Consider the following 112378-nt stretch of genomic DNA (forward strand, 5'->3'; position numbering starts at 1 on the left):
CGCCTTGTCGTCTTCGCCAATGCCGTAATCAGGTCCGGACAGCCTTGGAAAGGCGCTAACGCCTCTTGACAGCTAACACGGTAGATCCCGGCTCAAGGCCGGGACGACGATCATCTACTCCGCCGCCTGTTGCGCCGCTGGCGGATGCGTGCCCTCCGCCGGCAGAGGTTGTTGCCCGTCCGAAAATCTGCCTCTATGGGGTCGCGACGGCCCTTATTCGCCAGTCTGCGCGCCTTCGAAGCTGAGCCGGCTTCGCAGGGAACAGGTCTTCAGTACGCGGGAGTGACGAGATGGCTGGTTTGGTAATCACGGGTGGCCGGGTGGTGGATCCGGCCAGCGGCATGGACGCCATCGGCGATGTGGCGGTGCTCGATGGCAAGATCGCCGCCGTCGGCACCGGGCTTGGCAGCGCCGAGCGCACGATCGACGCTACGGGACTGGTGATCGCCCCCGGATTCATCGATTTGCACGCGCATGGCCAGTCGATCCCGGCCGACCGCATGCAGGCCTTCGACGGCGTCACGACGTCGCTCGACCTCGAGGCCGGAGTATTGCCGGTCGCATCCTGGTATCGGCGCCAGGCCCAGAAGGGACGCGTGCTGAACTACGGCGCCGCGGTCAACTGGGCATTCGCGCGCATTGGCGCGATGACCGGCTCCAACGCGGAAAGCTCGCTGGAGGCGTTCGGCAATGCGATGCGCGACCGCCGCTGGATCGACAACGTGGCCAGCGACACCGAAGTGGCCGGGATCCTCGAGCGAATCGCGGGCGGGCTGAGCGAGGGCGGCATCGGCATCGGCATCCTCAACGCCTATGCCCCGGGCGCCGGCGTGCAGGAGCTGACCGCCGTGTGCCAGCTGGCGGCGGCGCGCGAAGTGCCGACCTTCACCCACGTCGCCTACATGTCCCGCATCGATCCGGAGAGCGCTGCGGAAGCCTATATCCGCCTGATCGGCTATGCCGGGGCCACCGGCGCGCACATGCACATCTGCCATTTCAATTCTTCCAGCAAGACGGACATCGAGCGCTGTGTCGCGCTGGTCGCCAAGGCGCAGGCGCAGGGGCTGCCCATCACGGTCGAAGCCTATCCCTACGGTACCGGCTCGACGGTGCTGGCGGCGGCGTTCTTCAGCGACCCCGAATTCGAGGCGCGCAACGGCCTCGGCTATGATTCGGTGCAGCGGGTGACCGACGGGCATCGCTTCCGCGACCGGCAGGAACTGCTGGCGGCACAGGCCGCCGAACCTTCCACGCTGGTTCTGTGGCACGTTCTGGATATCGACAATAACGCGCATCATCGCGATCTCCTCGACATGGCGGTGCTCTATCCCGGCGGCGCGATCGCCTCCGACGCCATGCCCTGGACGCTGACGGACGGCCGCGCCTACACCGGCGACGCCTGGCCGCTGCCTGACGACGCGACCTCGCATCCGCGCTCGGCGGGTTGCTTCACGCGCTTCATCCGCGAGTGGGTGCGCGAGCGCCGCAAAGTGTCGCTGCTCGAAGGCATCCGAAAATGCGCGCTGATCCCCGCGGAAATTCTTGGCGCCTCTACGCCGGCGATGCGCGCGAAAGGCAGGCTGCAGGCGGGTGCGGATGCCGACATCGTCGTGTTCGATTACGAAACGCTGAGCGACCGGGCGACGTTCTCGGCGATGAACCGCCCGTCGGAAGGCGTGCGTCATCTGGTGGTCAGCGGCCAGCCGCTGATATCGGATGGCGTGCTCGATGCGGCGGCGCGGCCCGGCCAGCCGGTGCGCCGGCCCGTTACCGGAGGCTGAGGTGCCGGTCCCGGTCGTGCTCGTGGCCGGCTTCCTCGGGGCGGGCAAGACCACGGTCGTGAACCATCTGCTGGCACATGCCGGGGGCAGGCGGATTGCCGCCGTCGTCAACGATTTCGGCGCGATCAATATCGATGCGGAGCTGATTACCGGCGCCGCCGACGGCGTGGTCAGCCTGAGCAATGGCTGCATCTGTTGCTCGCTCGAAGGCGATCTCTTACGCACGCTGGCTGGCTTGTTGCGGCGTGATCCGCGTCCGGAATTCATCGTGATCGAAACCAGCGGGGTCGCCGATCCCCAGGACATCGTGCGCAACCTGATGGATCCGGTGATCTGGCGGGAAGCGCCGCTCGAAACGGTGCTGTGCGTCGTGGATGCCACAACTTCGGTCGCCAGGTTCGACGACGCCCTGCTGCGGTCCCAGATACGGGCGGCCGATGTGATCGCGCTGAGCAAGGTAGACCTCGTGGACGCGGCCAGCCACACGCCGGTCCGCGATGCGATCCGCGCGATACGTCCGGCTGCGGTGCTGGTCGATGCGCCGCATGGCGAGGTTCCGATGGCGCTCCTCTTCCCTTCGGATCCGGATCGGGCGCCGGTGCCACGCGAGCCGGGGCAGCGACGGCCAGCGACGGATCGCTTTGAGACGCTGAGCTGGACGTCGGAACGGCCGCTGTCGTTGTCCCGCTTGCAGGCGGCGATCAATCGGCTCGCGCCGAAGCTGGCGCGGGCGAAGGGGCTGTTCGAATCCGTGGAGCAGCCCGGCAGGTTGATGTTGCTTCAGTTCGCCGGCGGACGCGCGACGCTGGCCCCTGGCGGGCCGCTGCCAGCAGGAATGCCGCGGACCCGGATGGTGTTCATTGCCGAGATCGGCGTCCTCTCGCGCGCGGAGGTCGATGGGATCATGGAGGGGTGCGTCGAAGGTGCGCGCGCGTAGCCACACCCACGGTGTCGTACCGGCCTTGAGCCGGGACCCATAACCCCAAATGTGTATTGTTGAGTGCGTTGGTCGCTCCAACGCGCTTGTGTCTGCCGCCTCGATTTCACTATCGAGGTCACGGCGTATGGGTCCCGGCCTTCGCCGGGACGACGACGAAGCTCTACTCCGCCGCCTGCTGCGCCACCGTCGGCGCGGTGCCCGCCACCGTGGCGCGGCGCATGTCGCGGGGCTGCGACTGGTCGTAGCGGCGCACGCGATGCATGGTCTGGCGGTTGTCCCACATCACGAGGTCATGCAGCGTCCATTTGTGGACGTAGACGAATTCGCCCTGCGTGGCGTGCTCGTTGAGGTCGCGCAGCAACAGCCGCGCCTCCGGCATGGTCATGCCTCTGATGGCGCCGGCATGCGACGACAGATACAGCGACTTGCGGCCGTGCACCGGATGGGTGCGCACCAGCCGCTGCAGCACCGGCTTGAACAATTGCTTCTCTTCATCGGTGTAGTCGAGAAAGCCGAGCGATCCCCGCGAATACATCAGCGAATGCTCGCAGATCATGTCCTCGATCTCGGCCTTGGTCTCGTCGTCGAGCGCGTCATAGGCCGCGCGCATGTCGGCGAATTCGGTGTTGCCGCCCTTCGGGTTCACCACCCGCGCCGACAGCAGCGAGAACTTCGCCGGAATCGGGCGGAACGATGAGTCGGAATGCCACAGGCAATTGCCAAGGTTGAACAGGTTGATGCGGCTGTCGCGCGGCAGCGGCTTGCCGTCCTTGCCGAGGTTGGAGACGTCGTTGAGCCCGGTCTGCAGCCGCGAATCCTCCGGCTTGACGACACTGCCGCCGCGCGGATTTTCCCGCTCGCCGAAATTCAGCGCGAACGCCATCTGCTGCTCGTCGGTAACGTCCTGGTCGCGAAACAGCAGCACGGCGTATTTATCCATGCCGGCTTCGATGTCGGCGGCCTCCTGCGGCGTCAGCGGCTTGCGCAGATCGACGCCGGAAACCTCGCCAAAAAAATGCTTCCCCAGCTGCCGGATCGTGACCGTCATGGCGTTTCTCCGTAAAGCGGCGGGCGTTTGTCCCGCTTCGTTTGGTAAAAAACTACTCCGTGATGGGCCCAAGTCAACGTTTCGGCTGCATGCCCGCTACGCGTTCCGCGCCATCAGGCCGCCGTCCACCGGAATAACCACGCCGGTCAGGTATGATGCGGCCGGCAGGCACAGGCTCAACGTCATATGGGCGACTTCCTCGGGATCGCCGTAGCGGCCGAGTGCGGTGCGGCGTTTGGCGAAGATGGTCTTGTGCTCCTCCGCAATCCGCTCGGTGATCCCGGTCCGGATCGGTCCCGGGCAGATGCAGTTCACCGTAATGCCCTCGCGGCCGAGTTCCACGGCAAGCGCGCGGGTCAGGCCGGTGACGCCGGCCTTGGCGGCTGCGTACGGGCTGTTGGTGGCGGTGGCGCCGAGCGCTTCGGTGGAGGCGATGTTGACGATCCGCGGGCACTTGGATCGGCGCAAATGCGGCAACGCGGCACGAATGATGCGCGGATGCGCGGTCAGCATGACAGCCAGCGCCTTGGTCCAGGCCTCCTCATAGCCGTCCGCGTCGATCGGGGCGCGCAGCGACAGGCCGGCATTGTTGATCAGGATGTCGAGGCTGCCGAAATGCGCCGCGATGGCGCCGACGATTTTGATGATGTCATCGGCCTTGGCGACGTCGAGCGTCCAGGCCTTTGCGGTACCGCCTCTTTCCTTGATTTCACCGGCGACCGCCTGCGTGGCCTCGGCGTTGATATCAGTGACGGCAACATTGGCGCCTTCGGCGGCGAACACCAGCGCGGTGGCGCGGCCCATGCCGCTGGCGGCGCCGGTGACGAGAACGGTCAGGCCCTTGACCGAACGGCTGAGTTCTCTGAAATCAGACATGAAATGACTCGCGGAATTTGTGCGATGCGTTGCAGGATTGACAAGGCTGGCACCGATCCGCAGACAGGTCAAACCACAGCAACAGGGTGCAACAGTGGCCGATATTCCAGATCTGCAAATTCGCCGCCTGGAGATTTCGGATGCCGCCCTCTTCAGGGACATCCGTCTGGAGGCGTTGCAGAAAAACCCTGAAGCCTTCGGCAGCACCTTCGAGCGCGAAAACGCGCAGCCGCTATCGTGGTTCGAGGCGAGGCTTGGCGCTGCGGACATCTTTGGGGCGTTCCTCGATGGGACTCTCGCCGGAATGGCCGGATATTCCGCGCGGGAAAATTCGAAGCAGGCACACAAGGGGCTGCTTTGGACCATGTATGTCCGAGACACTGCCCGGAATGCGGGTGTTGGGCGTAAGCTTGTCGCGGCGGTGCTCGATCATGCGCGCGGACGCGTCGAGATGGTTCAGCTGGCGGTGGTAAGCGACAACGAAGCTGCGCATGGGCTGTATCGCGCCATGGGCTTTGTCGAATACGGTTATGAGAAGAAGGCGCTCAAGCACAACGGGCGATATTACGACGAGGTTCTCATGGTCAACTTCCTCGATGTGAGCTCAAGCTAGAAAAGGATGCAGGCGATGAACGAACTCGATTTCAGCGGCAAGCAGGTGCTGGTGGTCGGCGGTTCCAGCGGGATCGGCAACGGCATCGCGCAGGCATTCCGCGCCAAGGGCGCGCGCGTCGCGGTCTGCGGCACCCGCGCCAAAGCGGCGGATTACTTCGCCGGCGAAGGATCGGACCTTCAAGGTCTCGAATATGCGCAGCTCGACGTCAGCAACGCGCAGGCGATCGAGCAATTCAAGCCGTCGTTCGATGGGCTGGACGTGCTGGTGCTGGCGCAGGGCGCGGTGATCTACCGGCGCGGCGAATTCGAAATGGATGGCTTTCGCAAGGTGCTCGAGGTCAACCTGATGAGCCTGATGGCGTGCGCGACGAAATTTCACGCGATGCTGAGCGCCAGCAAGGGATCGCTGATCATCGTCAGTTCGACCGCGGCCTATCATTCGACCATGGGCAATCCCGCCTACAACGCCTCGAAGACCGGCGCGGTCGGCTTGACGCGCACGCTGGGCGAGGCATGGGCCGAGAACGGCATCCGCGTCAACGGCATCGCGCCGGGCCTGGTCGACACCAAGATGACCAAGGCGACGACATCAAATCCGAAGCGGCTCGAAGGCGCGCTCGAGCGGATTCCATTGAAGCGTCTCGGCACGCCTGCCGACATGGCCGGCGCCGCTTTGTTCCTGGCGTCGCCGCTGGCGTCCTATGTCATCGGCCAGACCATTGTGGTTGATGGCGGGCTCATCCTCTGAATAGCGTTTTCGAGCGAAGTGGATACCGGTTCGCGTGAAGAAAACGCGTAAAACTAATGACGCAGGAACTTGCAAGCGTCTCGTCGGTTACTTCCTCTGAAACAGGGAGTGATCGTGATGGACAAGGATCGAATTGCAGGATCGGCCAAGGATTTCGCCGGTAAGGTCGAAGGCGCTGTCGGTAGTATGACGGGCGATGCCAAAACGCAGGCCGAAGGCCGCGCGCGCGAGGCTGCAGGCAGCGTGCAGAATCTGTACGGCCAGGCCAAGGACGCCGCGCGCGACGCCACCGATGCCGCGGCCAACTACGCCAAGGATGCCGTGGATACCGTCAAGGACGCCTACGACAACAGCGGCGACACCCTCCGCGACGGCCAGAAGGCGATGGCGAAAACCGTGCAGGACAATCCGCTCGGCGCGCTCCTGGTCGCGGGTGGAATTGGATTTGCACTGGCGCTGTTGATGACCCGACAGCCGCGCCGCCCGCCGCCGTCGCGCTGGCGGTATTACGGCTAGGCCTAGCGCCGTCATTCCCCGGTGCGCAATTGCGCACCTGAGGGCGATGCGAAAGCATCGAACCCGGAATCTCGCGCAACAACTTCTAGATTCCGGGTTCGCGCTGACGCGCGCCCCGGAATGACTCATGTCATCTTGTGAGCGCGCCTGCCGGGGCTTCTGCTGCTCGCCCGACGTTACCCGGCGGGCGCGGCACGCCCGGCGCGATGGGTCCAGGCGCGCGCGGCGGCGCTGGTGCAATCTGGCGCGGCGGCGCACCGAAGCCGCCGAAGAAATCGCGCAATGCCGGCTGTTCGGTCTGCGCGGGACGGAATTGCTTCTTCGGCGCAAGGGGTTTCGGCGTCGCGGCGGGCGGGACCGTACCGTCAGGCGCGGTGGCAGCGACCGGCGATTCACCCTTGGCCAAATCCTTGGCCAAGTCCTTGCCCTGATCTTTGGCCTGTTCGCGGCCGATTTCGCGGCGCGGCCAGGCGAAATCATCGGCGCGGCCGGCCGGCGCCGCCAGCGGTTCGCCCTTCACCAGCGTTCGCGCAGCAAGCGCATCGACCGCGGCGGGACGCGTGCCCGGTCCGCCGAGCAATTGATCGGTACCGACGGAAGAGGCCACCAGCGGCAAAATAGGTCCGGCCAGCGGCCGCGGCGCCGGTTGGCCCGGCACGGCATTGGCGTCGGGCGTCGCCGGTTCGACCGGCAGCGCGATCGGTCCGGAGCGGGAGGCCAAGAGGCGGGTGACTTCACGCTCGACATAATGCGCGAGCTTGCGCGCGCCGGGCTTGGTGAAATACACGCCGTCATAGGAACGCAGCTGGCGGATCTGGCCTTCGAAGTCGGGGCCCTTCTGCAGGAAGCGGCCGGCCTCGTCGACAAAGCCATCCCAGATATCGACATAGGTGATGCCGGCCTTGGCCGATGCGTCGCGATAGAGCGCATTGAGGAACAGCGAGTCGGACGTGCCCTTGACGCCGCGCACTGCTGGTAGCCCGACCCACAGCACCGGCACGCCCTTGGATTTCAGGATGCCGATCATCTCTTCGATTTTCTTGGCGTAGAGCTCGACCCAGCGCTCGTCGCGGAATTCGTAGAGCCCGCCCGCCGAGCGCGAACTCTTCTCGGGTGCTGCGACCTGCGGCGCATCGCTGTCGGCGTCGTCGGCCGCTTCGGCATCGGCCGGCTTGTCATCCGGCTTCGCGGCGGTCTCCGCCGAGCCATCCGGTTTCGCGCCGGGCTTGGCTTCGGCCGGCTTGGCGGTCTTTTTGTCGTCTTTCTTCGACTTGTCGACCGCAAGCTCGCGTATCGCGACGCGGTCGTTGAGGCCGAGCATGACGACGATGGCGTCCGGCTTCTCGTTGGCGAGGATGCTGCGGGCGGCGGCAGCCCAATCTGACGGTTCGCCCTTGGGCTGATATTTGATCAGGCCGGATACGGTCCGATGCTTGCGGATCACGCCCATGTCGGGCTGTTCGGAGTAAGCGTCTTCCAGGCCGTAGGCGAGCCAGTCCGCCATGCCGTCGCCGAGCACCAGCACGTTCCGTTCGGGCGCGGTGTCGCGCTTGGCGGGCGCCGGCGCCCTGGAGAAATCCTGGCGCGGCGCTTGTTGCGGGGCCTGCTGCTGGAACGGCGTAAAGAAGTCGCCGCCGAACCAGCCGCCATTGTTGTTGCGCGGCGCCTGCCGCTGCTGCGGTTGCGGCGGACCGCCGAAGCCGCCGAAATTGAAGAACTGCGCGGACGCAGGTCCCGCGATCCCGATCAACAGCGCGATCGCCACCGCCACCGCAGTCAGCGGACCGGTTTCGGTGAACACGCGGAAAAAGGACTTTGGCTTTTGCATCCGGTTCGGTCGCAATGGGTTGTGAAGGCGCAGTTATACTAGCGGAATCAGGCCGCAAGCGGGCATATTCCTTGCCATAAATCGGGCAACGGCCAGCCCCGTCAAGGGCGGCACGAAAATGTGCTGTACGGGGTTACTTTTGGCGCCAAACCGGTTGGTTTTTCGTTTTGACGCGTTTTCTTGACGCGAACCGGTTTCCACTTCGCTCGAAAACGCTTTTTAGCGACCCCGCAGCCGCTCCAGCACGTCGGAGGAGGCGAATCCGTCCGCAGGGGCCCCGATCGAGGCCTGGAAGCCGCGCAGCGCCTCGCGGGTCATGCCGCCGAACTGTCCGTCCGGGGTGCCCCGGTAGAAGCCGCGCTGGGCCAGGAGCTGCTGCAGTTCCAGTCGCTCGGCGCGCGACAGCACCCGTTCCTGCCGCGGCCAGGGCTGCACGAACGGCGCGCCGCCGCGCAGGCGGTCGGCGAAATGCCCGATCGCCAGCGCATAGGCCTCGGCCGGGTTGTATTTCATGATCACCCGGAAATTCTGCAGCATCAGGAAGCCTGGCCCGTCAGCGCCGGCCGGCGCCAGCAGATAGGCCTTGTCGGCTTGATTGCCGAATGGCTTGCCGTCGGCGCGTCTGAGGCCCTGCTGTTCCCACTGCGCGATCGGCATCGCCTTGGCCTTGTCGGCCAGCATGAAGTTGAAACCCTTGGGCAGCACGACCTCGTAGCCCCAGGTCTGGCCGGTCTGCCAGCCGTCCTTCCTGAGGTTGTTGGCGGTCGAGGCGATCAGGTCGGCCGCATTGTCGACGACGTCGCGGCGGCCGTCGCCGTCGGCATCGACGGCGTAGCGCTTGAAGGCGGTCGGCATGAACTGCGTCGGTCCGAACGCACCGGCCCACGAGCCGCGCATCTGTTCGGGACGCAGATCGCCGCGGTTCAGGATCTCCAGCGCGGTCAGGAACTCGTCCTTGAAATAGCCCTGGCGGCGGCCGATGCAGGCCAGCGTCGCGGTCGAGTTGAGCACGTTGCGATCGCCCATCTGCGTCGAATAATTCGATTCGATGCCCCAGATTGACGCGATGGCGTAGCGGTCGACCCCATAGGCTTTTTCCACCGCGTCGAATTGCGGTTTGTACTTGGCGAGGATCTCGCGGCCCTTCGCGAGCCGGTTTTCATTCACGAGGATGTCGAGATAGTCCCAGATCGCCTTGGTGAATTCGGGCTGTGAATCCATCAGGTCCATGATGCGCAGGTCGGGCGAAAGGCCCGCGGTGAAGCGCTCGAAATTCGCTTGCGTCACGTGTCGCCGTGCGGCATCGGGCCACATCGAAGCGACGCAATTTGGAAAATTCGCCGCCGCCTGCCGAATCGCAGCTGCGGTCATCAGCGGATGGCCCGAACCGCCGTCTTCGCCGCTCCAGGGTGGCGGTGCGGACGGCGCGGATGGTGCGCCTTCCGGGGCAGGTGCTGCCTGCGCCTGCGGCGAGGTGGCTGATTTCTGGCCGAAGATGTTGCCGAAGAAGTTGGAGACGCCGTTGTTGCCGGATGATTGGGCAAAAGCCTGGGTGCAAAAAACAGCATGCAGCAGCGTCACCGCAATGATGATCGCGGCGGTCCGGTAGGTCACCGCGGTTCCCGTCCAACGCATGTCGTCTCCGCCCTTCAACGTCCCCGTTTCACAAGGCCCTGTCACGGTTTCCAACAGCTTAACAAAGGCCGGAATTTGTTTCTCCCCCTTTTCCGCCGCAAGGGGGCGCGGCCGACTTGCCGCACCACACATCCGCCTTTGTTCCCGGCTGCAAACGGGCTACCAACGTGCCAACACGCATACTCCTCACGCTTAAGGGACTACCGATATTCCCATGAAAATCCGCAAAGCCGTCTTCCCGGTCGCCGGCCTCGGCACCCGCGTCCTGCCCGCCACCAAGGCGATGCCGAAGGAAATGCTGACCATCGTCGACAAGCCGCTGATCCAGTACGTCTATGACGAGGCCAAGGAAGCCGGCATTGAGCATTTCATCTTCGTCACCGGGCGCAACAAGGGCGTGATCGAGGACCATTTCGACCGCATGTTCGAGCTCGACACCACGCTCGCCGCGCGCGGCAACAAGAAGGCCGAGCAGGAAATCCTGGCGCGCGACCAGCCCGCCGCCGGCGCCACCAGTTTCACCCGCCAGCAGGCGCCGCTGGGTCTTGGCCATGCGGTCTGGTGCGCGCGCGACATCGTCGGCGACGAACCGTTCGCCGTGGTGCTGCCGGACGAGCTGGTGCTGAACACGCCGGGCTGCCTCGCGCAGATGATCGAGGCCGCAAACAAGCTCGGTGAGAAATCCAACGTGCTCGCGGTCGAGGCGGTGCCCGAAGACATGACCCATCAATACGGCATCTGCGGCGTCGGCAAGCGCACCGGCAAGATGTTCGAGGTCGATGGCATGGTGGAGAAGCCGGCCAAAGGCACCGCGCCGTCAAACCTGTCGATCACCGGGCGCTACATCCTGCAGCCGGAGATCTTCAAGATTCTCGAGACCCAGGAGCGCGGCGCCGGCGGCGAGATCCAGCTCACTGATGCGATGCGAGCGCTGGCCAACACACAAAAATTCTACGGCCTGGAGTTCGAGGGCGAGCGGCACGATTGCGGCTCCAAGCCCGGCTTCCTGCGCGCCAACATCGCCTACGGCATGGCCCGCGACGATCTGCGCGACGGCCTGCGCGCGGAGATGAAGAAGTATCTGGAGAAATAGGCGAGGGGGCAGGTACCCATCCTCGTCATTGCCTGCGACAAACGCGAAGCGTTTGCGCAAGGGAGCCCTTGCGACGAAGCAATCCATGCTTCCTCTGCGGCGCTATGGATTGCTTCGCTTCGCTCGCAATGACGGGGATAGGGCTTGCCCCTACGCCACCATCGCCAATTGCGGAAGGTTGGCGACCACGGTCTGGTTGCGGCCATTGGCTTTGGCGGCATAGAGCGCCTTGTCGGCGGCCGCGATCAGGTCAGGCCAGTCCAGCCCCGCTGATGGCATCATGCTGGCGACGCCGATGCTGACGGTCGTGACTTCCGGCTCCTCCGACCAATGCGCGACCTTGTGCCGGATGTTTTCGGCGACCGCGAGCGCCTCAGTGACCGAGATCCCCGGCAACAGCACCGCGAATTCCTCGCCGCCGAACCGTGCCCCGCAATCGCCGGCGCGTCTGACCGAGTCGGAGATGCAGATCGCAATGCCGACCAGCACCTGGTCGCCGGCCTGGTGGCCATAATTGTCGTTGTAGGATTTGAAATGATCGGCATCGATCATCAATAGCGCGACCGGCGTCCTGCTGCGCACCGCGCGCCGCCACTCCATATCGATCTCGAGATCGAACTTGCGCCGGTTCTTCAGGCCGGTGAGCGCGTCGGTGGTGGCGAGTTCCTCGAGCTTGTCCTCGGCCTGCGCGCGGCGGCTGATCTCGCGCCCGAGGAAGAAGGTGGTGCCGAGCACGAACAGGATCAGCGCGGTCATGATGGCGCCGATCCGGATCACTTCCCGTTGCCAAAGCCGGAAGACGGCTTCGAGCGGTTTTCCGACCACGACATAGAGCGGACCGCTGCTGTCTCGCCGGACATAGAGCCGGGGTGTCGCATCGACAGGGCCTTGCCCGGCATATGACCCGCTGGGCTTCAGATTGTTCGCGTTCCAGCTTCGCACCGTCGCCAGGTTCTTGCCGATGATGTCGAGGTTGAACGGCTTGCGCATGATGATGGTGCGGTCGCGGCGCAGCACGGTGATCGTATCGTCGGGACTGAGGTTCAATCGGTCGAACAGCTCATGGAAGTAGCTGAACCGGATCGAACCCGCGGCCACGCCGAGAAAGCGGCCTTCGGCGTCGGCGATGCGCCGGCTCAGCACGATCGAATAGGCGCCGCGATGCAGCATCGGGCGGCTGACGAACAGACCCTCGTCCGGATTGCTGCGATGGACCGCAAAATATTCCTCATCGGCGCGGTTCTCCGGCCGCGGGTCGAGCGAGGAAGCATCGATCCACAATCGCCCCGACGCGTCGAACACCTGGATCGCGCCGAAATGCTTGGCGGAGGCGGCGCGGTCGAACAGGATCAGATGGCGGATTTCCTTGCTGACGTCCTTGAGCTCCGGCATCACCAGATTGCTGGCGACCGCGCGCAGCGACTGGTCGTAGAGCTCGATGTTGCGTCCGATGTCGGCGTCGATGCCGGCGGCGAGGTTTTCGAGCGTCTGGCGGGCCAGCTCTTCCTCGCCGCGCCGCATGTCGAGCATCACGTTGGCGCAGATCGCGGAGAAGCCGATCACGGTCGCCACGGAGGAGGCGATCAGCAACTTCGCCGACAGCCGCCATGGCCGATGGGCCCGTTTTTTGGCCAAGTCTATGCGCCGTCCGAACAACATCGTCCGCTCCCAGCCTTCCTGAATGCACCGGAAACCTTGTCGCGGCCTTAAATGGCGACAACGATGCGCCGATCGGTTAACGCTTGGTTGCCGGGATCGGCGGCATTGCGCAAAACGACGGGGACACGGGTGAACGATTACGATTTGCTGCGGGACTATCTGAAGAAGCAGAAACTGCCCGAATTCGTGCTGACCTTCGAACAGATCGAGGAGATCATCGATGCCGCTCTGCCGCGCGCGGCGCACCGGGCCTCGTGGTGGGAAACCGAGCGCAGCCCGCAGGAGAAGATGCCGCAGCGCGAAGCCTGCCTCGAGGCCGGCTACATCGCGACAAGGCAGGCGGACGGCAAGAGCGTGAAGTTCAAGAAGATGAAGGTGAGGAGATAGGTTGGCCACGCGAACCATCCGGATAACCGAAGATGGCGAACATCTGTTCGCGCGTCCCTCTTTTTACGCCGAGTTCGCACCGCTGCAGGACCACAGCAAGTTTGTAGATTCAATCTACGTCCTGAAGGATCGGGGGCGGCTGACGGCAGACCGCCTGACGTTTGCCTCTCCGCTCAGGGAACTCGCCTTCAGCTTTCGAGAAAGCGTCCCGGGATCAGGACATAGCGGCAAAGTGGTCGTGAACGAACCGAGCTTTGGTCATCGGAAGAAGGGCAGGGCGTTTTCCGGCTGGATCATCGGCATCAAGTTCAAGCCGAATTGGTCGGGTCCGTTGCGCACGGAGGACCCGACGATTGTCGCGTGCCAGCAGACCCTGGCGCGCGTCCTCAGTACAAGTCCATCGTGTTTCGACATCCTGAATTCCCTGGACCAGGTCGTGTTTGCGCTTTCGCAACACGCGCCGCACGGCTCACTCATCAGTAGCGATTACTTTGAGACGTCACGCGCCCGGGTTGGCAATCTTGCAAGCCACGTAGGCGGCTCGGTCAGGACGCTTCACCGGAGGATGAGAACAGCGACCGGTTTTCCGCCGAAGCGCTTCATGGCAATGCAGCGGTTCCGCCGCTCAGTCTATGAAATTGCGACCCGAGGTGCCGGGCTGTCAGCTATCGCCTTTAATCTCGGGTTTTCCGACCAGGCTCACCTGACCAGGGAGTTTCGGCGGCACGCCGGTGTTACGCCCGGTGCATTCAAGCAAGCATGGCGCGGGCGTCACGCGCGGGCTGTCCGATTTCTTCAAGACACCGGTCCGTCCAGCCGTCTAAGGATCGCGGTATGGCCCCTTGAGGCCACAACTAAAGCTCATTGAGCCGGTTCGCGTTCGCCATTGGCCGGCACGCGCATTCGTGCGCAACAGGCCCGATGGTGCCAAAGCTCAGTCGGCATTCCTGGCCCACAACGCCCGGCGCTTGTTCAAGCTTGCCTGAGAGGATCGCCCGATGCCCTGGACCATCGAACGCCAGCACCCGCATGTCGCTGTGGTGACCATGAACACCAACAAGGTCAACGCACAAAATCCGGCTTTCTTCGCCGATCTCCATGCAGCATTCGACCGTCTCGAAACCGAGTTCGGCGATTGCGCTGTGGTCCTGACCGGATCGGGTGCGGTTTTCACCGCCGGCCTCGACTTTGACCATCACTTTCCGTTATTCGCGCGCCGCTCGCTCAAGGAGATCGACGCCTGGTTCGACGCTTACCGGGCTACGAACCTGCGTCTGTTCACCTACCCACGGCCAACGGTGGCGGCAATCAACGGTCACGCCTACGCTGGTGGGTTGATTACTGCGCTTGATTGTGATCACCGCATAGCGGGCGAAGGTCCACTGCAATTCTCATTGAACGAGGTGCCAATCGGCATCCCGATGCCAGCCGTCTACTGCGAGATCATCAAACACGCCGTCGGTCCGCGCGCGGCATTCGAGTTGACGCTGTTCGGTCAAATCCATGATCTTGCGGCCGCGACTCGATTGGGCATTGTTCAGCAGACGGTCGCACCGGATCAGGTGCGGGATGCAGCCATCGCCTGGGCGGCGCTGGTGCCACCGGACTGCTATACTGCCTATGCCTTCTCGAAGCGCGCGCTTCAGGCGACCACCATGGCAGCAATCGACAATGCCGCTCGCCTTGATCGGGATTGGCTGTCGCGCGGCATGTCCGATCTCGGAAGCATCAGTGCTCACGCGCGACGCTACAAGGAACTGAAGGGCAAGGATATCACCTGGCCCTTGCCTGCCTAAGGGTGGCGACCACGACCGCGTAGGCCGCGTCAGCGCAGCGAGTCCGGCGGGCAAAGCTCAACGAGTGAAGCGGCTCGGGTATGGCAGGGACGTCAGTGATGGATCGCCACGGTGTACTGTATGCCACGGCGCTCGGCTCGCTGCCTCAAGCCGCTCTGACATCAACACCGGCGCGCGGCATACCCGGGGAGAGCGGGTTGCTGGAATCATTTTCCACACGCGGCCCTATCGCCGCCCCAATTTGGGAAGAAGTGGAATACCCAAGGGCGTAATCTAAGAGCCAAGAAACAAGAAAAGATCGTGGGAGGATGGCGCCGATGAATCGGACAGCCTGTTCCTTTAGGCATCCTTTGCCTGCAAGTCCCCGCTGGCCGCTGCTGGCGCTTGGACTTGCCGCCGGGCTTGGGCTGAAACTTGCGCTGACGCCCGGCTTCGCCGCTGCCGGTGATGCGCTGCAGGTGACCAACGCTTGGGTGTCCGCGTCCGACGAGATTGGCATCAATCTCCCGCTGCTGATGACGATCAAAAACGATGCGGCCGAAGCCGACGCCCTGCTGCGCGTCCGTTGTCCGTTTGCGAATTTCTCCGAGAAGCACACCGTCGATCGCGGCGAGGGCGCGCCCGCGAAGCGCGAGATCAAGTCGATCCCGATTCCGCAAGGCAAGACGATCGAACTCAAGCCGGACGGCTATCACGTCATGCTGCTGCAGACGCGGCAGAAGCTCGTCGCCGGCGAGGCCTTCACATGCGCCATCGTATTCCAGAAGGCCGGCACCAAAGAAACGGAGGTGCACATTTCGCGAACGCCCTGATCGCGACAGCAGACTGGTGAAGCTCTGAACAGGGCCCGTCGGCGGGACGCCCGGACAAGCCGGACGTTTAATCCGACAAGAACTGCCAACAAGAACTGCCAACAACAATGCCAACATGAACTGCCAACAACAACCCGCCAACAAGGAAGGCATTAATCATGGAGCGATCTTCAGGTCACACGAAAATGTCAACGCGAGCCTGTTTGCTTGCCGTTGCATTGGCAGCCGCAAGCGCTGCGGGCGTACTGCCTGCCTCCGCCGCGGACGAGGTTAATCAGGAACGGCTGCTCAACGTCGACAAGGAAGCCGGCAACTGGCTTCATCATCATCAGAATTATGCGGGTCACCGGTTCTCCACGCTGAAGGAGATCAACCGCGATACCGTGAAGAACCTGAAGGTCGCCTGGACGATGCACCTTGGCGGCATCGAGCCCGGCGGCATCTGGAGCCATGGCGGCCTGGAAGGCACGCCCATTGCCGAGAACGGCTTTCTCTACGTCACCGATGGATGGGGCTCGGTCTACAAGATCGATGCGCATGGCGGGCGCGGCGCGCTGGTCTGGAAGATGGATCCCAAGACCGACCGTGACTGGGCGGGTGCCGTCGCCTGTTGCGGCGTCGATAATCGCGGCGTCGCATTGTGGGGCGATCTCGTGATTTCCCACACGCTGGACGGCCGGCTGATCGCAACCAAGAAGGACTCCGGCCAGGTCGCCTGGCAGCGCTCCGTGGCCGATCCGGACAAGGGCGAGGTCATCACCGGCGCACCGCTGATCGTCAAGAACATGGCGATCACAGGCGTGGCCGGCGCGGAATACGGTATCCGCGGCTGGATCGCCGCCACCGATCTTTCGACCCAGAAGGAAGTCTGGCGCACCTATACGATCCCCGGCAAGGGCGAGCCCGGCAGCGAGACCTGGAAGGACAACAACAACGCGATGGCCGCCGGCGGCGGCTCGACCTGGGTGACCGGCACCTATGATCCCGCGACCGACACCATCATCTGGGGCGTCGGCAATCCCGGGCCGGACTGGGATAACGCGTACCGGCCGGGCGACAACCTCTACACCGACAGTTCGCTGGCGCTTGACGCCAATACCGGCAAGATCAAGTGGCACTATCAGCACACGCCAAACGACCCTTACGACTATGACAGCGTGGCGGAAAACGTGCTGGTGGACATCCCCGGGCCGAGCGGTACGCGCAAGCTCGCGCTCGAAGCGGACCGCAACGGTTTCGCCTATGCGATCGATCGCACGAATGGAAAATTCGTTTGGGGCCTGCCGTTCGTCAAGAAGGTCACATGGACCAAGGGGCTCGACCCGGAGAGCGGCAAGCCGATCGAGTACGATCCGAACAAGGCCGTGCAGACCTATGTCGCGTCGGTGACGCCAAGCCGCACCAATATGGAAACCGACATCTGCCCCGGCAACATGGGCGGCAAGAACTGGCCGCCGACGGCCTACAATCCGGACCTCAAGCTCTGGTACATCCCGGTGATCGAGAGCTGCAACCGCATCAAGGTTGAGGTGATGACGCCGGACAAGCTGAAGCCGCGGGAGTTCTGGACCGGCGGTGGCCCGAGCCAGCCCTTCAGGATCACCGGCAGCGTCACGGCGATCGACGTCACCACCGGCAAGATCGCCGGCAAACTGGAAACGCCGTTCCCGAATCTCGGCGGCATGCTGGCGACATCAGATCTCGTCTTCACCGGCCAGCCATCCGGCGAGGTGATGGCGCTTGATGCCAAGTCGTTGCAGAAGCTCTGGGAGTTCAACACCGGCGGCGGCGTCAATGCACCGCCGATGACCTTCTCGGTCGACGGCAAACAATATCTCGCCATCCTGGTCGGCCTCGGCGGCGCCTGGGACAAGTGGTTCATCGATTCGACGCCCGAGCTGAAGAAGATACAGCCGGGATCGATGCTCTACGTCTTCGCGCTCTGACATTCCCGAAGGAGGGCCCGCCAGCGGCGGGCCCTCCCGCTTCCCCGACAAGAGACGCCATAATGATGTCAAACAAACTCCCGGCGGCGGGCATGCTGCTCGTGAGCGTCGTCGCGCTGAATTTTTCTGCCTATGGTCAGTCGGCGCAGGTTTCAGATCCGACCAGCGCCGGCAAGGCGGTGTTCGGCCGCGCCAACTGCATGGGCTGCCACAAATGGCACGGCAATGGCGGCGGCGGTTACGGCGGCGATGCGTTGTCGCTGCGCAAGACCGAGCTGACGCGCGAACAGATCATCGAAACCGTCGGCTGCGGACGGCCGGGCACGGGGATGCCGTTCTTCGTGCGCGGCGCCTACGATGAGGTGAAATGCTTTGACATGAACCGCCAGGACGCGGGGGCACAGATGCCGCCCGAGGGCGGAACGTTTCTGCGGCCAAAGGATATCGAAGCCGTCGCCGATTACGTGATCGCCCACATCAAGGGAGCGGGCGAGCCCACCTACGCCGAATGCGTCGCCTTCTTCTCAAGCTCGTCGCGGGTCTGCGACGTCTACAAGGCCGAGGCGCCGAAGCCGGATCATGCCACCGCCAACACGGGGAAGAGCCAATGATGAGCAGATTGACGCTATCGGGTGTTGTTGCTGCGGGCCTGCTTGTCTGGCAGGCGGTCGCATTGGCGCACTCTCCGGCACGGACGGAAGAATTCGGCGGCAACGACCTGCGTGACATCAGGCTCGGAATGGCCGCGAGCGATCTGAATGAAACCGGCTATGTCGAATTTGCGTGCGCGGATGATCCGAAGCGAACGCTGGCCGGCTGGAAGAACTGGCACGACTGTCCTGCCGACGCGAAGGCCATGCGGGCGATTCGGTTTGGCTACGATCCGTTCACCAGCCGCGACGGCACGATGGTGGCGGGCCATCCGGCGATCCTGACCCTGCTGATCGACGACACCGGCCATGTCGCCGGCCTGCAGATCGAGACCGACCCGAAGGCGCGTCTCTATATCCGGAAGAAGGCGTTCCTGCTCGGGATCCAGGCCAAGTCGCGCTACGGCCCGGAGGGGTGGAATTGCAGCGAAGGTCAGCCCGATGCCGGAGACCAGCCGGTGGGCGGCGTCTACCTGAAGGAGCGCTGCACCAAGACGGTCAGCGGCCGTTCGCTCACCGTCGAACGCAATCTGTTCCGCAGGCCCGATCAGGACATCAAGAACTTCGTCGACGAAACCCGGATCAGCATCTTGCGCGCGAGGGAATAGGGAGCAAACCTCGGTCGCTTCGCGGCGCGAGATCGCGAACGCATATTCGGTGTCATCGTCCGCCCGAGTGCGCAATTGCGCACGGGGGCGGACGATCCAGTATTCCAGAGGCGTCAGTGATAGAATCGAAAGGCCGCGGCGTACTGGATGCCCGCCTTCGCGGGCATGACAGCGGTAATGCCGCTCAGCTCGCCCGTTGCCAGCCGCTCGTCCGTCAACAGGCGCATCACCGTATCCGGAGGCGTTGGCTGATGTCCGCTCTGGTGCCCATGACGAACTCGACCGGGAAATTGCGCGAGGTGCGAAAAGTGCCCCAGAAGCTGACTCAAAAGCGGCGACCCGAATGTTGCAGACCGAGGGCGGAGGACTGAGTTACTGGACCTCGGCGATCTTCGGTCCAGATGACAGCATCTGCGCGTTGGTTGCCGGGGGCCGGTTCGACGGCAATACCGGGTCCGGCGATCGGAAAGCGGCGTCGGGCGGCGCTCCCTGGGATGGTCGACGGGCAGCGGTTGCCGGAAGCACGATCACTTTCGTTCCCACTTTCACCCGCTCATAGAGGTCCACGACGTCCTCATTGGTCAGCCGGATACAGCCGGACGAAACCCGCTTCCCGATCGTATCGGGCTTGTTGGTACCGTGAATTCTATATTCAGTCTCGCCTAGATACATCGCCCGCGCGCCGAGCGGGTTGCCGGGACCGCCTGCCATGAATCGCGGCAGATAAGGCTGACGCACAAGCATGTCTGCAGGCGGACGCCAATCCGGCCATTCTGTCTTACGGGCCACCGCCTGTTCACCGGACCACGTGAAACCTTCGCGGCCAACACCGATTCCGTAGCGCATCGCTTGCGCGTCGTTCAGAACGAAATAAAGGAATGTGTTTTTGGTATCGATGATCACGGTGCCCGGCGTCTGGTGGCTGGCGTAGTCAACCACCTGCCGAACAAATGCTCCGGGAACGTCAGCGGCTTTTGGTGTTTCGAATTGAGGCGGCGGAGCCGAAATCGGAGCCGGAGCTGACGCTGGTGCATGAACTGGAGCTGACACGTAAACCGGAGTTGACGACGCCATGGCTTGGTGCGCGGACGGCTTTCGTATCGGTTGCACGCTCGTCGGGCGAGACAGCAAACTGTACCCCAATGCGGCGACCGCCACGGCGCCAATTGCAACTCTCCCGACCATTGGTAGTGCGAATGTCTCCGCCTTTCCACGTTTGGCCCGCTTACTCATATCTTTCCCCAGGTCACTATGCCCGGAAGAGGTACCCAGCAAAATTTAAGAAACTTCCAAGCGATTTCGCCCAGACTGGAACCGTTAGCGGTGGTTAACGCCGAACTCTTGTTCGGCAACATAAAAATTAGGCCGAGCGGACACGCTCCTCTCTTTCGTTAACGGCGGCTTTGGGTCAATCGCGTCACCCTGGCAGCGCGCCGCGAACTTCCGCTTTCCCCCGATCAGCGGACATCGCCGATTCGCGGCGCTAGGTCCGAAAAGTGTGCCACAACCGGACATTACAACCGCGGTCGTCGAAGACTGGTTTTGCCAGATCATCCGGCGTTGCGACGGTATCATCGGGGGTGACAAGACCGGCGGTGGCTGCGCATTCATTTCGGAAGGCATTCCACATTGTAGGCAATGATAATCTGCGCCGGGTCAGCTTTGCCTATGGTCTTCAAGTCTTCTAGGCCACCTCGCAACTTGACTCCGGCGTCCCTTAAACTTGCGTCCAGCGCGGACTTAGCCGCCCTGCAGCGTTCTTCGTTCGAGAACTCCTGAAACACTACGGTCGGAAGGAGCCTCCATTCCGCCCTGTCGTTGGTGGCGGCCGGGCTGACTGAGTAGGAGAAGACGTACATCAGGACCCACATTGGCATGCTCGCTGTGGTACGGGGATGTGCCGGAGCGGCCGTGGACTTCCTACCGACTTCGGCCTTTTTCCTTGATTGTGGGATCGAGACCAAGGCTCCAAGGCACGGCGCGCCAGGGCGAGTTGTTCAGGTCGCGATTTCAGTGAGCGTCCGGGTTCTCGGGTAGACGTTGATCTAGGTCAACGTCGCCCGTAGGAGGCGCAGCAGTCTCCTCCCTCACGAACTCCAAGGTCGGGAGGAGCACGATGCTCAGATACATTCTCGCCGGTCTAGCGGCATTTGTTCTGCTCACTGCAACTCTCATCCCCGATGATGCGTATGCGCGCCGCGGCGGAGGCGGCGGCTTCCGTGGCGGTGCAGGCGGTTTTCATGGCGGTGGAGGCGGTTTTCATGGCGGCGCTGGAAGGATTCATGGCGGAGGCTATCGCCATGCGGGAGGTGTTCGACCCTCACATCCGATAGCAGGTCGCCCGATAGCCGGTCGCCCCGGCCGTCCGATAGCAGGCCGCCCCGGTTATGGTGGCGGCTACTATCGACCGGGTTGGGGCTACGGTGCTGCCGCAGTGGGCGCAGCCGCTGCGTATGGTGCCTATGGCTACTACGGCAACAACTACGGCTGCTATTACGACAATTACGGTCAGTATATCTGTCCGCAGCAGTACCAGTATTAAGCGGCCGAAGTTCAGGATGGCGGTTTGTCGCCGCCGTCCCACTTACGCTTAGGCGGAGCTAACTCGTCAGCGGCCGTCGTCGATTTGTAGGATGACCAGAACGCCCACCGCGCGGCGGCTTCTGCGATCTCGGACGGCGAACTGATTTGCAGCTTCTTCAACAGGCGCTTCCGCTGTTCGCCGACCTGGTCGTCTCTCCCGCCGATCTGATGGGCAATGGCGTGATCAGGGTAGCCTCGGGCTAGACGCCGCAAGAGGCGCTTCTCACGCTGGCTTAGTATGGGGCAGTCCATCAGATGAGGACCGCGATTGCGGTTAACACGATGGGCATCAGCCCCAACACGACCCAGCCCAACCGTCGACCGATGGCATGTGCAGTTTGCGCCAACGGCTGGAGACCCGCGGCTTGTGGGGCACGCGCTTCTTGACAACTGGGAAAGCGAGACGGGTCTTTCCCAGCTCGAAAAGTCGCCGCTGAGGGACAGCGGACATCCGGGTCGCGACACGATGGGCCGATGGATTGATTTAACTCAAGACTGTATCCGAAACGCGGGCCCAGCTTACATTCGGAAGGCAGCGATACGTCCAGACCAGCAGGAGGTGAAGCATGTATCGGCATATTCTCATTCCGACAGATGGGTCGGAGCTAGCGGAGCATGGGGTGACGCATGGGTTGGCGCTGGCGAAATCCCTTGGAGCCAGGGTGTCTGTAATCTTCGTTGTTGAACCTTTTTCAGAAATGACAGGGCGGTACCTTGAAGCAATCGAAAGATATGCTGAGCTGCGCAAGGAACAGGCCACGAGCGTATTGGATCGCGCGGCAAAGGCGGCCAAGGAGGCTGGTGTTTCCTGCGAGACGGTTCAAGTGGAGAACGGGTACCCCCATCAAGCCATCAACGCAGCAGCCGAGGGCAAGGGCTGCGATCTCATTGTTATGTCATCGCATGGGCGCAGCGGACTTTCCATGCTTCTAATCGGCAGTGTGACAAACAAGGTGCTGACGCTCGCGAAAACTCCCGTACTGGTTTGTCAGTGAATGTGCAGATCGCTCGATGGGTCAAATAAACGCCCGGTCGATGGAGATAATGTCCGGTTGGGGTCATTTGCGGACAGCAGTGTTTGTGACCGTGAGGTCTGCCTTACGCCGCCGATCGGACATCGTTTGCTTTGCGCACCGCGGAACAAGCTCGAGAAGGCAGTCAGGAAGCTGCCGACCGGAGTTCGCTAGGTGAGCATCAAAGCCATAAGGCCTGAGCACAGCAGGACGATACCTGCAGCGGTCACAGCAAGAAACGCGTATGAGGCAAATTCGTCGCGCATAGTGCACCTGTGAAACAGTCATGCCGTCGAACTTTGGAAGAACGGCTGATGCACAGGTTACCGGGAAATCGTGTTGGGCAGATTTCGAGCTGGCGACAAAATGACTTCAGGACAGTTTCGTGGATCGTTACCGATGAAGTCTAACGACGCAAGCGCGATCAGGAGTGGATGGCGTCGTTTTTTCGACATGGGGGCGCCGCGCACGCTGGCTGGCAGAAGATGCCTCACGTCGGCCGCCGACCCGGCGTCATGCAATCTGAACGGGGGTGCGACAAATCAACCCGACGGGCAAATCAGTTCGGATTTACGGAAATCATGTCAAGCCCGGAAATAAAAAATATTTCTGTTTACCAGAAGGCAAATCAGGTGCATGTTCCCGCCATCCCGTCCTACTCAGAAGGGCGTCGGCCGTCGTCACGGACGTTGGACGGGTTGCGGTGGACGCTGGTTTGCGCTGAGACGACGGCGCGGACTAAGCGTACGGCAAAACCGTGTGGTCCTGGCGCCCGTTGCAGGCGTCAAGCTGTCGGGTAGGCGAGAGCTGAACGGCGGCGACGGAGTCAACCAAGAACTCGTCTCCGGGGAGAGCACGGCATAAGCCGTAAAGCCATTGCGCAGGGAAGGCCGGGTGTTCTCCGCTGCCCTGTATGCTCGTGTGCAGCCTACTTAGTGCTAACCGCACACGGGACCGCGGGTGCAGCGCGCACCCGGTCTTCCCTGCGCCCTCTATTTCGGGGGCAAGGAATTTCTGGCAAAGCTCGGGCGCATCGCGTCGCGAGATCGGGAAAGTGTGTTCAGTACAGTGCAACAACAAGAACCGCCGTCGTCCCGGCCTTGAGCCGGGACCCATACGCCGCGGCCCATCGGTTGGAGCGCTGGCGTTAGAGACCTTCTGCAAACAATAACTGCCGCAGCGTATGGGTCCCCCGATGCGCAATTGCGCATCTGAGTTCGCCGGGACGACGGAGAGAGTTGTGCGAAAACTAGCTCGCCGCTTCGAGCCGCTCTTCGGTCAGCAGCCGCATCGCTGCATCCGCGTCCATCGGTTCGCCAAAGGCAAAACCTTGCGCGTATTCGCAGCCCAATTGATAGAGCTCGACTGCGTCCGAATCGGTCTCGGCGCCCTCGGCGACCACGTCCATGCCGAGGTCGTGGGCGAGCGCGATGATCGATTTCAGGATCACCGGGCGGGTGCCGCGGCTGGTGGTGCGCACGAACGACTGGTCGATCTTGATGGTGTCGAACGGAAACCGCTGCAGATAGGCCAGCGAGGAATGGCCGGTGCCGAAATCGTCGAGCGACAATCCAGTGCCGAGCTCGCGGATCCGCGTCAGCATCTGCGCCGCGTGCTCCGGATTCTCCATGACCAGCGACTCGGTCAGTTCGAGCTTCAGCGTGCCGCGCGCCACCGAGGAGCGCGACAGCACGGTTCTGATATCGTGGATCAGGTCGTGGCGCAGCAACTGCCGCGAGGAAACGTTGACGCTGGCGAAGATCGGCTCGCGCGAGCGCATCGCGCGCTGCCACACCGCGAGCTGCTTGGCAGTCTGGTCCATCACGAACATGCCGAGATCGACGATCAGGCCGATCTCCTCGGCAATCGAAATGAATTCCGACGGGGACATCCGCCCGAGTTTGGGGTGATCCCAGCGGGCGAGGGCCTCGAAGCCGGCGATCGAGCGATCCTCCAGCCGCACGATCGGCTGGTAGAGGATCGTGATTTCCTGCCGCTCGATGGCGCGGCGCAATTCGCTTTCCAGCGTCAGCCGGTCGGTCTTGCGGGCGCGCATTGCCGGCTTGTAGACGTCGATGCGGTCGCCGCCGATGCGCTTGGAATGATACATCGCAAGCTCGGCATCCTTGATGATCTCGTCGGACAGCTGCGTCTGCGGATCGCTCAATGCGAGGCCGATCGAAGCGGTCAGGAAGATCTCGCGGTCGTTGAAGGCGATCGGGGCGCGGATGGTCTTGCGGATGGTTTCGGCAAACGCGGTGATGCGCGCCGAATCCTGTTCCGACATCAGGATCAGGCCGAACTGGTCGCCGGCGAGCCGCGCCAGCGTGTCCTGGGGTTTAAGGATCCGGGTCAGCCGCCGCGCCAGCGTCAGCAGGATGGAGTCGCCGACCGCAATGCCGACGGAATCATTGACCTGCTTGAAGCGGTCGAGGTCGATCACCATCAGCGTCGGCCGCAGGTTCGGCATGGTCTTGGCGAAATTCGCCACCGCGCCGAGGCGGTCGATGAACAATTTGCGGTTCGGCAGGCCGGTGAGGTTGTCGTGCACGCTGTCATGCAGCATGCGCTCCTCGGCGTTCTTCTGCTCGGTGACGTCGGTCAGGGTGCCGACAACTCGGGAAACTTCGCCGTCGGAGCCGACCACCGGGCGTGCCTTGAGCGCGAACCACATGAAGTGGCCGTCCGGGGTACGAAGGCGGAAATCCTGCACCAGCCGGCCGCGGCGCTGGTCGAGCACGCTGTCGAGGGCTGCGCGGAAACGGTCCTGGTCGAGCGGATGCAGCACCTCGAGCCATTTGGCGGCCGGGCCTTCCAGCGTGCCGCGTTTGAGGCCGAGCAGGCTTTCGGTCTCCGGGCTGGTGAACACCTTGTCGGCGGAGACGTCCCAGTCCCAGATCAGGTCGCCGGAACCGGTCAGCGCCAGCGCGCGGCGCTCGACGTCGGAGACCACGCCGGTGGTGGCGCCGCCGCCCGCGAAGGCGTGCTGCATGACCGTAAATCCGATCAGCATCACGATCAGCACGAGGCCGCCGAGCAGCGCCGGGCCGACGATGTCGTTGGTGACGTTTCCGGCCACCGCCATGCCGGCCGCGACCACCCAGACGACCAGCAGGAACCAGGTCGGGATCAACAGCACCGCGCGGTCGAAGCCGTGCGTGGAGAGATAGACGATGAGGGCAAAACCGGCGAAGGCGATCATGACCAGCGACATCCGCGCGATGCCGGAAGCCACCGCGGGATCGAACAGCGCCAGCGCCACCAAGGATCCGAGGAAGGTCAGCCAGCCGACGGTGATGTGGGAATAGCGCACATGCCAGCGGCTGAGATTGAGATAGGCGAACAGGAACACCAGCAGCGTCGCCGCCAGAATGGCTTCACCCGCCGCGCGCCAGACGCGCTCGGCGTTGTTCTGCATGTCCAGAACCTTGCCCCAGAAGCCGAAATCGACGCCGATATAGACCAGCACCGCCCAGGCCAGCGCGGCGGCGGCCGGGAACATGATGCTGCCCTTGACCACGAACAGAATGGTGAGCACGAGGGCCAGAAGACCGGAGATCCCGATCACGATGCCCTGGTAGAGCGTGAACGAGTTGACCTTGTCCTTGTAGGCGTCCGGTTCCCACAGATAGAGCTGCGGCAGCTTGTCGGTGCGCAGTTCCGCGACGAAGGTGACGACGGCGCCGGGATCGAGCGTGATGCGGAAGATGTCCGCGGTGGCGCTTTCCTGGCGCTCGGGCCGGTCGCCGGTCGAGGGCGTGATGGTGGCAATGCGCGACAATCCGAGATCGGGCCACAGCAGTCCCGACGACACGATGCGGTAGTGCGGGGCAACGATCAGGCGGTCGAGCTGGTCGTCGGTGTTGTTGGCGAGCGCGAACACCACCCAGTTCTGGCCGCCTTCACGGGCGCGCACCTCGATGCGGCGGACGATGCCGTCGGTGCCGGGCGCGGTCGAAACCTGGATGCGGTCGGCATCGCTGCGCTGATGGTCGAGCACTGCGGTGAGGTCGATGGCAGGCGCGTCGCTGCGGACGCTGACGGCGTCGATGGCGTGCGCCGGAAGCGCATACGCAACAATCATGAGGCCCAGCGCGAGCCGCGCAAGGCACCTGATCAGACGCAATTTCAGTACTCCGCGATCAACGATGTTCCCGGGCCAGCGAACAGCCCAAACGTTGCCGCGATAAATGACATGAAAGCGAAGGAAATCAAAGGGTTTCCGCCTTCGCTTCGGTCCGGAGCGTTAAACCTCCAACACAATTTTGCCAATATGTGCGCTGGTCTCCATCCGCCGGTGCGCATCAGCCGCCTTTTCCAGCGGGAATGCGCTGTCCATCAGCGGCTTTACCCGCCCTTCGCGCATCAAGGGCATCACTTTGGCCTCGATCGCCGCGACCATCGCCGCCTTATCCGCATTAGTACGGGGGCGAAGGGTGGAACCGGTGTGGGTCAACCGCTTCACCATCACCTTGGCGATATTCACGGTAACCTTTGGCCCATTCAGCGTTGCGATCTGCACGATACGGCCATCGACCGCGGCGGCATCATAGTTGCGATCGACGTAGTCGCCGGCCACCATGTCGAGAATGACGTTGGCGCCCGCGCCATCGGTCGCGGTCTTGACCTCGGCGACGAAGTCCTCGGTCTTGTAGTTGATGGCGCGGTCGGCGCCGAGCTTCAGGCACGCATCGACCTTGTCCTGGCCGCCGACGGTGACGATCACCTTGGAACCAAAGGCCTTGGCGAGCTGGATCGCCATGGTGCCGATGCCGGACGAGCCGCCATGGATCAGCAGCGTTTCGCCGGGCTTCAGCGCGCCGCGCTCGAACACATTGTGCCAGACCGTCATCAGCGTCTCGGGAATCGCACCGGCTTCCTGCATCGAAAGAACAGGCGGCACACTCATCGCCTGCGCGTCCTGCGCGATGCAATATTGTGCGTAGCCGCCACCGGCCACCAGCGACATCACCTTGTCGCCGAGCTTGTGCTTGCTCGCACCGGCGCCGAGCGCGACCACTTCGCCCGCAATTTCGAGGCCTGGCAGGTCGCTGGCGCCGGGCGGCGGCGGGTAGGCGCCGGATCGCTGCGCAACATCGGGACGGTTGACGCCGGCGGCGGCGACCTTGACCAGGATTTCGCCGGGGCCGGGAACGGGAACGCTGCGGGTTTCCGGCAACAGCACTTCGGGGCCGCCGGGCTTGCTGATGCCGACGACGGTCATTTGCGCGGGCAGCTTTTCCATGATTTGTCCTTGCGAAATACGGGAATTTTGAAGGCGGCCCTTGATTAGCCAGCCGTCATGCGGCTGGCAACCGCCTCAAGGGATCGCCAAGCACGGAGGAAACGCATGGCCATCGAGGATGACGACAAGCCGAGGAAGAAAATCACCCACGAGATCGGGCAGGACCTGTCGCTGCTGTCGGTCGAGGAATTGACCGAGCGCATCGCGCTGATGAATTCCGAGATCGAACGGCTGCAGGCGGCGATGGCCAAGAAGCGCGCGTCCAAGGATGCGGCGAACAGTTTTTTCAAGTCGTAGTCGAGGGCCGGGATGGGAATGCGCGGAAGGCGTCTTGTTGGCGCGGTCGTCCTGGGCATGGTCGTTATGGGTATTGTGTTTGCCGGACTGAGTGCCCCGGCCGATGCGCGGACGCCGGCGAGCTGCGTTGGGATCGACATGACCTCGGGCGAATGCAAGGCGCAGCGCTGCAAGAAGCCGTTCGCGAAAAATCTCGCCGCGTGCGCCGAATTGCCATCCAACAAATCGTGTCCGGTCCTCGCCCGGCAGCAAAAGCGCCAGTGCGACCGAAGCTGCGACCAGACCTATATGAAGCGGTTCCCGCCGGGGTTTACCTGCGATGAACAATAAGTGGCCAATGGCCTAATTCGGGCAGCGTCTCGCGTTGAATGGTGCAAGGAATGCTGCAAGTCCCAAACTGGGCCAATGGCCGACATGGCAAACAAAGCCTGAAGAAAATCGCTCGTTTACGATCAATTAAGCTTTCTGGTTTATGACTGGCGTCGTCCTCGTTTGGACACCGAGTGGCTCCTGTCCACTCTGTTTGACGCCTCCCTGTTATCAACTTCAAAAGCCGCCGGAAACGGCGGCTCTTTTTTGTCTCCGCAGGCTGGAAACCATATTTCCGGTTGCGGCTGGACTCTCGCCCTCGCAAGCGCAATGATTTGTTCATCATAAGTCGGCGGTTTGAAAAGCCGGCAGCGTATCAGTGGCGTGAGGGCGTTAACTATGGCGGACCGGCTGCACAGCGAATCCGCGCTCGTTCAATTCAGCGAGCGGCTGACTAATTCGGCGGCATTCGGAACCTTGTTCCGCGAGGGCATGGATCTGGTCGAGGAGACCGCCGCCTATCTCGACGGTGACGGTCGCGCCGAGGCCAAGGCGCTCGAACGCTCCGTCAGTCTCACCTATGCGACCGAAAGCATGCGGCTGACCACCCGCCTGATGCAGCTCGCCTCCTGGCTGCTGCTGCATCGCGCGGTCAAGGAAGGCGAGATGACGCTGACCCAGGCCAACCGCGAAAAGACCAAGGTCAAGCTCTCCGCCGCCGATCCCGGTCCCGAAGACATGATCGCCAAACTGCCGCAGCAATTGCAGCACCTGATCGAGCGCTCGATGAACCTGCAGTCGCGGGTGCGGCGGCTCGACACTTCGATCCATGCGCCGGCGGCCGAACGCGCCCCGATCGGCAATCCGCTGGTGCCGCAGCTCAATCGCCTGAAGGCGGCCTTCGAGCGGTAATTCCGCCACCGTCTTGGTGCATAAAAAGTCTTGGTCCATAAAAAAACGCCCCGGGAAACCGGGGCGTTTTGCATTCCTGGGCCGAATGGCGAGGGGTCGAAAAACCCTCAGTCCTTCTTGAGGAAGCCCGAAAACTTCTTCTGGAAGCGCGACACGCGGCCGCCGCGGTCGAGCATCTGCTGGGTGCCGCCGGTCCAGGCGGGATGCGACTTGGAGTCGATGTCGAGGTTCAGCTTGTCGCCTTCCTTGCCCCAGGTGGAACGGGTCTGATACTCCGTACCGTCGGTCATAACGACCGTAATCGTATGATAATTCGGGTGAATTTCGGCTTTCATGGCATATCCTTCGGCGCGCCTGCGCCCGTCTCGAAATGTCAGGGGTACGGGATTTGGGCGGGTCTATAACGCAACAAGGCCGCCAAAACAAGCTGCCAGGGCCGTCTGATTGGCCGATCTGCCGGATTTGCCAGCGCCGCTCCCGGGGCCTATCTGGGGGCATCGAAACTGGTCCCTTTTCATGAGCGCAGCCGAACAGCTTGAAGACCCACCCGGCAGCGTGCCGCCGCGGCGCGACGCGCTGCTCGAGGAAGAGGCCTTCATCGAAACCCAGCTCACGCAGTCGCCGGCCAAAACCGGCGCAAAACTGCGCCCCCTGCTGGCGCTGGCGCCCTACGTCGCGCGCTATCGCGGGCGGGCGATACTGGCGTTCATCTCGCTGACCGTCGCGGCGGTGACGACCCTGGTGGTGCCGATCGCGGTGCGGCGCATGATCGACTTCGGCTTCAGCCCCGAAGGCATCGCGATGATCAACAGCTACTTCAGCGTGATGATCGCGGTCGTTGCAGTGCTGGCCTGCGCCAGCGCATCGCGGTTCTATCTGGTCATGACGATCGGCGAACGCATCGTTGCGGACCTGCGGCGCGACGTGTTCGCGCATCTGATCTCGCTGTCGCCTTCCTTCTTCGATTCCGCCCGCAGCGGCGAACTGGTGTCGCGGCTCACGGCTGACACCACCCAGATCAAGTCGGCGGTGGGCGCGTCGGTGTCGATCGCGCTGCGCAATCTGATGCTGTTCATCGGCGCCACCACCATGATGGTGATCACAAGCCCGAAGCTTTCGCTGTTCGTGCTGCTGGCAATTCCGGTGATTGTGATTCCGCTGGTCGCGTTCGGACGCTGGGTGCGGCGGCTGTCTCGCAACGCGCAGGATACGCTGGCCGACGCCAGCGCCTATGCCTCCGAGCTGGTCGGCGCTATCCGAACCGTGCAGGCCTATACCAGCGAGCGGCTGGCCGCGACGCGCTTCGGCCGCGAGGTCGAACAAGCCTATGACGCCGCGCGCAGTTCGACGCGGGCGCGCGCGGTGCTGACCTTGATCATCATCTTCATCGTGTTTTCCAGCGTCGTGGTGATCCTTTGGGTCGGTTCGCACGACGTGCTGACCGGTTCGATCAGCCCGGGCCGGCTCGGCCAGTTCGTGCTGTATGCGGCGTTCGCCGCGACGGGCCTCGGCCAGCTCAGCGAGGTCTGGGGAGAAGTCTCGGCCGCCTCGGGCGCCGCCGAACGGTTGTTCGAGATCCTGCGCGTCAAGCCGCAGATTACGGCGCCGGCCTCGCCGGTCGCCCTGCCGTCGCCGGCGCGCGGCGATGTCAGCTTTGAAAATGTCAGCTTCAACTACCCAACGCGCCCGGATGTACGGGCGATCGACAGCGTCTCGCTGTCGGTACGGGCCGGAGAGAAGGTCGCGATCGTCGGCCCGTCAGGCGCCGGCAAGAGCACGCTGTTTCATCTGCTGCTGCGGTTCTACGATCCCGCCAGCGGAACGATTTCGGTCGACGCCGTGCCGATCAAATCGGCCGATCCACGCGAAGTGCGCGCGCGCATCGCGCTGGTGCCGCAGGACTCGGTGGTGTTCGCGGCAAGCGCCCGTGAAAACATCCGCTTCGGCCGGCCTGATGCCAGCGATGCCGAGGTCGAACGCGCGGCCGATCAGGCGCATGCCACCGAATTCATTCGCCGCCTGCCTGAGGGTTTCGAGGCGCAGCTTGGCGAGCGCGGCGTGACGCTGTCGGGTGGCCAGCGCCAGCGCATCGCCATTGCCCGAGCCATCCTGCGCGACGCCCCGCTGTTGCTGCTCGATGAAGCAACCTCCGCGCTCGATGCCGAAAGCGAGACCCTGGTGCAGACCGCGCTGGAAGAATTGATGCGCCACCGCACCACGCTCGTGATCGCGCACCGGCTCGCGACCGTTCTGTCCTGCGACCGCATCATGGTGATGGACCAGGGCCGCATCGTCGAACAGGGCACGCATGCCGAGCTGGTTGCCGCGAACGGGCTGTATGCAAGGCTGGCAAGATTGCAGTTCGAAGGGATTTGACTTTGTTGTCGTCACCCGCGAAGGCGGGTGACCCAGTATTCCAGAGAAGTTCGTTGTTGAATCGAGAAGCTGCGGCGTACTGGGTACCCCGCCTTCGCGGGGTACGACGCCCGAGTGTGAAGCACGGCGGTCACCCTTCCGCGTGGAATTGCTTCCTCGGGGCCTCTCACGTGATCACTACCGTTCTGTCAGCTTCAGCTCGATGCGGCGGTTGCGTTTGTAGGCTTCCTCGGTCGGCGCCGTGTCGAGCGGCTGGAATTCGGCAAAGCCTGCGGCGACCAGCCGCTGCGCGGGGACGCCGAGCGAGACCAGATATTGCACCACCGAGATCGCACGCGCCGACGATAGTTCCCAGTTCGACTTGAACACCGGGCTGTTCATAATCGGCCGCACGTCGGTGTGGCCGTCGACCCGCAGCACCCAGGCGATTTCGCTCGGGATCTGCTTGTCGAGATCAACCAGCGCGGATGCAAGCTTGTCGAGCTCGGAGCGGCCTTCGGGCAGCAGCAAGGCCTGTCCGGTGTCGAAGAACACTTCGGATTGGAACACGAAGCGATCGCCGACGATCCGGACATCCGGCCGATTGCCGAGAATCGCACGCAGCCGCCCGAAGAACTCGGAACGGTAACGCGTCAGTTCCTGCACCCGCTGCGCCAGCGCCACGTTGAGCCGTTGGCCGAGATCGGCAATGCGGCCCTGCGATTCCTTGTCGCGTTTTTCGGAGGCGTCGAGCGCTTCTTCAAGCGCGGCGAGCTGCCGGCGCAGCGCGCTGATCTGCTGGTTCAGCACCTCGATCTGCGCCAGCGCGCGCGACGTCACCGCCTTCTCGGAATCCAGCGCCTTGTTGAGTTCGTTGGCGCGGCCCTGGGCGTCGTTGCCGGCGCCGGCGAGCCCCTCATAAAGGCCCTTGATGCGATCGCGCTCCGCTTCCACCGATGTCAATCCGGCGCGCGCCTGCGAGAGCTGGTCGCTAAGGTTCAATCCGGTGAGTTTTTCCAGCGACAGCAGGTCGTTCAACTGCGCGATCTTGGCGTTGAGCGCCTCCAGCGCCTTGTCCTTGCCGGTGACTTCCTGCGACAGGAAGAACTGCACGACGAGAAACACCGAGAGCAGGAACACGATCGACAGCACCAGCGTCGACAGCGCGTCGACGAAGCCCGGCCAGTAGTTCATTCCCGATTCGTTGCGGCGTGCACGCGCGAGGGCCATCGGCTAAATCTCTTTATGTCTGAGCATGATCTTATCCGAAAACCGGAACGCCACTTTTCGGGATCATGCTGTTAACTCTTCTCGGGCTGGCGCGCGATCCGCTCGAGCAGCTTCTTGATCTCGCGATTCTGTTCGCCCTGGCCGTCGGCCCATTCGCGGATCATCTGCTGCTCGGTGCGCATATGCGCGACCAGGCCCTGAATGGCTTCGGCGAGGTTGGCCATCGCCGCCGTGGTGCTGCGGCTGCTGCCGCCTTCCTCGACCACCGCGCGCAGCCGCTCCATCGCGTGCTGCAGCTCGCCGGAAACACCGGTGGTGCCGTCGCCTGAATATTCGCGCACGGTCGAGGCGAGCCAGTCTTCCAGGTCGGTATAGAAGCGGTTCTGCGCCTGGCTCGATTGCAGGTCGAGGAAACCCAGGATCAGAGATCCGGCGAGGCCGAACAGCGAGGACGAAAACGAGATGCCCATGCCCTTGAGCGGCGCCGCCAGACCCTCCTTCAGGGTATCGAACAGCGAGCCCGAATCACCACCGACCTTCAGCCCCTCGATCACCTGGCCGACGGAGCCTACGGTTTCGATCAGGCCCCAGAAGGTGCCGAGCAGGCCGAGAAAGACCAGCAAGCCCGTCATGTAACGGGAGATGTCGCGGGCTTCGTCCAGCCTTGTTGCGATCGAATCCAGCAAATGCCGCATGGTCTGCTGCGAGATCGACATCCGTCCGGTGCGCTCGCCGCCGAGGATTGCCGCCATCGGCGCCAGAAGCGTCGGGCGCCGGTCGATGGCGAGGCCGGGGTCGGCGATGCGGAAGTTGTTGACCCAGGAGACTTCCGGGTAGAGCCGGATCACCTGCCGGAACGAAAGGATGATGCCGATCAGAAGCACCGCGCCGATCAGGGCGTTGAGGCCGGGATTGGCGAAGAACGCGGTGACGATCTGCTTGTAGAGCACGGTCATGACCAGGCCGCACAGCACCAGGAACACCAGCATCCGCACCAGAAAAATCTGTGGCGACGACAATTTGGTGAGCTCGATCTCCATTTCGGAGCGGGCGGAGGGGCCTTGGGGCATTGCGGGGGTCTTCCGTTGCGAAAAGCCGCGTTTGGGGGGCCAATATGGCACAGCGCGGCTGAGAAAAAAGATCGGAAAAGCGCGGTTTCAGGCAGACGACGGGGAACTTCACGCCGAAACTGGGCTTTGACTTGAGCGTATTTTGGAAACGTTCTTTGTCCAACCGGGATTTTTCATGACGGCCCTGTATCTCGAAGCGCTGGCGGCGATGGCCGTTTTGCTCTCGGTCCGGATGGCGGGCACCTGGATGGTGCAGCCACGCACCGGCAACGCCGGCTGGGTGGATACAATCTGGACCGTTTCGCCCGGTTTGGCCCGCGTAACCGGCATTCCGTCGCGGGAGCCGCAGCTGCTGCGCCCGCGCGATGACCGCTATCGCGACTGTCAGTTGCGTGTCCGTCCGTTCTTCTCGCTATCGCCGCAAGATGATTCCCGAAAGTGGAGGCCGGTTTTCTAAAAAGGATCGTGCTCAAGAAAGGGAGTGGTCACATGAGCTTCGTTTCCACGATCATCGGCACCGCTGAGCGGGTGCCGCTGCCTGACGTGATCATCCGCGCCGCGATCCACCGGCTGTGTTCGCGCACCGCAACAAGGCTCGCCATCGGCAACGCCGAAAGCGACGCCTGGTTTGCCGACGAGATGGCCGCGCGCGCCATCGCCGAATACAGCGACGAGGCCACCGCGCAGCATCACGAGGTGCCGTCGGCGTTCTTCGCGCTTGTCCTCGGGCCACACCGCAAATATTCCTCGTGCTTCTACCGGGAGCCGGCCACGACATTGCAGGAGGCCGAAGAGGAGGCGCTGCGTCAGACCGTCGGGCATGCCGATATCGCCGACGGCCAATCGATTCTCGAATTCGGCTGCGGCTGGGGTTCGCTGTCGCTGTGGATGGCGCGGCAGTTCCCGCATTCGGAAGTGACGGCAGTATCGAATTCCGCCTCGCAGCGCCAATTCATCGAGGGCGAAGCCGGCAAGCGCGGATTGAAGAATCTGCGTGTGGTCACCTCGGAGATGAATCTGTTCGACCCGCAGATGCAGTTCGACCGCATCGTCTCCGTCGAGATGTTCGAGCACCTGTTGAACTGGCGCGAATTGATGTCGCGGATCCGTTCCTGGCTGAAGCCCGACGGTCGCTTCTTCATGCACATCTTCACCCATCGCTCGGGCGCCTATCTGTTCGACCGCGCCGATGGCGAGGACTGGGTCGCGCAGCATTTCTTCACCGGCGGCATGATGCCGAGCCACCATCTGATCCGGCAATATTCCGATCTGCTCGAAATCGAAAAGGAATGGCGCTGGAGCGGGCTGCATTATCACCGCACCGCGCAGGATTGGCTGGCCAATTTCGATCTGCACCGCGAGGAGATCGAAGCGGTGTTGCGTCCCGTCTATGGCGGCGAGACCGCGTTGTGGATGCGGCGCTGGCGCTGGTTCTTTCTCGCGACGTCAGGCCTGTTCGGTTACGCCGACGGCAGCGAATGGGGCATCAGCCACTACCGGATGAAGGCGGTTCGTTAACGGGCAGCAGGTGATTCGCGCCGGTTTTCCGCAAATTCGCGGGATGCCGCGTTTTGAGCTCTGGTTCCCGCTCACACTTGTTGCGTTCCATTCCGACGCGCTGAAGCGTGACGTTGTCACAATCCGGTGAGTCGCCAAAATCGCCGTTTGTTCAGTGCGATAGCGTCGTGTGACATTGGGCCGCCGCGCATGCGCATTGCATCGCAGCAAACTCACCCTATCCTTGTCTCAACAAGAACGCGATGTCTTCGCGACAGTATCGCGCAAACAGTTGTTTGCGCTTCAACTCGACTAAAGGGGCGATATTTTCGATGTCTGGAATTCGTGCGCAATCATGCATCGCTCTGATGCTCCTTGCGATGGCGCCGCTGTTGGCTGGATGCAAAGAGCCAACCGCTGCAACGGCTGCTGTGCAGCCTTCTTCCGAGCCAGACGTCAGTGTTGTTACCGTGAGGCCGCAGTCGCGTGCGATCATCCGCGAATTGCCGGGGCGTATCGCGCCGACCCGCGTTTCTGAAGTGCGCCCGCGCGTGTCCGGCATCGTGGTCGAGCGCCTGTTCCACCAGGGCAGCGAGGTCAAGGCCGGCGACGCCCTCTACAGGATCGATCCGCGGCCGTTCGAGGTCGAGGTGCAGTCGACCGAAGCCGCGCTGGCGCGCGCCAGCGCAACGTTCGATCAGGCCGCATCGCATGCGCGCCGTATCGCCACGCTGACCAGCCAGCGCGCAGCCCCCGAAGCCGAGAACGAAAAAGCCATCTCGGCCGAGCGTCAGGCGGCTGCGGACGTCGAGGGCCGCAAGGCCGACGTCGCCCGCGCCAAACTCAATCTTGATTATGCCACCATCCGCGCTCCGATCGACGGCGTCGTCGGCGCCGCGCTGGTGAGCGAAGGCGCGCTTGTCGTGCAGAACGAAAGCACGAGCCTTGCGACCATCCAGCAACTCGATCCGATCTATGCCGATTTCACCCAATCGGTGAACGAGCTCAATCAGCTGCGCCGGGCGGTGGAGAGCGGCGATCTCGACCGTATCGCGCCTGACGCCATGAAGGTTCGCCTGGTGCTGGACGACGGCTCGGTTTATCCGATTGCCGGCAGATTGCTGTTCTCGGAGGCCAAGGTCGATGCCCATACCGGGCAGGTGACGTTGCGCGGCGAGTTCCCCAATCCGAGGCGCGAATTGCTGCCGGGCATGTACGTCCGCGTGCTGATCGAGCAGGGCATCGATACCGACGCCATCGCGGTGCCGCAGCAGGCGATCCAGCGCAATGGCGGCGGTGGCAGCGAAGTGTTCGTGGTCAAGAGCGACAACCTCGTCGCCGTCCAGCCGGTACGCACCGGCTCGTTGCAGGGCGGCCAGTGGTTCGTCACCGAGGGCCTGAAGGCCGGTGACAGGGTCATCGTCGAGGGCTTCCAGAAGTTTGCCGCCGGCGATAAGGTCCGGCCGCAGCTGCTGACCGAGGCCGACGCGTCCGCCGATTTCGCCGGTGCCAGGCCGTCCGCGCAAGCGACACGGTAGATTCCATGCCGAGTTTCTTCATCGACAGGCCGATCTTCGCCTGGGTCGTCGCGCTTTTCATCTGTCTGATCGGCGCGATCTCGATCCCGCTGCTGGCGATCGCGCAGTATCCGATCATCGCACCGCCCTCGATCTCGATATCGACCAGCTATCCCGGCGCGTCGCCGGAAAACCTCTACAACAGCGTCACGCGGCTGATCGAGGAAGAGCTCAACGGCGCCAACGGCATCCTGAACTTTGAATCCACCAGCGACTCGCTGGGCCAGGTCGAGATCATCGCCAATTTCGTGCCGGGTACCGACACCGGGACGGCGTCGGTGGAGGTGCAGAACCGCATCAAGCGCGTCGAGGCGCGGCTGCCGCGCGCGGTGATCCAGCAGGGCATCCTGATCGAGGAAGCTTCCAGCGCCGTGCTGCAGATCATCACGCTGCGCTCGACCGACGGCAGCCTCGACGAGGTCGGCCTCGGCGACTTCATGATTCGCAGCGTTCTCGGCGAAATCAGGCGCATTCCCGGCGTCGGCCGCGCGACGCTCTATTCCACCGAACGCAGTCTGCGTATCTGGGTCGATCCGGCCAAGCTGGTCGGCTATGGGCTGACCGCCGATGACGTCAACAAGGCGATCACGGCGCAGAACGCGCAAGTAGCCTCCGGCAGCATCGGCGCCGAGCCGAGCACGGATGACCAGAAGATTTCGGCGCTGGTGCTGGTCAAGGGACAGCTCTCGTCGCCGGACGAATTCGGCGCGATCATCCTGCGTGCCAATGCGGACGGCTCGACGGTGCGTTTGCGCGACGTGGCCCGGATCGAGATCGGCGGATTAAGCTATCAGTTCAACACGCGGCTTAACGGCAAACCGACGGCGGGTCTGTCGGTGCTGATGTCGCCGACCGGCAACGCGCTGGCGACCGCAAGCGCGGTCGAAGCCAAGATGAAGGAGCTGTCGCGCTTCTTTCCGGCCAACATCGCCTATGAGATTCCCTACAACATCACACCTGTCGTGAAGGCCTCGATCGAGAAGGTGCTGATGACGCTGGTCGAAGCCATCGTGCTGGTCTTCATCGTGATGTTCCTGTTCCTGCAGAACATCCGCTACACCATCATTCCGACCATCGTGGTGCCGGTGGCGCTGCTCGGCACCTGCGCGATCCTGCTTGCGGCCGGCTACTCCATCAACATGTTGACGATGTTCGGCATGGTGCTGGCGGTCGGCATCCTGGTCGACGACGCCATCGTGGTGGTCGAGAACGTCGAGCGTATCATGGCCGAAGAGGGCCTGCCGCCGAAGGAGGCCACCCGCAAGGCGATGTCGCAGATCACAGGCGCCATCATCGGCATTACACTGGTGCTGATCGCGGTGTTCGTGCCGATGGCGTTCTTCCCGGGATCGGTCGGCGTCATCTATCGGCAGTTCTCGGTAACGATGGTTGCGGCGATCGCGTTCTCCGCGCTGCTGGCGATGTCGCTGACGCCGGCGCTGTGCGCGACCTTGCTGAAGCCGGTCGTGGCCGGCCACGGCCATGCCAGGAAGGGCGTGTTCGGCTGGTTCAACCGCGCGCTCGACGGCACCAAGGACGGTTATACGCGCGTCGTCGGACATTCGCTGAAGCGAACCGGCCGCCTGATGCTGATCTATGCGGCGCTGATCGTCGGGCTGAGCTGGGCCTTTATTCGCTTGCCCGGCGGCTTCCTCCCGGTCGACGACCAGGGCTTCATCACCACCGACGTGCAGACACCGGCTGACTCGTCCTATGCCCGCACCGAGGCGGCGGTCGAGAAGGTCGAGCAATATCTGGCGAAGCGTTCCGGCGTCGAGAACGTCACCTTCCTCACCGGCTTCAGCTTCCTCGGCCAGGGCATCAACACCGCCCAGGCCTTCATCACGCTGAAGGACTGGTCGGAACGCGGGCCGAAGGATTCGGCCGCCTCGATCGTCAACGACATCAACCGCGATCTGTCGTCGATCCGCGACGCCCGGATTTCCGCGCTGCAGCCGCCGCCGATCGACAATCTCGGCAACTCCTCGGGCTTCTCGTTCCGCCTGCAGGACCGCGGCCAGAAGGGTTATCCGGCGCTGGTCAGCGCCGCCGAGCAGCTGATCGCGGAAGCCAATGCCAGCCGCGTGCTGCAAAAGGTCTATGTCGAAGGCCTGCCGCCGGGGCCGCAGGTCAATCTGATGATCGACCGCGAAAAGGCCGGTGCGTTCGGCGTCACCTTCGAGGACATCAACAACACCATCTCGACCAATCTCGGATCGAACTACATCAACGACTTCCCGAACCGGGGCCGGATGCAGCGCGTGATCGTGCAGGCCGACCGCGGCAGCCGCATGAATGCCGACGACATCCTGAACTACAACGTCAAGAACAGCCGTGGCCAGCTGGTGCCGCTGTCCTCGTTCGCCTCCGTCGAATGGTCGAAGGGGCCGACGCAGATCGCCGGCTTCAACTACTATCCCGCGGTGCGCATCAGCGGCGAGGCGAAGCCCGGCTTTACCTCGGGCGACGCCATCGCCGAGATGGAGCGGCTCGCGGGCAAGCTGCCGCGCGGCTTCGGCTATGAGTGGACCGGACAATCGCTGCAGGAAAAGCTCTCGGGCTCGCAGGCGCCGTTCCTGCTCGGCCTGTCGGCGCTGGTGGTGTTCCTGTGTCTGGCAGCGCTCTATGAAAGCTGGACCATTCCGCTCGCGGTGCTGTTGACGGTGCCGCTCGGGATCTGCGGCGCGGTGCTGGCGGCGTCGTTGCGCGGCTTGCCGAATGACGTTTACTTCACCGTCGCCCTGATCACCATCATCGGACTGGCTGCGAAAGATGCCATTCTGATCATCGAATTTGCCAAGGAGCTTCGCGCGCAAGGCAAGCCGCTGGTCGAAGCGACGATCGAAGCCTGTACCTTGCGTTTCCGCCCGATCCTGATGACCGGTCTTGCCTTCGTTTGCGGCGTGCTGCCGATGGTGATCGCGACCGGCGCCGGCGGCGCCAGCCAGCAGGCGCTCGGCACCAGCGTGATGGGCGGCATGATCGCGGTCGTGATCCTGGCGCTGTTGATGGTGCCGGTGTTCTTCGTCGTGGTGCAGAGGTTCCTTGCCGGCGATCGGGAGAAGGTGACGGAAGCGAAGCAGGCGCAGGCAGCGCCGAGGGCCGCGGAGTAGCGATCACTCGCCAAACCCCCGGCCTGCCGCCTCGACCGGCGCCGTTACAGCGGCTTCAGAATCTTCACCAGCTCTTTGTGCACGAACTCGTTGCCGCAGATCAGGTGGCCGGTCTTGAGGCAATCGTCGTCACCCGCCATGCCCGACACGACGCCGCCGGCCTCGCGGATCATGATCTGTCCGGCCGCCATGTCCCATGGCTGCAGGTTGCGCTCCCAATAGCCGTCGAGGCGGCCGGCGGCGACGAAGGCCATGTCGAGCGAGGCGGCGCCGAACCGGCGCAGGCCCGCAACCTTTTCCTGGATCGCGGTCATCTCCTGCCGTGACTGGGGTAGATCGCCACGCCCGATATGCGGCAGGCCGCAGCCGATCACGCATTCGTCGAGCTGGCGCCGGCCGGCGACGCGCAGCCGTTGGTCGTTGAGGAACGCGCCCTTGCCGCGCTCGGCGATGTAGAGTTCGTCATTGGCCGGATTGTAGATCACGCCGGCGATGATGGTGCCTTCACGCTGCAGGCCGATCGAGATCGCGAATTGCGGAATGCCGTGCAGGAAGTTCGTCGTGCCGTCCAGGGGATCGACGATCCAGGTGTGGCTCTTGTCGGCGCCTTCGCGCGTGCCGCCTTCCTCGCCGATGAAGCCGTAACCCGGCCGCGACTTGGTCAGATCCGCATAGAGCAGTTCCTCGGCGCGCTTGTCGGCCATGGTGACGAAATTCGCAGGCCCCTTCAGCGACACCTGCAGATGCTCGACCTCGCCGAGGTCGCGCTTGAGGCTGCGGCCGGCGTGGCGCGCGGCTTTCACCATGACGTTGATAAGGGCTGAATGCAGCATGATGCGGGGCTTATGGGTTAGGAGGAAAACGGCCAATGCCGCCCAAGGGTTTAGCGAGGGGTGAGGGACTGGGTGCCCTGACGATGTGTCGCCGTCAAGGCGTCATTTCTTGTCGTTGCCGATCCATTTGCGGGCGGCCTCCTGGGCCTTGGCGCGGTCCTCGGGACTGAGGCTCGCCAGCGCGTCGTCCAGCATCGGATCGCCCTTGCCTGCGGTTTTGGCGACAATGTGCCATTTCAGGGCCTCGACCTTGTCGACCGCCACGCCCTGTCCACTGACCAGCACGCGGGCGAGGCGGTTCTGCGCAATCGGGCTGTTCTGCCGGGCCGCCTTGCGGAGCAGTGCGACGCCGGCGGCCTCGTTCTTCGGCGTGCCGGTGCCGTTATAGAGCGCGATCGCGTATTCGACCTCGGCATCGACATTGTCGGCCAGCGACGCGGCTTGCAGCAGGCGCACCGCCTTGTCGATGTCCTGGGGCACGCCGGTGCCTTCCTTGTAAAAGGTCGCAAGCGCGTATTGCGCTTCCGGGTTGCCGGCGTCGGCCGCGATCCGCAGCAATTCGGCGGAACGTTTCACATCCTGCGGCAGTGTCTGCCCGTCGAGATACAGCAGCGCCAGGTTATACGCCGCCTTGGGATTGCCGAGCTTGGCGGCGGAAGCCAGCAGCTTGACCGCTTGCTCGCGGTTGACCGGGCCGCCGCGGCCGGAAAGCTTCATCATCGCCAGCGCAAACATGCCCTCGCGGTCGCCGGCGTCGGCGGCGCGCTGGTACCACTCGATGGCTTTCGCGTAGTCGCGCTTGACGCCGAGGGCGCCGGAGTAGAGTTCGCCGATCATCGTCATCGCCTTGGCGTCGCCGGCATATTGCGCCCGCGTCAGCGCCAGATCGAGCGCGGTCTTGTAGAGGCCACGCTGATAGGCGCCGTAGACGAGATCGACATTGGGATCGTCAAAGCTGGGCGTGGGTGAAGCTGCCGGAGTGGGCGTCGCGGCCGGTTTGGGCGTGGCCGCAGGCTTCTTGGCGACAGTGGGCGCCTTCGGCTTCGGGGCCTCCTTGGAAGTATCCTTGGAAATCTCTTTGGGCGTCTCTTTCTTCGCGGCCGGCTTGCTGGCAGGCGCGGGCGTCTGCGCTGCGGGCGGCGTCAGCGAGATCTGCGCCGATGCGCCGGCCGCCGCCATCAGGCAGCAGCCAAGGATCGATATCGGACGCAGCAGTCTCATGTCCGGCGCTATCCCCGTCCGGTCGTCTGCTCGGTGGTGTTGTCCGTGCTCTTGTTTTTTCCAAACGCGGCGGCGTGCGCTTGCGTGATCGCCTGCTCGATATCGATCAGCGCCGCCTCGGGCCCGCGCGGATCGGCCCAGATGAAATCGCCGACAAGCACGAAATCCGCACCTGCGGCGGCAAATTCGCAGGCCTCCTCGCGTGAGGCCGCATAACCGACGCAGGGCGGTTCGAACAATTCATCCCACCATTGCAGGCGCTCGGCGATCGCTTCCGCCGATGGCCGCTCGCCCCTGGCGTCGGGTTCACCGAACAGCACGTAGTCCGCGCCCGCTTCGCCCGCGGCCATCGAATCGTGCCGCGTGGCGAGGCCGCCGACGCCGGCGATGCGATCGGGCTTGAGGGACGGGAAGGCGTCTTCGATGGAAGCGATCCCGGTCAGATGGGCGCCATCGGCGCCGCCGCGCGCCACCAGTTCGACATGGCCATCCAGCAGCAGCGCCGCGCCGCCGTCCTGAACGACGGGCGCCAGCGTCTTGATGCGCGAGATCATGGTGCGCTGGTCGGTCTCGCGCAGCCGCAGCAGCACGGCGGCGACGTCGGCTGCGGCGAGCAGGCCGGGGAGGCTGGCCATGAGCTGCGACGGATCGTCCACGACTGATGTCGCGAGATAGAGGCGCGGCACCGGGCGCTGCGGAACGGGTTTGGCGGCCAATGCTATGCGACCTTCTTTTCCAGGCCGGCTTCCCACTCACCCTTGCTCGCCAGCGCATTCATTCGCGCCCGGTGCGTGAATGCGCGCTGGCCGGCGGCGACGTTCTCGGCTTTGCCCGACCACGCCTTCTGCGGCGCCGCTTGCAGCGCGCGGCCGTAGGAGAAGGTCAGTCGCCAAGGGAGGCCGCCGATCCGGTTCATGGCATTGAGATGCGCGGTCGCATCCTCGTCGGATTGTCCGCCGGAGAGGAAGGCGATGCCGGGAACGGCCGCCGGAACGCAGCTCTTCAATAGCCGGATGGTCTTCTCCGCGACCTCTTCGACCGGCGATGGCTTTGCGCTCTTCTTGCCTGCGATTGCCATGTTGGGTTTCAGGATCATGCCCTCCAGTGCGACGCGCTGGATCCGCAATTCCTGGAATGTCTTGTTCAGGACGCGCTGGGTCACTTCGTAGCAGCGGTCGATGTCGTGATCGCCGTCCATCAACACTTCCGGCTCGACGATCGGCACGATCTGCGCTTGCTGACACAACGCAGCGTAACGGGCGAGCGCATGCGCGTTGACATGGATCGCGGTCATGCTGGGGATATTCTGGCCGATGTCGATCACCGCCCGCCATTTGGCGAACCGTGCGCCGCGCTCGTAATATTTCTTCAGACGCTCGGCGAGCTTGTCGAGCCCAGCCGTGATCAATTCGCCGGGGCAGTTCGGCAAGCCCTGGGTTCCTTCATCCACCTTGATGCCGGGGATGGCGCCGGACTGTTCGATCAGCTTGACCAGCGGCGTGCCGTCCTTGGCATTCTGCCAGATGGTTTCGTCATAGAGGATGACGCCCGAGACGTATTTGCTCATCGCCTCCTGCGAGCGAAACAGCATTTCCCGGTAGTCGCGGCGCGTCTCCTCGGTCGATTCGACGCTGATGGCGTCGAAGCGCTTCTTGATCGTGCCTGAGGATTCGTCGGCGGCGAGTACGCCCTTGCCCGGCGTGACCATGGCGAGGGCGACCTTGTTGAGGTCAGCGAGATTCATTGATCCGTTCTCCAGACACCTGCCTTGCAAACCAAAATAGGCGGTTCTCGGGCAATTGCCTAGAAAACGTTCGTCGCGGCCGGCAGCCTCCGCGGCGCGATGGCGCGGGTCAGGCGACCTTCGGGTCAAGCTCGCCCTTGCTGTAGCGCTTGGCCATTTCGGCCGTGGTCAGCACCTTCTTGATCTTGCTGGCCTGGCCCGCGGTGTTGAATTCCTGCAGCCGCTGCTTGCACAGCTTGGTCATCGCTTCCATCGCCGGCTTGAGATATTTGCGCGGGTCGAACTCTTCCGGATTGTCCTTCAGAACCTTGCGGATCTGCCCGGTCATCGCCATGCGGTTGTCGGTGTCGATGTTGATCTTGCGCACGCCGTGCTTGATGCCGCGCTGGATCTCGGAAACCGGCACGCCCCAGGTCGGCTTCATCTTGCCGCCGTTGGCGTTGATGATTTCCTGCAGGTCCTGCGGCACCGAGGACGAACCATGCATCACCAGATGCGTGTTCGGCAGCTTGCGGTGGATCTCCTCGATCACGTTCATGGCGAGGATGTCGCCGTCGGGTTTGCGGGTGAACTTGTAGGCGCCGTGCGAGGTGCCCATCGCGATCGCCAGGGCGTCGACCTTGGTCTCCTGGACGAATTTTACCGCCTCGTCCGGGTTGGTCAGCAGCTGGTCGTGCGACAATTTACCTTCGGCGCCGTGGCCGTCTTCCTTGTCGCCCATGCCGGTTTCGAGCGAGCCGAGCACGCCGAGCTCGCCTTCCACCGAGATGCCGCCGAGATGGGCCATGTCGGTGACGGTCTTGGTGACGCCGACGTTGTAGGTCCAGTCGGCCGGGCTCTTGCCGTCGGCCTTCAGCGAACCGTCCATCATGACCGAGGTGAAGCCGGCCTGGATCGCGGTCATGCAGGTGTCGGGAGCATTGCCGTGATCGAGGTGCACGCAGACCGGGATCTGCGGATAGATTTCGGTGACGGCGTCCATCATGTGCTTGAGCATGATGTCGTTGGCGTAGGAGCGCGCGCCGCGCGAGGCCTGGATGATGACCGGCGCATCGAGGCTGGAGGCGGCCTCCATGATCGCGAGCGCCTGCTCCATATTGTTGATGTTGAAGGCCGGCACGCCGTAATCATGCTCCGCCGCGTGGTCGAGCAGTTGACGCAACGTAATCCGAGCCATCCGAATTCTCCTTGTATTTACAGCGCCCTAAGCGCTCATCTGCTGTCAGTTGAAGGTACTAGCGAATTTTTAGAACTTCGACACCGGGTAAGGGTTTCCCCTCCATCCATTCAAGAAACGCGCCGCCCGCGGTCGAAACATAGGAAAAATCGCCGGCCACGCCGGCCTGGTTCAGGGCAGCGACAGTGTCGCCGCCGCCCGCGACCGAGATCAGCTTCTTGGCCTTGGTGCGCTCGGCGGCGTGCCTGGCCGATACCATGGTGCCGCGGTCGAACGGCGTCATTTCGAAGGCGCCAAGCGGGCCGTTCCAGACCAGCGTCGCGGCGTCGTCGATCGCAGCGTGGATCCGCGCAATCGATTGCGGGCCGACGTCGAGGATCATGCCGTCGGCCGGAATGGCGTCGAGGCCATAGGCATGCGAGGGCGAATTGGCCGCGAAATGATAGGCGACCACGGCGTCCACGGGCAGGATGATGGCGCAGTTGGCGGCCTCGGCCTTTTCCATGATCCGCAGCGCGGTCGCCGCCAGATCCTTTTCCGCCAGCGATTTGCCGACGCCGATGCCCTGGGCGTGCAGGAAGGTGTTGGCCATGCCGCCGCCGATGACGAGCGCGTCGACCTTGCTGACGAGGTTTTCCAGAAGATCGATCTTGGTCGAGACTTTGGCGCCGCCGATGATTGCAATGACGGGCTTGGTCGGCGCTTCCAGCGCTTTGCCGAGCGCGTCGAGCTCGGCCTGCATGGTGCGGCCGGCATAGCCCGGCAGCTTGTGGCCGAGACCTTCGGTCGAGGCGTGGGCGCGGTGCGCCGCCGAGAACGCGTCGTTGACCCAGATGTCGCCGAGCTTCGCCAATTCGGCGACAAACGCCGGATCGTTCTTTTCTTCCTCTTTGTGAAAACGGGTGTTTTCCAGGCAGAGGATGTCGCCGTCCTTCATCGCGGCAACCGCGTTTGCAGCGGCCTCGCCAATGCAGTCATCGGCAAAACCGACCGGCTTCTTGATGACCTGCGCCAGCGCCGCCGCGACGGGCTTCAGCGACTCCTTGGCGTCGCGTCCCTTCGGCCTGCCGAAATGCGCCAGCAGGATGACCTTGCCGCCCTTGCCCGAGATCTCGGTGATGGTGGGGGCGACGCGCTCGAGCCGGGTGGCGTCGGTGACGCGGCCATTGTCGGTGGGGACGTTGAGGTCGACGCGCAGCAGCACGCGTTTGCCCTTCACGTCGACGTCATCGAGGGTGCGGAATGATTTTGTCATTGGGGTGGTCTCTTGTCGCGGGCGCACTGCGGCGCGAAACGCCGCTGTGCAGAACCGGGACCCATGGTTGGGCTGGTCGCGGTGCAAATGGGTCCCGGCCCTGCGGAGCAGCGTGAAGAACGCTGCACCGCGTCCGGGACACGGGACTTAAGCTTACAGCAGCTTCCCCATCGCCACGGCGGTGTCGCCCATGCGGTTGGAGAAACCCCATTCATTGTCGTACCAGGACATCACCCGCACCAGCGTGCCGTTCTGCACCTTGGTCTGGTCCACGTGGAAGGTGGACGAGTGCGGATCGTGGTTGAAGTCGATCGAGACGTTGGGCGCGGTGGTGTAGCCCAAAATGCCCTTCAGCTCCTGCTCGGAAGCGCGCTTCATCGCCGCGTTGATTTCCTTCACGTCGGTGGCGCGCTTGGCGACGATCTTGAGATCGACCACCGAGACGTTCGGGGTCGGCACGCGGATCGCGACGCCGTCGAGCTTGCCCTGAAGCTCGGGCAGCACGAGGCCGATCGCCTTGGCCGCACCGGTGGAGGTCGGGATCATCGACATCGCTGCCGCACGGCCGCGATAGAGGTCGCTGTGCAGGGTGTCGAGCGTCGGCTGGTCGCCGGTATAGGCGTGGATCGTGGTCATGAAGCCGGTTTCGATACCGACGGTGTCGTTCAACACCTTGGCGATCGGAGCCAGGCAGTTCGTGGTGCAGGAACCGTTGGAGACGACGAGGTGCTCCCTGGTCAGCTTGTCGTGATTGACGCCGTAGACGATCGTGGCGTCGGCGCCATCCGACGGCGCGGAAACCAGCACGCGCTTGGCGCCGGCGGTCAGGTGCGCAGTGGCCTTGGCCTTGGCGCTGAAGATGCCGGTGCATTCCATCGCGATGTCGACGCCGAGTTCCTTCCACGGCAGCTTCGAGGGATCGCGCTCGGAGGAAACCTTGATCTTGCCGTTGCCGAGGTTGATCGAATCGCCGTCGACGGTCACGGTGCCGGGGAAACGGCCATGCACGGAATCGAAACGCAGCAGATGGGCGTTGGTCTCGACCGGGCCGAGATCGTTGATCCCTACGACTTCGATATCCTTGCGGCCGGATTCCGCAATCGCCCGCAAGATGTTGCGGCCGATGCGGCCAAATCCGTTGATCGCGACCCGGATTGCCATGCTCGTTTCTCCTTTAATAGCTGGTGTCACCCCCGTGGAATGGTTCCACGGCGGTGCTTACGGCGGATCGCCCGGTTCGGCCGGGCGAGAACGGTCAAGATGAGCTTTTAGGTAGACCTTTTTGCCAACAAGCTCAACCGTCAGCAGCGCGCCGCCGAGTTGAGGTTCCTGCAATGGTTGCGCAGAGCACGGTCAGGAACTTCGATAAGCGGCACACCAAAGTTAACTGCCGTCTACTGCCCTTTTGTGTCCGAAGTTCGCAGGGCCGCAAATGGCGCGCGAACTTCGGAAACGGGCAATAGTGCGTTTTCGAGCGAAGGAAAACGCGTCAAAACAAGAGTCTAGAGCTTCGGTTCTGATTCAATCAGAACCGACAAGGTTCTAGAGGCGCTTCAGGGCAGCGTTAACCGCAGCCTCGGCGGTAATCCCGAAGTGCTTGTAAAGGTCCTTGGCGGGCGCGCTGGCGCCGAAGCCGTGCATGCCTATGAATTCACCATCCTGGCCGATCACGGCGTCCCAGCCCCAGCGCACCGCGGCCTCAATCGCGATCTTGACCGGCGCGTTGCCGATAACGGCCTTCTGGCGGTCCGCCGGCTGCGCCAGCAGCAATTCGAGCGAGGGCACCGAAACCACCCGCGACGCGATGCCGCGTTCGGCCAACTGCTTCTGGGCGGCGACCGCGATCTCGACCTCGGATCCGGAGGCGAACAGAGAAACCTTTGCCTCGCCCTGGGCGGCGACCAGTTCATAGGCGCCGTGGCTGCAGGGATTGTCGTTCGGGGCGGTCGCGCGCAATTGCGGCAGGTTCTGGCGCGTCAGCGCCAGCACGGTCGGGCCGTCGATGCGGTTGAGCGCGAGCTCCCAGCATTCGGTGACCTCGACGGCGTCGCAGGGCCGGAACACGCGCATGTTGGGAATCGCCCGCAGCGCCGCCAGATGCTCGACCGGCTGATGCGTCGGTCCGTCTTCGCCCAGCCCGATCGAATCATGGGTCATGACATAGACGACGCCCGCGCCCATCAGCGCCGCGAGCCGCATTGCCGGCCGCGCGTAATCGGTGAACACTAGGAAGGTGGCGCCATTGGGCGCAAAACCGCCATGCAGGAAGACGCCGTTCATGGCCGCGGCCATGCCGTGCTCGCGGATGCCGTAATGGATGAAGCGGCCCTTCGGCGTCTTGGCGGAAAACGCGACAGCCGATTTTGCCTTGTTGTTGTTGGACCCGGTCAGATCGGCCGAGCCGGCGAGGAATTCCATCGGCATTGCGCCGGCGATTGCCTCGATCGCCGATTCCGAGGATTTCCGGGTCGCGACGTTCTGCGGCGTCTCGAGCAGCTTCTTCTTGTGGTCGCGCAGCGCCTTGGCGAGCGAGGCCGGGCGCTCATGGCGCAGCCGGCGCTCGAATTCGGCGCGCTTGCGCGGACCCAGTTCGCCGAACACGCCTTCCCATTCCTGGCGCGCAGCGGCGCCTCGGCTGCCGGCGGCGCGCCACGCCTTCAGGACGTCGTCGGGCACCGAGAACGGCTCGAGCGAGATGCCGAGCTTTTCCTTGGCGCCCTTCAGTTCTTCGGCGCCGAGCGCCTCGCCATGGGCTTTTGCAGTGCCGGCGCGAGTCGGTGCGCCGAAGCCGATGGTGGTCTTGCAGGCGATCATCGACGGCTTGTTGGACTTCTGGGCACGGGTGATGGCGGCTGCGATCGCCTTCGGATCATGACCGTCGATCAGTTCGGCGGCCCAGCCGGCCGACTTGAAGCGCTTCACCTGGTCGACGGAATCGGCGATCGAGGTCGGGCCGTCGATCGAAATGCCGTTGTCGTCATACAGCACGATCAGCTTGTTGAGCTTCCAGTGACCGGCCATCGCGATCGCTTCCTGCGACACGCCTTCCATCAGGTCGCCGTCGGAGGCGAGCACATAGGTGTGATGGCCGACCACCTTCTTGCCGAACTCGGCGGCGAGCATCTTCTCCGCCAGCGCCATGCCGACCGACGTTGCGATGCCCTGGCCGAGCGGACCCGTCGTGGTCTCGATACCCTTGGTGTGGAAGTTCTCGGGGTGACCCGGCGTCAGCGATCCCAATGCGCGGAAATTCTTGATCTGGTCGAGCGTCATGTCCTTGTTGCCGGTCAGGTACAGCAACGCATACAGCAGCATCGAGCCGTGCCCGGCCGAGAGAACGAAACGGTCGCGGTCCGGCCACTTTGGCTCGGCGGCATCGAATTTCAGGAACTGGGTGAACAGCACGGTCGCGATGTCGGCGGCGCCCATCGGCAGGCCGGGATGGCCGGATTTCGCCTTCTCGACGGCATCCATGGCGAGGCCACGGATCGCATTGGCCATACGGGAATGATCGACCTGCGTCATGATGAAAATCCGCCTGAAATGAGGTGCTTGGTTGCGGGGTGCGTACCGGGAAGGGCCGCAATACGAGGGCTTTGGCCTAGGGAAGTCTGGGCTGGATAGCACCTCAAATCCCGGAGTCCAAGGCAAGGAAACGCCAATCCGGTGCGAAAGGTTGCTTAATGCATGACCCGGAAAAGTGGAGACCGGTTTTCCGAAGAGGTCATGCTCAGACAAGACCGGTAGATCGGGATGACCGGTCGTCCCGATCTACCGGTGCATAGCTTCGCGCGGGCGTTGCGCTGTCCTCGCTTGCCACGTAAATTTAGCGGCCTAACCGCTTGCCGAACCGCAGATTTTGCTGTGCGGCCGGCTTAACCGAAGGTGCGCGCTGTCTCTCATGAGCGATCGTCCCGCCAACGGGGCCGGCAACCCCGAGCTCGCCTTTGCCGACATCGACGCTGCAACCCGGCGGCTGATGGCGGCGCTCGATGCGCTGGAAGCTGCGGCCGAGCGGCGGCGCGATGCCGACCGTGACGAGAATGAACTCGCGAGCCGGATCCAGGCACTCGGCGCCGATCGCTCGCGCCTGGCCGACGAACTCGACGGCTCGCTGGTGAAGACCCGGCGGCTGGAGCGCACCAACCGCGAGATATCGGAAAAACTCGACGCCGCGATCGGCACCATCCGCGCCGTGCTGGACGCCGGAGAAAGCTCATGAGCCACATCAACGTCACCATCAACGGCCGGCAGTACCGCATGGCCTGCGAGGAAGGGCAGGAAGTGCGTCTGCTCAAGCTCGCCGAGAACCTCGAAGCGCGCGTCGAATCGCTGCGCGGCAAGTTCGGCGAGATCGGCGATGCGCGGCTTACCGTGATGGCGGCGCTCACCGTGTGCGACGAACTGCTCGACGCCAACCAGCGTATCCGTGCGCTCGAGGAAGAACTCGACGCCTTGCGCAATGTGCGCGTCGCAGCCACCGATCGCGCCCGAACGACGCAGACCGCGGTCGCCAACGCGCTCAATGCCGCAGCCGACCGCATCGAAAAGACCACGCAGATGCTGAACCGCACCATCGGCGGCGGCGTCGCGATCGGGTAGGACGTTGCCCGCCGCAGGCTTATCCGCCTTTGCGGGGAGCACAACGACGAAGCAACCCATCCTGTCTTGATGACCCATGGATTGCTTCGCGGAGCTTGTCGTCAGGCGCGCATTCACGCGACCAGCTGGTTCGCAATGCCGCATCCCGTCCTCCATTCGGTTTTTGCAAGTCATTGCCGGAGATGTTACCGAAATGGAATGTTCGTGACGGGAGGCTTTCGTGAACCTGAACGAGATTCTTACATTTGTGACGGTGGCGCGGGTCGGGTCGATCCAGGGCGCCGCCAGACAGTTGCATATGACGCAGTCTGCGGTGTCGCGGCTGGTTCAGCGGCTTGAGCTCGATCTCGGCGCGACGTTGTTTGACCGACAGACCAAGCCCCTGATTCTGACGCACGATGGTCGGGTCGCGCTTGAGCATGGGCAACGTGTCCTCCGTGCGACGGACGCGTTTTCCGAGGCTCTCTCGCCCGCGGCGGCACCGAGCGGCGTGTTGCGTATCGGTGCCGCTCACGTGCTGGCTGAGCTTGTCGCAGAACGCCCGCTGGATTTGTTGCGATCCACGTTTCCGGATCTCACCCTCCAGATTTCCATCGACTGGGCCGGAGCCTTGATCGAGCGATTGCATAGCGGAGCTCTCGACGCTGCAGTGATTTCGCTGCTCACCGAGGGCAAGCCAAGAAGCGAACTTCCGGCGCGCCGACTTGGCAAGGAGCAGGTACGAATCATGGGTGCTGCCAATCTTTCGCCGACGCGCTGGCGCTCGCTGCGGGCGATGAATGAAATCGGCTGGGTGATTCAGCCGGAAGGCTGCGGCTATCGCACGGCCCTGACACAGGCGCTTGAGCGCGAGGGCGCCGGGCCGCCGAAGGTGATCGTCGAAGCGTTCAGCAAGGATCTGCAGCTATCGGTCGTCGCGCGCGGCGCTGGCTTTGGGCTGTTGCCCGTGAGCCAATTGAATGCGGTTGCGGGCAAGCGAAAGATCAAGACATTTCATGTCCCCGACTTTCAGCCTGCGGTCTCGACATGGTTCATTCGCCGGCTTCAATTGGGACGGTTGTCTCGACCGCTTGATGACATCGAGCAGGCGCTTTCGCTCGTCATCGCGAAGTGACCGATATGGAATATTGGAACTACATATTATGAATTTGCTACCGGTCGTGCCGCCGGCGTAACGGAAGCGGGCCAGTTGAAATGCCCTGACCTCAGGTGCGGCGGCTGGTCCTGTTCATCCGTCAAACGGAGGCTTCGATGACCCCAACTTCTCAAGGCGTGGTTTTTCAAGAGTTGACCGCGCCCGCCGTGAGCCCTGCTAGCCGAACCAGCCTGACTCAGGCCGTGCAGAAATATTTCGACCTTATGTACGATTGCGACACGTCGCACCTCCTTGAGGTCTTTCGATCCACCGCCCACCTTCACGGATTTCGCGACGGGCAGATGATGTCGTGGTCGATGGAGACCTACAAAAACGTCCTCGATAAGCGCCAATCGCCGAAGTCGCTTGGCGCCGCTCGCGCCGATGAGATCCTGCAGATGGATTTTGCTTCCGCGGATATGGCCTTCGTGAAGGCGCGCGTGCAGATCGCTACGATGGAATTCGTGGATTATCTGACTTGGCACTGCATCGATGGCAAATGGCTGATTACGTCGAAGGGCTTTTACCTTATGTCCGATGGCGATCCCGGAAAACGCTGAAAACTCACGCTTAACGCTGGCGGTTTGGCCGCATCGTAGCTACATTGGCAGGGCGAAGCTGTGTTGCGCGTCAGAAGCCATATATCCCCGGGGCCTTATCGATCCTTCCGGGAACTGTCCCTGGCCGGGTCCGTGGATCCGGTCATATGGTGCCCACCTACTTTCGTAGGGAACTCCGGGATCGAGTGCTTCAACGGCCATTACGGCTTCGCACTTTTGTTTCGGTTGATTTTTGCGTCGAGCTTTTACTCTACCGGCTTCACCACCTAGGCCCTGCAACTTTCGCTTCGTCCGTCTTCGCGGGCGATGTTCGGCGGAACAGAACGCTGCATGACGGCAAGTGCTTCGAAAGCAGAACTTCGCGCTGCCGCTTTGGCAAAGCGCGATGCATTGAGCGACGAGCAGCGCGCCGACGCGGCGCAAGCCCTCGCCAAGCGTAAACTGCCGTTCGAGATCGCGCCCGGAATGGTTGTCTCCGGCTATTCGCCGATCCGCAGCGAGATCGACCCGGCGCCGTTGATGCGCAAGCTCGCGGAAGCGGGCGCCAGGCTGGCGCTGCCGGCCGTGATGGCGCGCGGCAAGTCGCTGGCGTTCCGGGCGTGGTCCCCCAACGACCGGCTGATGTTAGGGCCGCTCGGCATTCTCGAACCGTCGCCGGCGGCCGCTGAACTCATTCCCGACATCATGCTGGTGCCGCTGGCGGCGTTCGACGCCGCGGGGCACCGGATCGGCTATGGCGCCGGACATTACGATTTCACGCTGGAGCATTTGCGCAAGGCGAAAGCCATTGTCGCCGTCGGTGCTGCGTTTGCCGTGCAGCAAATAAAGGCGGTTCCGGCCCAGCCGCACGACGTGGCGCTGGATTTTGTGCTAACGGAAAAGAAAGTGTTCGATTTCCGGAGCTGAATTTTGCGCATCCTCTTCATCGGTGACGTCGTCGGCAAGACCGGCCGCACCGCCATTTCCGAGCATCTCCCCGGCATGGTCAGAGACTGGTCGCTCGATCTCGTCATCGTCAACGGTGAGAACGCGGCCGGCGGCTTCGGGATCACCGAGGCGATCTATCAGGATTTCCTCGACGCCGGTGCGGATGCGGTCACGCTCGGCAACCACGCCTGGAATCAGAAGGAGGCGCTGGTGTTCATCGAGCGCGCGCCGCGCCTGATCCGCCCCTTGAACTTTCCGCGCCATACGCCGGGCCGCGGCGCCGCCCTGATCGATACCAAGAACGGCAAGCGTGCGCTGGTCATCAACGCCATGGGCCGCGTCTTCATGGAGCCGCTGAACGATCCCTTCAACGCGGTCGGCAAGGAGCTCGACGCCTGTCCGCTGCGCGAGGCCGCCGATGCCATCGTGGTCGATTTTCATGGCGAGGCGACCAGCGAGAAGCAGGGCATGGGATTTTTCTGCGACGGCCGCGCCAGCCTCGTGGTCGGCACCCATACCCATGTGCCCACCGCCGATCATCAGGTGCTGCCCGGCGGCACCGCCTATATGAGCGACGCCGGCATGACCGGCGATTACGATTCGATCATCGGCATGCAGAAGGAAGAGCCGCTGCACCGCTTCGTCACCGGCATTCCCTCCGGCCGATTCGAACCGGCGTTTGGTGTGGCGACACTAAGCGGGGTCGCGGTCGAAACCGACGATGCCACCGGACTGGCGCTGCGAATAGCGCCAGTGCGGGCGGGCGGCAGGCTGGAGCCGGCAGTGCCGGGATTTTGGACCGGCCACTGAACCGGGTTACGAGAAGGTGTGATGCAAAGGTTTCTGTTCCTCCTGCTGGCGTTGTTGCTGTCGCAGGCGGCGTCCGCGCAAGAGCTCACCCAGCGCCCGGTATCGCAGGACCCGGTATCGCTGCAAGACATGACCGGGCGACTGGAGAAGTCCGCGATCAACACGGCGAAGGTCGCGCCGAAGGGTGCGGCAAGAGGATCCTCGGTGGACTTCTCCTGGGCTTCCAGTCCCGAGGAACACCGCGCGCTGGCCAAGCATGTGCTCGTACTCGTCAGCGTGGTGACGCAGGACGCTGCCGAGCTGCCGCTGCGCCGGGTCTATGTGAATATCGACGGCCGCGAAACCGAACTGGTCAGGTTGAGCAGCCAGCTCAGCGGCGTCCGGAAAGGCTCGAAGACCTATTCGATGCTCGGGCCCTATCGTGAGGACGGCTTCTACCTCGCGCCTGCCGGCAGCATGATGGCAGACGGCTATCTGCAGGCCGATTTCGCGGTGCGGCGGAACGGTTTCAATCTCTACAAATTGCCGGGGACGCCACCGGATTTCATCAAGGCGGACAGCAATCCGCTGCCCGGGCCCGACGCCAAGCCGGAAATGCCGGTGCTCAAGGCGATGCTGCTGCGCGAGTACAAGGGCTTCGAATTGCCCGCAGCCCTGCGCTAGAATCCGGGCCAGCGGTCCGGACGCGGGTTTGCCGGATTAGCGGTACGCGCTCAGTAGCGCGCCGGTACGTACATCTCCGGCGGGACCGGACCGCGCTGGTAATCCGGATTGCGCACGCGCGGCGGCAGGATGACGGGGGTCTGCGGGACCTCGTTGTAGGGAATCTGTTCAAGCAGATGGGCGATGCAGTTCAGCCGCGCCTTCTTCTTGTCGACGGCCTCGACCAGGTGCCACGGCGCCTCGGCGATATGGGTGCGCTCCAGCATCGCTTCCTTGGCCTTGGTGTACTGCTCCCAGCGGCTGCGCGCTTCCACGTCCATCGGGCTGAGCTTCCACTGCTTCAGGGGATCGTGGATCCGCATGGTGAAGCGCAGATGCTGTACCTCATCGGTGATCGAGAACCAGTATTTGATCAGGACGATGCCGGAACGCACCAGCATGCGTTCGAATTCCGGCACCGAGCGGAAGAATTCCTCGACGTCGGCTTCGGTGCAAAATCCCATCACCCGCTCGACGCCCGCGCGGTTGTACCAGCTGCGGTCGAACAGCACGATCTCGCCGCCGGCCGGCAGATGCGAGACGTAACGCTGGAAATACCATTGGGTGCGTTCGCGCTCGTTCGGCGCCGGCAGTGCGGCGACCCGGCAGACCCGCGGGTTCAGCCGCTGCGTGATGCGCTTGATGACGCCGCCCTTGCCGGCAGAATCGCGTCCCTCGAAGATGACAACCACTTTCAGCTTCTGGTGCTGCACCCAGCTCTGCAGTTTGACCAGTTCGCCCTGCAGGCGGAACAGTTCCTTGAAATAAAGCCGGCGGTCGACGGTCTCCTCGGCGGAATGGCTTTCGAATTCGTTGGTCAGCGCGTCGAGGCGGTCGTCGTCGATCTCGAGTTCCAGTTCCTCGTCGAAACTGTCCATCATTTCCGCGTGGATGCGATCATGGATGGAGCCATTGACTGGTTTTTCGGTCATCAGAATACTCCGCCCAGGGAAGCGCAAAAGGAAATGCACGGCATCACCGTTAGTTTCAAATGCGCATGTCAGGGGTGTGACAGCGCGCGCCGGGCAAGGCGTTTTGACGTCTGTCGTTCAGGATTGCCGGAAACCCATGCGGAAGGCGCCCCAATGGCGGCCGCGCACGTGGATGGGCGAGGAGAGGTCTTTCATCAATACGAAATTGCCGCCGCCCATGTCGCGGCGGTAGGTCTGCAGCAGGAACGGTTTTGTGTTCGCCGCCACCTTCTTCACCGCGCGATCGCTGAACAGGCGGCGGTTGCGGCAATTGGCGTTGTTCCAGACGGGGTCGGGCCCCTGCGGCAGGCGGTAGTTCGGATTGTGGGTCGGCAGATAGCCGCCTTTGGCCCAGGCGACGCAGAACACGATGCGCGGATCGCTCTTCTGGATCGGATCCTGGATGGAAGGCAGCACGCGGTCGGTGAAGGCGACATAGTCGGTCAGATATTGCTTCGGATCGGTACCTGTTATTTCGCGGTATTTCTCGTCCATCAACTGCTCGACCGTGATCTCGCCGCGCGCGACGGCGGCCTCAAACGCGTCGGAAATCTGCTTTGCGGTGTCGATCACCACGCGGATCAACGGCGCATCCGAAGTCTCGACGCCGCTGTCGGCGATCAATGCGATCAGGCCTTCCGACAGTTCGAGCAGCTTCGCCACCCGTCCGTCGGCCTGCTTCAGCTCGCTGGAGGACAAATCGACGCCCTGGGCAAGCTGGCCGAGTTCCTCGATCACGCGGTCGCAATGGCCGAGATTGGACGTCGCGGCCTTGGCGACGCCGTCGATCTCATAGCCTACGGACGCGATGCCCTGGTGCACGCGCGCGATGATGCCGCTGATCTGCTGTGCGCCTTCACCAGCGCTCTTGGCGCGGAGCGAGGCGTCGCTGCTCTCGCCGATCAGGCTGCCGATCTGGCCGTCGAGATCGCGCATGGTCTCGGAAATCTGCTGCGTGGCCTGGCGCGTCCCCTCCGCCAGGCTCTTCACCTCGTTCGCGACCACGGCAAAGCCACGGCCGGCGGTTCCGGCGCGCGCCGCCTCGATCGTGGCATTGAGCGCCAAAAGGTTAGTCTGTTTCGCAATCGCCTCGATCGAGCCGGAAACTTTTGCAACCTGCGACAGGGCCGAGCCGACGGCGCTGAGCCGGGCCTCGATACGGCCGACCGCGTCGACGAGTTCGGCGATGTGCTTGACGGCCGTATCCACCGCGCTGCGCGACTGAACGATCTCTCCGACGGCTGCGGACGTGGTCGATTGCACCGCCTGCGATGCATTGGCGATGTCGCGGTTGGCCGAGACCATCGTCTGGGCCGTCTTCTGCAAGTGGTGGAACCGGTCCGACTGGTTCGCGACGCGGCTGGCGACCTCCTGGACGTTGCCGGCGATATCGGCAAGTTCCACGCCGAGCCCGCCGATGCGGTCGGCAAGCTGGTCAATGAGGCGTTCGGCCAGTGTCTGGTTGGAGTGAGTGTCCAGGACCGCACGCTGCACAAAGGACATGCTCGAGCTTTCTCCAATCAGAGCCGATGACCGGCCCACCGCGGCGAGCGCATTCCAATTCCAAGTCTAGAACGCGATTCGCGCCTTGGAGTCTTGCCTGAGAGCGAACTGGCGCATTTTCGAGCGAAGCATGCCCTCGGACTTGATCCGGGGGTTGATACCGGTTCGCGTCGGGAAAACGCGTCAATCAAGAATCTAGAGCCGGTAGGCCGTGCGGAAGCCGCCCCAGTGCCGACCCTTGACGCGGATCGGCACGTCGATCTCGCGCATCATCACGGTGTTGCCGTTGCCCATGTCGCGGGCGTAACTCTGCACCAGGTAGGCGCGCTGGTTGCGGCCGGCGGCGAGGCCCGCGGGATCGTTGAAGATGCGGCGGTTGCGGCTGTTGGCGGTGTTCCAGGTGACGTCGCCCGGACGTTGCGGATGCGAATAGATCTTGTTGTGAACCGGCAGATAGCCGTTGGTGTCGATGACAGCGCAGAACGCCATGCGCTTGTCTTTGGCGAGGAAGGCTTCCTGGAACGGTGGCAGCGCGCGGTCCGCCCAGTCCAGAATTTTGGTGCGGTGCTGCACCGGGTTGCTGCCGGATATTTCGACATAGTTGGTGTCGAACATGTCCTCGATCGAGATCGCGCCGCTGGCGACGCCCTGCTCGAAAATCCTGGTCAACGCGGCGCCTGCTTCCATGGCGCGGGTGACGAACTCGGTGTTCTCGTCGTGGATCGCCCACAATTTGTCTTCGATCGCCTCGCGCAAAGCGGCGTTCGGCCGCTCGAACTGCGCCTGCGCGCCGGCCTTGGAACGCTCGCTGATGCGAATTTTGCAGGCGCCGATATCCGGCAGCGTGGCGTCGAGGCTTTGGTTGGGCGTCAGCTTTTCGGCGTCGGGACCGCTGATCAGGATGCCGTCGATCGAAATCTCGTAGACCGGCGCCGTGATCAGGCCGCGCGGAGTCTGGATTTCGATTTGGAGGCTGCAGGGCAGCTTTTCCTGTTTGCGCTGGCCCTGGCGCTCGCTTTGGCGCAGCAGCACCGCGCAGCGCGATTTGAGCTTCTGCGCAAAGGTCGTGACCGCCCTTCCGGCATTGGCGACGTTTTCACCATGCGCTTCGGCTTCCTTGGTCGCGACGCCGATCTCGGAGGCGCTTTCGCCGACCGAGACGATGAAGCGCGACGCGGAGGCGGCATTGTCGGACATTTCTCCGGTGGTCTGGCTTTGCTCGGCGACCGCGCCGTTGACGTTGTCGAACACCGGCCGGATCAATTTAATCGCCTGCGAAATCCGATGCACGGCGTCGACCGAGCCGGCGGCGTCGCGCTGCAGCGCTTCGATCTTCCTGGTGATTTCCTCGGTGGCGTTCTGGGTCTGCACCGCGAGCGCCTTCACCTCGGTGGCGACGACGGCAAAGCCGCGCCCGGCTTCGCCGGCGCGCGCGGCCTCGATGGTGGAATTGAGGGCCAGCAGCGTGGTCTGCCTTGCGATCTGCGCGATCAGATTGACGACGTTGCCGATCGCCGCGGACGATTCGCGCAACCGGTCCACATTGGCGCTGGCTTCGCGGGCGGCCTCGCTGGCCTGGTCGGCGAGCTTGCCGGCATCGCGGACCTGCTCGCCGATGCCCTGGGCCGAATGGGTGAATTTGTCGGCGGCCTGCGAGAAAGTGGTCGCGGTAGACTGGGCTGCGGTGGTGCGGCCGGTCAGGGCGTCAGTGCGGTGGCGGATGGTGGTCAGTGTGGCCGCGGTCGCCTCGGCGCCCCCGGCGACCGAATGGGCCGCGCGCTCGAGCTGGCGGATCATGCCACCGAGTTCGAGTTCCAGCAGTTCAAGGATTTCCTTGGCTGAATCGCCTTCGGGCGCGGGCGCGTCGGTCGCAGCCACAACCGCCGGAACCTTAAGCTCGACGGCAGCCGTGGTCGCTTCCGGCACGCGCTTTCGAAATAAACCGAACGCCATGAGGGCTCTTAAAAGTTGAGAATGTGGGGCGCATCCTCTCATCCGGGCATGAAGTCATGGTTAACAACTGCCTGATATTCCGGCATACGGGGCACTACTTAAGTACCAAAACGGCCGTGAATCTTTGATTTTGGCCGGTTGTCGGCCTATAAGGCCGCGTTTTCATCCAAATCCGCTCACGAACGAATCCAAGAGACCCCGCATGGCCGGCCATTCCCAATTCAAGAACATCATGCACCGCAAGGGGCGGCAGGATGCCCAGAAGTCGAAACTGTTCGGCAAGCTGGCGCGGGAAATCACGGTTGCGGCCAAGATGGGCCAGCCCGATCCGTCGATGAACGCCCGGCTGCGCGCGGCGATCATTTCCGCTCGCCAGGAAAACATGTCGAAGGATTCGATCGAGCGCGCCGTGAAGAAGGCGAGCGGCGGCGAGGGCGAGAACTACGACGAGATTCGCTACGAGGGCTATGGCCCCGGCGGCGTCGCTGTCATCGTCGAGGCGCTGACCGACAACCGCAACCGCGCGGCCTCCGATATCCGCTCCTACTTCACCAAGTCCGGCGGCAACCTCGGCGAAACCGGATCGGTTTCCTTCATGTTCGATCACACCGGCATCATCGAATACGACGCCAAGGTGGCCTCCGACGATGCGATGCTGGATGCGGCGATCGAAGCCGGCGCCGACGACGTGATCTCGAGCGAGAGCGGCCACGAAATCTATGCCTCCAAGGAAACGTTTCGCGAGGTCGCCAAGGCGCTGGAGACGAAATTCGGCGAGGCCCGCAAGGCGGCGCTGACCTGGAAGCCGCAGACCACGGTGCCGGTGGACGACGAGACCGGCGAGAAGCTGCTCAAGCTGATCGACCATTTGAACGAGCACGACGACGTGCAGAACGTCTACGCCAATTTCGAAGTCTCGGACGCGCTGATGGCGAAGATGGGCGGGTAGGGATCTCGTGTCCCGGACGCGGTGCAGCGCGGAGCGCTGCTCCGCAGAGCTCAGATGCGCAATTGCGCATCGGGGGACCCATGTCTCCGCAGAATGAGCTGATGGATGGGCCCCGGCTCAGCAACGCACCACGCCGCAAACGCGGCGCACTGCGTTGCGTCCGGGGCACGTCCCACCGCTTTAGCGGGGATGACTGTTCTCTTTATGTTTCGTTCACGGTGCTCTGGCGTTATCACAGGCCATGACATCTCCTCCGATTCGCCAACCCGTCCGGATTATCGGCATCGACCCCGGCCTGCGCCGCACCGGCTGGGGCGTGATCGAGACCGAGGGCAACCGCCTGGTCTTCATCGGCTGCGGCTCGGTAGAGCCGCCGGACGACCTGCCGCTGGCGAGCCGGCTGCTCGCGATCCATGAAGGCCTCGCTGCCGTGCTCGGCGACTACAGCCCCATGGAGGCTGCGGTCGAACAGACCTTTGTGAACAAGGACGGCGTCGCAACGCTAAAACTCGGGCAGGCGCGCGGCGTCGCCATGCTGGCGCCGGCGATGTTCGGCATATCGGTTGCCGAATACGCGCCCAACCAGGTCAAGAAGACCGTGGTCGGCGCCGGTCATGCCGACAAGAACCAGATCGCTGTCATGCTCAAGATCCTGCTGCCGAAGGCCGAGCCGAAATCCGCCGACGCCGCCGACGCGCTGGCGATCGCGATCACGCACGCCCATCACCGCGCCGGCACGGCGCTGCGGCTGAAGGTGGCAGGCCTATGATCGGCAAACTGAAAGGCCTGATCGACTCCTACGGCGAGGACTACGTGATCCTCGACGTCGGCGGCGTCGGCTATCAGGTGCACTGTTCGTCGCGCACGCTGCAGGCGCTGCCCGCGCCCGGCGAGGCCGCGGTGCTCTCGATCGAGACCTATGTGCGCGAAGACCAGATCAAGTTGTTCGGCTTTCGCGGTGACATCGAGCGCGAATGGTTCCGCCTCTTGCAGACCGTGCAGGGCGTCGGCGCCAAGGTGGCGTTGGCGGTGCTCTCGACGCTGCCGCCGGCCGAGCTTGCGAATGCGATCGCGCTGCGCGACAAGGCCGCGGTGACGCGCACGCCCGGCGTCGGCCCGAAAGTCGCCGAGCGCATCGTCACCGAATTGAAGGACAAGGCGCCGGCCTTTGCCAACGTCGATCCGGCGCTGGTGCATCTTTCCGGCGCCATCGACAACGACCGCGCGCCGCGCCCGGTCACCGACGCGATCTCGGCGCTGGTCAATCTCGGTTACGGCCAGCCGCAGGCCGCGGCCGCCATCGCGTCGGCCTCGCGCAGCGCCGGCGAGAATGCGGAAACAGCGCAGCTGATCCGCTTGGGCCTGAAGGAACTCGCGAAGTGAGCGAACTGCGCTGGAGCATTACAAAATGATTACGTGTTATCTGCGTTACCGGCTCGATCCGGACAAGCTCGCCGATTTCGAGGCGTACGGCGCCATGTGGCTGGAGCTGCTGCCGCGCTTCGGCGGCGTCCATCACGGCTACTTTCTGCCATCCGAAGGCGAGAGCGACGTCGCTTTGGCGATGTTCAGCTTTCCGAGCCTCGCGGCCTATGAACAGTATCGTAAGGATGCCAGCACCGATCCCGACTGCCAGAAGGCGGTCGCCTTTGCAAAACGGACGCGCTGCTTCATCCGTTATGAACGGTCATTTTTCCGGCCATTGTTTCCGAAAACGGCCGCATGACCAGGCCCTCCCGCAACGTCACGGCAGAACGTCGCGACTATTCGGCAGGCGCCGTTGCCGGGCGTTTCGCGCGCGCGATCGGCATCGTCCTGATTTTTTCCATTGCAGGACCGCTGACGATTGCGGCGCTGATTTCGCTGATCGTGGTCGGTTTCGGAGCCGCGCTGCTGCAAATGTTTCTCGCGCTTCTCGAACTCGAAGCACTGCGCACCATCGTCTCTGTCGCGATCGTGCTGCTTGCACTGGCGACGATGCTCGCGTCGTTCCTGCCATCGGTCGCGGCCGGCCTGATATTCGCACTGGCTGCGGTCTATGGCGGCATCAACATGATCTGGATGGCGTGGCTCGCCGCGGCCATTGCCGTCGCCGGTTTCGTCGTATTCGGCATATTCTTGGTGCCCTCGGAATCATCGGCCGTGATTTTGCCGGATGTCCGGTCTGCACGACAGGCGCTGTCGCTGTCAGCGATCCTTGCCGTGCTGGCGGTCATTCCGGCCAGCCTGTGCTGGTGGCTCGCGAAACCCCTGCATCGTGCTAGAACTGCCGCATGAACACGCCGTCCCGCATTGTCACCCCCGAACGCCGCAGCGACGATGTCGGCGACACCGCGCTGCGCCCGCAATTGCTGTCCGAGTTCGTCGGCCAGGCGCAGGCGCGCAAAAACCTTTCGATCTTCATCGAGGCGGCGCGCAAGCGCGGCGAGGCGCTCGATCACGTGCTGTTCGTCGGCCCTCCCGGTCTCGGCAAGACCACGCTGGCGCAGATCGTGGCGCGTGAACTTGGCGTCGGCTTTCGCGCCACTTCCGGACCTGTGATCGCCAAGGCCGGCGACCTCGCAGCGCTTCTGACCAATCTCGAAGAGCGCGACGTGCTGTTCATCGACGAAATCCATCGCCTCAGCCCGGCGGTCGAGGAAGTGCTCTATCCTGCGATGGAGGACTTTCAGCTCGATCTCATCATCGGCGAGGGGCCGGCAGCGCGATCCGTAAAAATCGAGCTGGCGAAATTCACCCTCGTCGGCGCCACCACGCGCGCGGGCCTGCTCACCAATCCGCTGCGCGACCGCTTCGGCATTCCGGTGCGGCTGAATTTCTACACCGTGGAAGAGCTGGAGATGATCGTCACCCGCGGCGCCCGCGTGCTCAACATCGGCATGACGCCTGATGGCGCCAACGAGATCGCGCGCCGCGCCCGCGGCACGCCGCGCATCGCCGGTCGGCTGCTGCGCCGGGTGCGGGATTTTGCGTCCGCCGCGGATGCCACCTCTGTCGATCGCGCCATCGCCGACCACGCGCTGAGCGCGCTGGAAGTCGATGCCGCCGGCCTCGATGCGATGGACCGGCGATATCTTTCGACCATCGCGCTGAACTATGGCGGCGGTCCGGTCGGCGTGGAAACCATGGCGGCGGCGCTGTCGGAGCCGCGCGATGCGATCGAGGACATCATCGAGCCGTTCCTGATCCAGTGTGGCTATCTCCAGCGCACCCCGCGCGGCCGGCTGTTGACCTCGCACGCCTTCAAGCATCTCGGCCTCGCCGAACCCGCCCGCGATACGGCGCAGTTCGGCCTGTTCGGCGGCGGTGACAGCGATGACTGAACGCTATCGAACCGAATCGGCCTAATCACGCACTAACGGTAAATATCAACAAGTCGGCGACGCGCCTCGGCGCGGGACCGGCTGTTTTTGCCGTGGAGTGCCAGATGAAATCGACCGAAGACGCCAAGGTGCTGGCCATTGTCGCAGCGCCGGAACTGGGCACGCCCGACGATTCCGACGTCCTCAACGCGATGTCTGTCGACGAGCTGGCCTCATTGTGGGCTGTGCTGCAGCGGCTGAGCAAGCGCGACCAGACTTCCGGCGCCTGGGCGGCCAAGCTCTATTTCGATCATCTGCCGCACCGCAAGCCGGATCGCGCGCTCGATCTTGCGCTTGAAGTGCTGCGCAGTGAATCCGACAAACCGACCGTGATGCAGCTCAATGAAAAGTTCATGATGTCGCTGATGTATGCCCACGGCGAAAGCGTGATCGACCGGATCGAGGCCGAGGCGAAGAATAACGCCCGGCTGCGCTGGCTGCTCGGCGGCGTTCTGCTCGGTCCAAACAAGCCGTTGAAGCAACGCATCCAGGCGATCGCCGACCTCAAGGGCTGGAAGGCCGACGACATCGCGCGACGGACCCCAAAACAGCCGCTCGATTGCGAAGCCATGACGCTGCCGGAGCTGGCTCGCGCCTGGGTCGAACAACATTCGAAATCCGACTGCGACCGCGATGACAATTTCTTTGCGATGATGGATTATGAGAGCGAACTGCGTGGTGAGGATCCGGACAGGGCTATTGATCTGATCGTCGCTATCCTCGAGATCGAGACCAATCCGGCGCTGCTGTCGCTGCTCGCCGCCGGTCCGCTCGAGGATGTCATCAGCATGGAAACCATCGACCGCATCGAGCGCGAGGCGCAGGCCAGCGATCGTTTTCGAGATCTCTTGGGCGGCGTCTGGTACTACCGCGCCTCCGACGAATTGAGGGCCCGGCTCGACGCGCTGGTCGGGGAGAACAGGTGGTAACCTTAATGCGACTGCTGACGATCTGCACAAACGCACCCCAATTCCGGCTCAATACCCGCCCATGTTTGCGATGCATCACGATTGACCAGCCATGATTTCACGCCGACATTTCTTTCGATTCTTTGGTGGATTGGGCGCCCTCGGCGTCACGACCACGGCCTACGGATTCTCCGAACCCGCGCTGCAGCTTCGCGTCACGCGATACAACCTTGCGCCGCCGCAATGGCCCACCGATCTCAAGCTCAAGATCGCCGTCATCACCGACCTGCACGCCTGCGATCCCTGGATGTCGCTCGACCGCATCCAGGGGATCGTTGAACGAACCAACGCACTGAAGGCCGACGTCATCGTCATGCTCGGCGACTACGTGGCCGGGCACCGCAAGGTGACGCGCTTCATCCCGGCCGATGAATGGGCGCCGGTGCTGGCCGGGCTGAAGGCCCCGCTCGGCGTGCACGCCATTCTCGGCAATCATGATTGGTGGGATGACAAGGAAGTGCAGCGCGAAGGCAAGGGGCACACCTTCGCCCGCCGCGCGCTGGAGGCGTCAGGCATTCCGGTTTACGACAATGACGCCAGGCGCCTCACCAAGGACGGGCGGCCGTTCTGGCTGGCTGGCCTTGGCGATCAACTGGCCTATTTCCCGGCACGCCGTTTCCGCCCGGTGCGGCGGGTCGGCGTCGACGATCTCGGCGCCACGCTGGCGAAGGTCACCGATGACGCGCCGGTCATTCTGCTGGCGCATGAGCCCGACATCGCCAAGCGCGTGCCGTCGCGGGTGTCACTGCAGCTCTCCGGTCATACCCATGGCGGTCAGGTGCGGTTGCTGGGTTGGTCGCCAGTCGCACCGTCCGGCCAGCGGCTCGCTTATGGCCACATCCGCATGAAGCACGACATCGTCGTCTCCGGTGGCCTCGGCTGCAGCATCATGCCGTTCCGCATCGGCGTTCCCCCGGAGATCGTGCTGGTGACGCTGGGCGGGCAGGGCCCGGCCGTGGCATAAGTTGTCGGAAACGCAATGGCGTGAGCTGCGGTGCACCTGTGCACCCGGTCTGAAATATGTTAATCTATCTTCATGACCTCAGCCGTCGAAAAAGCTGTCGAAGCCCTGGAACTGCTGCCTGCGGAAATGCAGGAGCAGGCCGCCGATTATTTGCTGTCTCAGGCCCGAAAATTCCGTGCGCTCAAGGACGCCATTGACGAAGGAATGGCTGACGTCGAAGCGGGAAGGGTTGTTCCCTGGGATTTGGAAGCCTTCCTCAAGCAAGCACGGGCAAAGGCGCAGGGGTAGGTGCTGTCGTGCGGGTCGTCGTTTCGTTGCGGGCTCGTTCCGATATTCTCGATATTCATTCATATCTCTCTGAACGCAGTCCCGTCGTCGCCGATCGAATGTTGGCCAGATTTTCTCAACGGTTCGATGAACTCCGCGAGTTTCCCTTCCTTGGACCTGATCGGAGCGAACTGCGCGCGTCGCTGCGAGGACTTTTAATGGACGGCTATACTGCATTCTACATGGTCGAACCGGACCAGATTGTTATCGTTCGTGTGCTTGACAGCCGGATGGATATCGAGCGGGAGTTGTCGAAATGACGCCCCACATCGACGGCGAGGTCCGCGACGGCCGCCATCACATGCAGGTCCGCGTCTATTATGAGGACACGGATTTCTCCGGCATCGTTTACCACGCCAATTATCTGCGCTTCATGGAGCGCGGCCGCACCAATCATCTGCGGCTGATGGGTGCCGATCAGCAGGCGCTGTTCGAACAGGCTCAGGCTGAGACGCCGGGCTTTGCCTTCGTGGTGCGCTCGATGGAGATCGATTTCCTGCGCCCGGCGCGGATGGACGATCTGCTCGATGTGGTGACCTGGCCGATCGCGGTGAAGGGCGCCTCGATCACGCTGGCGCAGGAGGTGCGGCGCGGCGAAGAGGCGCTGGTCACCGCCAAGGTGCGCGTCGCGTTCATCTGCGAGGGCCGCGCAAAACCGATCCCGAAATCGCTGCGGCAGCTGATGAAGGCCGATCTGGATTAATTTCGCCGAGTACTTGACTCTCTGTACCGATCGGTACAGTCTCGAGCTCTATTCAGAGCTGGAGATACTTGATGTCGCGTCCGCCATTGCCGCCGTTCACGCGAGAGACCGCCGCCCAGAAAGCCCGCATGGCGGAGGACGCCTGGAATTCGCGCGATCCGGTCCGCGTCTCGCTGGCCTATACCGAGGACAGCCGCTGGCGGAACCGCGCCGAATTTTTTCAGGGCCGTGATGCGATCGTCGAATTCCTCACCCGCAAATGGGCGAAGGAGCACGAATACCGCCTGATCAAGGATCTCTGGGCGTTCGATGCCAACCGCATCGCGGTGCGCTTTCAATATGAATGGCATGACGAGGCCGGGCAGTGGCACCGCTCCTACGGCAACGAGCAGTGGGAGTTCGACGAGCATGGCCTGATGCGCCGGCGCGAGGCCAGCATCAATCATGTCGAGATTGCCGAGAAAGACCGCCGCTTTCATTGGGCCGCGCCTGGACCGCGTCCGGCGGATGTCGCGGGCTTGAGCGAGAGCCCGTTCTAGCTAGCTATGGCCAAAACCGTTTCCGAACGCGCCGATCTGTTGCCGCTGATCTCGGAGGTGTTCCGCAGCCACGGCTATGAAGGCGCGACGCTGGCGCTGATCGGTAAGGCCACGGGCCTGGGGAAGGGCAGCCTCTATCATTTCTTTCCCGACGGCAAAGCGCAGATGGCCGCGGAAGTCCTGGCCGAGATCGATCACTGGTTCGAGGTCAATATCTTCGCGGCCCTGCGCAAGTCCGATGATCCCGCACAGGCGATTGCCGACATGACCGCTTGTGTCGACCGTTATTTCCGCTCGGGGCACCGCGTCTGCCTGGTCGGCGTGATTGCGCTCGGGGCATCGCGGGATATTTTCAGCTCGCAGGTGCAGGATTATTTCAGCCGCTGGAACGATGCGCTGGCGCAAACACTGCGGCGCGCCGGGCTGAGCACAAGCGTCGCGCGGCGGCGATCCGCCGATGCGCTGCTAACCATTCAGGGCGCGCTGGTGCTGGCGCGGGCGCTCGACGATACCAAAGTGTTCGGGCAGGCGATGGTGGATATGAAGGCGCGTTTGCTGGCGAAGTGAGATTGGCGCCACTCTCCATCCACGTCGTCCCGGCCTTGAGCTCAGATGTGCAATTGCACATCGGGGGACCCATACCGCGTGATCTATCGCAAGAAAAAAGCCGGCAGATACTGCCTGCAGTTACACCCGCCGCAGCGTATGGGTCCCGGCGTTCGCCGGGACGACTCGTGGTGAGATTCCGCCTTACGCCGCCGCCTTGTGCCGCGCGACCTCGGCCTGGTACAGCGCGAACTCTTCGGCCAGCGCCTTGGCGACGCTCGGCCGCTTCTTCATCCGCTCGAGATAATCCTTCACGGCTGGATATTTCGAAAAGTCGATCATCGGGGTTGCGATGCTCCAGTTCAGCACGGTGGTGAGATAGGCGTCCGCCACGCTGAAATGGTCGAGCACGAATTCACGCCCCTCGAGATATTTGTTGAGGTAGTCGAGGCGCGACAGATACCGCTCCAGCGTATAGGCCTTGACCTCCGCCGGCACGGTCTTGCCGAGCAGCGGCGTGAACAGGCCCTTGTGCAGTTCGGTGCCGATGAAGCACAGCCATTGCTGCAGCTTCGAGCGTTCGATGCCGGGTTTGGCGCCGATATTGGAATCGGACAACCACTCGGCGACGTGCTGCAGGATCGCGGCGTTCTCGGTCAGCGTTACGCCGTCGTCGGTCCGCACCACGGGCACGAGGCCGAGCGGGTTAATGGCGTAGAAATCCGAATCGTCCTTCAACACGCGTTTGGTCTTGGGGTCGACCTCGATGAAGTTGGCCTGGCTGCCGGCCTCATACAGCGCGATCCTGGTTGCCATCGAGCAGGCGAGGGGCGAGAAATAAAGGTCCATGTACGAATCTCCCTTGGGTCACTTTTGCGCTTGGGTTCAGTCGGTCGTAACGGCTAAGCTTGATTTATGTACCGCTCAGTATAAATAAGCGTCAAGGATTATTTGCAAGATGGTACAAAAAAGAAACCCGCCGGCGCCACGGGCCCGGCCGGAGGCTGCATTGCTGAAGCCCGCAAAGCCTCAGCCTGCGAAGCCGCAGCCCCCGGCCGGCGGCGCCCCACCAAAACGCCGCGGCCGGCCGCGCGCCTATGAGCCCGACGTGGCGCTGTCCCGCGCGCTCGATGTGTTCTGGAAGGACGGATTTGCCGCGACCTCGCTCGACGATCTCAGCGCCGCCACCGGCATGAACCGGCCGAGCCTCTATGGCGCGTTCGGCGACAAGCGCGAACTCTACAAGAAGACCTATGAGAGCTACCGCAACCGCGCCCGCGCGCGGATGGGCGAAGCCTTTGCGGCCGACATGCCGCTGCGGCCGATGCTGCTTCGGATCTATGGCATCGCGCTCGACATGTATCTGTCGGGCGAAGGCGGCCCGCGCGGCTGCTTCACGGTCATGACCGCGACTTCGGAAGCGGTGTTCGACCCTGACATCCGCGCCCTGGTGGTCAACGGCCTCGTCGAGATGGACCGCTTCTTTGCGCGGCTGTTCAAGATCGCACAGGAACGCGGCGAACTGTCCGCCTCCGCCGATCCGCAAGTGCTGGCGAATCTCGCGTCGGCGACGATCCACACCATCGCAATCCGCGCCCGCGCGCAGATGCCGCGCGCCGAACTGGAAGCGCTCGTCAACGGCGCGGTCGATGTGATGGTGCGGGGGTAGATTTGGTCGTCCCGGCGAAGGCCGGGACCCATACGCCGCGGCGGATGTTGTCTGACAAGAAGGCAACGATCAGCGTGCAAACCAATAATCGCTAGTGGCTATGGGTCACCGGCCTTCGCCGGGACGACGACCACTAATACCCCTGCTTGCGATCCACTACATTCTCCAGCGCGCCGCCGGCCTCGAAGCGTTCGATCTGGCGCGCGACGTATTTCGAAATTTCCTCAGGATCGGTGTCGGCGGCGTTGTGCGGGGTCAGCACGACCTTCGGATGGGTCCAGAACGGGCTGTCGGCAGGCAAGGGCTCCGTGACGTAGACGTCGAGCGAGGCGCCGCCGAGCGTGCCGTCTTCCAGGCAGCTCAGAATATCCGCCTCGTTCTGCGAAGCCCCGCGGCCGGCATTGATCAGGACCGGCGCGCCCATTGGGCTTGAGCGGTTGAGTTTTTCGAACACGGCGCGATTGAGGATACCGCGCGTATCCGTCGTTAGCGGCAGCAGGCTGACCAAAATGTCGGTCTGCCGCAAAAACGTTTCCAATTGCTGCTCGCCGTGAAAGCAGGGGACGCCGGCGATCTCCTTGGGGCTGCGGCTCCAGCCCACGACCTTGAAGCCGACATGTTTGAGGACGCCGGCGGCATGGGCACCCAGCGCGCCCAGCCCCATGATGCCGACCGTGATCGCGCCCGCCGCCCATTGCGGCTGCGGCGACCAGCGTTTCACCCGCTGGCTCTCGCGCAGATAAAGCTCCTGCCGGTGATGCATCAGCGCGTGCAGCACGACATATTCCGTCATCCGCTCGGTCAAATCGGGGACCGCGACCCGCACCAGCGGCACGTCGGGCAGCGTGGAATCCACCATCAGCGCATCGACGCCGGCGCCGAGATTGAAGATGATGCGCAAATTCCTGAACGCGGCGAGCTCCCCGGGCTTCGGCTTCCACACCGCGGCGTAATGGACCTCGGCCGGGTCGAACGACGCATCCGGCATCTCCACTATGGAGCGATCCGGGCAGACGTCGCCAAACCGCTTCATCCACCGCGACGCTGCCCAGTTATCGGTCCCGCCACGCACCAGCAGCGCAAGCGCCCCTTTTTTCATTGATTTTCCCTTCGTATCGCCACGCAGCGTGACCGTCTGATGGATTGAACCATTCCTCTAGCCTCCTTTCACCAAGCAAGGGAGATACCAACGGCCAAATTCACCGTGATTCCGGCCGCGATCATGGCTGTCATGCACCTGCCGGTATTTCGGTTGTCGGTCTCTGACAGGCACGGAACACCCGAAAATTTCTTTCGCTCCCCTGTCGGCTACAGGCATAATCGTTCGTCATAACAGAGAACGGAGATGCGGGTCGCATGCTGTACGCCATCCTTTGCTACCACGACGAAGATTTTACGGGTTCCTGGACCAAGGAACAGGACGCCGCGGTCATGACCAAACTGCGGGTCGTGCAGGACAAGCTCACCAAGCAGGGCCGGCTCGGCCCGGTGGCGCGGCTGTTGCCGACCACGTCGGCGACCACCTTGCGCAAGGACGATCCGCCGGTCGTGATCGACGGCCCCTATGCCGAGACCAAGGAGCAATTGCTCGGCTTCTATGTCGTCGATTGCGAGAATCTCGACGCGGCGCTCGACGTCGCGCGCGATCTCGGCAAGGCCAATCCCGGTGGCGCCTATGAAATCCGTCCAGTTGGCCATTTCACACCCGGGAGCGCCCCGAAATGACTGACACCGCCTGGATCGATAGCGCGCTGACCTCGGCGCGTCCCCAGGCGGTCGGCGCGCTGCTGCGCTATTTCCGCAATCTCGACACCGCCGAGGAAGCCTTCCAGAACGCCTGCCTGCGAGCGCTGAAGAGCTGGCCGCAGAATGGCCCGCCGCGCGATCCCGCGGCGTGGCTGATCATGGTCGGGCGCAACGTCGCGATCGACGACATCAGGCGAGGCCGCAAGCAGGAGCCGCTGCCCGAGGACGACCACGCGATCTCGGATACCGGCGACGCCGAGGAGCAACTCGCCGAGCGGCTCGACGGCTCGCATTACCGTGACGACATTCTGCGGCTGCTGTTCATCTGCTGCCATCCGGATTTGCCGGCAACGCAGCAGATCGCGCTGGCGCTGCGCATCGTCTCGGGCCTCTCCGTCAAGCAGATCGCGCGCGCTTTCCTGGTTTCGGAAGCCGCGATGGAGCAGCGCATCACCCGCGCCAAGGCGCGCGTCGCGGATGCCGATGTGCCGTTCGAGACCCCGGGCGCGGTGGAGCGCACCGAACGGCTGGCTGCGGTAGCCGCGATGATCTACCTGATCTTCAACGAGGGCTATTCGGCGAGCGGCGATACCGCCGAGATCCGCAGTCCTTTGTGCGAGGAAGCGATCCGGCTGGCGCGGCTGTTGCTGCGGCTGTTCCAGAGCGAGCCCGAGATCATGGGGCTGACCGCGCTGCTGTTGCTGCAGCACGCGCGCGCCGCGGCGCGGTTCGATGCCGACGGCGCGGTGATCCTGCTCGACGACCAGGATCGCACGCTGTGGAATAGCAAGATGATCGCCGAGGGGCTGGCGCTGATCGACAAGGCGATGCGCCATCGCCGCAGCGGGCCCTATCAGATTCAGGCGGCGATATCCGCCCTGCATGCCCGCGCCGAAAAGCCTGAGGATACCGACTGGACCCAGATCGATCTGCTGTATGGCGCGCTCGAAATCATGCAGCCGTCACCCGTGGTGACGCTCAACCGCTCTGTCGCCGTTTCGAAGGTGAAAGGTCCCGAAGCCGCGCTGGACATGATCGAGCCGCTGGCGGCGCGGCTGTCGAATTACTTTCATTACTTCGGCGTGCGCGGCGCCTTCCTGATGCAGCTCGGGCGCAACGAGGAAGCCCGTGTCGCCTTCGACCGCGCCATCGCACTGGCCAACACCTCGGCCGAAGCCGCCCACATCCGCATGCATCTCGACCGCCTGATGCGCGACAGCAAGCCGCGCGGCGCCAAGGCCGGGAAATAGCCTCGTTTCGCGTGACGCCGGGCCATCCGGCCTCCCGGATTTGAACCGCGCCGTAACGCCCCGCGACCAATCGGCAAAGGTGGAGCACGGGCTCGTGATGATCGGCATTCTGCGAAAGGTCGCTTTCGGCGAACCTGCCAGCGCGAAATTTTTCTGCCTGCGCTGGATCGCGCGGCCGCTTCTGTTCGCTTTGCCCATTCCTGTCGTGGCGGCGTGGTGCGACATCCAGCCAAGCTGGAACATCTTCGTGTTCACGTTGTTCTGCGTGGCCTGGTCTGATTGCGTGGACGGAATTGGAAAGCAGGATCGATAGCTAGCGCCTCGATGACGGCTTCCGCTTGGGCTGAAGCGCCGCCGGAAATGGCGCGCTCACCACGGAATCAATCTTGTCGCAAATCGTCTTTCCAAGGCCGCAATAATACCGTGACGCGGCGAGCGCGCACCTGACCCGATTGTCGCGCCGCGCCATCTTGATGATCTTGTCGACCAGTTGCGGCGACGCGACATGAAGCAGGGACGCCAGATCGCCCCGGCCGATCTCCGCTTGCTCCTCGAGGCTTGCGCCGCGCAGGGCGATCAGGATCGAATCAAGCTCCAATTGCGGATCCATGTCCTTCCACTCTCGTTCGAGATGAACCGACCTATGTCGCCTCAACCTCGTCCGAGGTTCGACAAGCACCGGCGGCGCCGGTCATGCGGCGTTCGGAACCGTCTTTGCCGCATTGCGCATCACGCCGGCGACTGCCGTGTATGCAGCGATCCAGGCGTCCTGCACGGGCGGTGTCCATGCGGTTTGCAGGCCTTGTTCGAGTGTCCACAGCAATGCGGCGCCGACCGAGTCGTAATGCTTGTCGAGGACGCCGTACGCGACATGTTTCCTGCCGAGCGTTTCCAGCACCGGGATCAGCGGCGCGAGATTATCGAGACCGGCGATCACGGTCGCCAGCGCCTGCATCAGCTTCTTGCGCTGCTCCGGCATGTCGGTGCTCTTGAACATGGGGCGCGTGGAGGGGTCGATTTCGAACAACCGGCCGTAAAACAAGGTCGCGGCGGTATCGGCGATCGGGACCACGAGGCTCCAGGTGGTTTTGACAAGCGCCTTTTGTTCGGGGGTCATGGTCGTGCTCCAAATGAATGATCTGCAATGATTGGTCTTCGATGAATTTCGTCGATCGTGCTTTCGCTATCAAAAGCTGCGCGGAAGCTGCGATCGCAATTAACCCTGCTGAGAATATGCAGCCGGGAGATGGCGTTCCCTCGCCGGCGCTTGCGCAGTCAGGACGCGACGCAGGCCGCTTGCAACAGCAGAGTAAATCGCTGCGGCGAGATTTCCGACACCGCCGCCGATGACGATCATGGCGTAGGACATCGAGTCCTCAGGCCGGTTTGTTTTGACAAGCGTCTTTTGTTCGCAGGACATTGGTCGTGCTCCAGAATGGATGGGTTTTGCCGGGGGTGGCTGTTTCGATTGACAGCCGTTAGTCGCGCCTTCGCGATGAAAGGTTCGTGCCGGGCGCGCGGTTATTTCAATCGCATGTCGCTGATCGCACGCATGAAATCGGCCATGGTGATGTGTGCCATCTCGATCAGAGATGCCCTCGCCAGAGACTGTGTTGGCGGCGTGCTCCGTCGATTCCCATTGCTTGCGGCGTGAGTTGCGGCCCCTGAAAAAAGTTCGGCCCGTCTGTCTGTTTGCGCCGGGCTCGTTCGTCCTGGAATTGTGCAAATGACAGGAGAAAGCCATGTCCACCATGTCTGCGATCGCCGAACCCGCGCCGGTCGCCAAAACCGCCCGCTGGACCGGCCGTATTCTCTCCGGCCTGGTCATCGTGTTCCTGCTGTTCGACGGCGCCATCAAGCTGGTGCCGTGGCCGGTCGTCACGGAAACGATGGACAGGATGGGTTATGGTTCGAGCGAAACGCTGGCGCGCAGCCTCGGCATCATCACCATCGTCTGCACCGTGCTGTATTCAATGCCGCCGACCTCGATTCTCGGCGCCATCCTGCTCACCGGTTATCTCGGCGGCGCGATGGCATCCCATGTCCGGATCGACAGCCCGCTGTTCACCCACACGCTGTTCGGGCTTTATCTCGGCCTGATGGTATGGGGCGGGCTCTGGCTGCGCGACCCGGCCTTGCGCAGTTTCATTCCTTTCCGCCGCCGAATTGCATCATAATCACCAACCCGTACGGAGCCTGACATGCTCGACATCATTGCCATCATCGCCGTCGTGTTGGCGATTGCCATCGCCGCGGTGCTGATTCTGGCCGCGACCAAGCCGAATACTTTCGAGGTCCAGCGCGCCATCAGCATCAAGGCGCCGGCGGACAGGATATTTCCGCTGATCAACGATTTTCACCAATGGCGCAGCTGGTCGCCCTACGAGGACAGGGATCCCGTGCTGAAGCGCACCTATGGCGGCGCCGACAGCGGCAAGGGCGCGGTCTATGCCTGGGACGGCAACAAGAATGTCGGGTCCGGCCGCATGGAAATCCTTGAAACGTCAGTGCCCTCGAGGATCCTCATCAAGCTCGATTTCTTCAAGCCGTTCGAAGGTCACAACACCGCCGAATTCACAATGCTGCCGCAGGGCGATGCTACTCATCTGACCTGGACGATGACCGGGCCCGCCGTGTTCCTGTCCAAGGTGATGCAGGTGTTCATGAACCTGGACCGCATGATCGGCAGGGATTTCGAGACTGGTCTTGCCAATCTGAAAAAGCTCACCGAGAAGTAGCGCACGTTCACCGCAAATTCGTTCACGCCAAATCTGTTCACCCAAGGAGCCAACGATGCAGGTCAATCCCTATCTGTTCTTCAACGGAAATTGCGAGGAAGCGCTGAGATATTATGAAAAAGTGCTCGGCGCCAAGATTGACGCGATGATGCTCTATGAAGGTGGGCCGGCCGACATGCCGACCCCGGCGGAATGGAAGAAGAAGATCATGCACGCCAGTTTCACGGTCGATGGCGAGGTGGTGATGGCCTCCGATGCATTTCCCGGCGACTTCCATCAGCCGCAGGGTTTTGCGGTCGCGCTGCAGGTCGATGATCCCGCCGATGCCGAACGCCGCTTCAAGGCATTGGCCGATGGCGGCACCGTGAAGATGCCGTTTGCCAAGACCTTTTTCTCCAATGGTTTCGGCATGTGCGTCGACAAGTTCGGCACGCCCTGGATGGTCAACTGCCCGGCAGATATGCAGTCATGATGGTGGGTAATTGACGTTGTAGGGTGGGCAAAGGCGCACTTGCGCCGTGCCCACCATCTACGTCGCGCAGGGATTGGTGGGCACGCTTGCGCTCTACCATCCTACAAAGGTACAAAGCCCTTCACCTGCACGACGGGTAAATCGCGGCGAGTTCGCGCCCGCGCAGCAACAACATCCGCGACGTCAATCCGCCGCGGCGGCTGATCCAGTTACGGACCGGCTCCGGATAGGCTTCCAGCACCGCCTGCGACGCTTCCGGTTCGGCATACATCCGGCCGCGGCGGTCGATCGACCGCGCGCCGTGGAAGCCGAGCACCGCGCGGCGCGTCACGCAGATGCGTTCGTTCGGCACGGTGCTCAGCACCAGCGTGCAGGCCGACAGGCATGGCCCGTCGATCACGACGCGTTCGCCGGACGCGCGCAGGCGCTCGAACAGGTCGAGAAACGGGCCGACCTGTCCGCCGGGGCTGGCGAGGATGCGCACCTCGGCGCGAACAGGTGAAACCGCAGCGCACAGCGCCGCCGCAACAACAATTGCCTTGATGAGCGCCATTCGCATGTGCGGCTCCTTCGTCCCGGAGCTGTTGAATTAGTCAACGTTGGCGCGTCCGGCAAGGCTCCGTCAGCCGTTCCTTCGTTCCCCGCGCAGCGTCGGCAAGCCGATGCCGGCGGCATCAAAACCGCCGTCGACGGCGAGGACCTGCCCGGTGATGTAACTGGAACGGTCGCTGCACAGGAAGAACACCGCTTCCGCCAGTTCTTCTTCGAGGCCATAGCGATTGAGCGGAATGGCATCGTGGTAATCGGCGCGGATTTCCGGGGTATGAACCGCCTTCGCCATCGCGGTCTCGACCGGGCCTGGAGCGACGGCGTTGACGCGGATGCCGAGCGAGGCCAGTTCGACCGCGAGCTGCTTTGTCAAATGCGCAAGCCCCGCTTTGCTGGTGCCGTAGGCCGAGCGCAGCGTGGAGGCGCGCACCGCCGAGATCGACGTGATGTTCACCACTGCGCCGCCGCCATGTTCGCGCATCAGGGGGGCTGCGGCCTTGGTGCAGATGAATGGCCCGGTGAGATTGACCGCGAGGATCCGGTTCCAGTCCTCGTCCGATGTCTCGAGCAGGGGTGCGAACACCGCGACACCTGCGTTGTTGACCAGCGCATCGAGCCGGCCAAAACGCCCGATCACATTTGTCATCGCGGAGGCCACCGCGCCGGCATCGCTGACGTCGCAATGCAGCGCCAGCGTGTTGTCGGGATCGGCCAGCGCCGCGACCGCGCCACGCAGCAATTCGCCCTCGATGTCGAGCAGCGCCACCCGCCAGCCATCGGCGAGAAAGCGTTTTGCGGTCGCAAGCCCGATGCCACGCGCGGCGCCGGTGACAAGTGCGACTTTTGATAGGGAAGGAGGCATGGAGGGGGTCCGCTGGTGATTGATTCTTTCGCTCTATACCCCACGCCGCTCATTGTGTCTCGAACCTGCCGGCAGCCCGCGCTTGCATGCTGCGCCGCATCCGGCGCACGTTCTCAAACCACGCGAGGTCACGGCAACCGAAAGGGTCCGGCAATGATGGTGGTCGACGTCAGGGATATGCCACCGGAGCAATGGCGGCTGGGCGTGGAAACCCGCATGCTGGTTTCGGCGCGCAACGGCGCGGCACATTTGTGCATCTTCGAGCAATGGATCGCGCCCGGCGCCGGCGCCCCGACGCATTCGCACCCCGTAGAGGAGGTGCTCACCGTGCGCGAGGGCGAGGCCGAGATGTGGCTCGGCGAGGAACGCAGCATCGTCACGTCGGGGCAATCCCTGATCGTGCCGGCCGGGCAACTGCACGGCTTCCGCAATTCCGGCACCGACATGCTACACATCCATGCCGTGCTGGCGTCGCCAATCTTCGAGGCCACGGTGGAGGGCTCAACGGAAGTGACGCGGCGGTGGGACCAGGTCTGAGCGAACGCCCCCCTATAAAAAAGCCGGCACCGCTGCGCTTCTGCGCCTGCGGTGCCGGTTAAGCTCGCCTTCGGGATGGCTCCCGAAGGCTGATTGAGCCGATACGAGGGGCTGGCTGTCCCGTATCAGGCCAATTCGGCGGAGGCGCGCTGCATGTTGGACGACATGTCCGATGTGACGGCGCTCTGCTCTTCCACGGCGGCGGCCGTGGAGGCGATGAACTCGTTGACGCTGGCGATGGCCTCCTTGATGGCCGTGAGCGAGCCCACGACTTCGCTGGCGACGCCGTTGAGCTGTTCGATCTCCTTCGAGATCGTGTCGGTGGCGTGCTTGGCCTGATTGGCGAGGTTCTTGACCTCGGAGGCCACCACGGCAAAGCCGCGGCCCGCTTCGCCCGCCCGCGCCGATTCGATGGTGGCGTTCAGCGCCAGAAGGTTGATCTGTCCGGTGATGTTGCCGATCAGCTCGACGATCCCGCTCATGGCCTGCGAAGCGGCGCTGAGCTTCACGGCTTGCGCGTCCGCGGCTTCGACCCGGGCGGTCGCGTTCGCGGCATTCGCCTTGGACTTGGTCATGGTCTCGGAGATTTCGCGGATCGAGGCGCTCATCTCCTCGCTGCCCGCCGCCACCGACTCGATCAGGCCGCGGGCGTTCTCGGCCTTCTTGCGCGCGATCGCCTGGGCGGTGATGTCGGTCGCGTATTTCACCACCTTGAACGGCTTGCCGTTGAGGTCGAGGATCGGATTGTAGGACGCCTGGATCCAGATTTCGCGGCCGCCCTTGGCGATCCGCCTGTATTCCGCCGCCTGGTACTGGCCGCGGTTGAGATTTTCCCAGAATTCGCGATACGCCGGTGCGTTACGCTCGTTCGGATCGACGAACATGCCGTGATGCTTGCCCTGGATTTCCGGCAGCGAATAGCCGAGCGCGGCGCAGAAATTCGGATTGGCGGTGCGGATGGTGCCGTCCATGTTGAATTCGATCACGGCCTGCGATTTTACGATCGCGGAGATCTGGCCGTCATTGTCGGCGGCCTTCAGCTTTTGCGCGGTGACGTCGGTGGCGAACTTGACCACCTTGAACGGCTTGCCGGCCTCGTTGAGGATCGGATTGTAGCTGGCGAGGATCCAGATTTCCTTGCCGCCCTTGCCGAGGCGCTTGTATTCGGCGGCTTCGTACTGGCCGCGGTTCAGCCGCGCCCAGAACTCGCGATAGGCGGCGCTGTCGCGCTCTTCCGGGACCACGAACATGCTGTGGTGCTTGCCTTGGATCTCGTCGAGCGGGTAACCGACCGCGCCGAGGAAGTTCTCGTTGGCGGTGACGATGGTGCCGTCCATGTTGAACTCGATCACGGCCTGGGCCCGGCCGATCGCGGCGATCTTGCCGGCGTCCTCCATGCTGTGGATCTTTTGCGCCGTAATGTCGGTCGCGAACTTGATCACCCCGACCGGCTTGCCGCCGCTATCGAGGATGGGATTGTAGGACGCCTGGATCCAGATTTCGCGGCCGCTCTTGCCGAACCGCTTGTATTGCGCGGCCTGGAATTCGCCCCGGTTCAGCCGCGCCCAGAACTCGCGATAGGCGGCGCTCTCGCGCTCGGCCGGATCGACGAACATGCCGTGATGCTTGCCCTGGATTTCGGCCAGCGTGTAGCCCACGGCGGCGAGAAAATTCGGGTTCGCGGTGACGATGGTGCCGTCGAGCTTGAACTCGATCACGGCCTGCGACTTGTTGATGGCAGCGGCTTGGGCAAGCGCGCTTTGGGTGTTTGCTTTCTTTTGCAGATTGAACACGTGAGGCTCCGCGCGCTGTTTAAAAATGGATGGCTGATAATTCAGTACGGGAAAAAGTTGCAGATACCCGTTTATCAACCGTAAACCATCTCGCGCGCCAATGTTTCGCCTGATGAAATTCGTGCGATGCGCTCGCCGGTGTGAACTTCCTGTGCGCCCTTCATCCATCGCGATAATTTGTCGCGTGTGCACGCTGATGGGCAGAGTGAAGGCCTCCGACGATGCCTGCCGGCCTACGTATTCATACGGAGGGAATTCTTGAGCTTTTTGAACGTTATGTCCGGTTCACGACACTCTCATACGCAGCCTGGAGCCGTTCACCGACCGACGGCCCTTTCTTTCGTCTGGCAATGCCGAGGTGAGTCTCGCGCAACTCGTCCATGAACTCTGCCCACATTTTAGGACCGCCCTCGCTGAGCAGCCTGGCGCGGATGCCGAGTTCTTCGGAAACCGGCAGATATTTGTAACCCCAGGCCGCCATCTGCGCGAGGACCGGCAGCAACTCGATGCCCTGTTCGGTCAGCGAATAGATTCCCTTCTGCTTGTGGCTGGGATCGTCCTCGCGGGTGATGATTTCGGCGTCGAGCAACGTCTTCAGCCGGTCGGCGAGGATGTTCGAGGAGATGCCTTCCTCGGACTTGGTCAATAGCTCGCGAAAATGCCGCCGGTTGCCGAACATCATGTCGCGGATGATCAGCAGGCTCCATTTGTCGCCGACCACTTCCAGCGTGAGGTTGATCGGGCAGCCGGAGCGCTGGTCGTCGGTCATGGAAGCGTCCTCGAAAAACTGCTTGCAATATTGCACCGGTTGGCTCAGGCTACAACCAGTTGCAAATCGCAATCAGTTAACAGGAGCGACGGGATGGCAAAGCTGATCATGTGGAACCTGATGACGCTGGACGGCTTCGTCGAAGGGCCGAGCCGGGACATCTCCTGGCATGAAGACGTCTGGGGCGAAGAACTGGAGCGATTGTCGATCGAGCAGCTCAACGCCGCCGGCGGATTGCTGTTCGGCCGCGTCACCTATGAGCTGATGGCGAACCATTGGCCGAATGCGACCGGCGAAGTCGCCGACTTCATGAACGCGGCGCCGAAATACGTGTTCTCGCGCACCCTGAAACAATCCGGTTGGAACAACACGCGGATGTTCGCGGACGATGTGGCTGATACCGTCACCAAATTGAAGCGCGATGCGCCGAAGGATATCTTTCTGTTCGGCAGCGCCGATCTGGCGTCGCACCTGATCCCGCACGGCGTGATCGACGAATTCCGCATCGCGCTGAACCCGATCATCCTTGGCGGCGGAACGCCGTTGTTCAAACAGGGCGCGCGGATCAAGCTGAAGCTGCTGGACAGCCGGGCGTTGTCGACCGGGATCGTGATCCTGCGCTACGCACCCGCCGCTCCGAAATAATTCGGAGCAAATGTCGGCCTGCCAAACCCTGGTCCGTCTTGCTGACGTGCCCAATACACTCCGGAGTCCAGATGTCACTGACCCTGCATTTCCACCCGCTGTCATCGTTCTGCTGGAAGGCGCTGATTGCGCTGTACGAGATCGGCGTTCCGTTCACGCCTAATCTGGTCGATCTCGGCAATCCGGCCGAACGCGCCGCGCTGCTGAAGCTGTGGGGAATCGGAAAATTTCCGGTGCTGCAGGACGAAGCGCGAGGCCAGATCGTCCCGGAATCGAGCATCGTGATCGAATATCTCGACCGCCATTATCCCGGTCGCACGCGATTGATTCCCGATGATGCCGAACGCGCCTTGCAGACCCGTCTGCGTGATCGCTTTTACGATCTCTATGTGCATCTGCCGATGCAGAAGATCATGGGCGACCGGCTTCGCCCCGATGGCAAGCAGGATCCGCACGGCGTCGAGGAGGCGCGGGCGCAGTTGCGCACTTCATACGCGATGATCGAGCAGCAGATGATCAGCGGCACCTGGGCGATGGGCGAAGATTTTGGCCTCGCCGACTGCGCCGCGGCGCCGTCGCTGTTCTATGGCAGCATGGTGGTGCCGTTCGGCGACGGCGAAACAAACCTCGCCGCCTATCTCGAACGCCTGAAGGCCCGGCCGTCGTTCGCACGGGTGCTGAAGGAGGCCGAGCCCTATTTTGGCATGGTGCCGAAGGAGCGCTGAATGAGCGCCGCAAGCAAGACCGGGATCATCCGCAACCTGTTCGCCGCCTATTTGGCGAACGACCGCGCGGCGGTCGAGGCCGCCTTCACCGACGATTTCCGTTTCACCAGCCCCTATGACGACGAAATCGACAAGGCGAGCTATTTCGCGCGGTGCTGGAAGAACGGCGACTGGATCGAACGACAGGATATCGAGCGGATCATGGTCGAGGGCGAGGCGGCGTTTGTGACCTATCGATGTGTCGCCAAGGCAGGCAAGAGTTTCCGCAATACGGAGTTCTTCGCTTTTGCGGGCGACAGGATCAGGCGCATCGACGTCTATTTCGGCGCGACCTACGAAAACGGCGTCTTCGTTCGCCAGGGCGACAGCTAAGTCCCTCCGATCCCATCTGGTCCGCGGAAAATGGCCTTCCAAAATAATTTCGGAAGCCATGTCGGTGCCGCAAAACCCGGTTCGTCATGTTGACGAGCGATAGTATCGGCCGACCGGCCAGACAGACAAACGGAGCGAAACGATGCGATTCATGGTGATTGTGAAGGCGAGCAAGGATACCGAAGCCGGCGTCATGCCGAGCACGGAAATGCTGACTGCGATGGGCAAATTCAACGAGGAACTGGTCAAGGCCGGCATGATGGAGGCGGGCGAGGGCCTGCATCCTTCTTCGAAAGGCGCGCGGGTCAAATATCAGGGCGGAGAGGGCAGTGCTGCCAAGGGGCCGTTCCCTCTGACCAGCGACCTCGTCGCCGGCTTCTGGCTGATCAACGCCAAATCGCTCGATGAGGCGATCGCGTGGATGAAGCGCGCGCCGTTCGACGGCGGCGCCGAGATCGAAATCCGCCAGGTGTTCGCGGCCGAGGATTTTGGCGAGGCCTTCACCCCCGAACTGCGCGAGCAGGAAGATCGCCTGCGCGCGCAGGCCGGAAAGAAATAAGTTCAACACCGTCATTCCGGGGCGGCTCGTAAGAGCCGAACCCGGAATCTCGCGCTGCAATCTCCAGATTCCGGGTTCGATGCTTCGCATCGCCCCGGAATGACGCCAAACCGAACAGGACCCCACCATGCGATTCATGATGCTGATGATCCCCCTGGGCTATGAGACCGCGGCGCCGGACGTGCAGCTCGATCCCGAGCGCGTCACGGCGATGATGAAATACAATGAGGCGCTGAGTGAAGCCGGAGTCCTGATCGCGCTCGACGGGTTGCACCCGCCGTCGATGGGCGCGCGGGTGTCGTTCGCGACCGGCATGCCTGTCGTCACCGACGGTCCCTTCACCGAGGCCAAGGAAGTGCTTGGCGGCTACTGGATGATTGACGTCGCGTCGCGGGAGGAGGCGATCGCGTGGGCCAAGAAGTGCCCGGCTTCCGAGAACGAGATCATCGAAATCCGCCAGGTGCAGGAAATGGCCGATTTCTCGGAGGAAGTGCAGCAGGCAGCCAAAGGCTTCGAGGAGTTGCAGAAGGGAAATGCGCACAAGGCGCGGTGAGGCGCTGGAACCTCTCCCGGCTTGCGCTCGCTTCTTCCGTTTTTTGGTTCCAGACGAGCGAAGCACGCCGTTTGAGGCGGTGGAGCAGCTTGGACCCACGCATTTCCGCCTGTTAACCTTCCTGAACGCGCAAAATAAGTGACCTTTATAGCCAACTCATGTAAAAGCCTTTCACATGAGTTGGCGCAAGGAAGAGCGCCGCGCCGAGCGCGGCTACCATCATGGCAATCTGAAAGAGGCGCTGCTGCAGGCGGCGCTCGGCCTGATCGCCGAAAAGGGCGCGGCCGGTTTCACCTTTGCCGACGCCGCGCGCATGGCCGGCGTCAGCCCGGCGGCGCCTTACCGGCATTTTCGCGATCGCGACGAATTGCTGTCCTCGATCGCGCAGCGCGGCTTCGAACAGTTCGAGGCGCTCTTGCTGCAAGCCTGGGACGACGGCCGCCCCGACACCGTCACGGCGTTCGAGCGGCTCGGCAAAGCCTACCTCGCCTTCGCGCGCAATGAGCCGGCGTTCTACTCGGCGATGTTCGAATCCGGCCTTCCCGTCGATCTCAGTCCGACATTGCAGGCGGCGAGCGAACGCGCCTTCGCGGTGATCAGGGCGGCAGCCGAGCGTCTCGCTGCGCTGGTGCCGCCGGGCATGCCGCGGCCGCCGGCGATGATGATGGCGCTGCACATCTGGTCGATGTCGCACGGCGTGGCGTCGCTGTTCGCCCGCGGCGATGCGGCGCGCCGCAAGCTGCCGATGTCGGCCGAGGATCTGCTGGAAGCCGAAGTGCTGATTTATCTGCGCGGTCTCGGCTTCCCGACCGATCGCAGGCCTGCCGCGAAGGACCCGGCGAGCGAGAAGCCGTCCGGTCCGCCGCCGGTTCCCCCGGCCGGTCCTTGGGGCTCTCCAAAATAATTTAACGACGGCCGCTTGCCGCCCGCTTGACAAAAAACGTGGATGGTTTAGGTATGTAAATGTTATTTACATTCACAACGGCGTGATCGCCGTCATGGAGAGGGAAATGGCCTACACCGCAGATGTCAATCGATGGCGCGGCCCCGCTGAAGAAACCAGTCGGCCCCCGCATATGCTGGATAGCCCCTGGCATCCTGGCTGGATCGCCGTAACCATCCTCGGCTTCATCATCTGGTGGCCGATCGGGCTTGCCCTTCTCTTTTTCACACTCGGGAGCAGAAAAATGGGTTGCTGGAGTCACCAGGATCGCTGGCAGAACAAGATGGAGCGGATGCAGTACAAGATGGACCGGATGCGCGGCCGCATGGAGCGCCGTGGTTTCGGCTTCGGTGGTTTCGGCCCGCCCTCGAGCGGCAACCGCGCCTTCGACGAATACCGCACCGAAACGCTGCGGCGCCTCGAGGAAGAGCAGGTCGAATTCCGCGACTTCCTCGATCGCCTGCGTCACGCCAAGGACAAGGAAGAGTTCGACCAGTTCATGGCGCAGCACAAGCCGCGTCCGACCCCGCCGAACGATCAGCCGCAAAGCTGAACTTCCAGTCGTGAGCTAACGCCTCGGGCGATGTGCCCCCATAGCGCCTGAAGGCTAACGAGCCGCCCGTTTGTGATCAGCACAGACGGGCGGTTTGCTTTGTGCGGATACGCGGCGTCTTGCAGGTTTGGTCGGAAGCGCGGCCACCTCGCAGAGATGCCACTGTAAAAAACAGGGCCGATATGTCATACTTCGCCCGATGACCACGAAAATACTTCAGGACGCAATGCGACGTGTCGAGGCTTGGCCGGAGGCTGCCCAGGTGGAGCTTGCCGAGCTTGCGCTGGAAATCGACGCGGGGTTTTCCGGGGAAGCCTATCGCGCCACTCCCGAGGAACGCGCAGGGATTGAGCGTGGCCTGAACGACGCTGGCGAAGGACGCTTTGCAACGGACGAGCAAGTTAGGGCCGCGTTTGATAAGTTTCGTCGTGTATGAAGGTTGTCTACACCGAGGAAGCGCTCCGCAACCTCGATGATATCAGCGATTACATCCGCCAAAACTATCCGACGATCTCCGAGACATTTCGCCTTCGCCTCCAATTCGTTGTCGCTCGCATTGCGAAATGGCCGGAGAGCGCGCAAGAAGTGGCCGATCAATCCGGCGTAAGAGTCGTGCCGCTCGTTCGGTATCCGTACAAGGTGTTTTACCGGGTAACGAACCAGACGATCGAAATACTCTACATCCATCACTCGTCCCGGGATGCTTAGTTGCCGGCGCCTATCGGGCGTTTGCTCTGAGACGCGCGGTTTGCTTTATCCGCCGATGCGGCGTCTTGCCGTTTTGGCGGAAGCCTTGTAACTCACGGCCGATCTCGTCATTCAGCCAGTTCGCGCATCACCTTGATCAGGTCGGATTTGCCCTCAAAGCCGATGCCGGGAAGGTCGGGCATCACGATGTGGCCGTCCTGGACGCGAACGGAGTCGGGAAAGCCGCCATACGGTTGAAAGAGGTCCGGGTAGCTCTCATTGCCGCCGAGGCCGAGACCTGCCGCGATGTTCAGCGACATCTGGTGTCCGCCATGGGGGATGCAGCGGGACGGCGACCAGCCATGCTGTGCCAGGACATCGAGCGTCCGCAGATATTCGACAAGCCCGTACGACAGCGCGCAATCGAACTGCAGCCAGTCGCGATCCGGCCGCATGCCGCCGTAGCGGAGCAGATTGCGCGCGTCCTGGTGCGAGAAGAGATTTTCGCCGGTCGCCATCGGACCCGGATAGAATTCCGACATGGCGGCTTGTAGAGCGTAGTCGAGCGGATCGCCGATCTCCTCGTACCAGAACAGCGGGTAATCGCGCAGCATCTTCGCGTAAGCTATACCGGTCTCGAGATCGAAACGTCCGTTGGCGTCGACGGCAAGCCGCGCTTCCGAGCCAATCTCCTTCAACACGGCTTCGATCCGTCCGCGGTCCTCGTCGATCGACGCGCCGCCGATCTTCATCTTCACCACGTTGTAGCCTCGGTTGAGATAGCCGCGCATCTCCGTCTGCAGCGCCGAATTGTCCTTGCCCGGATAATAGTAGCCGCCTGCCGCGTACACGAAGACACGTGGATTGGCCTCACGGCCCTTCTTTTCGGCGAGAAGGCGGAACAGCGGCTTGCCGGCGATCTTCGCGACGGCGTCCCAGACCGCCATGTCGAGCGTGCCCACCGCCACCGAGCGCTCGCCGTGCCCGCCCGGCTTTTCATTGGACATCATCGCTGCCCAGATCCGATGCGGATCGAGGTTGGTGCCGGAATCGTCGAGCAGGCTCGCAGGCTCGGCCGCGATGATGCGATTGCGGAAGCGTTCCCGGATCAGACCGCCCTGGCCATAGCGGCCATTGGAATTGAAGCCGTATCCGACGACGCGGCGACCGTCGCGCATGACATCCGTTACCACGGCGACGAGGCTCGCCGTCATTTTCGAGAAGTCGATATAGGCGTTGCGGATCGGAGAGGCGATCGGCTTGGTGATTTCGACGACGTCGACGATACGCATGATGTTTTCCTTCCATCGGCCGTTGTTTGGAGGCGCTGGTCATGCTGATAACGACAGCAGCAAGCCCGTTCGGAATGGCTAGTACGGCTGGATTTGCTTCAAGGCCAATGCTATTACCTGAATTGGTTATGTTGATACGGCATTACCAATGGAACTGATCTGGTTCGAGGACTACCTGGCGCTTGCCGAAACCCTGAACTTCTCAAGGGCGGCCGAGGCACGCCACGTCACCCAGCCGGCCTTCAGCCGCAGAATTCGCGCGCTCGAAAGCTGGGTCGGCGCTGACTTGTTCACCCGCACGACGCATGGCGTCGCGCTGACCCCGGCGGGCGAACATTTCCACAATCAGGCGGAGATACTGACCCGCGCGGTGCATCAACTGCGCCGCGACACGCTGGAAGTTTCCGGCCGCGGTGCAAAGCTCTTGTCGATCGCGGCGACCCACGCGCTCTCCTTCACTTTCTTTCCAAAGTGGGTTCGCGGCAATGAAAGGGTTCTGGCCCTTGGCAATCTCAACCTGATTTCCGACAGCATGCAGGCGTGCGAGCAGATGATGCTGCGCGGCGATGCGCAGTTTCTGCTTTGCCACTACCACCGGCAAATGAGCAGCCGTTTAGATTCCCGCCAGTTCAGGAGCATCGTGGTCGGATCCGACACGCTCGTTCCGCTCAGCGCGCCCGGTAAAAACGGAGCTCCGCACTGGCGGCTTCGGGGCGGCAAGCCGGTCAAATACCTTGCCTATAGTGCGCAGTCGGGATTGGGACGCATCGTGGCCGCCCAGTGGGGGACGAAAGACCGAGCCTTTGCGCTCGAAACGATCTTTACTTCCCATCTGGCTGCGACCCTGCTTTCGATGGCGCGCGCTGGAGACGGCGTGGCATGGCTGCCGCGGACTTTGGCCGAAGAGGACATTTCTGCTGGACGACTGGTTGAAGCCGGCGCTGCGGATTTGCAGATCCCTATCGAAATTCGTCTTTTCCGCCCCATCGCGCGGCAAGGCCAGGCCGCCGAGGCGGCGTGGGCTGCCTTTGAACAGTCCTGACGTTTCGACGAACGGTTTGCTTTTGGTGCACCGCTTGCGCTGGCGAAGTCCCCCGGACGACCTATATTTCGGGCCGGCGCACCCGAGGTGATGGCGATGATCCAGAACGCAATTGCACCAGTCGACCAGCTCTGGCGATCCGTTCGCCGCGAGGCGGAAAATATCCTCGCCAACGATCCGCTGTTCGGCGCCTCGCTGTCATCAGCGATCTTCGATCATGTCGATTTCGGTCGCGCGCTCGCCCATCAGATCGGCGAACGGCTCGGTAAGACCGCTGATGACCGCGAGTTGTTCGCACGCGTGGCCCGTGAGGCCTTTCACGCCGCGCCAGACCTGATCGACGCGGCAAGCCTCGATCTGCAAAGCATTGCTGTTCACGATCCTGCGACCAAAGGGCTGCTGCCGCCGCTGCTCAACTTCAAGGGCTACGTCGCGCTGCAGGCCTGGCGCGTGTCCAACTGGCTCTGGCTTCACGAGCGAACCGACCTCGCTTTGTTGTTGCAAAGCCTGTCGTCGGATTCCCTGCAGGTCAGCATTCACCCCTCCGCCTCGATCGGCACCTCGGTGTTTCTCGATCACGCGACCGGCATCATCGTCGGCGCCTTCGCCGTGATTGGCGACGAGGTGACGATCCTGCAAAACGTCACCATTGGCCGGAAGCAGGCGCTGCCGGGCCGCGCGCCGCGGATCGGCCGAGGCGTGCTGCTCAGCACCGGCGCCACGATTTTAGGCGACGTCAGCATCGGCGACTTCGCCAAGATCGGCGCCGGCGCGCTCATCGAGCAAGACGTGCCGGCCGGATGCACCGCCGTCGGCATGCCGGCACGGCTCGTCAATTGCACCGAGGCGGGGCTGCCGGCGTGAGCTGCGTCGCTACTCGCGCAAGCACGATATCGTGCGGCGGCTGCGACAAAACAACCCGACGGGCAAATCAGTTCCGATTGCCAGAAATCGTGTCAAGCCCCGAAATAAGAAATATTTCGCTTTTCCAGAAGACAAATCAGCGGTATGTGTTTGGCCATCCCGTCCTACTCAGAAGGGCGTCGGCCGTCGTCACGGACGTTGGGCGGGTTGCGGTGGACGCTGGTTTGCGCTGAGACGACGGCGCGGACGGGCGTACGGCAAAACCGTGTGGTCCTGGCGCCCGTTGCAGGCGTCAAGCTGTCGGAGAAGCGCAAGCGGGAACGGCAGCGACGGAGTCAACCAAGAACTCGTCTCCGGGGAGATCACGGCATAAGCCGTAAAGCCATTGCGCAGGGAAGGCCGGGTGTTCTCCGCTGCCCTGTATGCTCGTGTGCAGCTTTCTTTGCACTATTCGCACACGAGACCGCGGGTGCAGCGCGCACCCGGTCTTCCCTGCGCCCTCTCACTGGAGGGCAAGGAATTTCTGGCAAAGCTCGGGCGCAATGCGTCGCGAGAAGGTGAAGTTATGTTCGCGATAGCCCATCCACGTGGTCCCGGCCTTGAGCTCAGATGCGCAATTGCGCATCGGGGGACCCATACGCCGCGGCCCATCGGCGAAAATGCCAGCGTTAGACACCTTCCGCCAAATGCACATCACGCGGTATGGGTCCCGGCTCAAGGCCGGGACGACACTGAGCAAGACCTTCAGGGAGATCCCTCAAGGGAACCAGCCCCCGTAACCGCCCGTCCTGCCTTGATTTCCGGCAGTCAAATTCTCCTTTGGTAACCTCGCATTAACTAAGATTAGCGTCTGGTTAGGGACGTAAAGACGCGCGGATAGCCCTCGTTTTGACACGTTGGCAGGGGAAGCAGGACCCGGCTTTGGACGGGCCCCCCATGTGACACCAATGAGGCTCTCGCGCTGGCGCATTTTTCGCCGCGCCCGATGCGCGGCTGTGGAACCGGCAGCCAGTCGCTCCCGGAGGATTGGGAAGGAGCATGATCCGGAAAGTGGGTACCGGTTTTCCGAAAGATCATGCTCCAAACAAGAGATAGAGCATGATCCGGAAACGTGTTTTCCGAAGAGGATCATGCGCAAACGAGAGCATTGAGAGGATATGATCTGGTGATCCGGAGATTCCTGCAGTTCGTGACGCTGGCCTGCCTTCTGGCAACGGCTTCGTCAGCCAGCGCCCAACAGGTCGAAACGCAATCGCTGTCGCTGGCCGCGTCAGACGTGTCGCTGATTTCGCTGTTCCTGCAGGCGCACTGGGTCGTCAAGTCGGTGATGCTGGGGCTGCTCGCCTGTTCGGTCTGGGTCTGGGCGATCGCCATCGACAAGATCTTTCTCTATGCGCGCACCAAGCGCGCGATGGACCGTTTCGAACAGGCGTTCTGGTCCGGGCAATCGATCGAGGAGCTTTACCGTTCGCTCTCCGCCAAGCCGACGCAATCCATGGCAGCGTGCTTTGTGGCGGCGATGCGCGAATGGAAACGTTCGTTCGAGAGCCAGACCCGGTCCTTTGCCGGCCTGCAGATGCGGATCGAGAAGGTGATGAACGTCTCCATCGCCCGTGAAGTCGAGCGGCTGGAACGGCGGCTCCTGGTGCTGGCCACGGTCGGCTCGGCCGGGCCGTTCGTCGGCCTGTTCGGAACCGTCTGGGGCATCATGTCGAGCTTCCAGTCGATCGCGGCCTCGAAGAACACCTCGCTGGCGGTGGTGGCGCCTGGTATCGCGGAGGCGCTGTTTGCCACCGCGATCGGCCTTATCGCTGCCATTCCGGCGACTATTTTCTACAATAAGTTCATTTCCGAGGTGAACCGGCAGGCCCAGCGGCTGGAGGGGTTCGCCGACGAATTTTCAGCGATCCTGTCGCGCCAGATCGACGAGCGGGCATGATCCCGAAAAGTGGAAACCGGTTTTCGGACCAGATCATGCCCTGGATATACGGCGTGAGGAGCGGTCAATCGTGAGCATTGTGGGCATCCGATCATGGCGATGAACATGGCAGGTTCGGCAGGTGGCGGTGGACGCCGCGGCCGGCGACGCGCCGCCGTGATGGCGGAGATCAACGTCACGCCGATGGTGGACGTGATGCTGGTGCTCTTGATCATCTTCATGGTGGCCGCACCCTTGATGACCTCGACCATCGATATCGATCTGCCGATCGCAAGCGGCGGCAAGTCGCTGGCGTCGAACGCCCCGCCATTGACGCTGTCGGTCAAGCGCACCGGCGGCTCCTGCAATTCGAATGTCGAATTATATCTGGGGGATGCCCTGATCCCGGCCGCCGAGTTGTTGCCTAAAATCAAGGCTATCAAGGAAACCCGGTCGGAAGCCGAAAGCGTGGTCTACCTGCGCGGCGATAAAGACGTCTGTTACACGGATATGATGAAGTTATTGGGGTATATTAGGACGGCGGGGTTCAAGGCGAACATCGTGATCATCCCCGAGGGGGGCTCGTGAGCGATCCCGTTTTTGCGCGGAGCGGAAAGACTTAAGTGAAGCTCAAGATCGACAAGACACTGGCTGCGTCGGTCGCCCTGCACGTCCTCGTGCTGGGGTACGGACTGGTGTCGTTCTCGACCAAGGCTTACGAAATGACGCCGGAGGAGTCGGTCGCCGTCGATGTCATTTCCTCTGATCAACTCGCAAAGGTCATGGCCGGTTCGAAGACCGGCAAGAAGGAAAATCCTAAGCCGCTGGTGGAAAAAGTCGCCGAAGCCAAGCCGCTCGACGACGCCGTCGGCAAGGTGAGCGAAAAGGCGCCGGTCATCACCGAAACTGCGCCGCCGCCGCAGCCGAAGGCCGAGGAGAAGCCGGTCGAGAAAAAACCTGATCCGCCGAAGGTCGCCGAAAAGCCCAAGGAAGAGCCGAAGCCGGAGAAGAAGCCGGATCCCCCGAAGGTCGATCCGATCGCGGAAGCCATCAAGAAGGAAGAGAAGAAGCCGCCGCCGAAGCCGGTCGCCCAGCCTGCGGCAAAACCGCCGGAGCAGAAGCAGAAGATCGTCGAACGGCACTTCGATCAAACGCAGATTGCGGCGCTCTTGGACAAGCGCGACGCGACGCGGCAAGCCGCGACTGGTTCCACGCTGAATTCCAACGCCGCGCTCGGCACTTCAAAGGGCACAGCAGCAGACAATTCCGCGACTTGGGGCGCGCTGTTCCAGCGGCAGGTCGAGCGGTGCTGGAAGAAGCCCTATGGCGGCATCGAGTCGCAAAAGCCGGAAGCCGCCTTTGCGATCCGCCTGAAGCGTGATGGCACGCTGGAAGGGATGCCGGTGCCCGAGGGCACTCCGGCAACGCCGTTCCTTCGTGTCTACCAGGAGAGCGCACTGCGCGCCATTATCGAGTGCCAGCCTTACAATCTGCCGGCCGCGTTCTTTGAAGAATGGAAATACTTCGCACCGGTCTTCAGGGAAAAAGTCTGACGGGGTTCGCAGCCGGCGAACGCCAATACGAGCAAAGTTTGAAGCGATGATAGACAAAATTGTGTTGCCTGATGTATTGCGTCCGAGCCGCCGGCAAATCATTTCCGGAATGGCCGCGCTCGGTGCGGTCTCTGCCATATCCATTCGAGAGGGTTTTGCGCAAGCGCCCAAGCGCATTCCTATTCCCGAAGGCGAGTTCGTTCCGCTCCCCATCGCGATCCCGAATTTCACGGCCGGCACGCCGGCAGACGCCGAAGTCGGCGTCGGCGTGACGCAAGTCATCACCAACAACCTGAAGCGCAGCGGTCTGTTCGCGCCGATCGACCAGGCGGCCTACGTCGAGAAGACCATCAACATCGACGCGGCGCCGAATTTCCAGAACTGGAAGACCATCAACGCGCAGGCGCTGGTGACCGGCCGCATGACGCGGCAGTCTGATGGGCGCCTCAAGGCCGAATTCCGGCTGTGGGACGTCAACACCGGCCAGCAACTCACCGGCCAGCAATATTTCACCTCGCCGGAATACTGGCGGCGGATCGCGCACATCATCTCCGACCAGATCTACGAGCGCCTGACCGGCGAGAAGGGCTATTTCGATAGCCGCGTGGTGTTCGTCGACGAAACCGGCTCCAAGGAACGCCGCGTCAAGCGGTTGGCCCTGATGGACCAGGACGGCGCCAACGTGAAATATTTGACGCGCGGCAGCGATCTGGTGCTGACGCCGCGGTTCTCGCCGTCGTCCCAGGAAATCACCTATATGGAGTTCGGGCAGGGCGACCCGCGCGTCTATCTGTTCAACATCGAGACCGGGCAGCGCGAGATCGTCGGCAACTTCCCGGGCATGTCGTTCTCGCCGCGCTTCTCGCCGGACGGCCAGCGCGTCATCATGAGCCTGCAGCAGGGCGGCAATTCGAATCTGTTCGTGATGGACCTGCGCTCGAAATCGACGACGCGCCTGACCGACACGCCGGCGATCGACACCTCGCCGTCCTATTCGCCGGACGGAGCCCGTATCTGCTTTGAGTCCGATCGCGGCGGCAAGCCGCAGATCTATGTGATGGGCGCGACCGGCGGCGGCGCGCAGCGCATTTCGTTCGGCGAGGGCAGCTATTCGACGCCGGTGTGGTCGCCGCGCGGCGACTACATCGCCTTCACCAAGCAGGGCGGTGGTCAATTCGCGATCGGCATCATGAAGCCGGACGGATCGGGCGAACGCATTCTCACCTCGGGCTTCCATAACGAAGGCCCGACCTTTGCGCCGAACGGCCGGGTGCTGATGTTCTTCCGCGAGCCCGGCGGCAACAGCGGCCCTTCATTGTTCACCGTCGATATCTCCGGGCGCAACGAGTTGCGGGTTCCGACCCCCGGCTTCGCCTCCGATCCGGCATGGTCTCCGCTGTTGTCCTGAGCGTTCCACGGGTTAGGGCGTTAATCGGCAAACATTGCCTAGCATGCTGATTTATAAGGCAGATTTCTACGACAGGAAACGAAAAGCAACGTCTTGGTAACGATGTTCGCTCAGAAAGACTTCATCTGCAAAGGGTACAACGTCTAATCCAAAGGACGTGCGCCCGAAAATGCAGCTTGCCAAACAGAGCGGAGAGCCGGATCAACAAACGTCGCCATATCTTCGCGCGGCGCTGATCGATTCGCTGTTCGAGACTTCCGCTCCGATGCTGACGGGCCTCGCCTTCGGCGCCGGCGCCGCAGCGATGACCGCGCTGAAGACGGGCTCAACGCTGATCTGGGCGTGTGTCGCGCTGCTCGTCTTCGCTGGCGTCGTCCGCGCATTCATCGTGCAGCGGTACCACGCGCGCAAATCGACCCCGACTGTTGAGGAAGCTGCGCGCTGGAAGAGGTATCATCAGATCGGCGCGATGATCCAAGCCACCGCGCTCGGCACATGGTGCTCCGCGACGCTGCTGTTCACTGATGATGCCGTGGCTCATATGATCTGCCTGTCCACCACCACCGGGACCTTGGCGTTAGGTGCGGGCAGGGCCTATGGACGGCAGTGGGTATTCCAACTGCAGGCCGCACTCATCTACGGTCCAACCGTGATCGCGCTGGCGTTGCGTGGTGCCCCCTATTACATCGCGATGTCAGTCGTGTGCACCGCGTTCCTCGTAGCGGTGCTGCAGATCTCGGCCAATCTGCACCGAATTTTCATGCAGGCGCTGGTGGCGCGCGAACGCGAGGCGGCGCTGGCCGGCCAGTTCGATACCGCATTGAACAACATGCCGCACGGGCTCTGCATGTTCGGCGCTGACGGCCGCCTGGCCGTGATGAACCACCGGTTCAGCAACATGATGCAGCTGTCCGACGATTCCGTGCAGGGCGGCGTCAGTGCGGCCGACATCATCGCTGCCTGCGTCGCCTCCGGTTCGATTTCGAACGCAAGCGGCAGCATGATCCTGTCGGAAATCGAGAGTTCGCAGGCGCGGGACATGATCACGACCGATCCCGACGCCACGCGCAACCGGTCGCTGTCATGGACGTTCCAGCCGATGGCGGGCGGAGGCGCGGTCGTCTTGCTCGAAGACATCACCGAGCGGCGCGACGCGGAAGCCAAGATCAGCCATCTTGCGCGTTACGACGAACTCACCGAGCTTCCCAACCGGGTCAATTTCCGCGACGAGATCGGGCGCCTGATGGCGATACAGCAGGGCGCCGAGAGGTTGTCGGCGCTGCTGTTCGTCGACCTCGATCAGTTCAAGCAGGTCAACGACACGCTGGGCCATCCCTGCGGCGACCAGTTGCTGTGCGCGGTCGCCGGGCGGTTGCGCGAGATGTTGCGGCCCGAGGACTTCGTGGCGCGGTTCGGCGGCGACGAATTCGTCGTGTTCCAACAGGACATTCACTCCCACGAGGACGCGGCGGGTCTCGCCCGGCGCATCGTCGACCGGCTGAGCGAGCGCTACAAGATCGACAATCATCTGGTCGAGATCGGCGCCAGCGTCGGCATCGCCATGACCTCTCTCGGTGTCAGCGCCGACACGCTGCTCAAGAACGCCGACATGGCGCTGTACCGCGCCAAGGCGGACGGGCGTGGCACCTTCTGCTTCTTCCGCGACGAGATGGCGCAAACCGTCGAAGCGCGCCGCATCCTGGAACTCGACCTGCGCAAGGCGCTGGCGAACGAGGAGTTCGAGCTGTTCTATCAGCCGCTGGTCAATATCAAGTCCGGCAAGATCTCGACCTGCGAGGCGCTGCTGCGCTGGAATCATCCGGTCCGCGGCACGGTGTCGCCGATCGATATCATTCCCGTCGCCGAGGATATGGGCCTGATCGTCGATCTCGGCCGCTGGATTCTGCGCAAGGCCTGCATGGAATGCATGAAGTGGCCCGAGGCCGTCAGCGTCGCCGTCAACTTCTCGCCGCAGCAATTCCATCAGCGCGACGTGCTCAGCGAAGTTCGCTACGCGCTCGAAGTCTCCGGCCTGCCGGCGGACCGTCTCGAAATCGAGATCACCGAATCCTCGCTGCTGCGCAACACGCAGCTGACGCACGACGTGCTGTCGCAGCTGCATTCGCTCGGCGTGCGGATCTCGCTGGATGACTTCGGCACCGGCTATTCCAGCCTGAGCTATCTTCACAACTTCCCATTGCAGAAGGTGAAGATCGACCGCTCCTTCCTCGAAGGCATCGATACCGATCGTCCGTTGACGTTGCTGCGCGGCGTGGCGCGGCTGTCGGCCGATCTCGGCATGTCGGTCGTGGTCGAGGGCATCGAGACCAACCAGCAACTGGAACTGGTCAGTGCCGATGGCGCGGTGACCGAGGCGCAGGGCTATCTGTTCAGCCGGCCGGTTCCAGCGGCGCGGATCCGCCAGCTGCTGAACGCCTCCCACGGCCGCCGTTCGCCGGACGAACCGCTGGTTGTGGTTCCATCGCGCTCAATCGCCTGACACAACCTCCGTAGTTTCCTGACACAACCTCCGTAATCTTACGGGTTCAGATGCGCGTGCAGACGGCCGCAAGGTTAACCCTAACGTCTCGATAGCTTTGCAATTTTGTTAAGGAGCTGTTAAGCTTTCGCACTCGCACAAGTTGTTCGGAAGTTGAAGTTATGGAGTATCAGATGAAGTCCAGATCCGAACCGCGCACGTCGCTTTTTGTGCCGGAGTCGGGACTGTCTGATCGCGTCGACTACCGGCTCATGGAAACTCCCGAGGAAAAAGATTCCATCTATTTGATGCGTTACAAAGCCTATCTGCATGGCGGAGTAACCGCGCCGTCGGAGTCTCAGCGCGTCAGCGATCATTACGACGATGCGCCCAACGCCTGGATGTTCGGAATCTACATTGACGGAGAACTCTGTAGTTCGCTCCGCCTCAACGTCGTGACGTCAGAATGTCGGATTTCCGGTTCGGTCGATTTGTTCGGCGATGTTCTTCACCCGCGCATCGATCAAGGCGAAGTCTTCATCGACCCGCTTCGTCTTGCTGCGCTCCCCGAAAAAGCCAGGCAGTTCCCTGAGATCCCCTATCTGACGGTCCGGCTGGCCTATATGGCATGCGAGCATTTCAACGCCGATTTCGGGCTCGCGCTCGTTCGTGCGGAGCACCAGGCATTCTATCGCCGGGTCTTCATGTCCGAGGTCATCGCCGACCCGCGTTCGTTTCCGGGATTCTTGCCAAAGGTGGCATTGATGGCGTCCGATTACCGGGCCGTGCGGGAACGCGTCATGACCCGTTTTCCCGTCATGCGCTCAAGTGCTTTCGAGCGGCGGATGCTGTTCCAGCGCGCCGGCGAGCGCCAATTCTCCCCGCAGGGCGGCGTCACCTCGTTCGAGAGCGCCTCGATCGTTCCAAACGCCTGATCCGCCCGCTTCGCGGCTGATCGGGGCCCCGCTGCCGGGCCCTGGCCCGCCGCCTGACGTGTCCTCAGCCCGGTACTGTCCGCGATGCCAACGCCAAAAGGGCGATTTCGGCCCCGCCTGCGCTTGCCTTCACCGTCGCGCCACATTTACAAACCATTAACCATCGTGGGCGCTTTTCACGGTTTGTCGGCATTTGATCGGGTCTGGCAAGGTTCCATCAAGGTTGACGGAACGTTCGCTTAACCATCGCCCTGTAGACCGGATAACAGTCGGAAAACGTGAGCGTGGAGGCTCCGGAATGAAACATCAGATGCGCATCCTCCAGGGATTGAAACTGGTCGCGGTACTCGCGGTGGCCCTGTCGATGGGCGCTTGCGCCAACAAGAACGTCGGCGCCGAGGGGGCGATGGCGAGTGCGGCGACCCCGGGCAGCCAGCAGGACTTCGTGGTCAATGTCGGCGACCGCGTGTTCTTCGAGAGCGACCAGACCGAGCTCAGCCCGCAGGCGATCGCGACCCTGGAAAAGCAGGCGCAGTGGCTGCAGACCTACAACCGCTATTCCTTCACCATCGAAGGCCATGCGGACGAGCGCGGCACCCGCGAATACAACATCGCGCTCGGTGCACGGCGCGCCCAGTCGGTACGGAGCTATCTCGCCTCGCGCGGAGTCGATCCGAACCGCATGCGCACGATCTCCTACGGCAAGGAACGCCCGGTCGCCGTGTGTAACGACATCTCCTGCTGGTCGCAGAACCGCCGCGCGGTCACGGTGCTGAACGCCGGCGCCTGAGCGGCTGCGACTACCGAGTTCAGAACCGGCGCCTTCGGGCGCCGGTTTCATTTTGGTCTCATGATGAAGCCGCGAATGACGGCCAGGGTCCGCTCCGTCGGGCAACCAGTTTCGCGGCTTCGACGTCGAAGATCATCCCGTTCACGGGTGCGTGCATGGGCCTGATCCCTTCCGTTGATGAACGGCCCGCCGAGCAAGCCGCTTGCTTGTTTTGAAGCTGATACTAAACCATACCGAAATCCGGCTTCCGGATTCGGAAACGCCAGTCACAATTCTGGCGTACTCCCTCTCTCAATGTGTTCGGCTTTCGATGTCACGCCGAATTTTCGTCGTCAGGGCAAAATGTCATTCAGGTTTCTCAATGCGATCAGCGCCGCGGCGATTGCCGCGATGCTCTCCTTGTCTTCGCAGGCCTCCTTCGCACAGGTATCGTTCCCGTGGTCCTCTTCTCCGCAAAGCTCCCCGCCGGTCCAGGCGCAATCCGACGACGCCGACGCGGATATGCGGATCCAGCGGCTCGAGAACCAGCTGCGGCAGCTCACCGGCCAGAACGAGGAACTGCAATATCGTAACCGCCAGCTCGAGGAGCGCCTGCGGCAGCTTGGTGGCGGTGCGGCGGTAGCACCTGCCGGTCAGCCCCCGGCGGCCCAGCCCAGCGTGGCCGCGGTGCCGCCCCCGGTCCAGGCCTATCCGCCCGCCCGGCAACCCCAGGCGCAGCAAGGCTATCCGCAGGGACAGCAGGGCTATCCGCAGGCGCAGCCGTCCTATGAGCAGCCGCAGATCGCGGCACCGCCGCCGATCATGCAGGAGCAGGCAACAGCACCGGCGACCGGCCGCCGCCGCGGCGACGCCTTCGACCCCAACCAGAATCCGAACGCCCCCGGCGCGCCGCGCGCGCTCGGTGGCGGTCAGTTGCCGGTTGCCAACGACGCGCCGGTCGGGGCTCCCGGCGGCCGCGGACGGGGCGAGCCGCTCGACCTCGGCGCGACCAGCCCGCGCGATCCCGGCGGCGCGCCGCCGCCCGTGCGTGCGCCCGGCGCCAGCGCCGCGCTGACGACGCTGCCGCCTTCGGCCACGCCCAAGGACGAGTTCGATCTCGGCATCGGTTACATGCAGCGCAAGGATTATGCGCTCGCCGAAGAGACCATGAAAAATTTCGCGCAGAAATATCCGAGCGATCCCCTGATCGCGGATTCGCAATATTGGCTTGGCGAAAGCTTCTTCCAGCGCCAGCAATATCGCGAAGCCGCGGAAGCCTTTCTCGGCGTCACCACCAAGTTCGACAAGTCCGCAAAGGCGCCGGATTCGCTGCTGCGGCTCGGCCAGTCGCTGGCGGCGCTGAAGGAAAAGGAAGCGGCCTGCGCCGCGCTTGGCGAAGTGACGCGGAAATATCCGCGCGCCTCGGCCGGCGTGAAGGCCGCCGTGGACCGCGAGCAGAAGCGGGTGAAGTGCTAAGGTGAGTTCCAATCATCGGATTGCGTCCGGCCGCGCCACGCTGGCTGCGGAAGTCGTCGGCAGCGGCGACCCTGTCGTCTTTCTGCACGCCGCCGTCTGCGATAGCCGCATGTGGCGCGCGCAACTGGATGGCGTCGGCGCTACCCATAAGGCTATCGCCTACGATCAGCGGGGCTTTGGCCAGACCCGCGCCGAAAAGCAGGACTATTCTGCAGTCGCGGATTTGATGGCGGTGATTGACGCCATGGGGAACGGCACGCCGGCGATCCTTGTAGGATGCTCGCGCGGCGGAGGAATCGCGATCGACGCGGCCCTTCGGCACCCATCAGATGTCCGCGCCCTCGTTCTCATCGCGCCCAACGTGACCGGCGCGCCCGAGCCGATCTATCCGCCGGAAATCAAGGGTGTGATGACTGAGCTGCAGGAAGCCCAAGCGGTCGGAGATTTGGATCAGGTGAACGCGATCAAAGCTCGCCTTTGGTTGGGCGGTCCGCTGGCGCCCGAGGGTCGTGTCACGGGCGAGGCTCGCCGGCTGTTCCACGACATGCACGCCATTGCGCTGCGGTCGCCGCCGACCGGGTCCAACCTTGATATCGCGCCCGCCTTCCATCGTCTGGACGAGATATCGGCGCCATCGCTTGTGATCTGGGGTGACCTCGACTTTCCCTTCGTTCAAGACCGGTGCCGTCATGTTGCAAGTACGATGCCGAACGGGTCGCGTCATGAGTTGGCCGGCGTCGCCCATCTGCCGAGCCTGGAGCGACCGGCGGACATCACGGGCTTGCTCACAGAGTTCATCAACCGCTGCTCCGGCCGTCGGGGATAGGCCATCCCGCATCAAGTGCGGGACAGCCCTCGCTTGAAAACGGTATGGTCGGCCCATGGCAGAGGACGACCATTCCGCGATCACGGCGAGCCAGGCGAAACTTCTGTTCGCCGACTGGAAGGCTGCGCCCGCGATCGTGCTCGCCGTTTCCGGCGGACCTGATTCCATCGCCCTGATGTGGCTCGCCGCGCGCTGGCGCCGTGCCCTGAAGCGCGGGCCGCGATTGATCGCGGTGACCGTCGATCACGGCTTGCGGCATGAAGCCGCGCGCGAGGCGCGTGACGTCAAAAAGCTCGCCAGGCATCTCGATCTGCCCCATCGCACGCTGCGCTGGCATGGAGCCAAGCCGAACACGGGCGTGCCGGCCGCGGCGCGGGCGGCGCGCTATCGCCTGCTGGCGCAGGCAGCACGCGCTGGTGGAGCGACCCATATCCTCACCGCGCATACCCGCGATGACCAGGCCGAGACATTGTTGATGCGGATGCTGCGTGGCAGCGGCATCGCCGGTCTGGCGGCGATGGCGCGGCAATCGGAACGCGACGGCGTGTGGCTGGCGCGGCCGTTGCTGGATGTCCCGAAATCGCAACTGATCGCGACATTGAACAAGGCCAGGATCGCCTTCGCCGATGATCCGACCAACCGCGACGTCAATTACACGCGGCCTCGTTTGCGGGCGCTGATGCCGGCGCTGGCGGAAGAGGGCGGCGATGCGAGAATCCTGGCGCGGCTGGCGTCGCGGCTGGCGCGGGCCAATGCCGCGCTGGAAGTGCTCGTCGATGGCGCCGAGCGCTATCTGGCGCTGAGGGACCGCCATGACGCCGCGCGTTTTGGCTTCGATGCGTCAGCCTTTGCGGGTCTGCCTGAGGAAATCCGGCTTCGGCTGCTGATGCGGGCCATCGACCGCGTCGGTCACGAGGGGCCTGCGGAACTCGGCAAGGTCGAGGCCGTGCTGACGGTACTGGATCGGGCGGTATCGGAAGGCCAGCCGAGGTTGAAACAGACCCTCGCGGGCGCCGCAATCAGCTTCATTGGAGGCCGGATTCACGTCGAGCCGGCTCCTCCGCGTCGTCGCAGGCCGGCATAAGAGGCAAGCCTAAACCTTGATATCCGGTCATAAACCGGTGTGGAGTCTTAACCACCCCCGAAAAACGCTGATTTTTACGCCATTATTTGACCGGGAATCCCGTTAAGATGCGCTAAATAGTCCTGCGTGGTTCCCTTGGCATCGACCCGGGCGCCACCTAGATTGTAAGCAGTGCTTCGGGGATTCTCGCCTGACTGCTCTAGGACGACCCAAGGTTTACTGCCAAGGACATAAGGCTGCGATCCGCGCGGCCACGAAGGAAGATCGATGAACGCCAATCTGCGCAATTTCGCCCTCTGGGTCATCATTGTTTTGTTGCTGTTGGCACTCTTCACGCTTTTCCAGAATCCGGGGCAGCGCGCGTCCTCGCAGGACATCACGTTTTCGCAGTTCGTGAGCGAGGTCGAAAAGAACACCGTCCGCGACGTCGTGATCCAGGGGCCGGAAATCCACGGCACCTTCACCAACGGCTCCAGCTTCCAGACCTACTCCCCGAACGATCCGTCGCTGGTCAAGCGCCTGGTTGATGCCAAGGTGAACGTCAGCGCGAAGCCGCCCGGCGACAACGTGCCGTGGTTCGTGTCGCTGCTGGTTTCCTGGCTGCCCTTCATCGCGCTGATCGGCGTGTGGATCTTCCTGTCGCGCCAGATGCAGGGCGGCGCCGGCAAGGCGATGGGCTTCGGCAAGTCGCGCGCCAAGATGCTGACCGAGGCGCATGGCCGGGTCACCTTCGAGGACGTCGCGGGCGTCGACGAAGCCAAGCAGGATTTGCAGGAAATCGTCGAATTCCTGCGCGACCCCGGCAAATTCCAGCGCCTCGGCGGACGGATTCCGCGCGGCGTGCTGCTGGTCGGCCCTCCCGGCACCGGCAAGACGCTGATCGCGCGTGCGGTCGCGGGCGAAGCCAACGTGCCATTCTTCACGATCTCGGGCTCCGACTTCGTTGAAATGTTCGTCGGCGTCGGCGCCAGCCGCGTCCGCGACATGTTCGAACAGGCCAAGAAGAACGCGCCCTGCATCATCTTCATCGACGAAATCGACGCGGTCGGCCGCCATCGTGGCGCCGGTCTCGGCGGCGGTAATGACGAGCGCGAACAGACCCTCAACCAGTTGCTGGTCGAGATGGACGGCTTCGAGGCCAATGAAGGCGTGATCCTGATCGCGGCGACCAACCGTCCCGACGTGCTCGATCCCGCGCTGCTGCGCCCTGGCCGTTTCGACCGCCAGGTCGTGGTGCCGAACCCGGATGTCGTCGGCCGCGAGCAGATCCTCAAGGTCCACGTCCGCAAGGTGCCGCTGGCGCCGGATATCAACCTCAAGACCATCGCACGCGGCACGCCGGGCTTCTCCGGCGCCGACCTGATGAACCTCGTCAACGAAGCCGCCTTGACCGCCGCCCGCCGCAACAAGCGCATGGTGACCCAGGCCGAGTTCGAGGAAGCAAAAGACAAGGTGATGATGGGCGCCGAGCGCAAGTCGCTCGTCATGACCGAGGAAGAGAAATTGCTGACGGCCTATCACGAGGGCGGTCACGCCATCGTCGGCCTCAACGTCGTCGCCACCGATCCGATCCACAAGGCCACGATCATCCCGCGCGGCCGTGCGCTCGGCATGGTGATGCAGCTGCCCGAGCGTGACAAGCTGTCGATGTCGCTCGAGCAGATGACGTCGCGGCTCGCGATCATGATGGGCGGCCGGGTTGCCGAAGAGCTGATCTTCGGCCGCGAGAAAGTCACCTCGGGTGCGTCATCCGACATCGAGCAGGCCACGCGCCTGGCGCGCATGATGGTGACGCGCTGGGGCCTGTCCGAGGCGCTCGGCACCGTGTCCTATGGCGAGAATCAGGACGAGGTTTTCCTCGGCATGTCGGTGTCGCGCACCCAGAACGCATCGGAGGCAACGGTTCAGAAGATCGATACCGAGATCCGGCGTTTCGTCGAAGACGGCTACAACGAAGCGACGCGCATCCTCACGGAAAAGCGCGCCGACCTCGAAGCGCTTGCCAAGGGCCTGCTCGAATTCGAGACGCTGTCCGGTGACGAGATCATCGACCTGCTCAATGGCAAGAAGCCGAACCGCGAGTCGGTGCTTGAGCCGACCACGCCGCGCGCGTCGGCTGTGCCGCCCGCCGGCAAGTCGCGCCCGCGCCCCGATCCGGATCCCGGCCTGGAGCCGCAACCGCAGGCCTAAGTGGGTTTGCATCTGAAATAGAAAACGCGGCGGTGACGCCGCGTTTTTTTATGGTGGCGTCCTGGTCCGGCGCCATGAGGATCAGCGGCAAGACGTGGGAGCGGCTCGGAATCGCTGTAGCCCGGATGGAGCGCAGCGAAATCCGGGGCATGCCGCGACGTCACGTGCGTCCCGGATTTCGCTGCGCTCCATCCGGGCTACTGCCTGGCTCCCCGCACTCACGCAGCAGCTTCCGCAGCGCGTGGATCGGCGGAAACACTTCCCTGTTCCAGTCGGCGCCTTGCGCGTCATGTGCGGCCTGTTCCATCTCGACGATCTCGCAATCCTCCGAAAAGACCCGGTTGGTGAACCAGGCCAGCACCGGCCAGCCGAGATCGAGGATGCCGGGAATTCTGGGTTTGCGCACCGACAGCACCACGAAGGTCCGGTTACGGCGCTGCGCGGCATCGATGGGCGTGTAGCCGAGCCATACGTTGAGAACCGGTGCGTCGCCCTTCGTCCACATCTGCAGGGTCTGGTAGGGATATTCGGTGCGCACCGTCATCAGATCGCGCGCCGTGCCGGCACGGCCGCGCAGGCCGCCGACGATGACGGCCTCGCCAAGGGGCGGCTTCTCGCCAGGCCGGGCAAAACTGTAATCGACTTCCATCCAGCGTTCGCCGGCGCGGCTGCCGAGATAGCGCGGCACGACCTTGCCGGTGGTGCGCCGGTGCAGGAACTGATGGTTCATGTCCATCAAATTCTCATGCATGAAAGTGTAGTGGCAGGCGACGAGCTTGCCGAACCGCCGTGTCTTGTAGGCAGTATCAGCGGCTGCGCCGATCCGCGGCAAGGGGGCGGCGGCAGGCCCTGTGCCGGGCCATACGAAGATCAACCCGTCGCGTTCGAAGCAGGGATAGCGGCGGACGCCGTTCGGCCTCTTGCCCTTACCAAGATAGGGGACGTCGATGCAGTCGCCCGACGCGTCGTAGCGCCAGCCATGATAGACGCAGCGCAGGGTGCAGCCATCGACCGTTCCCTTCGACAGCGGCACCTGGCGGTGCGCGCAGCGGTCTTCAAGCGCGAAGATCGCGCCCTCACTCGGGCGCACCAGCACGATCGGCTCGCCCGCGAACCGCGCCGCGAAAGTCTGGCCGGACTTCACCTCGTGCGACCATGCGACCGGATACCAGTAATCCGGATTCGCGCCGACCTTGCGAAGATCGACAGAAGCTTCCGACCAGGCATTATCAGGCCTCACTGTCATCGCGTCGTTACGCCTTTGCCAGCGGTCCGAGATGCAGCGCCATGATCTGTTCCGGCGTCTCGGTGACCTCGATGCGCTGGCCGTCACCGCCGACGAAGGCGAGCACGGTGCGCTCGCCGTCGCGCCACATGCTGCCGACCAGCGCGATATTGATGTGGGTGGCCTGCCCCGTCTCGCACCTCGAGCATTCGATCCAGAAGCGCATGGCGTATCCTTTCAATTGTGCCGGGATGGGAGACGGGGCGGGCGTTTAAGCGAGCGCCCGCAATTCGCGGGCGGCGGCGACCATGTTGACCAGAGCGGGCCGCACCTCTTCCCATTTCCGGGTTTTCAATCCGCAATCCGGATTGATCCAGAGCTGGGCGTCGGAGAGCCGCAGCCGCGCCAGCTTGAGCAGGTCGGTCATCTCGGCGGTTTCAGGCACCCGCGGCGAATGGATGTCGTAGACGCCGGGGCCGATCTCGTTCGGATAGCGGTAGTTCCGGAAAGCGTCGAGCAGTTCCATCTTCGAGCGCGAGGTCTCGATCGAGATCACGTCGGCATCCATCGCACCGATCGCATCGATGATGTCGTTGAACTCCGAGTAGCACATGTGGGTGTGGATCTGGGTGTCGTCGCGCACGCCCGACGAACAGATGCGGAAGGCGTCCACGGCCCAGTCGAGATAGCTCTTCCACTCCGACCGGCGCAGCGGCAGGCCCTCCCGCAGGGCCGCTTCGTCGATCTGGATCATCCCGGCACCGGCGGCTTCGAGGTCGGCGACCTCGTCACGGATCGCCAGCGCGATCTGGCGGCAGGCTTCGCTGCGCGGAATATCGTCGCGGACGAACGACCAGTTCAGAATGGTCACCGGCCCCGTCAGCATCGCCTTCATCGGCCGCTTGGTCAGCGACTGCGCATACCGCCACCACTCGACCGTCATCGGTTTCGGGCGCGACACGTCGCCGAACAGCACCGGCGGGCGGACGTAGCGTGATCCGTAGGACTGCACCCAGCCATACCCGGTGAAGGCGAAACCTTCGAGCTGCTCGCCGAAATACTGCACCATGTCGTTGCGCTCGAACTCGCCATGAACAAGCACATCAAGCCCGATATTCTCCTGCCAGCGCACCGCGCGCGCGGTCTGGTTCTGCAGATAGAGTTTATAGGCGTCGTCGGTCAGCGCGCCCTTGGCATGCGCGGCGCGGGCGTTCCTGACATCCGCGGTCTGCGGGAACGAGCCGATGGTCGTGGTCGGGAAGGCCGGCAGGTTGAAGCGGCTGTGCTGCACGCCGGCGCGATCGGTAAACGCGTTGAGGCGGCGGCGCATCGCGCTATCGATGCCGGCGGCACGCGCCGCCACCTTGGCATCGTGGATCCGCGGCGAAGCTTTGCGCGCCGCTGCGGCTTCATCGGAGGCTTTCAGGATGGCGTCGGCGTGGACGCGGCCGCGCGCCAATGCCGTTCCGAGCGCCGCCAGTTCTTCGATCTTCTGCACCGAAAACGCCAGCCAGCTCTTCACATCGGGATCGAGGCTGGTTTCCAGCGCGAGGTCGATCGGGACGTGCAGCAGCGAGCATGATGGCGCGAGCTGCACGCGGTCGCCGCCGAGCCTGGTGACCACAGGTTCCAACCGGTCGAGCAGCCGGCTCAGATCGGCGCGCCAGATGTTGCGGCCGTCGATGATGCCGAGCGACAGTACGCGGTCCTTTGGGAAACCGGCGAGATCATCGAGTTGTTCGGGTGCGCGCACGAGGTCGAGATGCAGACCCGCGACAGGCAGGGCCAGCGCGGTGTCGCGGTTGGCGCCGAGCCCGCCAAAGTACGTGGCCAGCATGATCTTGAGCTCAGGCACCGCCTTGGTGATTTCCGCATAGGCATAATGCAGTGCCTGCTGCGCGATGATGTCGAGGTCGAGGACCAGACACGGCTCGTCGATCTGCACCCATTCCGCGCCGGCCTTGGTGAGTTCGCGCAGCACCTCGATATAGACCGGCACCAACCGGTCTAGCAGCGACAGCGTGTTGAATCCCGCATCCTTGCACTTGGCGAGTTTGAGGAACGTCACGGGGCCGACCAGCACCGGGCGGGTCTGGTAGCCGAGCGCTTTGGCTTCCAGATACTCCTCGATCGGCTTGCGCGAGGCGAGCGTGAAGGTCTGATCCTTCTCCAGTTCAGGCACCATGTAGTGGTAATTGGTGTCGAACCATTTTGTCATTTCCAGCGCCGGCACGCCGTGGGCCGCGTCGTGGTGGGCGTGGCCGCAGTCCGCATCATGCGCCGCGCCTTGGGCGCCGCGCGCCATCGCGAAGTAGGTGGCGAGCGGAACCGTGCCGCCGTTCCAGCCGTAGCTTTTCGGAATGGCGCCGACCATCACGCAGGTGTCGAGCACCTGGTCGTAGAACGTGAAGTCGTTGGACGGGATGATGCTGACACCAAGCTTCTTCTGGCGCGCCCAATTGGCCGCGCGCAGCCCGATGCCGGTCTCGATCAGGGCTTTCTCGTCGGTCGTACCCGACCAGAAGCTCTCCAGCGCGAATTTCAGCTCGCGGCGCGGACCGATGCGCGGCGTGCCGAGCGAAGCGACGGGAAGTGAGGAGGTAGAATTTACAGAAGCAGTCGCATTGGAAACAGACATGGCTTAACCCCAAAAGTTGGGGGCAAAGGCCGAAGTGACACGTCTGGATTCCAGGCGTCAGGAGGCGCGCGGAATCGCAACCGCACCACCGGGACACCCCGCCCGAGGACGTTTATGTTGTCGAGGCAGGTCTCCTGGCTTGCGGGTCAATGCTGCTGTCCGGTCTTCCCAAAACCTTTGCGGGTCTCAGTGACTTTGTTGGACAGCGGCTCGCCGCTTACAGTTGCGGGGGCAGCTCCGGCTTCACACCGGCTTCCCTCTTAGCTTCGGGAAAACCATCCCGAAGAACCACGACGCGTCCACTTACTGGCAACTCGGCGCGCCCGTCAACTCGATCGCCGGTTGTTGCGGTTGTTCACAGCTTCAACAGGGTGGACCAGAATTTTCGCAGGCTCGGCTAGCGCACCATTGACACGATTGCCCAAATCGCACCAGATGTAGTTGTCACGGTCCATCACGACGCAAGTCATGGTGGCTAAGAGGGAAGTCGGTGACTGCGCCAAAGGGCGCGAAATTCCGACGCTGCCCCCGCAACTGTAAGCAGTGAGTTGTTCCCGCCTTTACGTCACTGATGCGGCTTCGCATTGGGAAGACAGGGAATAACGACGACCTGCGAGCCAGGAGACCTGCCGCGACACCGAAAAAACGTCCACGGGCGGGGTGTCCCGGCGGTCGCTTGCAGATCTATGCCGGCGTTGCCGTCGCGCATTCGATGCAGCGTCCCCAAAGACATCCGGCCTCAACAACACCACGGGGTCTGCCGATGTCCGAATCTTCCGGTCTCATTTCTCTCGAAGCCAAAACCGCTCCCTTATTCCAGTTGCGTCCCGAAACGCTCGCCGCGCCGGACGCCGAACTTCCGATGCAGGTGATCCGCCGCAACGGCACGGTTTCGAAATTCGATGCCAGCAAGATCTCGGTCGCGATGACCAAGGCGTTTCTCGCCGTCGAGGGCCACACCGCGGCGGCCTCGCGCCGGGTGCACGAGGTGGTGGAACAATTGACCGCGGAAGTCGTCGGCGCGCTGTCACGCCGGATGAGCGAAGGCCGCACCTTTCACATCGAAGACGTGCAGGACCAGGTCGAACTGGCGCTGATGCGCAGCGAGCACCACAAGGTGGCGCGCGCCTATGTGCTGTACCGCGACGAGCGCACCAGGCAGCGCGCCGAGCAGGAGGCCGCCAAATCGGCCAAGCCTGCGGCAGGACCCGTGCTGCATGTGACGCTGGCGAACGGCACCAAAGTGCCGCTCGATACCGCGCGGCTCGCGCTGATCGTGGGCGAGGCCTGCGCCGGTCTTGATGGCGTCGACGCCGCGCCCGTCATCGCGGAAACCCAGCGCAATATCTACGACGGCATCAGCCAGGACGAGCTGGCGCTCGCTTCCGTGATGGCTGCGCGGACGCTGGTGGAGCAGGAGCCCAACTACGCTTACGTGAGCGCGCGGCTGCTGCTCGACAAATTGCGCACCGAAGTGCTGTCCTACGTTCAGGGCGTGCCGACCAACGCCTCGCAGGCCGACATGGCCACGCGCTACGTCGAATACTTCCCGGCCTATATCAAGACCGGCATCAAGGCCGAACTGCTCGATCCGGATCTGGCGCGCTTCGACCTGAAGAAAATCGCCGCGGCGCTGAAGCCGGAACGCGATCTGGCGTTTCAGTTCCTCGGCCTGCAGACGCTGTACGACCGCTATTTCCTGCATGAAGGCGGCAACCGCATCGAGCTGCCGCAGGCGTTCTTCATGCGCGTCGCGATGGGACTTGCGACCCGCGAGATCGATCGCGAGGCCCGCGCGATCGAATTCTACGATTTGCTGTCGTCTTTCGATTTCATGGCTTCGACGCCGACGCTGTTCAATTCTGGAACGCTGCGGCCGCAATTGTCGTCGTGCTTCCTCACCACGATCGCGGATGATCTCGACGGCATCTTCAAGTCGGTCAAGGACAACGCGCTGCTGGCGAAATATTCCGGCGGGCTCGGCAACGACTGGACCCGCGTGCGCGGGCTCGGGGCCCACATCAAGGGCACCAACGGCGAAAGTCAGGGCGTGGTGCCGTTCCTGAAAGTCGCCAACGACACCGCCATTGCGGTCAACCAGGGCGGCAAGCGCAAGGGCGCGGTCTGTGCGTATCTGGAGACCTGGCATATCGACATCGAGGAATTCCTCGATCTGCGCAAGAACACCGGCGACGACCGCCGCCGCACCCACGACATGAACACCGCGAACTGGGTGCCTGACCTGTTCATGCAACGCGTCGAAACCGACGGCGAATGGACCTTGTTCTCGCCTGACGAGACGCCCGACCTGCACGACCTCTACGGCACAAAATTCGCCGAACGCTATGCCGCCTATGAAGCCAGGGCGGCGCGCGGTGAAATCCGCGTCTTCAAGCAGGTCCGCGCCACTGATTTGTGGCGCAAGATGCTGACCATGCTGTTCGAGACCGGGCATCCCTGGATCACGTTCAAGGACCCCTGCAATCTCCGTTCGCCGCAGCGCCATGCCGGCGTCATCCACTCCTCCAACCTCTGCACGGAAATCACGCTCAACACCTCCGACGACGAGACCGCGGTTTGCAATCTCGGCTCGATCAACCTGCTCAATCACATCCAGGGCGGCCGCCTGAACGAGGCGCGGCTGAAGAAGAGCGTGACGATTGCGATGCGGATGCTCGACAACGTCATCGACATCAATTTCTACACGATTCCGGAAGCGCGGCGTTCCAACCTGCGCCACCGCCCGGTCGGTCTCGGGTTGATGGGGTTCCAGGACGCGCTGCAGGCAATGCGGATAGCTGTCGCCTCCGATGCGGCTGTGACGTTCGCCGACACCAGCATGGAGGCGATCTCCTACTACGCGATCTCGGCTTCGGTCGATCTTGCCGCTGAGCGCGGCCGCTATCCCTCGTTCGACGGATCGCTGTGGAGCCAGGGCATCCTGCCGATCGATTCGATCGAGCTATTGGCGGAAGCGCGCGGCGGTGTCGCGATGGATCGTTCCATGACGCTCGATTGGGGCAGCTTGCGCGAACGGGTCAGATCGACCGGCATGCGCAATTCCAACGTGATGGCGATCGCGCCGACGGCGACGATTTCCAACATCTGCGGCGTCGCGCAGTCGATCGAACCCGCCTACCAGAACCTCTATGTCAAATCCAACATGTCCGGCGACTTCACCGTCGTGAACGAATTTCTGGTGCGTGACCTCAAGGCGCGCGGGTTGTGGGACGAGGTGATGGTCAACGACCTCAAATATTTCGACGGCAGCGTCGGCTCGATCGACCGCATCCCTGATGATCTCAAGGCGCTCTACGCCACCTCGTTCGAGATCGACAGCGCCTGGCTGATCGAGGCGGCGGCGCGGCGCCAGAAATGGATCGACCAGTCGCAGTCGCTCAACCTCTATATCGCCAACCCGTCCGGCAAGAAGCTCGACACGCTCTATCGCCTGGCGTGGACGCGTGGCTTGAAGACCACCTATTACTTACGCTCGCGCAGCGCGACGCATGTCGAGAAGTCCACGCTCAAGGGCACCGACGGCAAGCTCAACAGTGTCGCCTCCGTGACGATGATGGCTCCAGCCCCAATCATCGTCCCGCTGGCCGCCACCGCGCCGGACTTATCCGGTGCGGTGGCGTGCTCCATCGATAATCCCGAATGCGAAGCCTGCCAGTAAGCAGCAAGAAACATAAGGAAATAAACCCAATGCTCGACTGGTCCGAACCTTCCGCGCCCGCATCTCACGCGCCGCCGCCCTTTGCGGCATCACCTGCTGCCGAGGCCGATCAAACCGGGCTCGGTACCATCGACCGCCGCGGTGGCCGTGTGTCGGTCGACGACAAGCGGATGATCAATTGCCGCGCCGACGTCAATCAATTGCTGCCGCTGAAATACAAATGGGCGTGGGAGAAATATCTCGCCGGCTGCAACAATCACTGGATGCCGACCGAAGTCTCGATGCAGGCCGACATCGCGCTATGGAAGTCGCGCGACGGCCTCACCGAGGACGAGCGCCGCGCCATCAAGCGCAATCTCGGCTTCTTCGCGGCATCCGAGAGTCTGGTCGCCAACAACATCGTGCTGGCGATCTACCGCCATCTGACCAATCCGGAATGCCGGCAATATCTGCTGCGGCAGTCGTTTGAGGAAGCGGTGCACACCCACACCTTCCAGTACATTGTGGAGAGCCTGGGGCTGGACGAGGGCGAGTTGTTCAACATGTACCGCGAGGTGCCGTCGATTACCGACAAGGCGGCGTGGGCGCTGAAGCACACCCAGCATCTCGACGATCCCGACTTCAAGACCGGAACGCCGGAGGCCGACCAGGCATTCCTGCGCGACCTCGTCGCCTTCTATGTGATCTTCGAGGGCATGTGGTTCTACACGGGCTTTGCGCAGATCCTGTCGCTCGGCCGCCGCAACAAGATGGTGGGGATTGCCGAGCAGTACCAGTACATCCTGCGCGACGAATCCATTCACCTGAATTTCGGCATCGACGTCATCAACCAGATCAAGATCGAGAATCCGCATCTGTGGACCAAGGCGTTCCAGGACGAGGTTCGTGACATGGTGCGCACCGCAGCCGAGCTCGAAGCCGCCTATGGCCGGGACACCATGCCGCGCGGCTTTCTCGGGCTGAACGCGGCTTTGTGCGAGACCTATATGCACTTCATCGCCAACCGCCGCTGCGCGCAGCTCGGGCTGGCGCGGGTGTTCGACGAGACCGAGAACCCGTTCCCGTGGATGTCGGAGGCGATGGACCTGAAGAAGGAAAAGAACTTCTTCGAGACCCGCGTCATCGAATATCAGAACGGTGGCGCGCTGACCTGGGAATGAGAGCCGGGCGTCAGTTCGACGAGCCCGGCGCGGAAGATGGAGCGGCCTTGCGCTGATCGTCGCGGACGTGGATCACGGCGACGTTGTCCGCATACACCCGCTTCCATCCCGCGATATGATCCAGCACCTTGGTGGCCGGCAAATCCGGCCCGAGCAAGGTGGCGTCGATCTGATACTTCTCGAGCGTGGCGAGCAGTATGTTGACGTCTTTGGCGGTGACCGCGTCGAAATAGTCAAGGACGAACTGTTCGCCATAGAGTTCGGCGCGGCCGTCGATGAAGGCCTTGATGTCGCGAGACAGCAGATAGCCGCCAAACGGCGACGTGCTGAAGATGCGCTGAGCCTGCCGCTTCTGCAGGACGTCCACCGCTGCGACCGGCGTCTGGGACGGCAGGAACGAGAACGGGTGGTGCGCGATGAACACTTGCGTCGATGCCCATCCGGCCACCGCCACCGCGAGCGCGGCAAGCATCACGACAGGCGCACGCGACTGCCCTTCCCGAACGGGCACCATCGCCGTGCGCAGCG

General features: G+C 63.1%; 110 protein-coding genes, 1 other RNA gene and 2 riboswitches (1 of these 113 cut by a window edge). Of the genes, 76 read left to right on the forward strand and 35 right to left on the reverse strand.

The window, feature by feature from the left end; genetic code table 11:
- The first annotated feature begins 290 nt into the window (after positions 1-290).
- Positions 291-1781 carry an amidohydrolase family protein gene (locus tag JQ597_RS17580; RefSeq protein ID WP_212265513.1) on the forward strand — a complete coding sequence of 497 codons (1491 nt, stop codon included), beginning with the start codon at positions 291-293 and terminating at the stop codon, positions 1779-1781.
- A 1-nt stretch (position 1782) separates the two neighbouring features.
- Positions 1783-2718: a CobW family GTP-binding protein gene (locus tag JQ597_RS17585; protein ID WP_212265514.1), complete on the forward strand. Its 936-nt coding sequence runs from the start codon at positions 1783-1785 to the stop codon at positions 2716-2718.
- Positions 2719-2881: 163 nt separating this feature from the next.
- On the opposite strand, the gene JQ597_RS17590 is transcribed toward JQ597_RS17585, so the two are convergent.
- Both JQ597_RS17590 and JQ597_RS17595 read right to left on the reverse strand, forming a co-directional pair.
- Positions 2882-3769 (reverse strand): TauD/TfdA dioxygenase family protein, encoded by an 888-nt coding sequence (locus JQ597_RS17590; protein ID WP_212265515.1) that lies wholly within the window; start codon positions 3767-3769, stop codon positions 2882-2884.
- Positions 3770-3865: 96 nt separating this feature from the next.
- Entirely contained in the window at positions 3866-4645 is a 780-nt protein-coding gene (locus tag JQ597_RS17595; RefSeq protein WP_212265516.1) for an SDR family NAD(P)-dependent oxidoreductase, read from the reverse strand.
- A 94-nt stretch (positions 4646-4739) separates the two neighbouring features.
- On the opposite strand from JQ597_RS17595, the gene JQ597_RS17600 reads away from it, so the two are divergent.
- The 3 genes from JQ597_RS17600 to JQ597_RS17610 all read left to right on the forward strand — a co-directional run bounded on the left by JQ597_RS17600 (position 4740) and on the right by JQ597_RS17610 (position 6524).
- Positions 4740-5258, forward strand: a complete 519-nt coding sequence (locus JQ597_RS17600) for a GNAT family N-acetyltransferase (protein ID WP_349628851.1) — start codon at positions 4740-4742, stop codon at positions 5256-5258.
- Positions 5259-5273: 15 nt separating this feature from the next.
- Entirely contained in the window at positions 5274-6008 is a 735-nt protein-coding gene (locus JQ597_RS17605) for an SDR family NAD(P)-dependent oxidoreductase (protein WP_212265517.1), read from the forward strand.
- Positions 6009-6125: 117 nt separating this feature from the next.
- Positions 6126-6524, forward strand: a complete 399-nt coding sequence (locus JQ597_RS17610) for a CsbD family protein (RefSeq protein ID WP_212265518.1) — start codon at positions 6126-6128, stop codon at positions 6522-6524.
- A 130-nt stretch (positions 6525-6654) separates the two neighbouring features.
- On the opposite strand, the gene JQ597_RS17615 is transcribed toward JQ597_RS17610, so the two are convergent.
- Both JQ597_RS17615 and JQ597_RS17620 read right to left on the reverse strand, forming a co-directional pair.
- Complete coding sequence (locus JQ597_RS17615) at positions 6655-8352, reverse strand: SGNH/GDSL hydrolase family protein (protein ID WP_212265519.1); 1698 nt, start codon at positions 8350-8352, stop codon at positions 6655-6657.
- 219 nt (positions 8353-8571) lie between these two features.
- Positions 8572-9987: a lytic murein transglycosylase gene (locus JQ597_RS17620; RefSeq protein WP_212265520.1), complete on the reverse strand. Its 1416-nt coding sequence runs from the start codon at positions 9985-9987 to the stop codon at positions 8572-8574.
- A gap of 214 nt (positions 9988-10201) precedes the next feature.
- On the opposite strand from JQ597_RS17620, the gene JQ597_RS17625 reads away from it, so the two are divergent.
- Complete coding sequence (locus JQ597_RS17625) at positions 10202-11080, forward strand: UTP--glucose-1-phosphate uridylyltransferase (RefSeq protein WP_212265521.1); 879 nt, start codon at positions 10202-10204, stop codon at positions 11078-11080.
- Positions 11081-11230: 150 nt separating this feature from the next.
- On the opposite strand, the gene JQ597_RS17630 is transcribed toward JQ597_RS17625, so the two are convergent.
- On the reverse strand, positions 11231-12739 hold the full coding sequence (locus JQ597_RS17630; protein WP_212265522.1) for a sensor domain-containing diguanylate cyclase: 1509 nt from the start codon (positions 12737-12739) through the stop codon (positions 11231-11233).
- 129 nt (positions 12740-12868) lie between these two features.
- Here JQ597_RS17630 and JQ597_RS17635 point away from each other — a divergent pair, with 129 nt between their 5' ends.
- From JQ597_RS17635 to JQ597_RS17665, 7 genes are all read left to right on the forward strand, one after another.
- Complete coding sequence (locus tag JQ597_RS17635; RefSeq protein WP_192736901.1) at positions 12869-13126, forward strand: DUF7662 domain-containing protein; 258 nt, start codon at positions 12869-12871, stop codon at positions 13124-13126.
- 1 nt (position 13127) lies between these two features.
- Positions 13128-13994 (forward strand): helix-turn-helix domain-containing protein, encoded by an 867-nt coding sequence (locus JQ597_RS17640; protein ID WP_212265523.1) that lies wholly within the window; start codon positions 13128-13130, stop codon positions 13992-13994.
- Between the two features lie 130 nt (positions 13995-14124).
- Positions 14125-14922, forward strand: a complete 798-nt coding sequence (locus tag JQ597_RS17645; RefSeq protein ID WP_212265524.1) for an enoyl-CoA hydratase/isomerase family protein — start codon at positions 14125-14127, stop codon at positions 14920-14922.
- 317 nt (positions 14923-15239) lie between these two features.
- Positions 15240-15734, forward strand: a complete 495-nt coding sequence (locus JQ597_RS17650) for a copper chaperone PCu(A)C (RefSeq protein WP_212265525.1) — start codon at positions 15240-15242, stop codon at positions 15732-15734.
- 185 nt (positions 15735-15919) lie between these two features.
- On the forward strand, positions 15920-17680 hold the full coding sequence (locus JQ597_RS17655; protein ID WP_212265526.1) for a PQQ-dependent dehydrogenase, methanol/ethanol family: 1761 nt from the start codon (positions 15920-15922) through the stop codon (positions 17678-17680).
- A 92-nt stretch (positions 17681-17772) separates the two neighbouring features.
- Positions 17773-18291, forward strand: coding sequence for a c-type cytochrome (locus JQ597_RS17660; protein ID WP_212265664.1), 519 nt, complete (start codon positions 17773-17775; stop codon positions 18289-18291).
- A complete protein-coding gene (locus JQ597_RS17665; RefSeq protein WP_249147958.1) occupies positions 18291-18938 on the forward strand; it encodes a hypothetical protein in 648 nt (215 codons plus the stop codon). The genes JQ597_RS17660 and JQ597_RS17665 overlap by 1 nt, the downstream gene beginning before the upstream one ends.
- Positions 18939-19310: 372 nt before the next feature.
- Here the strand turns inward: JQ597_RS17665 and JQ597_RS17670 are convergent, their stop codons facing one another.
- The gene (locus JQ597_RS17670; RefSeq protein ID WP_212265527.1) at positions 19311-20171 is read right to left on the reverse strand and encodes a L,D-transpeptidase; all 861 of its coding nucleotides are present in this window, start codon (positions 20169-20171) and stop codon (positions 19311-19313) included.
- Between the two features lie 883 nt (positions 20172-21054).
- Between JQ597_RS17670 and JQ597_RS37675 the strand changes: the two genes are divergently transcribed.
- A complete protein-coding gene (locus JQ597_RS37675) occupies positions 21055-21480 on the forward strand; it encodes a hypothetical protein (protein WP_249147960.1) in 426 nt (141 codons plus the stop codon).
- Positions 21481-22087: 607 nt separating this feature from the next.
- Positions 22088-22516, forward strand: a complete 429-nt coding sequence (locus JQ597_RS17685; RefSeq protein WP_212265530.1) for a universal stress protein — start codon at positions 22088-22090, stop codon at positions 22514-22516.
- 1267 nt (positions 22517-23783) lie between these two features.
- Here the strand turns inward: JQ597_RS17685 and JQ597_RS17690 are convergent.
- Positions 23784-26660 (reverse strand): EAL domain-containing protein, encoded by a 2877-nt coding sequence (locus JQ597_RS17690; RefSeq protein WP_192736891.1) that lies wholly within the window; start codon positions 26658-26660, stop codon positions 23784-23786.
- Between the two features lie 120 nt (positions 26661-26780).
- The gene (locus JQ597_RS17695) at positions 26781-27779 is read right to left on the reverse strand and encodes an NAD(P)H-quinone oxidoreductase (protein WP_212265531.1); all 999 of its coding nucleotides are present in this window, start codon (positions 27777-27779) and stop codon (positions 26781-26783) included.
- A gap of 105 nt (positions 27780-27884) precedes the next feature.
- Here JQ597_RS17695 and JQ597_RS17700 point away from each other — a divergent pair, with 105 nt between their 5' ends.
- The 3 genes from JQ597_RS17700 (at position 27885) to rcdA (ending at position 29297) form a co-directional block, all read left to right on the forward strand.
- Positions 27885-28076: a DUF1192 domain-containing protein gene (locus JQ597_RS17700; protein ID WP_192736889.1), complete on the forward strand. Its 192-nt coding sequence runs from the start codon at positions 27885-27887 to the stop codon at positions 28074-28076.
- A gap of 12 nt (positions 28077-28088) precedes the next feature.
- Positions 28089-28406: a hypothetical protein gene (locus JQ597_RS17705; protein ID WP_212265532.1), complete on the forward strand. Its 318-nt coding sequence runs from the start codon at positions 28089-28091 to the stop codon at positions 28404-28406.
- Between the two features lie 378 nt (positions 28407-28784).
- The gene (gene rcdA, locus JQ597_RS17710) at positions 28785-29297 is read left to right on the forward strand and encodes a protease adaptor protein RcdA (RefSeq protein ID WP_212265533.1); all 513 of its coding nucleotides are present in this window, start codon (positions 28785-28787) and stop codon (positions 29295-29297) included.
- 107 nt (positions 29298-29404) lie between these two features.
- Here the strand turns inward: rcdA and rpmE are convergent, their stop codons facing one another.
- On the reverse strand, positions 29405-29632 hold the full coding sequence (gene rpmE, locus JQ597_RS17715) for a 50S ribosomal protein L31 (RefSeq protein WP_192736886.1): 228 nt from the start codon (positions 29630-29632) through the stop codon (positions 29405-29407).
- Positions 29633-29813: 181 nt separating this feature from the next.
- Between rpmE and JQ597_RS17720 the strand changes: the two genes are divergently transcribed.
- Positions 29814-31673: an ABC transporter ATP-binding protein/permease gene (locus tag JQ597_RS17720; RefSeq protein ID WP_212265534.1), complete on the forward strand. Its 1860-nt coding sequence runs from the start codon at positions 29814-29816 to the stop codon at positions 31671-31673.
- Positions 31674-31850: 177 nt separating this feature from the next.
- Here the strand turns inward: JQ597_RS17720 and JQ597_RS17725 are convergent, their stop codons facing one another.
- Together JQ597_RS17725 and JQ597_RS17730 are read right to left on the reverse strand one after the other, a co-directional pair.
- Positions 31851-32882 (reverse strand): peptidoglycan -binding protein, encoded by a 1032-nt coding sequence (locus JQ597_RS17725; protein ID WP_212265535.1) that lies wholly within the window; start codon positions 32880-32882, stop codon positions 31851-31853.
- 71 nt (positions 32883-32953) lie between these two features.
- Positions 32954-33952: a flagellar motor protein MotA gene (locus JQ597_RS17730; RefSeq protein WP_212213250.1), complete on the reverse strand. Its 999-nt coding sequence runs from the start codon at positions 33950-33952 to the stop codon at positions 32954-32956.
- Between the two features lie 175 nt (positions 33953-34127).
- Between JQ597_RS17730 and JQ597_RS17735 the strand changes: the two genes are divergently transcribed.
- The 4 genes from JQ597_RS17735 to JQ597_RS17750 all read left to right on the forward strand — a co-directional run bounded on the left by JQ597_RS17735 (position 34128) and on the right by JQ597_RS17750 (position 40139).
- Positions 34128-34409 (forward strand): hypothetical protein, encoded by a 282-nt coding sequence (locus JQ597_RS17735; RefSeq protein ID WP_212265536.1) that lies wholly within the window; start codon positions 34128-34130, stop codon positions 34407-34409.
- Between the two features lie 32 nt (positions 34410-34441).
- The gene (locus JQ597_RS17740) at positions 34442-35470 is read left to right on the forward strand and encodes an SAM-dependent methyltransferase (protein ID WP_212265537.1); all 1029 of its coding nucleotides are present in this window, start codon (positions 34442-34444) and stop codon (positions 35468-35470) included.
- Between the two features lie 311 nt (positions 35471-35781).
- On the forward strand, positions 35782-36987 hold the full coding sequence (locus JQ597_RS17745) for an efflux RND transporter periplasmic adaptor subunit (RefSeq protein WP_212265538.1): 1206 nt from the start codon (positions 35782-35784) through the stop codon (positions 36985-36987).
- A 5-nt stretch (positions 36988-36992) separates the two neighbouring features.
- On the forward strand, positions 36993-40139 hold the full coding sequence (locus tag JQ597_RS17750) for a multidrug efflux RND transporter permease subunit (RefSeq protein ID WP_212265539.1): 3147 nt from the start codon (positions 36993-36995) through the stop codon (positions 40137-40139).
- Between the two features lie 44 nt (positions 40140-40183).
- Here the strand turns inward: JQ597_RS17750 and JQ597_RS17755 are convergent, their stop codons facing one another.
- The 8 genes from JQ597_RS17755 to tkt form a co-directional block, all read right to left on the reverse strand.
- Complete coding sequence (locus JQ597_RS17755) at positions 40184-40972, reverse strand: inositol monophosphatase family protein (RefSeq protein WP_212265540.1); 789 nt, start codon at positions 40970-40972, stop codon at positions 40184-40186.
- Positions 40973-41074: 102 nt separating this feature from the next.
- Positions 41075-42193, reverse strand: a complete 1119-nt coding sequence (locus JQ597_RS17760) for a tetratricopeptide repeat protein (RefSeq protein WP_212265541.1) — start codon at positions 42191-42193, stop codon at positions 41075-41077.
- Between the two features lie 8 nt (positions 42194-42201).
- On the reverse strand, positions 42202-42909 hold the full coding sequence (locus tag JQ597_RS17765) for a thiamine phosphate synthase (RefSeq protein WP_212265542.1): 708 nt from the start codon (positions 42907-42909) through the stop codon (positions 42202-42204).
- Positions 42910-42911: 2 nt separating this feature from the next.
- Complete coding sequence (locus tag JQ597_RS17770; RefSeq protein ID WP_212265543.1) at positions 42912-43937, reverse strand: class I fructose-bisphosphate aldolase; 1026 nt, start codon at positions 43935-43937, stop codon at positions 42912-42914.
- A gap of 109 nt (positions 43938-44046) precedes the next feature.
- The gene (gene fba, locus JQ597_RS17775; RefSeq protein ID WP_212032941.1) at positions 44047-45114 is read right to left on the reverse strand and encodes a class II fructose-bisphosphate aldolase; all 1068 of its coding nucleotides are present in this window, start codon (positions 45112-45114) and stop codon (positions 44047-44049) included.
- Positions 45115-45172: 58 nt separating this feature from the next.
- Positions 45173-46369, reverse strand: a complete 1197-nt coding sequence (locus JQ597_RS17780) for a phosphoglycerate kinase (protein WP_212265544.1) — start codon at positions 46367-46369, stop codon at positions 45173-45175.
- 153 nt (positions 46370-46522) lie between these two features.
- A complete protein-coding gene (gene gap, locus JQ597_RS17785; RefSeq protein WP_212265545.1) occupies positions 46523-47530 on the reverse strand; it encodes a type I glyceraldehyde-3-phosphate dehydrogenase in 1008 nt (335 codons plus the stop codon).
- 381 nt (positions 47531-47911) lie between these two features.
- Positions 47912-49894 carry a transketolase gene (gene tkt, locus JQ597_RS17790; RefSeq protein ID WP_212265546.1) on the reverse strand — a complete coding sequence of 661 codons (1983 nt, stop codon included), beginning with the start codon at positions 49892-49894 and terminating at the stop codon, positions 47912-47914.
- Between the two features lie 376 nt (positions 49895-50270).
- Between tkt and JQ597_RS17795 the strand changes: the two genes are divergently transcribed.
- The 8 genes from JQ597_RS17795 to JQ597_RS17830 all read left to right on the forward strand — a co-directional run bounded on the left by JQ597_RS17795 (position 50271) and on the right by JQ597_RS17830 (position 55066).
- Positions 50271-50591, forward strand: coding sequence for a DUF4164 domain-containing protein (locus tag JQ597_RS17795; RefSeq protein ID WP_192736870.1), 321 nt, complete (start codon positions 50271-50273; stop codon positions 50589-50591).
- On the forward strand, positions 50588-50971 hold the full coding sequence (locus JQ597_RS17800; RefSeq protein WP_212265547.1) for a cell division protein ZapA: 384 nt from the start codon (positions 50588-50590) through the stop codon (positions 50969-50971). Before JQ597_RS17795 ends, JQ597_RS17800 begins: the two co-directional genes overlap by 4 nt.
- A 220-nt stretch (positions 50972-51191) precedes the next feature.
- Entirely contained in the window at positions 51192-52085 is an 894-nt protein-coding gene (locus JQ597_RS17805; RefSeq protein WP_212265548.1) for a LysR family transcriptional regulator, read from the forward strand.
- 137 nt (positions 52086-52222) lie between these two features.
- Positions 52223-52666 carry a nuclear transport factor 2 family protein gene (locus JQ597_RS17810; protein ID WP_212265549.1) on the forward strand — a complete coding sequence of 148 codons (444 nt, stop codon included), beginning with the start codon at positions 52223-52225 and terminating at the stop codon, positions 52664-52666.
- 52 nt (positions 52667-52718) lie between these two features.
- Positions 52719-52879: non-coding RNA, 6S RNA (gene ssrS, locus JQ597_RS17815), on the forward strand.
- A gap of 117 nt (positions 52880-52996) precedes the next feature.
- Entirely contained in the window at positions 52997-53572 is a 576-nt protein-coding gene (locus JQ597_RS17820) for a 5-formyltetrahydrofolate cyclo-ligase (RefSeq protein ID WP_212265550.1), read from the forward strand.
- 3 nt (positions 53573-53575) lie between these two features.
- Complete coding sequence (locus tag JQ597_RS17825; RefSeq protein ID WP_192736867.1) at positions 53576-54403, forward strand: TIGR00282 family metallophosphoesterase; 828 nt, start codon at positions 53576-53578, stop codon at positions 54401-54403.
- A 21-nt stretch (positions 54404-54424) separates the two neighbouring features.
- On the forward strand, positions 54425-55066 hold the full coding sequence (locus JQ597_RS17830) for a hypothetical protein (RefSeq protein WP_212265551.1): 642 nt from the start codon (positions 54425-54427) through the stop codon (positions 55064-55066).
- 50 nt (positions 55067-55116) lie between these two features.
- On the opposite strand, the gene ppk2 is transcribed toward JQ597_RS17830, so the two are convergent.
- The 3 genes from ppk2 to JQ597_RS17845 form a co-directional block, all read right to left on the reverse strand.
- Positions 55117-56037: a polyphosphate kinase 2 gene (gene ppk2, locus JQ597_RS17835; protein WP_212265552.1), complete on the reverse strand. Its 921-nt coding sequence runs from the start codon at positions 56035-56037 to the stop codon at positions 55117-55119.
- 117 nt (positions 56038-56154) lie between these two features.
- Positions 56155-57579, reverse strand: coding sequence for a methyl-accepting chemotaxis protein (locus JQ597_RS17840; RefSeq protein WP_212265553.1), 1425 nt, complete (start codon positions 57577-57579; stop codon positions 56155-56157).
- 195 nt (positions 57580-57774) lie between these two features.
- Complete coding sequence (locus tag JQ597_RS17845) at positions 57775-59532, reverse strand: methyl-accepting chemotaxis protein (RefSeq protein WP_212265554.1); 1758 nt, start codon at positions 59530-59532, stop codon at positions 57775-57777.
- A gap of 202 nt (positions 59533-59734) precedes the next feature.
- Here JQ597_RS17845 and JQ597_RS17850 point away from each other — a divergent pair, with 202 nt between their 5' ends.
- From JQ597_RS17850 to JQ597_RS17910, 13 genes are all read left to right on the forward strand, one after another.
- Positions 59735-60481, forward strand: a complete 747-nt coding sequence (locus JQ597_RS17850) for a YebC/PmpR family DNA-binding transcriptional regulator (protein ID WP_212265555.1) — start codon at positions 59735-59737, stop codon at positions 60479-60481.
- Positions 60482-60722: 241 nt separating this feature from the next.
- Complete coding sequence (ruvC, locus tag JQ597_RS17855; protein ID WP_212265556.1) at positions 60723-61250, forward strand: crossover junction endodeoxyribonuclease RuvC; 528 nt, start codon at positions 60723-60725, stop codon at positions 61248-61250.
- Complete coding sequence (gene ruvA, locus JQ597_RS17860) at positions 61247-61864, forward strand: Holliday junction branch migration protein RuvA (protein ID WP_209837862.1); 618 nt, start codon at positions 61247-61249, stop codon at positions 61862-61864. Before ruvC ends, ruvA begins: the two co-directional genes overlap by 4 nt.
- A 25-nt stretch (positions 61865-61889) precedes the next feature.
- Positions 61890-62207, forward strand: coding sequence for an NIPSNAP family protein (locus JQ597_RS17865; RefSeq protein ID WP_212265557.1), 318 nt, complete (start codon positions 61890-61892; stop codon positions 62205-62207).
- Positions 62204-62758, forward strand: coding sequence for a hypothetical protein (locus JQ597_RS17870; protein WP_212265558.1), 555 nt, complete (start codon positions 62204-62206; stop codon positions 62756-62758). The genes JQ597_RS17865 and JQ597_RS17870 overlap by 4 nt, the downstream gene beginning before the upstream one ends.
- Positions 62755-63804, forward strand: a complete 1050-nt coding sequence (gene ruvB / locus JQ597_RS17875; RefSeq protein ID WP_212265559.1) for a Holliday junction branch migration DNA helicase RuvB — start codon at positions 62755-62757, stop codon at positions 63802-63804. The genes JQ597_RS17870 and ruvB overlap by 4 nt, the downstream gene beginning before the upstream one ends.
- Positions 63805-63908: 104 nt before the next feature.
- Positions 63909-64772, forward strand: coding sequence for a DUF6869 domain-containing protein (locus JQ597_RS17880; protein ID WP_212265560.1), 864 nt, complete (start codon positions 63909-63911; stop codon positions 64770-64772).
- A 91-nt stretch (positions 64773-64863) separates the two neighbouring features.
- Positions 64864-65775, forward strand: coding sequence for a metallophosphoesterase (locus JQ597_RS17885; protein ID WP_212265561.1), 912 nt, complete (start codon positions 64864-64866; stop codon positions 65773-65775).
- Positions 65776-65847: 72 nt separating this feature from the next.
- Positions 65848-66063, forward strand: a complete 216-nt coding sequence (locus JQ597_RS17890; RefSeq protein ID WP_212265562.1) for a hypothetical protein — start codon at positions 65848-65850, stop codon at positions 66061-66063.
- Positions 66064-66071: 8 nt separating this feature from the next.
- Positions 66072-66362: a type II toxin-antitoxin system RelE/ParE family toxin gene (locus tag JQ597_RS17895; protein ID WP_212265563.1), complete on the forward strand. Its 291-nt coding sequence runs from the start codon at positions 66072-66074 to the stop codon at positions 66360-66362.
- The gene (ybgC, locus tag JQ597_RS17900) at positions 66359-66805 is read left to right on the forward strand and encodes a tol-pal system-associated acyl-CoA thioesterase (RefSeq protein WP_212265564.1); all 447 of its coding nucleotides are present in this window, start codon (positions 66359-66361) and stop codon (positions 66803-66805) included. The genes JQ597_RS17895 and ybgC overlap by 4 nt, the downstream gene beginning before the upstream one ends.
- 71 nt (positions 66806-66876) lie before the next feature.
- Positions 66877-67344: a nuclear transport factor 2 family protein gene (locus tag JQ597_RS17905; protein ID WP_212265565.1), complete on the forward strand. Its 468-nt coding sequence runs from the start codon at positions 66877-66879 to the stop codon at positions 67342-67344.
- Between the two features lie 6 nt (positions 67345-67350).
- On the forward strand, positions 67351-67911 hold the full coding sequence (locus JQ597_RS17910; RefSeq protein WP_212265566.1) for a TetR/AcrR family transcriptional regulator: 561 nt from the start codon (positions 67351-67353) through the stop codon (positions 67909-67911).
- 183 nt (positions 67912-68094) lie between these two features.
- Here JQ597_RS17910 and JQ597_RS17915 read toward each other — a convergent pair whose 3' ends face one another.
- Positions 68095-68739, reverse strand: coding sequence for a glutathione S-transferase family protein (locus tag JQ597_RS17915; RefSeq protein WP_212265567.1), 645 nt, complete (start codon positions 68737-68739; stop codon positions 68095-68097).
- 109 nt (positions 68740-68848) lie between these two features.
- On the opposite strand from JQ597_RS17915, the gene JQ597_RS17920 reads away from it, so the two are divergent.
- Positions 68849-69559: a TetR/AcrR family transcriptional regulator gene (locus JQ597_RS17920; RefSeq protein ID WP_212265568.1), complete on the forward strand. Its 711-nt coding sequence runs from the start codon at positions 68849-68851 to the stop codon at positions 69557-69559.
- A 133-nt stretch (positions 69560-69692) separates the two neighbouring features.
- On the opposite strand, the gene JQ597_RS17925 is transcribed toward JQ597_RS17920, so the two are convergent.
- Positions 69693-70658: a 2-hydroxyacid dehydrogenase gene (locus JQ597_RS17925; RefSeq protein ID WP_212265569.1), complete on the reverse strand. Its 966-nt coding sequence runs from the start codon at positions 70656-70658 to the stop codon at positions 69693-69695.
- Between the two features lie 257 nt (positions 70659-70915).
- Between JQ597_RS17925 and JQ597_RS17930 the strand changes: the two genes are divergently transcribed.
- From JQ597_RS17930 to JQ597_RS17940, 3 genes are all read left to right on the forward strand, one after another.
- Positions 70916-71284 carry a YciI family protein gene (locus JQ597_RS17930; protein WP_192736849.1) on the forward strand — a complete coding sequence of 123 codons (369 nt, stop codon included), beginning with the start codon at positions 70916-70918 and terminating at the stop codon, positions 71282-71284.
- Entirely contained in the window at positions 71281-72555 is a 1275-nt protein-coding gene (locus tag JQ597_RS17935; RefSeq protein ID WP_212265570.1) for an RNA polymerase sigma factor, read from the forward strand. Before JQ597_RS17930 ends, JQ597_RS17935 begins: the two co-directional genes overlap by 4 nt.
- Positions 72556-72652: 97 nt before the next feature.
- Entirely contained in the window at positions 72653-72868 is a 216-nt protein-coding gene (locus JQ597_RS17940; protein ID WP_212265571.1) for a hypothetical protein, read from the forward strand.
- On the opposite strand, the gene JQ597_RS17945 is transcribed toward JQ597_RS17940, so the two are convergent.
- Complete coding sequence (locus JQ597_RS17945; protein WP_212265572.1) at positions 72869-73165, reverse strand: hypothetical protein; 297 nt, start codon at positions 73163-73165, stop codon at positions 72869-72871.
- 81 nt (positions 73166-73246) lie between these two features.
- On the reverse strand, positions 73247-73672 hold the full coding sequence (locus JQ597_RS17950; RefSeq protein WP_212265573.1) for a globin family protein: 426 nt from the start codon (positions 73670-73672) through the stop codon (positions 73247-73249).
- A 634-nt stretch (positions 73673-74306) separates the two neighbouring features.
- On the opposite strand from JQ597_RS17950, the gene JQ597_RS17955 reads away from it, so the two are divergent.
- The 3 genes from JQ597_RS17955 to JQ597_RS17965 are packed head-to-tail and all read left to right on the forward strand — an operon-like array spanning position 74307 to position 75765.
- Positions 74307-74732: a DoxX family protein gene (locus tag JQ597_RS17955; protein ID WP_212265666.1), complete on the forward strand. Its 426-nt coding sequence runs from the start codon at positions 74307-74309 to the stop codon at positions 74730-74732.
- 24 nt (positions 74733-74756) lie between these two features.
- Positions 74757-75293, forward strand: coding sequence for an SRPBCC family protein (locus JQ597_RS17960; RefSeq protein ID WP_212265574.1), 537 nt, complete (start codon positions 74757-74759; stop codon positions 75291-75293).
- A 55-nt stretch (positions 75294-75348) separates the two neighbouring features.
- Complete coding sequence (locus tag JQ597_RS17965) at positions 75349-75765, forward strand: VOC family protein (RefSeq protein ID WP_212265575.1); 417 nt, start codon at positions 75349-75351, stop codon at positions 75763-75765.
- Positions 75766-75886: 121 nt separating this feature from the next.
- Here JQ597_RS17965 and JQ597_RS17970 read toward each other — a convergent pair whose 3' ends face one another.
- Both JQ597_RS17970 and JQ597_RS17975 read right to left on the reverse strand, forming a co-directional pair.
- The gene (locus JQ597_RS17970; RefSeq protein ID WP_249147987.1) at positions 75887-76318 is read right to left on the reverse strand and encodes a hypothetical protein; all 432 of its coding nucleotides are present in this window, start codon (positions 76316-76318) and stop codon (positions 75887-75889) included.
- Between the two features lie 69 nt (positions 76319-76387).
- Positions 76388-77176: an SDR family NAD(P)-dependent oxidoreductase gene (locus tag JQ597_RS17975; RefSeq protein ID WP_212265577.1), complete on the reverse strand. Its 789-nt coding sequence runs from the start codon at positions 77174-77176 to the stop codon at positions 76388-76390.
- Between the two features lie 153 nt (positions 77177-77329).
- Here JQ597_RS17975 and JQ597_RS17980 point away from each other — a divergent pair, with 153 nt between their 5' ends.
- Positions 77330-77713 carry a cupin domain-containing protein gene (locus JQ597_RS17980; RefSeq protein ID WP_312011107.1) on the forward strand — a complete coding sequence of 128 codons (384 nt, stop codon included), beginning with the start codon at positions 77330-77332 and terminating at the stop codon, positions 77711-77713.
- Between the two features lie 125 nt (positions 77714-77838).
- Here JQ597_RS17980 and JQ597_RS17985 read toward each other — a convergent pair whose 3' ends face one another.
- Both JQ597_RS17985 and JQ597_RS17990 read right to left on the reverse strand, forming a co-directional pair.
- Positions 77839-79506, reverse strand: a complete 1668-nt coding sequence (locus tag JQ597_RS17985; RefSeq protein ID WP_212265578.1) for a methyl-accepting chemotaxis protein — start codon at positions 79504-79506, stop codon at positions 77839-77841.
- A 274-nt stretch (positions 79507-79780) separates the two neighbouring features.
- Positions 79781-80275: a winged helix-turn-helix transcriptional regulator gene (locus tag JQ597_RS17990; protein WP_212265579.1), complete on the reverse strand. Its 495-nt coding sequence runs from the start codon at positions 80273-80275 to the stop codon at positions 79781-79783.
- A gap of 93 nt (positions 80276-80368) precedes the next feature.
- On the opposite strand from JQ597_RS17990, the gene JQ597_RS17995 reads away from it, so the two are divergent.
- From JQ597_RS17995 to JQ597_RS18035, 9 genes are all read left to right on the forward strand, one after another.
- Positions 80369-80920, forward strand: coding sequence for a dihydrofolate reductase family protein (locus tag JQ597_RS17995; RefSeq protein WP_212265580.1), 552 nt, complete (start codon positions 80369-80371; stop codon positions 80918-80920).
- A 71-nt stretch (positions 80921-80991) separates the two neighbouring features.
- On the forward strand, positions 80992-81645 hold the full coding sequence (locus JQ597_RS18000; RefSeq protein ID WP_212265581.1) for a glutathione S-transferase family protein: 654 nt from the start codon (positions 80992-80994) through the stop codon (positions 81643-81645).
- Positions 81646-82017, forward strand: coding sequence for a nuclear transport factor 2 family protein (locus JQ597_RS18005; RefSeq protein ID WP_212265582.1), 372 nt, complete (start codon positions 81646-81648; stop codon positions 82015-82017).
- 142 nt (positions 82018-82159) lie between these two features.
- The gene (locus JQ597_RS18010; RefSeq protein WP_212265583.1) at positions 82160-82576 is read left to right on the forward strand and encodes a YciI family protein; all 417 of its coding nucleotides are present in this window, start codon (positions 82160-82162) and stop codon (positions 82574-82576) included.
- A gap of 127 nt (positions 82577-82703) precedes the next feature.
- Positions 82704-83129: a YciI family protein gene (locus tag JQ597_RS18015; RefSeq protein WP_212265584.1), complete on the forward strand. Its 426-nt coding sequence runs from the start codon at positions 82704-82706 to the stop codon at positions 83127-83129.
- A 175-nt stretch (positions 83130-83304) separates the two neighbouring features.
- Positions 83305-84033 (forward strand): TetR/AcrR family transcriptional regulator, encoded by a 729-nt coding sequence (locus JQ597_RS18020; protein WP_212265585.1) that lies wholly within the window; start codon positions 83305-83307, stop codon positions 84031-84033.
- A 106-nt stretch (positions 84034-84139) separates the two neighbouring features.
- Positions 84140-84625, forward strand: a complete 486-nt coding sequence (locus tag JQ597_RS18025) for a DUF2852 domain-containing protein (protein ID WP_211999528.1) — start codon at positions 84140-84142, stop codon at positions 84623-84625.
- 199 nt (positions 84626-84824) lie between these two features.
- Positions 84825-85061, forward strand: a complete 237-nt coding sequence (locus JQ597_RS18030) for a hypothetical protein (RefSeq protein ID WP_249147964.1) — start codon at positions 84825-84827, stop codon at positions 85059-85061.
- Entirely contained in the window at positions 85058-85333 is a 276-nt protein-coding gene (locus JQ597_RS18035) for a type II toxin-antitoxin system RelE/ParE family toxin (protein ID WP_212265586.1), read from the forward strand. The genes JQ597_RS18030 and JQ597_RS18035 overlap by 4 nt, the downstream gene beginning before the upstream one ends.
- Positions 85334-85440: 107 nt before the next feature.
- Here JQ597_RS18035 and JQ597_RS18040 read toward each other — a convergent pair whose 3' ends face one another.
- Positions 85441-86604, reverse strand: a complete 1164-nt coding sequence (locus JQ597_RS18040; protein ID WP_212265587.1) for a mandelate racemase/muconate lactonizing enzyme family protein — start codon at positions 86602-86604, stop codon at positions 85441-85443.
- 148 nt (positions 86605-86752) lie between these two features.
- Here JQ597_RS18040 and JQ597_RS18045 point away from each other — a divergent pair, with 148 nt between their 5' ends.
- The 13 genes from JQ597_RS18045 (at position 86753) to ftsH (ending at position 103148) form a co-directional block, all read left to right on the forward strand.
- Positions 86753-87646, forward strand: a complete 894-nt coding sequence (locus JQ597_RS18045; protein WP_212265588.1) for a LysR family transcriptional regulator — start codon at positions 86753-86755, stop codon at positions 87644-87646.
- A 96-nt stretch (positions 87647-87742) separates the two neighbouring features.
- A complete protein-coding gene (locus JQ597_RS18050; protein WP_212265589.1) occupies positions 87743-88510 on the forward strand; it encodes a serine acetyltransferase domain-containing protein in 768 nt (255 codons plus the stop codon).
- Positions 88511-89765: 1255 nt separating this feature from the next.
- On the forward strand, positions 89766-90449 hold the full coding sequence (gene tolQ, locus JQ597_RS18055) for a protein TolQ (protein ID WP_212265669.1): 684 nt from the start codon (positions 89766-89768) through the stop codon (positions 90447-90449).
- A gap of 93 nt (positions 90450-90542) precedes the next feature.
- Positions 90543-91016: a biopolymer transporter ExbD gene (locus JQ597_RS18060; RefSeq protein WP_212265590.1), complete on the forward strand. Its 474-nt coding sequence runs from the start codon at positions 90543-90545 to the stop codon at positions 91014-91016.
- Between the two features lie 35 nt (positions 91017-91051).
- Positions 91052-91981, forward strand: coding sequence for a cell envelope integrity protein TolA (gene tolA / locus JQ597_RS18065; protein WP_212265591.1), 930 nt, complete (start codon positions 91052-91054; stop codon positions 91979-91981).
- Positions 91982-92090: 109 nt separating this feature from the next.
- Positions 92091-93389 carry a Tol-Pal system beta propeller repeat protein TolB gene (tolB, locus tag JQ597_RS18070; protein WP_502754509.1) on the forward strand — a complete coding sequence of 433 codons (1299 nt, stop codon included), beginning with the start codon at positions 92091-92093 and terminating at the stop codon, positions 93387-93389.
- A 169-nt stretch (positions 93390-93558) separates the two neighbouring features.
- Positions 93559-95889 (forward strand): putative bifunctional diguanylate cyclase/phosphodiesterase, encoded by a 2331-nt coding sequence (locus tag JQ597_RS18075; RefSeq protein ID WP_212265592.1) that lies wholly within the window; start codon positions 93559-93561, stop codon positions 95887-95889.
- Positions 95890-96062: 173 nt separating this feature from the next.
- The gene (locus tag JQ597_RS18080) at positions 96063-96803 is read left to right on the forward strand and encodes an N-acyl amino acid synthase FeeM domain-containing protein (protein WP_212265593.1); all 741 of its coding nucleotides are present in this window, start codon (positions 96063-96065) and stop codon (positions 96801-96803) included.
- 298 nt (positions 96804-97101) lie between these two features.
- Complete coding sequence (pal, locus tag JQ597_RS18085; RefSeq protein WP_212265594.1) at positions 97102-97593, forward strand: peptidoglycan-associated lipoprotein Pal; 492 nt, start codon at positions 97102-97104, stop codon at positions 97591-97593.
- Between the two features lie 342 nt (positions 97594-97935).
- The gene (gene ybgF, locus JQ597_RS18090) at positions 97936-99048 is read left to right on the forward strand and encodes a tol-pal system protein YbgF (protein ID WP_249147969.1); all 1113 of its coding nucleotides are present in this window, start codon (positions 97936-97938) and stop codon (positions 99046-99048) included.
- 1 nt (position 99049) lies between these two features.
- Positions 99050-99874 (forward strand): alpha/beta fold hydrolase, encoded by an 825-nt coding sequence (locus JQ597_RS18095; RefSeq protein ID WP_212265595.1) that lies wholly within the window; start codon positions 99050-99052, stop codon positions 99872-99874.
- Between the two features lie 55 nt (positions 99875-99929).
- A complete protein-coding gene (gene tilS, locus JQ597_RS18100; RefSeq protein ID WP_212265596.1) occupies positions 99930-100958 on the forward strand; it encodes a tRNA lysidine(34) synthetase TilS in 1029 nt (342 codons plus the stop codon).
- 267 nt (positions 100959-101225) lie between these two features.
- The gene (gene ftsH, locus JQ597_RS18105; RefSeq protein WP_192736823.1) at positions 101226-103148 is read left to right on the forward strand and encodes an ATP-dependent zinc metalloprotease FtsH; all 1923 of its coding nucleotides are present in this window, start codon (positions 101226-101228) and stop codon (positions 103146-103148) included.
- Positions 103149-103308: 160 nt separating this feature from the next.
- Here ftsH and JQ597_RS18110 read toward each other — a convergent pair whose 3' ends face one another.
- The 3 genes from JQ597_RS18110 to metE are packed head-to-tail and all read right to left on the reverse strand — an operon-like array spanning position 103309 to position 107011.
- A complete protein-coding gene (locus tag JQ597_RS18110) occupies positions 103309-104394 on the reverse strand; it encodes an aromatic ring-hydroxylating oxygenase subunit alpha (protein ID WP_212265597.1) in 1086 nt (361 codons plus the stop codon).
- 7 nt (positions 104395-104401) lie between these two features.
- Positions 104402-104599, reverse strand: a complete 198-nt coding sequence (locus tag JQ597_RS18115) for a hypothetical protein (protein WP_212265598.1) — start codon at positions 104597-104599, stop codon at positions 104402-104404.
- 45 nt (positions 104600-104644) lie between these two features.
- Complete coding sequence (gene metE, locus JQ597_RS18120; RefSeq protein WP_212265599.1) at positions 104645-107011, reverse strand: 5-methyltetrahydropteroyltriglutamate--homocysteine S-methyltransferase; 2367 nt, start codon at positions 107009-107011, stop codon at positions 104645-104647.
- Positions 107012-107118: 107 nt separating this feature from the next.
- A riboswitch (cobalamin riboswitch) is annotated at positions 107119-107319 on the reverse strand.
- Between the two features lie 122 nt (positions 107320-107441).
- Positions 107442-107659: riboswitch (cobalamin riboswitch) on the forward strand.
- A gap of 115 nt (positions 107660-107774) precedes the next feature.
- On the opposite strand from metE, the gene JQ597_RS18125 reads away from it, so the two are divergent.
- Together JQ597_RS18125 and JQ597_RS18130 are read left to right on the forward strand one after the other, a co-directional pair.
- Positions 107775-110690, forward strand: a complete 2916-nt coding sequence (locus JQ597_RS18125) for a ribonucleoside-diphosphate reductase subunit alpha (protein WP_212265600.1) — start codon at positions 107775-107777, stop codon at positions 110688-110690.
- Positions 110691-110719: 29 nt separating this feature from the next.
- Positions 110720-111850, forward strand: coding sequence for a ribonucleotide-diphosphate reductase subunit beta (locus tag JQ597_RS18130; protein WP_212265601.1), 1131 nt, complete (start codon positions 110720-110722; stop codon positions 111848-111850).
- 10 nt (positions 111851-111860) lie between these two features.
- On the opposite strand, the gene JQ597_RS18135 is transcribed toward JQ597_RS18130, so the two are convergent.
- Positions 111861-112378, reverse strand: partial view of a hypothetical protein gene (locus JQ597_RS18135; RefSeq protein WP_212265602.1) — the 3' portion only. It continues 1000 nt past the right edge of the window; only the last 518 of its 1518 coding nucleotides appear in the window; its start codon lies off the right edge, out of view; its stop codon occupies positions 111861-111863.

The sequence above is a fragment of the Bradyrhizobium sp. AUGA SZCCT0177 genome (assembly GCF_018130125.1).
Lineage (GTDB): Bacteria > Pseudomonadota > Alphaproteobacteria > Rhizobiales > Xanthobacteraceae > Bradyrhizobium.

What these genes read in the sequence shown, in the direction of transcription:
- ppk2 (WP_212265552.1), bottom strand. Translation starts at nt 56,037, where the DNA reads ATGACCGAAAAACCAGTCAATGGCTCCATCCATGATCGCATCCACGCG.
- JQ597_RS17590 (WP_212265515.1), bottom strand. Translation starts at nt 3,769, where the DNA reads ATGACGGTCACGATCCGGCAGCTGGGGAAGCATTTTTTTGGCGAGGTT.
- JQ597_RS17965 (WP_212265575.1), top strand. Translation starts at nt 75,349, where the DNA reads ATGCAGGTCAATCCCTATCTGTTCTTCAACGGAAATTGCGAGGAAGCG.
- JQ597_RS18030 (WP_249147964.1), top strand. Translation starts at nt 84,825, where the DNA reads ATGACCACGAAAATACTTCAGGACGCAATGCGACGTGTCGAGGCTTGG.
- JQ597_RS17700 (WP_192736889.1), top strand. Translation starts at nt 27,885, where the DNA reads ATGGCCATCGAGGATGACGACAAGCCGAGGAAGAAAATCACCCACGAG.
- JQ597_RS17625 (WP_212265521.1), top strand. Translation starts at nt 10,202, where the DNA reads ATGAAAATCCGCAAAGCCGTCTTCCCGGTCGCCGGCCTCGGCACCCGC.
- JQ597_RS18130 (WP_212265601.1), top strand. Translation starts at nt 110,720, where the DNA reads ATGCTCGACTGGTCCGAACCTTCCGCGCCCGCATCTCACGCGCCGCCG.
- JQ597_RS17995 (WP_212265580.1), top strand. Translation starts at nt 80,369, where the DNA reads ATGGCAAAGCTGATCATGTGGAACCTGATGACGCTGGACGGCTTCGTC.
- ybgC (WP_212265564.1), top strand. Translation starts at nt 66,359, where the DNA reads ATGACGCCCCACATCGACGGCGAGGTCCGCGACGGCCGCCATCACATG.
- JQ597_RS18010 (WP_212265583.1), top strand. Translation starts at nt 82,160, where the DNA reads ATGCGATTCATGGTGATTGTGAAGGCGAGCAAGGATACCGAAGCCGGC.
- JQ597_RS17905 (WP_212265565.1), top strand. Translation starts at nt 66,877, where the DNA reads ATGTCGCGTCCGCCATTGCCGCCGTTCACGCGAGAGACCGCCGCCCAG.
- JQ597_RS17940 (WP_212265571.1), top strand. Translation starts at nt 72,653, where the DNA reads ATGATCGGCATTCTGCGAAAGGTCGCTTTCGGCGAACCTGCCAGCGCG.
- JQ597_RS18025 (WP_211999528.1), top strand. Translation starts at nt 84,140, where the DNA reads ATGGCCTACACCGCAGATGTCAATCGATGGCGCGGCCCCGCTGAAGAA.
- ruvC (WP_212265556.1), top strand. Translation starts at nt 60,723, where the DNA reads ATGACATCTCCTCCGATTCGCCAACCCGTCCGGATTATCGGCATCGAC.
- JQ597_RS17840 (WP_212265553.1), bottom strand. Translation starts at nt 57,579, where the DNA reads ATGTCCTTTGTGCAGCGTGCGGTCCTGGACACTCACTCCAACCAGACA.
- JQ597_RS17770 (WP_212265543.1), bottom strand. Translation starts at nt 43,937, where the DNA reads ATGAATCTCGCTGACCTCAACAAGGTCGCCCTCGCCATGGTCACGCCG.
- JQ597_RS18040 (WP_212265587.1), bottom strand. Translation starts at nt 86,604, where the DNA reads ATGCGTATCGTCGACGTCGTCGAAATCACCAAGCCGATCGCCTCTCCG.
- JQ597_RS18045 (WP_212265588.1), top strand. Translation starts at nt 86,753, where the DNA reads ATGGAACTGATCTGGTTCGAGGACTACCTGGCGCTTGCCGAAACCCTG.
- fba (WP_212032941.1), bottom strand. Translation starts at nt 45,114, where the DNA reads ATGGCTCGGATTACGTTGCGTCAACTGCTCGACCACGCGGCGGAGCAT.
- ybgF (WP_249147969.1), top strand. Translation starts at nt 97,936, where the DNA reads ATGTCATTCAGGTTTCTCAATGCGATCAGCGCCGCGGCGATTGCCGCG.
- JQ597_RS17650 (WP_212265525.1), top strand. Translation starts at nt 15,240, where the DNA reads ATGAATCGGACAGCCTGTTCCTTTAGGCATCCTTTGCCTGCAAGTCCC.
- JQ597_RS17945 (WP_212265572.1), bottom strand. Translation starts at nt 73,165, where the DNA reads ATGGATCCGCAATTGGAGCTTGATTCGATCCTGATCGCCCTGCGCGGC.
- JQ597_RS17920 (WP_212265568.1), top strand. Translation starts at nt 68,849, where the DNA reads ATGGTACAAAAAAGAAACCCGCCGGCGCCACGGGCCCGGCCGGAGGCT.
- tkt (WP_212265546.1), bottom strand. Translation starts at nt 49,894, where the DNA reads ATGACGCAGGTCGATCATTCCCGTATGGCCAATGCGATCCGTGGCCTC.
- JQ597_RS17845 (WP_212265554.1), bottom strand. Translation starts at nt 59,532, where the DNA reads ATGGCGTTCGGTTTATTTCGAAAGCGCGTGCCGGAAGCGACCACGGCT.
- JQ597_RS17605 (WP_212265517.1), top strand. Translation starts at nt 5,274, where the DNA reads ATGAACGAACTCGATTTCAGCGGCAAGCAGGTGCTGGTGGTCGGCGGT.
- JQ597_RS17935 (WP_212265570.1), top strand. Translation starts at nt 71,281, where the DNA reads ATGACTGACACCGCCTGGATCGATAGCGCGCTGACCTCGGCGCGTCCC.
- JQ597_RS18015 (WP_212265584.1), top strand. Translation starts at nt 82,704, where the DNA reads ATGCGATTCATGATGCTGATGATCCCCCTGGGCTATGAGACCGCGGCG.
- JQ597_RS17705 (WP_212265532.1), top strand. Translation starts at nt 28,089, where the DNA reads ATGGGAATGCGCGGAAGGCGTCTTGTTGGCGCGGTCGTCCTGGGCATG.
- JQ597_RS17865 (WP_212265557.1), top strand. Translation starts at nt 61,890, where the DNA reads ATGATTACGTGTTATCTGCGTTACCGGCTCGATCCGGACAAGCTCGCC.
- JQ597_RS17975 (WP_212265577.1), bottom strand. Translation starts at nt 77,176, where the DNA reads ATGCCTCCTTCCCTATCAAAAGTCGCACTTGTCACCGGCGCCGCGCGT.
- JQ597_RS17745 (WP_212265538.1), top strand. Translation starts at nt 35,782, where the DNA reads ATGTCTGGAATTCGTGCGCAATCATGCATCGCTCTGATGCTCCTTGCG.
- JQ597_RS17630 (WP_212265522.1), bottom strand. Translation starts at nt 12,739, where the DNA reads ATGTTGTTCGGACGGCGCATAGACTTGGCCAAAAAACGGGCCCATCGG.
- JQ597_RS17970 (WP_249147987.1), bottom strand. Translation starts at nt 76,318, where the DNA reads ATGGCGCTCATCAAGGCAATTGTTGTTGCGGCGGCGCTGTGCGCTGCG.
- JQ597_RS18005 (WP_212265582.1), top strand. Translation starts at nt 81,646, where the DNA reads ATGAGCGCCGCAAGCAAGACCGGGATCATCCGCAACCTGTTCGCCGCC.
- JQ597_RS17850 (WP_212265555.1), top strand. Translation starts at nt 59,735, where the DNA reads ATGGCCGGCCATTCCCAATTCAAGAACATCATGCACCGCAAGGGGCGG.
- JQ597_RS17610 (WP_212265518.1), top strand. Translation starts at nt 6,126, where the DNA reads ATGGACAAGGATCGAATTGCAGGATCGGCCAAGGATTTCGCCGGTAAG.
- JQ597_RS18035 (WP_212265586.1), top strand. Translation starts at nt 85,058, where the DNA reads ATGAAGGTTGTCTACACCGAGGAAGCGCTCCGCAACCTCGATGATATC.
- JQ597_RS17795 (WP_192736870.1), top strand. Translation starts at nt 50,271, where the DNA reads ATGAGCGATCGTCCCGCCAACGGGGCCGGCAACCCCGAGCTCGCCTTT.
- JQ597_RS17655 (WP_212265526.1), top strand. Translation starts at nt 15,920, where the DNA reads ATGTCAACGCGAGCCTGTTTGCTTGCCGTTGCATTGGCAGCCGCAAGC.
- JQ597_RS17735 (WP_212265536.1), top strand. Translation starts at nt 34,128, where the DNA reads ATGACGGCCCTGTATCTCGAAGCGCTGGCGGCGATGGCCGTTTTGCTC.
- JQ597_RS17580 (WP_212265513.1), top strand. Translation starts at nt 291, where the DNA reads ATGGCTGGTTTGGTAATCACGGGTGGCCGGGTGGTGGATCCGGCCAGC.
- JQ597_RS17620 (WP_212265520.1), bottom strand. Translation starts at nt 9,987, where the DNA reads ATGCGTTGGACGGGAACCGCGGTGACCTACCGGACCGCCGCGATCATC.
- ruvA (WP_209837862.1), top strand. Translation starts at nt 61,247, where the DNA reads ATGATCGGCAAACTGAAAGGCCTGATCGACTCCTACGGCGAGGACTAC.
- JQ597_RS17695 (WP_212265531.1), bottom strand. Translation starts at nt 27,779, where the DNA reads ATGGAAAAGCTGCCCGCGCAAATGACCGTCGTCGGCATCAGCAAGCCC.
- JQ597_RS17755 (WP_212265540.1), bottom strand. Translation starts at nt 40,972, where the DNA reads ATGCTGCATTCAGCCCTTATCAACGTCATGGTGAAAGCCGCGCGCCAC.
- gap (WP_212265545.1), bottom strand. Translation starts at nt 47,530, where the DNA reads ATGGCAATCCGGGTCGCGATCAACGGATTTGGCCGCATCGGCCGCAAC.
- JQ597_RS17830 (WP_212265551.1), top strand. Translation starts at nt 54,425, where the DNA reads ATGCAAAGGTTTCTGTTCCTCCTGCTGGCGTTGTTGCTGTCGCAGGCG.
- JQ597_RS17950 (WP_212265573.1), bottom strand. Translation starts at nt 73,672, where the DNA reads ATGACCCCCGAACAAAAGGCGCTTGTCAAAACCACCTGGAGCCTCGTG.
- JQ597_RS18060 (WP_212265590.1), top strand. Translation starts at nt 90,543, where the DNA reads ATGGCGATGAACATGGCAGGTTCGGCAGGTGGCGGTGGACGCCGCGGC.
- JQ597_RS17730 (WP_212213250.1), bottom strand. Translation starts at nt 33,952, where the DNA reads ATGCCCCAAGGCCCCTCCGCCCGCTCCGAAATGGAGATCGAGCTCACC.
- tolB (WP_502754509.1), top strand. Translation starts at nt 92,091, where the DNA reads ATGGCCGCGCTCGGTGCGGTCTCTGCCATATCCATTCGAGAGGGTTTT.
- JQ597_RS18020 (WP_212265585.1), top strand. Translation starts at nt 83,305, where the DNA reads ATGAGTTGGCGCAAGGAAGAGCGCCGCGCCGAGCGCGGCTACCATCAT.
- JQ597_RS17615 (WP_212265519.1), bottom strand. Translation starts at nt 8,352, where the DNA reads ATGCAAAAGCCAAAGTCCTTTTTCCGCGTGTTCACCGAAACCGGTCCG.
- ruvB (WP_212265559.1), top strand. Translation starts at nt 62,755, where the DNA reads ATGAACACGCCGTCCCGCATTGTCACCCCCGAACGCCGCAGCGACGAT.
- JQ597_RS18080 (WP_212265593.1), top strand. Translation starts at nt 96,063, where the DNA reads ATGAAGTCCAGATCCGAACCGCGCACGTCGCTTTTTGTGCCGGAGTCG.
- JQ597_RS18000 (WP_212265581.1), top strand. Translation starts at nt 80,992, where the DNA reads ATGTCACTGACCCTGCATTTCCACCCGCTGTCATCGTTCTGCTGGAAG.
- pal (WP_212265594.1), top strand. Translation starts at nt 97,102, where the DNA reads ATGAAACATCAGATGCGCATCCTCCAGGGATTGAAACTGGTCGCGGTA.
- JQ597_RS18110 (WP_212265597.1), bottom strand. Translation starts at nt 104,394, where the DNA reads ATGACAGTGAGGCCTGATAATGCCTGGTCGGAAGCTTCTGTCGATCTT.
- JQ597_RS17780 (WP_212265544.1), bottom strand. Translation starts at nt 46,369, where the DNA reads ATGACAAAATCATTCCGCACCCTCGATGACGTCGACGTGAAGGGCAAA.
- JQ597_RS17990 (WP_212265579.1), bottom strand. Translation starts at nt 80,275, where the DNA reads ATGACCGACGACCAGCGCTCCGGCTGCCCGATCAACCTCACGCTGGAA.
- JQ597_RS17915 (WP_212265567.1), bottom strand. Translation starts at nt 68,739, where the DNA reads ATGGACCTTTATTTCTCGCCCCTCGCCTGCTCGATGGCAACCAGGATC.
- JQ597_RS17870 (WP_212265558.1), top strand. Translation starts at nt 62,204, where the DNA reads ATGACCAGGCCCTCCCGCAACGTCACGGCAGAACGTCGCGACTATTCG.
- JQ597_RS17955 (WP_212265666.1), top strand. Translation starts at nt 74,307, where the DNA reads ATGTCTGCGATCGCCGAACCCGCGCCGGTCGCCAAAACCGCCCGCTGG.
- JQ597_RS17645 (WP_212265524.1), top strand. Translation starts at nt 14,125, where the DNA reads ATGCCCTGGACCATCGAACGCCAGCACCCGCATGTCGCTGTGGTGACC.
- JQ597_RS37675 (WP_249147960.1), top strand. Translation starts at nt 21,055, where the DNA reads ATGCTCAGATACATTCTCGCCGGTCTAGCGGCATTTGTTCTGCTCACT.
- JQ597_RS17660 (WP_212265664.1), top strand. Translation starts at nt 17,773, where the DNA reads ATGCTGCTCGTGAGCGTCGTCGCGCTGAATTTTTCTGCCTATGGTCAG.
- JQ597_RS18115 (WP_212265598.1), bottom strand. Translation starts at nt 104,599, where the DNA reads ATGCGCTTCTGGATCGAATGCTCGAGGTGCGAGACGGGGCAGGCCACC.
- JQ597_RS17595 (WP_212265516.1), bottom strand. Translation starts at nt 4,645, where the DNA reads ATGTCTGATTTCAGAGAACTCAGCCGTTCGGTCAAGGGCCTGACCGTT.
- JQ597_RS17980 (WP_312011107.1), top strand. Translation starts at nt 77,330, where the DNA reads ATGATGGTGGTCGACGTCAGGGATATGCCACCGGAGCAATGGCGGCTG.
- JQ597_RS18050 (WP_212265589.1), top strand. Translation starts at nt 87,743, where the DNA reads ATGATCCAGAACGCAATTGCACCAGTCGACCAGCTCTGGCGATCCGTT.
- JQ597_RS18125 (WP_212265600.1), top strand. Translation starts at nt 107,775, where the DNA reads ATGTCCGAATCTTCCGGTCTCATTTCTCTCGAAGCCAAAACCGCTCCC.
- metE (WP_212265599.1), bottom strand. Translation starts at nt 107,011, where the DNA reads ATGTCTGTTTCCAATGCGACTGCTTCTGTAAATTCTACCTCCTCACTT.
- rpmE (WP_192736886.1), bottom strand. Translation starts at nt 29,632, where the DNA reads ATGAAAGCCGAAATTCACCCGAATTATCATACGATTACGGTCGTTATG.
- JQ597_RS17810 (WP_212265549.1), top strand. Translation starts at nt 52,223, where the DNA reads ATGACCCCAACTTCTCAAGGCGTGGTTTTTCAAGAGTTGACCGCGCCC.
- JQ597_RS17820 (WP_212265550.1), top strand. Translation starts at nt 52,997, where the DNA reads ATGACGGCAAGTGCTTCGAAAGCAGAACTTCGCGCTGCCGCTTTGGCA.
- JQ597_RS17725 (WP_212265535.1), bottom strand. Translation starts at nt 32,882, where the DNA reads ATGGCCCTCGCGCGTGCACGCCGCAACGAATCGGGAATGAACTACTGG.
- JQ597_RS17760 (WP_212265541.1), bottom strand. Translation starts at nt 42,193, where the DNA reads ATGAGACTGCTGCGTCCGATATCGATCCTTGGCTGCTGCCTGATGGCG.
- tilS (WP_212265596.1), top strand. Translation starts at nt 99,930, where the DNA reads ATGGCAGAGGACGACCATTCCGCGATCACGGCGAGCCAGGCGAAACTT.
- JQ597_RS17885 (WP_212265561.1), top strand. Translation starts at nt 64,864, where the DNA reads ATGATTTCACGCCGACATTTCTTTCGATTCTTTGGTGGATTGGGCGCC.
- JQ597_RS17800 (WP_212265547.1), top strand. Translation starts at nt 50,588, where the DNA reads ATGAGCCACATCAACGTCACCATCAACGGCCGGCAGTACCGCATGGCC.
- JQ597_RS17960 (WP_212265574.1), top strand. Translation starts at nt 74,757, where the DNA reads ATGCTCGACATCATTGCCATCATCGCCGTCGTGTTGGCGATTGCCATC.
- JQ597_RS17890 (WP_212265562.1), top strand. Translation starts at nt 65,848, where the DNA reads ATGACCTCAGCCGTCGAAAAAGCTGTCGAAGCCCTGGAACTGCTGCCT.
- JQ597_RS17685 (WP_212265530.1), top strand. Translation starts at nt 22,088, where the DNA reads ATGTATCGGCATATTCTCATTCCGACAGATGGGTCGGAGCTAGCGGAG.
- JQ597_RS17750 (WP_212265539.1), top strand. Translation starts at nt 36,993, where the DNA reads ATGCCGAGTTTCTTCATCGACAGGCCGATCTTCGCCTGGGTCGTCGCG.
- JQ597_RS17880 (WP_212265560.1), top strand. Translation starts at nt 63,909, where the DNA reads ATGAAATCGACCGAAGACGCCAAGGTGCTGGCCATTGTCGCAGCGCCG.
- JQ597_RS17665 (WP_249147958.1), top strand. Translation starts at nt 18,291, where the DNA reads ATGAGCAGATTGACGCTATCGGGTGTTGTTGCTGCGGGCCTGCTTGTC.
- JQ597_RS18075 (WP_212265592.1), top strand. Translation starts at nt 93,559, where the DNA reads ATGCAGCTTGCCAAACAGAGCGGAGAGCCGGATCAACAAACGTCGCCA.
- JQ597_RS17925 (WP_212265569.1), bottom strand. Translation starts at nt 70,658, where the DNA reads ATGAAAAAAGGGGCGCTTGCGCTGCTGGTGCGTGGCGGGACCGATAAC.
- JQ597_RS17910 (WP_212265566.1), top strand. Translation starts at nt 67,351, where the DNA reads ATGGCCAAAACCGTTTCCGAACGCGCCGATCTGTTGCCGCTGATCTCG.
- JQ597_RS17720 (WP_212265534.1), top strand. Translation starts at nt 29,814, where the DNA reads ATGAGCGCAGCCGAACAGCTTGAAGACCCACCCGGCAGCGTGCCGCCG.
- ftsH (WP_192736823.1), top strand. Translation starts at nt 101,226, where the DNA reads ATGAACGCCAATCTGCGCAATTTCGCCCTCTGGGTCATCATTGTTTTG.
- rcdA (WP_212265533.1), top strand. Translation starts at nt 28,785, where the DNA reads ATGGCGGACCGGCTGCACAGCGAATCCGCGCTCGTTCAATTCAGCGAG.
- JQ597_RS17740 (WP_212265537.1), top strand. Translation starts at nt 34,442, where the DNA reads ATGAGCTTCGTTTCCACGATCATCGGCACCGCTGAGCGGGTGCCGCTG.
- JQ597_RS17670 (WP_212265527.1), bottom strand. Translation starts at nt 20,171, where the DNA reads ATGAGTAAGCGGGCCAAACGTGGAAAGGCGGAGACATTCGCACTACCA.
- JQ597_RS17930 (WP_192736849.1), top strand. Translation starts at nt 70,916, where the DNA reads ATGCTGTACGCCATCCTTTGCTACCACGACGAAGATTTTACGGGTTCC.